The sequence below is a fragment of the Streptomyces sp. NPDC049813 genome, from assembly GCF_044465085.1.
Taxonomy (GTDB): Bacteria; Actinomycetota; Actinomycetes; order Streptomycetales; family Streptomycetaceae; genus Streptomyces.
Window position 1 is genome coordinate 1 of the sequence record NZ_JBITLI010000023.1, and the last position, 94,433, is coordinate 94,433.

The 94,433-nt window shown below is 71.3% G+C and carries 83 protein-coding genes, 1 tRNA gene and 2 pseudogenes; 34 read left to right on the forward strand and 52 right to left on the reverse strand.

Features of this window, described 5'->3' with window-relative positions; genetic code table 11:
• Nucleotides 1-233: hypothetical protein (locus tag ACIBW6_RS32960; protein ID WP_399066228.1), on the forward strand; the 233-nt coding region annotated here is incomplete at its 5' end.
• 199 nt (nucleotides 234-432) lie between these two features.
• On the opposite strand, the gene ACIBW6_RS32965 is transcribed toward ACIBW6_RS32960, so the two are convergent.
• A complete protein-coding gene (locus tag ACIBW6_RS32965; RefSeq protein WP_399066230.1) occupies nucleotides 433-1,812 on the reverse strand; it encodes a cation:dicarboxylate symporter family transporter in 1,380 nt (459 codons plus the stop codon).
• A 229-nt stretch (nucleotides 1,813-2,041) separates the two neighbouring features.
• Here ACIBW6_RS32965 and ACIBW6_RS32970 point away from each other — a divergent pair, with 229 nt between their 5' ends.
• Both ACIBW6_RS32970 and ACIBW6_RS32975 read left to right on the forward strand, forming a co-directional pair.
• Complete coding sequence (locus ACIBW6_RS32970) at nucleotides 2,042-3,718, forward strand: ATP-binding protein (RefSeq protein WP_399066232.1); 1,677 nt, start codon at nucleotides 2,042-2,044, stop codon at nucleotides 3,716-3,718.
• Nucleotides 3,715-4,392, forward strand: coding sequence for a response regulator (locus ACIBW6_RS32975; protein ID WP_399066234.1), 678 nt, complete (start codon nucleotides 3,715-3,717; stop codon nucleotides 4,390-4,392). Before ACIBW6_RS32970 ends, ACIBW6_RS32975 begins: the two co-directional genes overlap by 4 nt.
• A 66-nt stretch (nucleotides 4,393-4,458) precedes the next feature.
• Here ACIBW6_RS32975 and ACIBW6_RS32980 read toward each other — a convergent pair whose 3' ends face one another.
• A complete protein-coding gene (locus ACIBW6_RS32980) occupies nucleotides 4,459-4,599 on the reverse strand; it encodes a hypothetical protein (RefSeq protein ID WP_399066237.1) in 141 nt (46 codons plus the stop codon).
• A gap of 250 nt (nucleotides 4,600-4,849) precedes the next feature.
• Between ACIBW6_RS32980 and ACIBW6_RS32985 the strand changes: the two genes are divergently transcribed.
• The 4 genes from ACIBW6_RS32985 to ACIBW6_RS33000 all read left to right on the forward strand — a co-directional run bounded on the left by ACIBW6_RS32985 (nucleotide 4,850) and on the right by ACIBW6_RS33000 (nucleotide 8,756).
• Entirely contained in the window at nucleotides 4,850-6,223 is a 1,374-nt protein-coding gene (locus ACIBW6_RS32985; RefSeq protein ID WP_399066240.1) for an extracellular solute-binding protein, read from the forward strand.
• Between the two features lie 108 nt (nucleotides 6,224-6,331).
• The gene (locus ACIBW6_RS32990; protein ID WP_399066387.1) at nucleotides 6,332-7,138 is read left to right on the forward strand and encodes a carbohydrate ABC transporter permease; all 807 of its coding nucleotides are present in this window, start codon (nucleotides 6,332-6,334) and stop codon (nucleotides 7,136-7,138) included.
• Complete coding sequence (locus ACIBW6_RS32995) at nucleotides 7,139-7,966, forward strand: carbohydrate ABC transporter permease (protein ID WP_399066242.1); 828 nt, start codon at nucleotides 7,139-7,141, stop codon at nucleotides 7,964-7,966.
• 88 nt (nucleotides 7,967-8,054) lie between these two features.
• On the forward strand, nucleotides 8,055-8,756 hold the full coding sequence (locus tag ACIBW6_RS33000; protein WP_399066244.1) for a helix-turn-helix domain-containing protein: 702 nt from the start codon (nucleotides 8,055-8,057) through the stop codon (nucleotides 8,754-8,756).
• Nucleotides 8,757-8,887: 131 nt separating this feature from the next.
• Here ACIBW6_RS33000 and ACIBW6_RS33005 read toward each other — a convergent pair whose 3' ends face one another.
• Nucleotides 8,888-9,913, reverse strand: a complete 1,026-nt coding sequence (locus tag ACIBW6_RS33005) for a 6-phosphofructokinase (RefSeq protein ID WP_399066246.1) — start codon at nucleotides 9,911-9,913, stop codon at nucleotides 8,888-8,890.
• Between the two features lie 243 nt (nucleotides 9,914-10,156).
• On the opposite strand from ACIBW6_RS33005, the gene pta reads away from it, so the two are divergent.
• The 3 genes from pta (at nucleotide 10,157) to pyk (ending at nucleotide 14,987) form a co-directional block, all read left to right on the forward strand.
• Nucleotides 10,157-12,232, forward strand: coding sequence for a phosphate acetyltransferase (gene pta / locus ACIBW6_RS33010; protein ID WP_399066249.1), 2,076 nt, complete (start codon nucleotides 10,157-10,159; stop codon nucleotides 12,230-12,232).
• Between the two features lie 32 nt (nucleotides 12,233-12,264).
• Complete coding sequence (locus ACIBW6_RS33015) at nucleotides 12,265-13,482, forward strand: acetate kinase (protein ID WP_399066251.1); 1,218 nt, start codon at nucleotides 12,265-12,267, stop codon at nucleotides 13,480-13,482.
• Between the two features lie 74 nt (nucleotides 13,483-13,556).
• Nucleotides 13,557-14,987: a pyruvate kinase gene (gene pyk / locus ACIBW6_RS33020; protein ID WP_399066253.1), complete on the forward strand. Its 1,431-nt coding sequence runs from the start codon at nucleotides 13,557-13,559 to the stop codon at nucleotides 14,985-14,987.
• A 100-nt stretch (nucleotides 14,988-15,087) separates the two neighbouring features.
• On the opposite strand, the gene ACIBW6_RS33025 is transcribed toward pyk, so the two are convergent.
• From ACIBW6_RS33025 to ACIBW6_RS33040, 4 genes are all read right to left on the reverse strand, one after another.
• On the reverse strand, nucleotides 15,088-16,368 hold the full coding sequence (locus ACIBW6_RS33025; protein WP_399066255.1) for a hypothetical protein: 1,281 nt from the start codon (nucleotides 16,366-16,368) through the stop codon (nucleotides 15,088-15,090).
• 94 nt (nucleotides 16,369-16,462) lie between these two features.
• Nucleotides 16,463-17,032 carry a DUF6114 domain-containing protein gene (locus tag ACIBW6_RS33030; protein WP_399066389.1) on the reverse strand — a complete coding sequence of 190 codons (570 nt, stop codon included), beginning with the start codon at nucleotides 17,030-17,032 and terminating at the stop codon, nucleotides 16,463-16,465.
• Between the two features lie 156 nt (nucleotides 17,033-17,188).
• Nucleotides 17,189-17,806: a DUF6230 family protein gene (locus tag ACIBW6_RS33035; protein ID WP_399066258.1), complete on the reverse strand. Its 618-nt coding sequence runs from the start codon at nucleotides 17,804-17,806 to the stop codon at nucleotides 17,189-17,191.
• 635 nt (nucleotides 17,807-18,441) lie between these two features.
• Entirely contained in the window at nucleotides 18,442-19,419 is a 978-nt protein-coding gene (locus ACIBW6_RS33040; RefSeq protein ID WP_399066260.1) for a tetratricopeptide repeat protein, read from the reverse strand.
• A 328-nt stretch (nucleotides 19,420-19,747) separates the two neighbouring features.
• Here ACIBW6_RS33040 and ACIBW6_RS33045 point away from each other — a divergent pair, with 328 nt between their 5' ends.
• Nucleotides 19,748-20,371: a TetR/AcrR family transcriptional regulator gene (locus ACIBW6_RS33045; protein ID WP_399066263.1), complete on the forward strand. Its 624-nt coding sequence runs from the start codon at nucleotides 19,748-19,750 to the stop codon at nucleotides 20,369-20,371.
• A 51-nt stretch (nucleotides 20,372-20,422) separates the two neighbouring features.
• On the opposite strand, the gene ACIBW6_RS33050 is transcribed toward ACIBW6_RS33045, so the two are convergent.
• The 4 genes and pseudogenes from ACIBW6_RS33050 to ACIBW6_RS33065 form a co-directional block, all read right to left on the reverse strand.
• Nucleotides 20,423-20,833 (reverse strand): hypothetical protein, encoded by a 411-nt coding sequence (locus ACIBW6_RS33050; protein WP_399066265.1) that lies wholly within the window; start codon nucleotides 20,831-20,833, stop codon nucleotides 20,423-20,425.
• A 77-nt stretch (nucleotides 20,834-20,910) separates the two neighbouring features.
• A pseudogene (locus ACIBW6_RS33055) lies at nucleotides 20,911-24,280 on the reverse strand (nucleic acid/nucleotide deaminase domain-containing protein); the annotation flags it as partial.
• A 1,116-nt stretch (nucleotides 24,281-25,396) separates the two neighbouring features.
• Nucleotides 25,397-26,398 (reverse strand): GDP-mannose 4,6-dehydratase, encoded by a 1,002-nt coding sequence (locus ACIBW6_RS33060; protein ID WP_399066267.1) that lies wholly within the window; start codon nucleotides 26,396-26,398, stop codon nucleotides 25,397-25,399.
• Entirely contained in the window at nucleotides 26,395-27,552 is a 1,158-nt protein-coding gene (locus ACIBW6_RS33065; protein WP_399066269.1) for a UDP-N-acetylglucosamine--N-acetylmuramyl-(pentapeptide) pyrophosphoryl-undecaprenol N-acetylglucosamine transferase, read from the reverse strand. Before ACIBW6_RS33065 ends, ACIBW6_RS33060 begins: the two co-directional genes overlap by 4 nt.
• Before the next feature lie 65 nt (nucleotides 27,553-27,617).
• Here ACIBW6_RS33065 and ACIBW6_RS33070 point away from each other — a divergent pair, with 65 nt between their 5' ends.
• Entirely contained in the window at nucleotides 27,618-28,331 is a 714-nt protein-coding gene (locus ACIBW6_RS33070) for a response regulator transcription factor (RefSeq protein WP_399066271.1), read from the forward strand.
• Entirely contained in the window at nucleotides 28,328-29,746 is a 1,419-nt protein-coding gene (locus ACIBW6_RS33075) for a sensor histidine kinase (protein ID WP_399066273.1), read from the forward strand. Before ACIBW6_RS33070 ends, ACIBW6_RS33075 begins: the two co-directional genes overlap by 4 nt.
• Nucleotides 29,747-30,403: 657 nt before the next feature.
• Here ACIBW6_RS33075 and ACIBW6_RS33080 read toward each other — a convergent pair.
• From ACIBW6_RS33080 to ACIBW6_RS33100, 5 genes are all read right to left on the reverse strand, one after another.
• A complete protein-coding gene (locus ACIBW6_RS33080) occupies nucleotides 30,404-32,104 on the reverse strand; it encodes a methylmalonyl-CoA mutase (RefSeq protein WP_399066391.1) in 1,701 nt (566 codons plus the stop codon).
• A gap of 89 nt (nucleotides 32,105-32,193) precedes the next feature.
• Complete coding sequence (locus tag ACIBW6_RS33085; protein ID WP_399066275.1) at nucleotides 32,194-32,532, reverse strand: DUF3817 domain-containing protein; 339 nt, start codon at nucleotides 32,530-32,532, stop codon at nucleotides 32,194-32,196.
• A 47-nt stretch (nucleotides 32,533-32,579) separates the two neighbouring features.
• Complete coding sequence (locus ACIBW6_RS33090; RefSeq protein ID WP_399066276.1) at nucleotides 32,580-33,089, reverse strand: MarR family winged helix-turn-helix transcriptional regulator; 510 nt, start codon at nucleotides 33,087-33,089, stop codon at nucleotides 32,580-32,582.
• 90 nt (nucleotides 33,090-33,179) lie between these two features.
• Complete coding sequence (locus ACIBW6_RS33095; protein ID WP_399066278.1) at nucleotides 33,180-33,476, reverse strand: MTH1187 family thiamine-binding protein; 297 nt, start codon at nucleotides 33,474-33,476, stop codon at nucleotides 33,180-33,182.
• Nucleotides 33,473-33,826 (reverse strand): DUF3817 domain-containing protein, encoded by a 354-nt coding sequence (locus ACIBW6_RS33100; RefSeq protein WP_399066280.1) that lies wholly within the window; start codon nucleotides 33,824-33,826, stop codon nucleotides 33,473-33,475. Before ACIBW6_RS33100 ends, ACIBW6_RS33095 begins: the two co-directional genes overlap by 4 nt.
• A 139-nt stretch (nucleotides 33,827-33,965) precedes the next feature.
• Here ACIBW6_RS33100 and ACIBW6_RS33105 point away from each other — a divergent pair, with 139 nt between their 5' ends.
• The 4 genes from ACIBW6_RS33105 to ACIBW6_RS33120 all read left to right on the forward strand — a co-directional run bounded on the left by ACIBW6_RS33105 (nucleotide 33,966) and on the right by ACIBW6_RS33120 (nucleotide 36,635).
• A complete protein-coding gene (locus tag ACIBW6_RS33105; RefSeq protein ID WP_399066282.1) occupies nucleotides 33,966-34,604 on the forward strand; it encodes an AIM24 family protein in 639 nt (212 codons plus the stop codon).
• Between the two features lies 1 nt (nucleotide 34,605).
• The gene (locus tag ACIBW6_RS33110) at nucleotides 34,606-35,256 is read left to right on the forward strand and encodes an AIM24 family protein (protein WP_399066393.1); all 651 of its coding nucleotides are present in this window, start codon (nucleotides 34,606-34,608) and stop codon (nucleotides 35,254-35,256) included.
• Nucleotides 35,253-36,032 carry an AIM24 family protein gene (locus tag ACIBW6_RS33115; protein WP_399066284.1) on the forward strand — a complete coding sequence of 260 codons (780 nt, stop codon included), beginning with the start codon at nucleotides 35,253-35,255 and terminating at the stop codon, nucleotides 36,030-36,032. The genes ACIBW6_RS33110 and ACIBW6_RS33115 overlap by 4 nt, the downstream gene beginning before the upstream one ends.
• A 126-nt stretch (nucleotides 36,033-36,158) precedes the next feature.
• On the forward strand, nucleotides 36,159-36,635 hold the full coding sequence (locus ACIBW6_RS33120) for a MarR family winged helix-turn-helix transcriptional regulator (protein WP_399066286.1): 477 nt from the start codon (nucleotides 36,159-36,161) through the stop codon (nucleotides 36,633-36,635).
• An 83-nt stretch (nucleotides 36,636-36,718) separates the two neighbouring features.
• On the opposite strand, the gene ACIBW6_RS33125 is transcribed toward ACIBW6_RS33120, so the two are convergent.
• Together ACIBW6_RS33125 and ACIBW6_RS33130 are read right to left on the reverse strand one after the other, a co-directional pair.
• Nucleotides 36,719-38,140 (reverse strand): ATP-binding protein, encoded by a 1,422-nt coding sequence (locus ACIBW6_RS33125; protein ID WP_399066288.1) that lies wholly within the window; start codon nucleotides 38,138-38,140, stop codon nucleotides 36,719-36,721.
• Entirely contained in the window at nucleotides 38,137-38,808 is a 672-nt protein-coding gene (locus ACIBW6_RS33130; protein ID WP_399066290.1) for a response regulator transcription factor, read from the reverse strand. Before ACIBW6_RS33130 ends, ACIBW6_RS33125 begins: the two co-directional genes overlap by 4 nt.
• A gap of 136 nt (nucleotides 38,809-38,944) precedes the next feature.
• On the opposite strand from ACIBW6_RS33130, the gene ACIBW6_RS33135 reads away from it, so the two are divergent.
• The gene (locus tag ACIBW6_RS33135) at nucleotides 38,945-39,574 is read left to right on the forward strand and encodes a PepSY domain-containing protein (RefSeq protein ID WP_399066292.1); all 630 of its coding nucleotides are present in this window, start codon (nucleotides 38,945-38,947) and stop codon (nucleotides 39,572-39,574) included.
• 58 nt (nucleotides 39,575-39,632) lie between these two features.
• Here the strand turns inward: ACIBW6_RS33135 and ACIBW6_RS33140 are convergent, their stop codons facing one another.
• From ACIBW6_RS33140 to ACIBW6_RS33150, 3 genes are all read right to left on the reverse strand, one after another.
• Nucleotides 39,633-40,853, reverse strand: a complete 1,221-nt coding sequence (locus ACIBW6_RS33140) for an MFS transporter (protein ID WP_399066295.1) — start codon at nucleotides 40,851-40,853, stop codon at nucleotides 39,633-39,635.
• A gap of 168 nt (nucleotides 40,854-41,021) precedes the next feature.
• Nucleotides 41,022-41,978 (reverse strand): methylmalonyl Co-A mutase-associated GTPase MeaB, encoded by a 957-nt coding sequence (gene meaB / locus ACIBW6_RS33145; protein WP_399066297.1) that lies wholly within the window; start codon nucleotides 41,976-41,978, stop codon nucleotides 41,022-41,024.
• 37 nt (nucleotides 41,979-42,015) lie between these two features.
• Nucleotides 42,016-43,218 (reverse strand): acetyl-CoA C-acetyltransferase, encoded by a 1,203-nt coding sequence (locus ACIBW6_RS33150; protein WP_399066299.1) that lies wholly within the window; start codon nucleotides 43,216-43,218, stop codon nucleotides 42,016-42,018.
• Between the two features lie 139 nt (nucleotides 43,219-43,357).
• Between ACIBW6_RS33150 and mce the strand changes: the two genes are divergently transcribed.
• The 7 genes from mce (at nucleotide 43,358) to ACIBW6_RS33185 (ending at nucleotide 53,138) form a co-directional block, all read left to right on the forward strand.
• Nucleotides 43,358-43,798, forward strand: a complete 441-nt coding sequence (gene mce / locus ACIBW6_RS33155; RefSeq protein WP_399066301.1) for a methylmalonyl-CoA epimerase — start codon at nucleotides 43,358-43,360, stop codon at nucleotides 43,796-43,798.
• A 243-nt stretch (nucleotides 43,799-44,041) separates the two neighbouring features.
• Nucleotides 44,042-48,028: a polarized growth protein Scy gene (gene scy, locus ACIBW6_RS33160; protein ID WP_399066303.1), complete on the forward strand. Its 3,987-nt coding sequence runs from the start codon at nucleotides 44,042-44,044 to the stop codon at nucleotides 48,026-48,028.
• A 183-nt stretch (nucleotides 48,029-48,211) separates the two neighbouring features.
• Entirely contained in the window at nucleotides 48,212-49,147 is a 936-nt protein-coding gene (locus ACIBW6_RS33165; RefSeq protein ID WP_399066305.1) for a cellulose-binding protein, read from the forward strand.
• Between the two features lie 74 nt (nucleotides 49,148-49,221).
• Nucleotides 49,222-50,214: an ABC transporter ATP-binding protein gene (locus tag ACIBW6_RS33170; RefSeq protein WP_399066307.1), complete on the forward strand. Its 993-nt coding sequence runs from the start codon at nucleotides 49,222-49,224 to the stop codon at nucleotides 50,212-50,214.
• Nucleotide 50,215: 1 nt separating this feature from the next.
• Entirely contained in the window at nucleotides 50,216-50,986 is a 771-nt protein-coding gene (locus ACIBW6_RS33175) for an ABC transporter permease subunit (protein ID WP_399066309.1), read from the forward strand.
• A 146-nt stretch (nucleotides 50,987-51,132) separates the two neighbouring features.
• A complete protein-coding gene (locus tag ACIBW6_RS33180; RefSeq protein ID WP_399066311.1) occupies nucleotides 51,133-52,269 on the forward strand; it encodes an ABC transporter ATP-binding protein in 1,137 nt (378 codons plus the stop codon).
• On the forward strand, nucleotides 52,266-53,138 hold the full coding sequence (locus tag ACIBW6_RS33185; RefSeq protein WP_399066313.1) for an ABC transporter permease: 873 nt from the start codon (nucleotides 52,266-52,268) through the stop codon (nucleotides 53,136-53,138). The genes ACIBW6_RS33180 and ACIBW6_RS33185 overlap by 4 nt, the downstream gene beginning before the upstream one ends.
• 12 nt (nucleotides 53,139-53,150) lie before the next feature.
• Here ACIBW6_RS33185 and ACIBW6_RS33190 read toward each other — a convergent pair whose 3' ends face one another.
• Nucleotides 53,151-53,480 carry an ATP/GTP-binding protein gene (locus ACIBW6_RS33190; protein ID WP_399066315.1) on the reverse strand — a complete coding sequence of 110 codons (330 nt, stop codon included), beginning with the start codon at nucleotides 53,478-53,480 and terminating at the stop codon, nucleotides 53,151-53,153.
• A gap of 224 nt (nucleotides 53,481-53,704) precedes the next feature.
• Here ACIBW6_RS33190 and ACIBW6_RS33195 point away from each other — a divergent pair, with 224 nt between their 5' ends.
• Nucleotides 53,705-54,739, forward strand: a complete 1,035-nt coding sequence (locus ACIBW6_RS33195; protein ID WP_399066317.1) for an LLM class flavin-dependent oxidoreductase — start codon at nucleotides 53,705-53,707, stop codon at nucleotides 54,737-54,739.
• A gap of 97 nt (nucleotides 54,740-54,836) precedes the next feature.
• Here ACIBW6_RS33195 and ACIBW6_RS33200 read toward each other — a convergent pair whose 3' ends face one another.
• Entirely contained in the window at nucleotides 54,837-55,229 is a 393-nt protein-coding gene (locus ACIBW6_RS33200; protein ID WP_399066319.1) for an SCO5389 family protein, read from the reverse strand.
• Nucleotides 55,230-55,547: 318 nt separating this feature from the next.
• Between ACIBW6_RS33200 and nucS the strand changes: the two genes are divergently transcribed.
• Nucleotides 55,548-56,219: an endonuclease NucS gene (gene nucS / locus ACIBW6_RS33205; RefSeq protein ID WP_399066320.1), complete on the forward strand. Its 672-nt coding sequence runs from the start codon at nucleotides 55,548-55,550 to the stop codon at nucleotides 56,217-56,219.
• Nucleotides 56,220-56,318: 99 nt separating this feature from the next.
• Here nucS and ACIBW6_RS33210 read toward each other — a convergent pair whose 3' ends face one another.
• From ACIBW6_RS33210 to ACIBW6_RS33225, 4 genes are all read right to left on the reverse strand, one after another.
• The gene (locus ACIBW6_RS33210) at nucleotides 56,319-58,925 is read right to left on the reverse strand and encodes an ATP-binding protein (protein ID WP_399066322.1); all 2,607 of its coding nucleotides are present in this window, start codon (nucleotides 58,923-58,925) and stop codon (nucleotides 56,319-56,321) included.
• 250 nt (nucleotides 58,926-59,175) lie between these two features.
• Nucleotides 59,176-59,499 carry an STAS domain-containing protein gene (locus tag ACIBW6_RS33215; RefSeq protein WP_399066324.1) on the reverse strand — a complete coding sequence of 108 codons (324 nt, stop codon included), beginning with the start codon at nucleotides 59,497-59,499 and terminating at the stop codon, nucleotides 59,176-59,178.
• Nucleotides 59,500-59,667: 168 nt separating this feature from the next.
• On the reverse strand, nucleotides 59,668-60,519 hold the full coding sequence (locus ACIBW6_RS33220) for a 3-hydroxyacyl-CoA dehydrogenase family protein (RefSeq protein ID WP_399066326.1): 852 nt from the start codon (nucleotides 60,517-60,519) through the stop codon (nucleotides 59,668-59,670).
• Between the two features lie 161 nt (nucleotides 60,520-60,680).
• Nucleotides 60,681-61,331 carry a TetR/AcrR family transcriptional regulator gene (locus ACIBW6_RS33225; RefSeq protein WP_399066328.1) on the reverse strand — a complete coding sequence of 217 codons (651 nt, stop codon included), beginning with the start codon at nucleotides 61,329-61,331 and terminating at the stop codon, nucleotides 60,681-60,683.
• A gap of 82 nt (nucleotides 61,332-61,413) precedes the next feature.
• On the opposite strand from ACIBW6_RS33225, the gene ACIBW6_RS33230 reads away from it, so the two are divergent.
• The 3 genes from ACIBW6_RS33230 to ACIBW6_RS33240 are packed head-to-tail and all read left to right on the forward strand — an operon-like array spanning nucleotide 61,414 to nucleotide 63,543.
• Complete coding sequence (locus tag ACIBW6_RS33230) at nucleotides 61,414-62,196, forward strand: ABC transporter ATP-binding protein (RefSeq protein ID WP_399066330.1); 783 nt, start codon at nucleotides 61,414-61,416, stop codon at nucleotides 62,194-62,196.
• Between the two features lie 5 nt (nucleotides 62,197-62,201).
• The gene (locus ACIBW6_RS33235) at nucleotides 62,202-62,957 is read left to right on the forward strand and encodes an ABC transporter permease (RefSeq protein WP_399066395.1); all 756 of its coding nucleotides are present in this window, start codon (nucleotides 62,202-62,204) and stop codon (nucleotides 62,955-62,957) included.
• 13 nt (nucleotides 62,958-62,970) lie between these two features.
• The gene (locus tag ACIBW6_RS33240) at nucleotides 62,971-63,543 is read left to right on the forward strand and encodes a cob(I)yrinic acid a,c-diamide adenosyltransferase (protein ID WP_399066333.1); all 573 of its coding nucleotides are present in this window, start codon (nucleotides 62,971-62,973) and stop codon (nucleotides 63,541-63,543) included.
• Here ACIBW6_RS33240 and ACIBW6_RS33245 read toward each other — a convergent pair.
• Entirely contained in the window at nucleotides 63,540-64,091 is a 552-nt protein-coding gene (locus ACIBW6_RS33245) for a hypothetical protein (protein ID WP_399066336.1), read from the reverse strand. The two genes, ACIBW6_RS33240 and ACIBW6_RS33245, sit on opposite strands and share 4 nt — an antisense overlap.
• Nucleotides 64,092-64,251: 160 nt before the next feature.
• Here ACIBW6_RS33245 and ACIBW6_RS33250 point away from each other — a divergent pair, with 160 nt between their 5' ends.
• The 3 genes from ACIBW6_RS33250 to ACIBW6_RS33260 all read left to right on the forward strand — a co-directional run bounded on the left by ACIBW6_RS33250 (nucleotide 64,252) and on the right by ACIBW6_RS33260 (nucleotide 68,129).
• A complete protein-coding gene (locus tag ACIBW6_RS33250; RefSeq protein WP_399066339.1) occupies nucleotides 64,252-65,442 on the forward strand; it encodes a sensor histidine kinase in 1,191 nt (396 codons plus the stop codon).
• Nucleotides 65,439-66,083: a response regulator gene (locus ACIBW6_RS33255; protein WP_399066341.1), complete on the forward strand. Its 645-nt coding sequence runs from the start codon at nucleotides 65,439-65,441 to the stop codon at nucleotides 66,081-66,083. The genes ACIBW6_RS33250 and ACIBW6_RS33255 overlap by 4 nt, the downstream gene beginning before the upstream one ends.
• Nucleotides 66,084-66,266: 183 nt before the next feature.
• Nucleotides 66,267-68,129: a glycosyl hydrolase family 18 protein gene (locus tag ACIBW6_RS33260; RefSeq protein ID WP_399066343.1), complete on the forward strand. Its 1,863-nt coding sequence runs from the start codon at nucleotides 66,267-66,269 to the stop codon at nucleotides 68,127-68,129.
• An 89-nt stretch (nucleotides 68,130-68,218) separates the two neighbouring features.
• Here the strand turns inward: ACIBW6_RS33260 and ACIBW6_RS33265 are convergent, their stop codons facing one another.
• From ACIBW6_RS33265 to ACIBW6_RS33380, 24 genes and pseudogenes are all read right to left on the reverse strand, one after another.
• Entirely contained in the window at nucleotides 68,219-68,674 is a 456-nt protein-coding gene (locus ACIBW6_RS33265; RefSeq protein WP_399066346.1) for a DUF2550 domain-containing protein, read from the reverse strand.
• Nucleotides 68,675-68,823: 149 nt separating this feature from the next.
• Nucleotides 68,824-69,198, reverse strand: a complete 375-nt coding sequence (locus ACIBW6_RS33270; RefSeq protein ID WP_356492660.1) for a F0F1 ATP synthase subunit epsilon — start codon at nucleotides 69,196-69,198, stop codon at nucleotides 68,824-68,826.
• 112 nt (nucleotides 69,199-69,310) lie between these two features.
• Nucleotides 69,311-70,747 (reverse strand): F0F1 ATP synthase subunit beta, encoded by a 1,437-nt coding sequence (atpD, locus tag ACIBW6_RS33275; RefSeq protein ID WP_399066349.1) that lies wholly within the window; start codon nucleotides 70,745-70,747, stop codon nucleotides 69,311-69,313.
• Entirely contained in the window at nucleotides 70,747-71,670 is a 924-nt protein-coding gene (locus ACIBW6_RS33280) for a F0F1 ATP synthase subunit gamma (protein WP_399066352.1), read from the reverse strand. The genes atpD and ACIBW6_RS33280 overlap by 1 nt, the downstream gene beginning before the upstream one ends.
• Nucleotides 71,671-71,690: 20 nt before the next feature.
• The gene (atpA, locus tag ACIBW6_RS33285) at nucleotides 71,691-73,283 is read right to left on the reverse strand and encodes a F0F1 ATP synthase subunit alpha (RefSeq protein ID WP_399066354.1); all 1,593 of its coding nucleotides are present in this window, start codon (nucleotides 73,281-73,283) and stop codon (nucleotides 71,691-71,693) included.
• Between the two features lie 112 nt (nucleotides 73,284-73,395).
• Nucleotides 73,396-74,211, reverse strand: coding sequence for a F0F1 ATP synthase subunit delta (locus ACIBW6_RS33290; RefSeq protein WP_399066397.1), 816 nt, complete (start codon nucleotides 74,209-74,211; stop codon nucleotides 73,396-73,398).
• 2 nt (nucleotides 74,212-74,213) lie between these two features.
• On the reverse strand, nucleotides 74,214-74,768 hold the full coding sequence (locus ACIBW6_RS33295; protein WP_399066356.1) for a F0F1 ATP synthase subunit B: 555 nt from the start codon (nucleotides 74,766-74,768) through the stop codon (nucleotides 74,214-74,216).
• Between the two features lie 41 nt (nucleotides 74,769-74,809).
• Entirely contained in the window at nucleotides 74,810-75,061 is a 252-nt protein-coding gene (locus ACIBW6_RS33300) for a F0F1 ATP synthase subunit C (protein ID WP_111668288.1), read from the reverse strand.
• 80 nt (nucleotides 75,062-75,141) lie between these two features.
• The gene (gene atpB, locus ACIBW6_RS33305) at nucleotides 75,142-75,963 is read right to left on the reverse strand and encodes a F0F1 ATP synthase subunit A (protein ID WP_399066359.1); all 822 of its coding nucleotides are present in this window, start codon (nucleotides 75,961-75,963) and stop codon (nucleotides 75,142-75,144) included.
• 225 nt (nucleotides 75,964-76,188) lie between these two features.
• Entirely contained in the window at nucleotides 76,189-76,626 is a 438-nt protein-coding gene (locus tag ACIBW6_RS33310; RefSeq protein ID WP_399066362.1) for a hypothetical protein, read from the reverse strand.
• A 262-nt stretch (nucleotides 76,627-76,888) separates the two neighbouring features.
• Nucleotides 76,889-78,229, reverse strand: a complete 1,341-nt coding sequence (locus ACIBW6_RS33315; RefSeq protein WP_399066364.1) for an MraY family glycosyltransferase — start codon at nucleotides 78,227-78,229, stop codon at nucleotides 76,889-76,891.
• 170 nt (nucleotides 78,230-78,399) lie between these two features.
• A complete protein-coding gene (locus tag ACIBW6_RS33320) occupies nucleotides 78,400-79,065 on the reverse strand; it encodes a protein-tyrosine-phosphatase (protein ID WP_399066367.1) in 666 nt (221 codons plus the stop codon).
• Nucleotides 79,062-79,709, reverse strand: a complete 648-nt coding sequence (locus ACIBW6_RS33325) for an L-threonylcarbamoyladenylate synthase (protein ID WP_399066369.1) — start codon at nucleotides 79,707-79,709, stop codon at nucleotides 79,062-79,064. Before ACIBW6_RS33325 ends, ACIBW6_RS33320 begins: the two co-directional genes overlap by 4 nt.
• Nucleotides 79,710-79,765: 56 nt before the next feature.
• Nucleotides 79,766-80,605: a peptide chain release factor N(5)-glutamine methyltransferase gene (prmC, locus tag ACIBW6_RS33330; protein ID WP_399066399.1), complete on the reverse strand. Its 840-nt coding sequence runs from the start codon at nucleotides 80,603-80,605 to the stop codon at nucleotides 79,766-79,768.
• Nucleotides 80,606-80,675: 70 nt separating this feature from the next.
• Nucleotides 80,676-81,752 (reverse strand): peptide chain release factor 1, encoded by a 1,077-nt coding sequence (gene prfA, locus ACIBW6_RS33335; protein ID WP_399066371.1) that lies wholly within the window; start codon nucleotides 81,750-81,752, stop codon nucleotides 80,676-80,678.
• A 123-nt stretch (nucleotides 81,753-81,875) separates the two neighbouring features.
• Complete coding sequence (gene rpmE, locus ACIBW6_RS33340; protein ID WP_363195940.1) at nucleotides 81,876-82,097, reverse strand: 50S ribosomal protein L31; 222 nt, start codon at nucleotides 82,095-82,097, stop codon at nucleotides 81,876-81,878.
• A gap of 170 nt (nucleotides 82,098-82,267) precedes the next feature.
• Nucleotides 82,268-83,368, reverse strand: coding sequence for an LCP family protein (locus tag ACIBW6_RS33345; RefSeq protein WP_399066374.1), 1,101 nt, complete (start codon nucleotides 83,366-83,368; stop codon nucleotides 82,268-82,270).
• A gap of 331 nt (nucleotides 83,369-83,699) precedes the next feature.
• Nucleotides 83,700-85,766 carry a transcription termination factor Rho gene (gene rho / locus ACIBW6_RS33350; RefSeq protein ID WP_399066377.1) on the reverse strand — a complete coding sequence of 689 codons (2,067 nt, stop codon included), beginning with the start codon at nucleotides 85,764-85,766 and terminating at the stop codon, nucleotides 83,700-83,702.
• 403 nt (nucleotides 85,767-86,169) lie between these two features.
• On the reverse strand, nucleotides 86,170-87,096 hold the full coding sequence (gene thrB, locus ACIBW6_RS33355; protein WP_399066379.1) for a homoserine kinase: 927 nt from the start codon (nucleotides 87,094-87,096) through the stop codon (nucleotides 86,170-86,172).
• A 372-nt stretch (nucleotides 87,097-87,468) separates the two neighbouring features.
• Nucleotides 87,469-88,536: a threonine synthase gene (thrC, locus tag ACIBW6_RS33360; RefSeq protein ID WP_399066401.1), complete on the reverse strand. Its 1,068-nt coding sequence runs from the start codon at nucleotides 88,534-88,536 to the stop codon at nucleotides 87,469-87,471.
• Between the two features lie 14 nt (nucleotides 88,537-88,550).
• Nucleotides 88,551-89,891: a homoserine dehydrogenase gene (locus ACIBW6_RS33365; protein WP_399066381.1), complete on the reverse strand. Its 1,341-nt coding sequence runs from the start codon at nucleotides 89,889-89,891 to the stop codon at nucleotides 88,551-88,553.
• A 133-nt stretch (nucleotides 89,892-90,024) separates the two neighbouring features.
• On the reverse strand, nucleotides 90,025-91,416 hold the full coding sequence (gene lysA / locus ACIBW6_RS33370) for a diaminopimelate decarboxylase (RefSeq protein ID WP_399066383.1): 1,392 nt from the start codon (nucleotides 91,414-91,416) through the stop codon (nucleotides 90,025-90,027).
• Between the two features lie 27 nt (nucleotides 91,417-91,443).
• Nucleotides 91,444-92,664: an ArgS-related anticodon-binding protein NrtL gene (gene nrtL, locus ACIBW6_RS33375; protein ID WP_399066385.1), complete on the reverse strand. Its 1,221-nt coding sequence runs from the start codon at nucleotides 92,662-92,664 to the stop codon at nucleotides 91,444-91,446.
• Between the two features lie 259 nt (nucleotides 92,665-92,923).
• Nucleotides 92,924-93,469, reverse strand: a pseudogene (locus ACIBW6_RS33380) (response regulator); the annotation flags it as partial.
• 155 nt (nucleotides 93,470-93,624) lie between these two features.
• Between ACIBW6_RS33380 and ACIBW6_RS33385 the strand changes: the two are divergent.
• A tRNA-Arg gene (locus tag ACIBW6_RS33385) sits at nucleotides 93,625-93,696 on the forward strand.
• Nucleotides 93,697-94,433: the final 737 nt, after the last annotated feature.

The following is a 94,433-nucleotide window of genomic DNA, read 5'->3' on the forward strand; positions in this document are numbered from 1 at the left end:
CAGATCTTTCCGATCCGATTTCCTCGGGGTCTTGCTGGTCCTGCTTTTCGCTTTCCGGCCTTTCGGCCTTCCTGCGGTGTCGACTCTATCAGATCTTTTCGGGCCTGATTCCCTGTCAAACGGGTTTGCCTTCCGGGCTGTTCGGCCCTTCCGACGTCCCGAACATTAGCGGATCCCTGCGGGAAGTTCCTAATCGGATCGATCAGGTTCCGCGCAACCGGAATACGAATTGATAACGGGTACGCCGATATCAATCCCGGCCGGGAGATCGTGCTGGTGTTGGGGTGCCGCTCGAAGCGGCGGGAGGTGACGTCCAGGAGCCATCGGCTCCGGGGCAACTCGAAGGACCCTACGCCACCCGGGCCGGTAGGACAAAAGCGGGGTCCGGCACATGCGTGCCGGACCCCGCCACCAGGCCGTTCGGCCCCGGCGTCACACCTTGACGGGCTCCTTCGGCTCGCCGCCCCGCGGCGTCGGCACGTCCGAGCCGTCGTCGCTCGTGTCGAGCAGCGTGCGCTCGTCGAACGGCAGGTCACCGGCGAGCACCCGGTGGACCCGGTCGCGGTCCACCTCGCCGGTCCACGAGCCGATGAGCAGCGTGGCCACCGCGTTGCCCGCGAAGTTGGTCAGCGCGCGGGCCTCGCTCATGAAACGGTCGATGCCGATGATGAGGCCGACTCCGTCGACCAGGGCGGGCTTGTGCGACTGGAGTCCGCTGGCGAGCACCGCGATGCCGGAGCCGGAGACGCCGGCCGCGCCCTTCGAGGCGATCATCATGAACAGGAGCAGGCCGATCTGCTGGCCGACGCTCATCGGCTGGTCCATGGCGTCGGCAATGAAGAGGGACGCCATGGTCAGGTAGATCATCGTGCCGTCGAGGTTGAAGGAGTAGCCGGTCGGCACGGTGATGCCGACGACGGGGCGGCTGACGCCCAGGTGCTCCATCTTCGCGATGAGTCGGGGCAGCGCGGACTCGGACGACGACGTCGACAGGATCAGCAGGAACTCGCGGCCCAGGTAGCGCAGCAGCGTGAAGATGTTGAACCCGGCGGCGAACCGCAGGATGAGCGCCAGCACGATGCCGACGAACAGGGCGCAGGTGACGTAGAAACCGAGCATGATCGTGGCGAGTGCCTTGAGCGCGTCCACGCCCGTCTCGCCGATGACGGCGGCCATCGCGCCGAAGGCGCCGAGCGGGGCGGCCCACATGATCATGCCGAGGACGCGGAAGACCAGCTTCTGGATGTGCTCGACGCCGCGCAGGACCGGTTCGCCGGTGCGGCCCATGGCCTGGAGGGCGAAGCCGACGAGGAGGGCGACGAGGAGGGTCTGCAGGACCTCGCCCTCGGTGAAGGCGGAGACCAGCGTCGTCGGGATGACCCCGAGGATGAAGTCGACCGGGCCCTCGGCGGCGTCCTTGGCCGCGGTGTGGCCGATCTCCTTCGTGGCCTCGGTGAGGTGCATGCCGTCGCCGGGGTGCAGGATGTTGCCGACGACGAGGCCGATGGCCAGGGCGACCATCGACATGACGATGAAGTAGCCGAGGGCGAGGCCGCCGACCTTGCCGATCTTCGCGGCCTTCCGGACCGAGCCGACGCCGAGCACGATCGTGCAGAAGATGATCGGCGAGATCATCATCTTGATCAGGTTCACGAAGCCCGTGCCGATGGGCTTGAGCTCCTTGGCGAAGTCGGGCCAGATGAAGCCGACGGCGATGCCCAGCAGTACGGCCACGATGACAGCGATGTAGAGATAGTGCGTGCGGTCCCGCTTCACGGCGGGGGGCTTGGGCGCGGTCCCGGTCTCGGCCACGGTTCCTCCTGACGACGACGTCGGCGTACTGGAACGGTTCTGAAGGAATCCCGGAAGGATTTCCGTAGGGGGTCCGGAGGGGTCCTCGAAGGGTTCCGGAAGGGTTCACGTACGCACAGGCCGTGCGGCTCACGGTCTGCGGATCCCGGTGACTATCTCCCAGGCCGTGAGGACCGTCACCCTTCCGTTCATTTAGTTCGTGCTTATACGACCGGGCAGACTGGGCGGCATGCGCCTCCCCCTCCCCCGCAGCCTGGCCGGCCAGCTCTTCGCGATGCAGGCCGTCCTCGTCGCGGTCGTGGTCGCGGGGTGCGCCCTGTTCACGTACCTCAGTGACCGCGGGCAGGCGGAGACGGCGGCGCGCCGGCAGGCGACGGCGGCGGCCACCGCGGTCGCCGACGCGCCCTCGGTGCGCGCGGCGATCGAGGGGCGCGGGGACCCGTCCGCGGCGCTCCAGCCCTACGCGGAGGACGTGCGGCGGCACACCGGGGTGGACTTCGTGACGATCATGGATCCGGCCGGCATCCGCTGGACGCACCCCGACGAGCGGCAGATCGGCAAGCGGTTCCTGGGCCACATCGGGCCCGCGCTGCGCGGCCGGACGTTCCCGGAGACGTACACGGGCACGCTCGGGCCCTCGGTGCGGGTGGTCACGCCGGTCCACGGGGCCGGGCACCGGGTCGTCGGCCTGGTCAGCGCGGGCATCACCATCGACGAGATCACCGCGCAGGCGCGCGGGCAGGTGCTGGCCGTGGCGGGGGTGGCCGGGGCGGCGCTCGTGCTGGGCGGCATCGGCACGTACGTCATCAACGCGCGGCTGCGGCGGCACACCCACGGCATGAACGCGGCCGAGCTGAGCCGGATGCACGCCTACCACCAGGCCGCGCTGCACGCCGTGCGGGAGGGTCTCGTCATGCTCGACGGGCAGCGGCGGGTGGCCCTGATCAACGACGGGGCCCGGGAGCTGCTCGGGGTCGGGGAGGACGCGGTGGGCCGGGGCGTGGCCGAGCTGGGGCTGCCCGCGCCGCTGACCGGGGCGCTGCTCGCGGCCGAGCCGCGGGTCGACGAGGTGCATCTGAGCGCCGACCGGGTCCTGGTGGTGAACACCTCGCCGGTGGCCAGCGGGGAGCGCCGCGGGACGGTCGTCACCTTGCGCGATCACACCGAACTGCAGTCGGTGATGGGTGAGTTGGACTCGGAGCGCGGGTTCACGCAGGCGCTCAGGTCGCAGGCCCACGAGGCGGCGAACCGGCTGCACACGGTGGTGTCGCTGATCGAGCTGGACCGCGCCGAGGAAGCCGTCGACTTCGCCACGGCGGAGCTGGAGCTGGCCCAGGCGCTGACCGACCAGGTCGTCGGCGCGGTGAGCGAACCCGTGCTGGCCGCGCTGCTGCTCGGCAAGGCGGCGCAGGCCAACGAACACGGAGTGGAGCTGGTCGTCTCCGCGGACACCTGGATCGACGACGGGCTGCTGCCGCGGGCCCTGGCCGCCCGCGATCTGATCACGGTCCTCGGCAATCTCATCGACAACGCGGTGGACGCGGCGCAGGGTTCGCCGCGGGCCCGGGTCACGGTCACGGCGCGGGCCACGGCCGACGCGCTGCTGCTGCGGGTCGCGGACACCGGGCCGGGCGTGGACCCGGAGCACTCGGACGCGGTGTTCGAGCGCGGCTGGTCGACGAAGCCGGCGGGGCCGGGCGGGCGCGGGCTCGGCCTCGCCCTCGTACGGCAGGCCGTGCGGCGCAACGGGGGCAGACTGGAGCTCACCGGGTCGCCGGCGGACGGCGCCGTCTTCACGGCGCTGCTGCCGTGGGGACGGCCGGCGACGGAGAGCGGCGCCCCGCCCGTGCCGCGGGCCGCCGCCGGCGCGGGCACCACACCCACCGGACAGGACGGAGCGTCATGACGGACCCGCGGATCAGCGTGCTGGTGGTCGAGGACGATCCGGTCGCCGCCGACGCCCATGCGCTCTACGTCGACCGGGTGGCCGGTTTCGTCACCGTGGCCACGGCGCACACCGCGGCCGGGGCCCGGCGCGCCCTGGACCGGGTGCCGGTCGACCTGATCCTGCTGGATCTGCACCTGCCCGACGGGCACGGTCTGGCGCTCGCCCGGTCGCTGCGGGCCGCGGGGCACCACGCGGACGTCATCGCGGTCACCTCGGCTCGTGATCTGGCGGTCGTCCGCGAGGGCGTCTCGCTGGGCGTCGTGCAGTACGTGCTGAAGCCCTTCACCTTCGCCACGCTGCGCGACCGGCTCGTGCGCTACGCCGCGTACCGCACGTCGAGCGGGGAGGCGGCCGGGCAGGACGAGGTCGACCGGGCGCTGGCCAACCTGCGTTCGCCCGCTCCGGCCGCCCTGCCCAAGGGGCTGAGCGCGCCCACGCTGGAGCGGGTCACGCAGGCGCTGCGGGAGGCCGGCCCGGAGGGGATGACGGCGGCGGTGGCCGCGGGTTCGGTCGGCATCTCGCGCATCACCGCCCGCCGCTACCTGGAGCACCTGGTGGACTCGGGCCTGGCCGGACGCAGCCCGCAGTACGGGCAGGTCGGCAGGCCCGAACTGGTCTACACCTGGAAGTAGTGACGGGCGCCGAGTGAGGGCCTTCGGCGGACCCGGGAGCGGGGCGGCCGGGCCCGGGGTGAGGGTCTAGCGGACCCGGAAGCGGGTCACCTGGTCCTCGGTGGCCGGGCCCGCGCCGGACTTGTCGACGACGTAGGCGGTGCCGCCCGCGAGGAGGGCCACGGCGAGGGCGGCGGAGCGGCGGATCCTGAGCGTGAGGCGAGGCATGCGGCTTCAATCTCCCTCTGAGGCAGGGGTGTTGCACAACCACCCGCGGAGTAACTTAGCTTAGCCTAACCTAACTTCTACTCTTCGCTCCCGGATCGCCCCGGCCGGCCCCCGGGGCCCGTCTACAACGTTGTCACCGATCCCCCGCGGGGCACTGCACACCCATTGACCTTGCTCCGAACCGGCCCGTACGTTCACGGGCAGCCCCGCGAGGCAACGATGCCCGTGAGCTCCGTAGGAGGTCGTGCCCGTGCGCCCCACCGCCCCTGTGCTCATCGCCACCGCCCTGCTGGCCGCCGGATCGCTCACCGCCTGCGGCGGCGGCTCCGGCAGCGACGCGAACACGATCAAGGTCTCGTTCAAGCAGTCCATGGACAACCAGATCAAGGTCATGGACACGTATCTCGCCGCGATGAAGAAGCAGTTCGAGAAGGCCCACCCGGGCAAGAAGGTCGAACTCGTCCCGATCAAGGCCCCGGACTCCGAGTACTACACGAAGCTCCAGCAGATGCTGCGCTCCCCCAAGACGGCGCCGGACCTCGTCTACGAGGACACCTTCCTCATCAACTCGGACATCACCAGCGGGTACCTGCGGCCCCTGGACGAGTACCTCGACAAGTGGGCGGACTGGGACCAGTTCGTCGACACCGCGAAGTCCGCGGCCAAGGCCCAGGACGGCAAGACGTACGGCGTCCCGGACGGCACCGACACCCGCGGCCTCTGGTACGACAAGGGCATCTTCGAGAAGGCGGGCATCGCGACGCCCTGGCAGCCGAAGAACTGGGCCGAGGTCCTCGACGCGGCCCGCGCCATCAAGAAGAAGGTCCCGGACGCCGTCCCGCTGAACGTCTACACGGGCAAGCCGAACGGCGAGGCCGCGACCATGCAGGGCTTCCAGATGCTGCTCTACGGCACGGACGGCGCGGGCGCCGGCGCGGACCCGCTCTACGACAGCTCGTCGAAGAAGTGGATCGCGGGCTCGAAGGCCTTCAAGGACAGCCTCACGTTCGTGGACACCGTCTTCAAGGAGAAGCTCGGCCCCGACGTCTCCGACGCCCTGGACCCGAACTGGTCGACCCGGGTGCGCGGCGAGATGCTCCCGAAGGGCAAGCTCGGCATCGACCTCGACGGCTCCTGGCTGCCGCAGGACTGGCTCAAGGGCAGCGGCCACGAGTGGCCCGAGTGGTCGCAGAAGCTCGGGCTCGCGCCGATGCCCACGCAGAGCGGCCAGGCCCCCGGAAAGGTCAGCATGTCCGGCGGCTGGACCTGGGCCGTCCCGGCCAAGTCGGGCAACCCCGGCCTCGCCTTCGACTTCATCAAGACGATGCAGACGAAGGCCAACGCGCAGCGCTGGTACATCGCCAACTCCGGCATCGCGGTCCGCAAGGACGTCGCCGCCGACCCGGCCTACGTGCAGGCGCAGCCCGGCATCAAGTTCTTCACGGACCTGGTCGCCACGACCCACTACCGGCCGGCCTATCCCGCGTACCCGAAGGTCTCCACGGCCATCCAGGAGGCGATGGAGTCGGTGACGACCGGGGACGCCTCGGTGCAGAAGGCGGCCGCGACCTACGACGAGCAGCTGAAGACGGCGGCGGACGGACAGGTCGTCAGCAAGCCCTGAACGGACCGCCGCCGACCCGGCCGAGCAAGGGAAGGTGACCCCAGCCTCGTGAACCGCCGCGCCACGACCGCACTCCGCGCCCTGCCCGTCGCCCCGGCGACGATCATCATGCTCCTCTTCCTCGCCGGGCCGATCGCCTACTGCGCCTACATCGCCTTCACCGACCTCCAGCTCACCGGCCAGGCGGAGTCGTCCTTCGTCGGCTTCGCCAACTTCCGGGCCGCGTTCCGCGACGACGCCTTCCTGAACGCGGTGCGGCTCACCCTCGTCTTCACGTTCCTGTCGTCGATCGTCGGCCAGAACACGCTGGGCCTGGCCCTCGCGGCGCTGATGCAGCGGGCCTCGAAACCGGTCCGCACGGTCACCGGCGCCGTCGTCGTCACGGCGTGGGTACTGCCGGAGGTCGTCGCCGGTTTCCTGCTCTACGCCTTCTTCCGGCGCGAGGGCACCCTCAACGCGATCCTCGGCTGGCTCCATCTGCCGGACCAGAACTGGCTGTTCACGCTGCCGATCCTCGCGGTGTCCTTCGCGAACGTGTGGCGCGGCACGGCCTTCTCGATGCTCGTCTACTCGGCGGCGCTCTCCGAGATCCCCAAGGAGATCACCGAGGCCGCCGAGGTGGACGGCGCGAACGCCTGGCAGCGGCTGTGGCGGGTCACGCTGCCGATGATCCGCCGCTCCATCGGCACCAACCTGATGCTCAACACCTTGCAGACGCTCTCCGTCTTCGGGCTGATCTGGGTGATGACGCGCGGCGGGCCCGGCAACCACAGCCAGACCCTGCCCCTGTTCATGTACGAGCAGGCCTTCCAGAAGAGCATGATCGGCTACGGCACGGCGGTCGCCCTGCTCCTGCTCGTGGTCGGTTCCCTGTTCTCGCTGGTCTACATGCGCCTGCTGCGCTCGGAGGCATGAGTGGCCCGCCGCACCACCCGCAACCGGCTCACCGCCGACGCGACCCTGACCGTGGTCGCCCTCGCCTTCGCGCTCCCGCTGGCCTGGGTGGTCCTGTCCTCCCTCGACGCCGACGCGGGCCTGCGGGTGAAGTTCCCGGCCCACGCCACGCTCGACAACTTCGACGCGGTCCTGAAGCCGGACATCACCTTCACGCCGCTGCTGAACAGCCTGATCCTGTGCGGCGGGGCGACGGCGCTGACGGTGGTCTGCGCGGCCCTCGCCGCGTACCCGCTCTCCCGCTACCGCTCGCGCCTGAACAACCCGTACCTGGCGACGATCCTCTTCGCGACGTGCCTGCCGATCACGGCGATCATGGTCCCGGTCTACGCGCTGTTCGTCCAGGTCAACCTGATCGACACGATGGCCGGCACGATCTACTTCTTCACCGCCTCCCAACTCCCGTTCGCCATCTGGCTGATGAAGAACTTCATGGACGGTGTCCCGAAGGAGCTGGAGGAGGCGGCGTGGACGGACGGCGCCGGCACCTTCCAGTCCCTGGTGCGGATCGTGCTGCCGCTGATGGGGCCCGGCGTCGCCGTCGTCACGGTGTTCTGCTTCGCCATGATGTGGGGCAACTTCTTCGTCCCGTTCATGCTGCTGCTCTCCCCCGACCAGATGCCGGCGTCGGTCAGCATCAACGACTTCTTCGGCAACCGCGGCACGGTCGTCTACGGCCAGCTCGCGGCGTTCTCGATCATCTACTCGACGCCGGTGATCCTGCTGTACGTGCTGGTCTCGCGCCGCTTCGGCGGCGGCTTCGCGCTCGGCGGCGCGGTCAAGGGGTGAGGGCTGGGGCCGCTGTACGTTCCTACGAGTTGTGACGCAAGACGAACGCACCGTAGCCAAGCGGGCCGTTCCCCCCTACTTTGTGCCCGTGCAGCACACCGCCGCGTCACACCAGCCCACCCCTCCGTTCAACGCCCCGGCCGCCCGCCGCCTCCGCGAGGCGCTGGGCATGGCGCCGGGCCATGTCGCGTACGGCATGCGCGCGTCCTACGGGCTCGCGCACATCACCCCGGAGACGATCATCGCCTGGGAGCGCGGCGACGCGGCGCCGATGGCGGGTGAACTCACCGCGCTCGCCGGGGCCCTGTGGTGCTCGCCGGGCGAGCTGATCGGCGCCCCGCGCACCCTGCGCGAACACCGGCTCGCGCTCGGGCTCGCACCGGAGGACGTGGCGCGGGAGGCCGGCGTCGACCTCCAGGCGTACCTGCGGATGGAGGAGACCGGCGACTGGCGGGGCAACGAGCGCCAGTCGAGCGCGCTCGCCGGGACGCTGCGGCTCGCGCCGCGCGCGTTCTCGACGGTGACCGGCCGGGACACGCAGCTGGCGGAGCTGCTGCGCAGCGCGGCGACCACGCGCTGGCAGGCGTACGTGCGGCCGCTGACCCGGCTCGTGCCGGTGCAGCGGCGCGAGGCGGAGGACGTGCTGCACGAGATGCACCTGGAGTACCAGGCGCTGATGACCGCCACCCTGAGCTGGGGCGGCGGCACCGCGGCCGATTCGGGCGACACGGGCCGCGACTTCCTGGACCGCATTCTGGACGAGTTCTGGTCCCGGATCCGCCACGCGTGACGGGCCCCTGACCGGGCGCACGGAGTGCGCACGTCAGGGGCGCGGGGAACTGCGCGAGCAACCACGACGGACGCGAGCCCGGCAACGCTCATCAGCGGGGCAGCTGAGAACCCGAGACCAGTGCCGGGCCCCTAGAAGACGGACTCCGCCTCCTCGATCCGGTCCGCCGGGACGGTCTTGAGCTCGGTCACCGCCTCGGCCAGCGGCACCATCGTGATGTCGGTCCCCCGCAGCGCCGTCATCCGCCCGAACTCCCCGCGGTGCGCGGCCTCCACCGCGTGCCACCCGAACCGCGTGGCGAGCACCCGGTCGTAGGCGGTCGGCGTCCCGCCGCGCTGCACGTGCCCGAGGATGACGGGCCGCGCCTCCTTGCCGAGCCGGGACTCCAGCTCGTAGGCGAGGGCGGTGCCGATGCCCTGGAAGCGCTCGTGGCCGAACTGGTCGATCGCGCCCTTGCCGTAGTCCATCGTGCCGTCCGCGGGGTGCGCCCCCTCGGCGACGCAGATCACGGCGAACTTCTTGCCGCGCGCGAACCGCTCCTCGACCATCTTGACCAGGTCGGCCGGGTCGAAGGGCCGCTCGGGCAGGCAGATGCCGTGGGCGCCGCCGGCCATCCCGGACTCCAGGGCGATCCACCCCGCGTGCCGGCCCATGACCTCGACGACCATCACCCGCTGGTGGGACTCGGCGGTCGTCTTGAGGCGGTCCATGGCCTCGGTGGCGACGCCGACGGCGGTGTCGAAACCGAACGTGCGGTCGGTGGAGGAGATGTCGTTGTCGATCGTCTTCGGGACGCCGACGACGGGCAGGCCCGCGTCGGAGAGCATCCGGGCCGCGGTGAGCGTGCCCTCGCCGCCGATCGGGATGAGCACGTCGAAGCCACCCGCCTCGGCGAGCTGCTTGACGTCCTCGCAGGCCGCGCGGAACTTGTCGCGCTCCAGCCGGGACGAGCCGAGGATGGTGCCGCCGCGGGCGAGTATGCCGCTGACCGCGTTGAGATCGAGGGGCCGGGCGCGGCCGTCGAGCAGGCCCGCGTAGCCGTCCTCGAAGCCGATCACCTCGTCGCCGTGGTGCGTGACGGCGCGGTGCACGACCGACCGGATCACTGCGTTCAGTCCAGGGCAGTCGCCGCCTGCGGTCAGAACTCCGATGCGCATCGTGCTGTGTCTCCTGCTCGCTGCCGGTACGTGTGAGCCACCGCAATTCTTCCACGCTCCGGCAGGCGCCGCGTTCGCCCGCGCCGCCGGGGGCGCTTCGGCATGCTGTCCAAGGGCACTCGGACCGCGCTGTACAGGACGTTCGTCCGGGGGGCGACTTACCCACCGCCAGAGGTATTGTCAAGAGGGCATAGCTTTCATTACGGCCATTTTTTTTGGCCTCGACGGAGACGGAGAGCACGCGTGACGCGCAGCGTGTACGTGACCGGGATCGAGCGGGGCGACGGCCGCCAGGTCGTCGAGCTGGGAGTGATGGAACTCCTGACCCGCCAGGTCGACCGGGTGGGCGTCTTCCGCCCGCTCGTCCACGACGGCCCCGACCGCCTCTTCGACCTGCTGCGCGCCCGCTACCGGCTCTCCCAGGACCCGGCGAGCGTGTACGGCCTCGCCTACGACGAGGCCGCCGCGATCCAGGCGGAGCAGGGCACCGACGAGCTGCTCTCGCGCCTGGTCGACCGGTTCCACGCGGTGGCCGGGGAGTACGACGTCGTGCTGGTGCTCGGCACCGACTACGCCGACACGCAGCTCCCGGACGAGCTGGCCCTGAACGCGCGGCTCGCGAACGAGTTCGGCGCCTCCGTCATCCCTGTCGTCGGCGGCAGGAAGCAGACCGCCGAGTCGGTGCGCGCCGAGGCCCGCAACGCCTACCGCGCCTACGAGGGCCTGGGCTGCGACGTCCTCGCGATGATCGTCAACCGGGTCGCCGCCGAGGACCGCGACGGCATCCAGGACAAGCTCGCGGCCCGGCTGCCGGTGCCCACCTTCGTGCTCCCCGACGAGCCCGCGCTCTCCGCGCCGACCGTCTCGCAGATCACCCACGCCCTGGGCGGCACGGTGCTGCTCGGCGACGGCGCGGGCCTGGCCCGCGACGCCCTGGACTTCGTCTTCGGCGGCGCGATGCTGCCGAACTTCCTGAACGCCCTGACCCCCGGCTGCATGGTCGTCACCCCGGGCGACCGCGCGGACCTCGTGGTGGGCTCGCTCGCCGCGCACAGCGCCGGGACGCCGCCCATCGCGGGCGTCCTGCTGACCCTGAACGAGCGGCCCGGCGAGGAGATCCTCAAGCTCGCCGACCGGCTCGCGCCCGGCACCCCGGTGGTCGCGGTGGCCGGCGGTTCCTTCCCCACGGCGGCCGAGCTCTTCGCGCTGGAGGGCAAGCTGAACGCGGCGACGCCCCGCAAGGCGGAGACGGCGCTCGGCCTCTTCGAGCGGTACGTCGACACGGCGGGGCTGCTCAGGACGATCCAGGCGCCCGCGACCGACCGCGTCACGCCGATGATGTTCGAGCACAAGCTGCTGGAGCGGGCCCGCGCGGACAAGCGCCGCGTCGTGCTGCCCGAGGGCACCGAGGAGCGGGTGCTGCGCGCCGCCGACGTGCTGCTGCGCCGCGGCGTCTGCGAGCTGACCCTGCTCGGTCCGGTCGAGCAGATCCGCAAGAAGGCCGCCGACCTCGGCGTCGATCTCGCGGACGCCGAGCTGATCGACCCGCAGACGCACGAGCTGCGCGACCGGTTCGCCACGGCGTACGCGCAGCTGCGCGCCCACAAGGGCGTCACGGTGGAGCTGGCGCACGACGTCGTCGCCGACGTGAACTACTTCGGCACGCTGATGGTCCAAGAGGGCCTGGCCGACGGCATGGTCTCCGGCTCCGTGCACTCCACGGCCGCAACCATCCGGCCCGCCTTCGAGATCATCAAGACGAAGCCGGACGCGGCGATCGTCTCCTCCGTCTTCTTCATGTGCCTGGCCGACAAGGTCCTCGTCTACGGCGACTGCGCCGTGAACCCGGACCCGGACGCGCGCCAGCTCGCCGACATCGCGATGCAGTCCGCGGTCACCGCCGACCAGTTCGGCGTCGACCCGCGCATCGCGATGCTGTCGTACTCGACCGGCACCTCGGGCTCCGGCGCCGACGTGGACAAGGTCCGCGAGGCCACCGAGCTGGTCCGCGAGCGCCGCGGCGACCTGCGGATCGAGGGGCCGATCCAGTACGACGCGGCGGTCGAGCCGAGCGTCGCGGCCACCAAGCTGCCCGGTTCGCAGGTGGCGGGCCAGGCCAGCGTGCTGATCTTCCCGGACCTCAACACCGGCAACAACACCTACAAGGCCGTGCAGCGCTCGGCCGGCGCGATCGCCGTCGGCCCGGTCCTGCAGGGCCTGCGCAAGCCGGTCAACGACCTGTCCCGCGGCGCGCTCGTGCAGGACATCGTGAACACCGTCGCCATCACGGCGATCCAGGCCCAGACGCCGGCCAACTGAACCCTCGTACCCGACGAAAAGGCACTCCTTCCGTGAACGCCACCCGAGTCCTCGTCCTCAACTCCGGCTCCTCGTCGGTGAAGTACCAGCTCCTCGACATGCGCGACGGCACCCGGCTCGCGGCCGGGCTCGTCGAGCGCATCGGCGAGGAGACCTCGCGCCTCAAGCACACGCCGCTGACCGGCGAGGGCGGCGGGGCCCGTGAGCAGAACCGGCCGATCGCCGACCACGAGGAGGCCCTGAAGGCGGTCGCCGAGGAGCTGGACCGGGACGGGCTCGGCCTCGACTCCCCCGAGCTGGCCGCGATCGGCCACCGCGTGGTCCACGGCGGCCTGTTCTTCTCCGAGCCGACGGTGATCGACGACGCGGTGCTCAAGGAGGTGGAACGGCTGATCCCGGTGGCGCCGCTGCACAACCCGGCCAACCTGACGGGCATCCGTACGGCGATGGCGCTCCGTCCGGACCTGCCGCAGGTCGCGGTCTTCGACACGGCGTTCCACACGACGATGCCGGAGTCGGCGGCCCGGTACGCGATCGACGTGAAGACCGCCGACGAGCACCGCATCCGCCGCTACGGCTTCCACGGCACCTCGCACGCGTACGTGTCGCGCAAGGCGGCGGGGCTGCTCGGCAAGGCGCCGGAGGACGTCAACGTCATCGTGCTGCACCTGGGCAACGGCGCGTCGGCGTCGGCGGTCCGCGGCGGCCGGTGCGTGGACACCTCGATGGGGCTCACGCCGCTGGAAGGCCTGGTGATGGGGACGCGGTCCGGGGACATCGACCCGGCCGTCATCTTCCACCTGATGCGGGTGGGCCACATGTCCGCGGACGAGATCGACGTCCTGCTCAACAAGAAGAGCGGCTTGATCGGCCTCTGCGGCGACAACGACATGCGGGAGATCCGGCGCCGGATCGACGAGGGCGACCAGGAGGCGCAGCTCGCCTTCGAGATCTACATCCACCGGCTGAAGAAGTACATCGGCGCGTACTACGCGGTGCTCGGCCGGGTGGACGCGGTCGTGTTCACCGCCGGGGTGGGTGAGAACGCGGCGCCGGTGCGGGAAGCTGCGGTCGCGGGCCTGGAGGAGCTGGGGCTCGCGGTCGACGGTGCGCTCAATTCCGTACGTTCCGACGAGGCCCGGCTCATCTCGCCCGAGTACGCCCGGGTCGCCGTCGCGGTGGTCCCCACCGACGAGGAGCTGGAGATCGCCCAGCAGACCTACGCACTGGTCGCCCCGCGCAACGACTGAGCACCCGCCCGCCCATTTGTAGATTCCGCCAGACGGAATATTCCGTAGCGAAACAAACCGATAGGATCGCCCCCATGCGCCGTTCCAAAATCGTCTGCACGCTGGGCCCAGCCGTCGACTCCGAAGAGCAGCTCGTCTCGCTGATCGAAGCCGGTATGAACGTGGCCCGCTTCAACTTCAGCCACGGCACGCACGCCGAGCACCAGGGTCGCTACGACCGGGTGCGGGCCGCCGCCGGGAAGACCGGCCGCGCGGTGGGCGTCCTCGCCGACCTCCAGGGCCCGAAGATCCGTCTGGAGACCTTCGCCGAGGGCCCCGTCGAGCTGGTGCGCGGTGACGAGTTCACCATCACCACCGAGGACGTGCCCGGTGACAAGTCGATCTGCGGCACCACCTACAAGGGGCTGCCCGGCGACGTCTCCAAGGGCGACCAGGTCCTGATCAACGACGGCAACGTCGAGCTGCGCGTCGTCGAGGTGGACGGGCCGCGCGTGAAGACGATCGTCGTCGAGGGCGGTGTCATCTCCGACCACAAGGGCATCAACCTGCCCGGCGCGGCGGTCAACGTCCCGGCCCTGTCCGAGAAGGACATCGAGGACCTGCGCTTCGCCCTGCGGATGGGCTGCGACATGGTCGCCCTGTCCTTCGTGCGCGACGCGAGCGACGTCAAGGACGTCCACAAGGTGATGGACGAGGAGGGCCGCCGGGTCCCCGTCATCGCCAAGGTGGAGAAGCCGCAGGCGGTCGCCAACATGGAGGGCGTCGTCGCGGCGTTCGACGCCGTGATGGTGGCCCGCGGCGACCTGGCCGTCGAGTACCCGCTCGAGAAGGTCCCGATGGTGCAGAAGCGCCTCGTGGAGATGTGCCGCCGCAACGCCAAGCCGGTGATCGTCGCGACCCAGATGATGGAGTCGATGATCACCAACTCGCGCCCCACGCGCGCCGAGGCGTCCGACGTCGCCAACGCGATCCTGGACGGCGCGGACGCGGTCATGCTCTCCGCCGAGTCGTCCGTGGGCGCGTACCCGATCGAGACCGTCAAGACGATGTCGAAGATCGTCCAGGCGGCCGAGGGCGAGCTGCTCTCCAAGGGCCTCCAGCCGCTGGTGCCCGGCAAGAAGCCGCGCACGCAGGGCGGTTCGGTGGCGCGTGCCGCCGCTGAGATCGCCGACTTCCTGAGCGCGGAGGCACTGGTCGCCTTCACGCAGTCCGGTGACACCGCCCGCCGGCTCTCCCGCTACCGCGCGGCCCAGCCGATCCTGGCCTTCACCACGGACGAGAACACCCGCAACCAGCTCTCGCTGAGCTGGGGCGTGGAGTCCCACGTCGTGCCGCACGTGGACAACACGGACGCCATGGTGGAGCTGGTCGACGCCGAGCTGGTGAAGCTGAACCGCTTCAACGACGGCGACACCGTGGTCATCACCGCCGGTTCGCCCCCCGGCGTCCCCGGCACCACCAACATGGTCCGGGTCCACCACCTGGGCGGCGTCGACCGCGCCTGACGGGTCCGCCGCACGTCACGCGCCGAGGGCGCCCCCTGTACGAGACAGGGGGCGCCCTCGGCGTCTGTGCGGCTCCCGGAACGGGTCGTGCGGGTCGGGGTCAGCTGTCCTCGACCGTGGAGTGCAGTCCCGGCACGTGCAGGGTGCCGCCGAACTGCGCGGCCTGCGTCACCTTCACGTTGGTGAAGTAGAGGATCGGCAGGTTGATCGGCGGCGGGTTGTCCGCGTTGAACGTCATGGGGATGAGCCCGAGCAGGTTGCCCGACAGCTCCTCCGTGTACATCGTGGTCTTCCCGTTCCGGATGGTGGACGTGGAGCCCTTGTCCGAGCGGATGTGGAAGAACTTGCCGTCGGGACCGGGGGCGATCTGGTGCAGGTCCCCGATGTCCGTCCCGTTGGAGATGACGTACTTCATGACGCGCTTGGTGGAGCCGTCGGCCATCCGGACGTCCACCAGGCCCTGGTAGTCCGCGCCCTTGAGCAGGAGCGAGCTGGCCTGCAGCTTCCAGACGTCGTTGGGCAGCTGCGCCGGGGTGTCCTCGTCGGCCCCCTCGGCGTCGGTGGCGACCGGGCAGTCGTCCGGGATGCCGCTGGCACTCGGGGACGGGGTCGCCGTCTCCTCGGCCTTCTTCGCGGCGTCCTCGGCGGCCTTGCCGAGCCCGTCCTCGGTGCCCTTGACCGCGTCACCGGCCTTGCCCGCGGTGTCCTTGGCCGTGTCGCCGACCCCGTCGACGGTGTCCTTGACGGCGGAGCCCAGGTCCTTGGAGTCCTGGCCCTCGGTGTCCTGGCTCTCGGAGCCCTGCGCGCCGCCGGAGCCGGTGGCCGACGCCGAGGGGCTGGGAGCCGGGCTCGCCGTCTCCTTGTCCTTGGGCGTGAACAGGTCCTTCAGCGCGTCGCCGACACCCAGCGGGTCGAGCGGGTTGCGGGTCTTGGACTCCGAGGGCGAGGGCGTGGCCGTGGCGGCGCTGCCGGACTTCGATCCGGTGGAGGCCGAGGGGGTGGGAGTCGGCTGTGCCGTCTCCTTGCCGCCCGCGTCCTTGCCGGTGTCCGCGCCCTTGCCGGTGTCCGCGCCCTTGCCGTCGCTGTCGTCGGTGCCCTTGCCGCCGGCCGTGTCGCCGGACGCGGAGGGCTTCGGGGTCGCGGACTCCCCGGCCTTGTCCTTGCCGGCGTCCTCGGCCTTGTCCTTGTCGGCGTTCTTGTCGGCGGCGTCACCGCTCTTGGCGTCGCGCTCCGCCTCGACCGCGTCGGCGCACGCCTTGTAGTCGTCCGCCGAGAACTTGGTCGGGTTGTCCGTGGCCGACGCCAGTGTGGGCGTCAGACCGAGTCCCATCAGTACGGCCGTGGGCATGGCCGCGATGGCTATCGCCTTGCCCGCGGGCATGTGCAGCCTGGTGAAAAGATGCTTCCTCGGTGCTGCATGCCGCGGCCCGGTTCTCGCACGAGAATCCCCCATGGGGTCCTCGTGGTGCACCTCGTCAGCCGGCACGGTGCCTCCCGTTCGTCCCGTTCTCCGGGCTCGTCCCTGACACATCGTCGTTTGCGCCCGCGACCCGATAGGTGGCTCCCGCGACCGGCGGCACGCCGCCCGGGTCCTGATTCCCGGCGCCGTCACCGCCCTGCGCGGGGGGCACGGCCGTCTCGTCAGCCGGCCTGCCCGGCGCCCAGGAGACGCCGAGGGCGCCGCCGATCAGGGCGAGCAGGAAGCCGATGACGAAACCGCCGAAGTTGGAGACCACCAGGGAGACCAGGGCGAGAAGAATCGCCGCCACACCCGCGAACACCCGGGAGTGCGGCTGGAACCACATCGTCAGGCCGAGCACCACCAGCAGCACACCGATGATGAGCGACCCGGCCCCCGCCGTCGTCGCCATCCGGATCGTCATGCTGCCGAGCGTCAGATTCGCGTACGGGAAGTACATGATGGGGATGCCGCCGAGGATGGCCAGCAGGCCACCCCAGAACGGGCGCTGACCGCGCCACCCTCGGAACGACTGGCGCATGTGACCCGGCTTCGGGTTCCGCCCTGCGTGCGCTTCGGCGCTCATCTCGTACAGCTCCTCGGGGATGGCGTTGATCTGTGGTGACGATGGCTGTCCGGTTTCGGGCACGGGGACGTCGTGGAGCCTCTCCCGCACGCCCCCGCGCCCGGCCGTTCAGCACATCACGTGCCTAGTCCCGGGCCCTGAGCGGACCCTTGCGGACTAGTAGCACTCGTGCTTGCCCTTCTGGACGCTCATCTTGAGGCCAGAGAGCTTGAACGTGGCGGCCGTCGTGGCCCACGCGCGCTGCTGGACCTTCTCGAAGTGCACCGAGTCGGCCTGCTGGGCGAACGAGTTCGGGTCGGCCTTGTCGCCCTGGTGGATGCCCGGGCCCTTGCTGGCGTCACCGGCCGCCACACCGATGTCGATGTCCTCGAAGGTCGCGTCGGCCTTCAGGTCATCGGCGTCGATGTAGAGGGTCTTGGCCTCCACCGGGTTCTTCGGGTCGTTACCGGCCTTCAGCTTCATCGACACGTCGCCGAAGACCGGAACCGGAACGACGACGGACTGGCACAGGTCGTGGATCGTGGCCGTCTTCATGCCGACCACGGCGACCGGGTGCGCACCCGTCTTACCGGTGTCGATGGCGCCGTACTGGGCGAAGCCCTTGCCATCGAGAGAGCTCGCCGTCACCTTGAACGACTGGCCCGAAACGCTGAACGATGCCGCAAGCGCGCCCTGGGACAGGGCCACACCTATCGCGGCAGTCGCCGCGACGCTCGGCACCATGACTACGGCGAACCGCTTCCATCTGGTCCCGCCACGAGTCACGGACTTCATGACTTTCCTCCTTCTCGGACGTACATCTCCGGCCCTGACTGCCCCTAGAGCGGCTCAGCCGGGCAGGGATGGGAGAAGTGCTACGTCCTCGGGAAGGAGAGCGCCCGCATCGGAGGCGCGTCCGCACCCTGATCACCGGCGATCACCCCCGAGCGACAACCACTGGTCGCACCTGAGCCATCACGCGCAACCTGCTGGACAGGCTCGACGGATGCCGAGACCCCCCTGTCCCAGATCAGCGGCGCTCCCCTTGGTTCCGCCGCCGACCTGCCCGGTGGGGACCCACGACCCCGCCGAGCGAATGGCTGTCGGACGGTGAGGAGTGGACCGAGCGTGCCCGATCGTGGTGCATTCCCGGCGCGGACACAAGGGGGTTCGTTACTCACGGGTAACGGACGGATAACCGAACAACGACCGCCCGACGTCGAACGGCGACTCACGGTGCCGCTCTGGCCATCGCCACAGTGGTTGATTCCGGTACATAACCGGGCAGAGACGGGGGCGTGGCTTACTCCAAGTAACAGCGGCCGCATTTACCAAGTTTTGGTAAAGTGCGGCCGCCGTGCGCCCTCGCGGACGGAATTTTCACCCCGGCATCACAAGCCGCGGTGTTTAAGGACAGGTCACCACGGGACTCAGAAGAGAACGCGGGCCAGAGCCGTACGCGCGGTGGTGACGCGCGGGTCGTCGCTCCCCACGAGTTCGAACAGCTCCAGGAGCCGGACCCGTGCCGCGTTCCGGTCGTCGCCGGCCGAGCGGGCCACCGCGTCGACCAGCCGGCCGAAGGCGTCCTCGACGTGGCCGCCGACCAGGTCCAGGTCGGCGGCGGCGATCTGCGCGGCCACGTCCTGCGGCTTCTCGGCGGCGTCCCTGCGGACCTGCTGCGGGTCGATGCCCTGCACCCGCTGGAGCAGTTCGGCCTGGCCGAGGCCGAGCTTGGCCTCGGAGTTGCCGGGGTCGTCGGAGAGCACGTTCTTGTACGCCTGGACGGCGCCCGCCAGGTCGCCCGCGTCAAGGGCGCGGACGGCGGCTTCGAGGAGCGCGTCGTAGGGGCCGGCCGGAGCCTCCACGACCGGTGCGGCGCCCTCCGTGTCCGCGGCGGCGTCGACGGCGATGCCGGTGAGCCCGAAGCGCTCCTCGGCGACCTGGATCAACTGGTCGAGGGTGCCGCGGATCTGGGACTCGGGGGCCGCGCCCTGGAAGAGGGGCAGCGCCTGCCCGGCGACCACCGCGAAGACGGCCGGGATCCCCTGGACCCCGAACTGCTGCATCAACATCTGGTTGGCGTCTACGTCGATCTTGGCCAGCACGAAGCGGCCGCTGTACTCGACGGCGAGGCGCTCAAGGAGCGGGCTCAGCTGCTTGCAGGGCTCGCACCACTCGGCCCAGAAGTCGATGACGACGGGCACCTCGGTGGAGCGCTGCAGGACATCCCGCTCGAAGCCGGCCTCGTCGACGTCGATGACGAGGCTCGACGGCGACACGGCGGCCGGGCCGCCGCCCTGGCGGGCCGCTTCGGCGCGCGCCTGCTCCGCCTTCGCCTTCGCCTCCTGGGCCGCCTTCACCGCGGCGAGATCGACGACTCCGCTCATGGACATGTTCCGTGGCTGCATGCGTACAGTCTCCCCCTTCCGCGGACAGTTGTGGGCCGGGTCCCCTCCGTCGCCTCCCGCCGGATTGCGAGGCGTACGGAGCGGACTCGGCCGAACGCTCCGGTGCCGGGTCCCCACTCGGTACCTGCTGCTCGGCACCGGATCCCCACCCGGTGCCTGTGGTTGCCGCTCGTCCGGTCCGCCCGGGGTGCAGAGCCGGGCCGGTCGTACGAGATGCGCTTTCGCTACGAGTCGTAGCGTAACTGTCTCCGGTGCGGCCCCGGGGAGCCCCCGACCGTGATCTGCCTCACGTGCGCCGTCCTGGCTACCGGCCGGTATGGTCGCGTCCATGCAGCGCCGCACCCCGCCCCCGCCAGGCCGTCTCGGCCGTCCGCGGTCCGCCGCGGCCGACGCGGCGATCCTGGAGGCGACGCGCGACGCCCTCGTCGACCTCGGCTGGTCGAAGCTGACCCTCGGCGACGTGGCGACCCGGGCCGGTGTCGCCAAGACGACGCTGTACCGGCGCTGGGCGGGCAAGAACGAACTCGTGGTCGACGCGGTCGCCGTCCTCTTCGATGAACTCGAACTGCCCGATAATGGTTCCCTCGCCGCCGACATCGAGGGCGTCGTCCTCCAGTTCGCGGCGATCCTGGACCGCCCGGAGACGAAGACGGCGCTCATGGCGGTGGTGGCGGAGTCCACCCGAGACGCCCCGCTCCGCGAACGCATCCGCACCTCGATCGTGGACCGCCAAAAACGCCTCGTCCTGGAAGGCCGCGCCCGCGCGGAGCACCGCGGCGAACTCCCCCCCGAGCCCGACCCCCGCGCGGCCGCGGCGACGGCGGACCTCATCTTCGACGTGACCGCGGGCGCGGTGGTCCACCGGACGCTGGTCAGCGGGGAGCCGGTGGACGCGGTGTGGGTACGGCGGTTCACGGGGTTGTTGCTGGGAGGACTGGCGTCGGCGGGGTGAGGTTCCCACGCCGGGGGCCGTCGGTCGTCGACATAGGCCAGTTGCAGCCTTTCAGGACGGAGACAATCCTTCTCCATCAGCGCGCTCTACACGGATTGTAAAAGGGTCCATATCATCACTTGCATCAATAGCATAAAATCCGGCAGAGGTGATAATGGTCATCAGTGCGCTATGCATCTCTGTAGAGATTACCCCATAGTGACGGACGTCATCATTATCCAACTCGCCAGTCATTACACGCTGCGCGACGCTCTTGCTCAAAGGTGTGCTCACTTTCCATTTCACGAACACACCGCCCTCCTCATCACCACTGAGGTCGACTGCCACTTCGGGCCCCGCGTCATCCCCGCTGTCCGAAGTCTGCGATACGGCAAGTCCTGCAAGTTCTAGCGCCCGAATCACATCACTCGCGAGTTTATTCCATTCGGAAATTACATCTTCCGTTGCCTTGCTTCCGTACACGCCATCTCCTATAGGGCTACATAGAACGGGGGGCAGGTCCACTCAGACCTACCCCCCTCATGGGATGCTAGTCGGAACTAGCTGATGTTTGCCTTGATCATCCGTATCAGCTCCTCTGTCATGCCTGAGTTGGCTATTGAGTCGGACCCCCAGGGGACCGACCAGTGAATAGGAGTACCCTCTGCAAGGCCACCGTCCAACAACGGGCCACATGTGGGGCACGGTTGCCGTTCGCTGTAGATCTCCTCGATGTCCTTGGCCGAAAAGCCAGCGTCATCAAGCTTGTCCAGGATCACCTCTTCGGCGTGTTTTCCACTGCCAGCCTCGGCGCTCACTCCGTATACGAGGTCGCCGTCACGCCCCGTCCACCCGCGCACTTTGGCTACCGCAACATTTCGGATCTTACCCTTCAGAGGCAGGCCACTACCTATCCGCACCTTGAGTGCCAGGCGGGAGAGCGCATCGCTGTTATAAGCGATCAAGCCGAGGCAAGAATATTCCGGTGTCGGGCTTCCCCCGGCCGCCTTGACCAGCGCGCGTGCCGTTTTACCCGTCTTGCATGCCTTGACGAACCACGACGACATCCGCTGAGCGATGCCTGCGATGACAGAGTCGGACAGCTGCAGCGCGCGCAGCGCCTGCCAGGCGTGGGCGAATCCACTGCCGGCCCGCGCTGAGACGTTCAACGACCGGATGGCGTCAGCGAGGGGCTTGATTGCCTTGCCGGCAAACAGAGAAGCGACGTCCACAAGGGCCCAGGCGCAGCCGCTCCAGTTGCCGCTGTCACCACCCGGGATGATCTTCTGGCTGCACTTGATCCAGCTGCCGAAGAGGATGTCTATGGGGTCTACGTCGGACTGATACTCCTCCATGGTGATCGTGTGGGTGACTGTTTTGGACAGAACGTCGGTCGGATGCTCACCCAGGTACACGGTTTCGCTGTCCGGGCACGTGTACCTCGAAGGGTTGAGTTCCTGCGCTCCGCAGAAGTAGAGGTCGAGGAACTGGCGGCCCTTGATCGTCGCCGTGATCGTGCAGTTGCCCTTGTAGAAGAGCTGATCGAACCAGCCGTCGCAGCCTTCCGTCTTATGGGTGACCTGCGGCTCGCCAACCTGCTCGATGTGGTCGACGACGTAGAAGAGGTTGCCGAGAGAACCACCGGACCCGTCAGGCACGGTGCCGGTCACGATCTGCTGGTCCTTGTCGGCTTTCTCCGTGCGGTCCGCGGTGTCCTGGGCCTCCTTGGCGTACTTGTCCGCGTCCTTGGCGGCCTCCTCGGCCGCCGTGGCGTCCGCGTCCGCGCGGTCGGCGGCGTCGCGGGCGTCCTTGGCCGCCGCTTCGGCCTGGGACGCCGCGGCGCGGGCCCCCTCGGCGTCCAGTTCGGCCGCGTCGGCCGAGTCGCGGGCGTCCTTGGCGTAGCCCTCGGCACGGCCTGCCGCGCGGTCGGCCGCAGCCGCGTCCTCCGTGGCCTGTCGGTCGTACTCGATCGTGCGAGTCAGTGACTGGCTCGCCTTGGACGCGGCCAGGGCGGCGGCGGCCGAGTAGCCGAGGGCCTCCTTGGCGTAGCCCCGGGCTTCGGAGGCGGCCGCGGCCGCGCCCGCCGCTGCCTGGAGGGCCGCCTTCGCGTCGGCCGAAGCCTTGTCTGCCAGGGTCTTGGCGAGCGCCGCCTCCTTCACGGCGTTCTTGGCATGGGCATCGGCGACCGCCGCCTGCTGCTCGGCGATGGACTTCGCGCCCTGTCCGGCCAGGACGACCAGCGCGGCCGCGGAGTCGGTGGTGACATACGGGGAACCGAGCTGGATCGCGTCGTTGGCCGGCTGGGCCACACGTGCCGCCGCGTGGTTGGCGTCGGCCGCCGCCTGGGCCGTGGTGAAGGCGAAGCCAGCCGCCTTGGCCGCGGCGACCCGCGCCTTGACGGACTCCTTCAGCGCCTCGTCGGCGTGGGTCTGCGCCTCCTTGGCGTGCTTCTCGGCCTCGTCGGCGTCCTTGACCGCGGCGGCCGCCTCGGCGGCCGCGCTCTTGGCGGCGGCGATGGCGTCCGCGACGGCGCTGGTGGCCGTGCGTACGGCGGCGTCCGCCACCAGCTTGTCGGCCTGGGCCGCATCCGAGTCCGCGCGTGCCCGGCTCGCGGCGGCTTCCGCCCGCGTGGCCGCGGCGTCCGCGTCCGCTGCCGCCTGGGTGGCGGCGTCGGCCGAGGCACGGGCGTTCTTCGCGGCGGTCTCCGCCGTGGTGGCCTGTCGGTCCGCTTCGTCCGCAGCCGCACGGGCCGCGGTCGCCGCGTCACCCGCGTCCAGCGAGTCGGCGTAGGCGCCCTTCGCGTCGGCCTTGGCGCGGGCGGCGTCGGCCTTCTGCTCGGCGTCCCAGGCGTCGTCCCGTTTGGGCCTTGGCGTTGTCGCGCGCCGTCTCCGCGTCCTTGCGCCGCGCGGACGCGGTCTCGGCCGCGGTCTCGGCCTTGCCCTTCGCCTGTTGGGCCGTGGTGTTGTACCCCTCGGCGTCCTTGCGGTGCTGGGCGGCCTCCACCCGTTTGGCGGCCGCCTTCTCCTTCTCCGCCTTGGCCGTCTTCTCCTCGGCCTCGGCGTCCAGCCGCTTGGCGTGGGCGTCGGCCGCGGCGGCCTTGGCGTCGCCCTCGGCGGTCAGGGCCACCTTCAGCTTGGCCTCGGCGGTCTCCTTGTCCGCCTTGGCGTTGTCGCGGTGCTGCTTCGCCGAGGCGGCGGCCCACTTGGCCTGGAGCTCGGCGTACTGCGCGGACTGCTTGCGGAACTCGGCCTTGGACTGCGCCGCCTGCGCGAGGGCGCGCTGCGCGATCGTGGCGCTGTCGGCGGCGGAGGCACGTGTGGCCGCCTCCGCCGTCGTGCCCGCGACGACCAGGGCGTCGACCGCGGCCTTGATGCCGTGGGTGACCTGGGCCTTCTGCTGCGCGGCCAGGAGACCGCGGCCACGCGGGGCGCCGTTGGCGTCCGCGGTGGCGTACGCCTTCTGCTCGGCGGCGTCGCTGGCGTTCACCAGCGCCTTGAGCATCGCCTGCTTCGTCTTGAGCAGGGCAAGCTGCGCTTTCGCCGACTTCTGGACGGACACGAGGTTCTGCTGAGCCAGGACGAACTGCGCCGCCGGCGGCTTGAACGACGAGCTGCCGCCGGCCCCGCCCGGGGACCAGTAGGACTGCCAACGGGCGATGTGGTCGGCCACCCAAGAGTTGCCGAGCATGCTCCCGAGGGATTTCGATGTGGAGACCAATGCCGCCGTCGCCGTGGCGTTGGAGTTCAGGATCTGGTTGCGCTCCGGGGCCTGGGAGGCGATCTCCTGCTGCCACTCGGTGGTGGCCGTCCCCAGCTCGGCGCCCAGTACCTCGTCGGGATCGATCGGGTCACGCCACGCGCATGCGGCGAATCGGGCCTTGAGGTTCTCGACCCCGATCCGGAACTCGGCGCTGCCCGGCTCCGGCGCCGACGCGGGAAAGCCGCCCGACTCCAGGAAGATACGGGCGTTGTCCGCCCCCGTCGGCTCCAGGTCCCAGTTCGTGAGGTAGTCGTACGCCTGGTGCCGGTCGTAACCGGGATTCGTGCCGTCCGTGTCACCGCCGTAGAGCGGGGCACCCAGGCCTTTCACCGCGTTCTTGGTCGCGTCGTCCGCGAGCGGGGTGGGGTCCTCGTAGAAGTCGTCCTCCTGCTTCCAGAACCGGTCGGCGTACCACGTGCCGAGCCCGGTCTGCTGGTAGAAGTCCTTCTTCCCGTCACCGGGTGAACCGGGCGGCCAGTGGAAGCCCGTCTCGGTGAACCCACCGGGTGTGTCCAGGCCGGCGAGCTTGGACTGCCACCCGCGCATCTGGACCGGGATGTCGTCCATCGCGGCGTCAGCCGCGGCCTGATCGGTGTCGTAGGCCTTACTGAGGGGGGTGTCCTCCCAGTAGTCGCTGTCGGCGAGCGTGTGCAGGGCCTCCGGTGTCTGGTTCAGCGCGTCCTGCGCCTTGGCCGCCATGGACGTACCGCCCAGCCGCAGCACCCCGTTCATCAGGCACTGGTCCTGCCGCAACTGCTCGTCGGCCGTGTCCTCGTACCAGTTCTGACCGACGTTGGCCCTACGGTCGTCCCCTCCCGGTGTCAGGGCGTCCGGCCGTGCGGCGAGCCCTGCGAGCAGGGCCAGCGCGGTGACGGAGGTCAGTGCCGGCGCGAGCCACACACCCCTCCGCCGTCCACGCGTGTCCGACGTTCTGTTGAGTCTCAACCCGAGCCCCCTCGTGGACCGCTCCCCGGCGGTCCACCTATGTCATGGGCCTGACACCACCGTCCTCGCGAGAGAACAGGGCGACGCCCGGTTCAGGGGCGCGACGGTCCGGCGCGAGGCGCGCTGTCGGGCCGCACCAGCATGGCGTTCTGCACCGAGACGCCACAGGAAACACACATCACACACACAGTAAGTGCATGGGGCAAGCTTTCCTGGGCGGCCCCACCCCGCCCCGGAACAGCACAAACACGCCAGGTGTGACGGGTGGTCACGGGCCGTGGCGAGGTCAGGCGTTCCGCCCTCTCCGGCCACCTCGGCCCTGACCTCGTACGTCCTCGCAGGTCAGACCTGGTACCGGCCGGGCGCGAACAGCTCCAGGTGCCGCGCCACCCAGGCGGACGTCCGCCGCAGACCCTCGGTCAGCGTGACTTCCGGTGCCCAGCCGGCCCATTCGCGGGCCCGCATGTTGTCCGAGAGCAAGCGGTGGACCTCGCTTCCCGCAGGGCGCAGGCGGGTCGGGTCGGTCACCACTCGGGCGTCCTGGCCGGAGGCCTGGATGAGGGCCTCGGCAAGGGCGCCGATCGAGATCTCCTGGCCCGTGCCGAGGTTGACGACCTGGCCGAGCGCGCGGTCGCACTCCGCCACCGCCAGGAAGCCGCGGGCCGTGTCCGTGACGTACGTGAAGTCGCGGGTCGGGGTCAGCGAGCCGAGCCTGATCTCGCGGGCACCTGAGTGGAGTTGGGCGAGGATCGTGGGGATCACGGCGCGGGCCGACTGGCGGGGACCGTAGGTGTTGAAGGGGCGGACCACCGTCACGGGGAGTTCGAAGGCGTGCCAGTGGGAGAGCGCCATCATGTCCGCGCCGATCTTCGAGGCGGAGTACGGGGACTGCGGCTGGAGCGGGTGGTCCTCGGAGATCGGGGCCGTCAGCGCCGTGCCGTAGACCTCGCTCGTGGAGGTGTGGACGAGGCGGCGGACCGCGTGGCGGCGGCAGGCCTCGGCGACGTTCTCGGTACCGGCCACGTTCGTGTGGACGTAGGCGCCCGGCGAGTCGTACGAGTACGGGATGCCGATGAGCGCGGCGAGGTGGAAGACCGTGTCGCAGCCGGCGACCGCGTCGTGGACGCGGCCCGCGTCGCGGACGTCGCCGGCCAGGAACTCGACGCGGGGGTCGTCGAGGAGGTGGGCGAGGTGGCCCTTGTCGGCGTACGGCTTGTAGTGGACGAAGGCGCGGACGTGTGCGCCCGCGTCCAGGAGCAGGTCGACGAGGGTCGAGCCGATGAAGCCCTCGGCCCCGGTGACGAGGACCGTGCGCCCCGCCCAGCTGGTTGTCGTCGTGTTCATATGTACTGCAACTCCCTTTTCTTTCCTGCGAGTTCGATGACGTGGTCCGCCAGGAGGCCGGCCGCCCCGGCGTGCGGCCCCTGCGGCGCGGCCGCCGACATCGCCGCCAGCCGCGCCGGGGCGGCGAGCAGCGGTTCGACGAGGGCCGCGAGGCTGTCGGGGGTGGTGTCGGCGTCGGGCAGCAGGAGGCCCGCGCCCGGGTCGCTGAGCACCCGCGCGTTGTGGGTCTGGTGGTCGCCCGGCGCGTGCGGGTACGGGACGAGGACGGCCGGGACCCGCGTCGTGGCCAGCTCGGCGACGGTCGCCGAGCCCGCCCGGCACACCACCAGGTCGGCGGCGGCGTAGGCGAGGTCCATCCGGTCGAGGTAGGGGACGGCGACCGCGGGGGTGCCGAGGAGCCGGCGCCGGGTGTCGTCGAGGGCGGTCGGGCCCGTCTTGATGAGGAGGTGGACGTCCGTGCGGCCGCGCCAGCGGGCTGCCAGGCCCACCGCAGCCTCCGTCAGGCGGGCCGCGCCGAGGCTGCCGCCGTTGACGAGGACGAGCCGGGCGCCGTCGGAGACGCCGAGTGCGCGGCGGGCCGGGTCGCGCAGGGCGGACCGGTCCAGGTCCGCGAGGGCGGCGGCGATGGGCATGCCCGTGGTGTGCGCCCGGGCGCCGCCGGGCAGGTGGGCGCGGCTGCGGTCGAAGGCGACGGCGAGGTGCGGGGTGAGGCGGGCGGCGAACCGGTTGGCGCGGCCGGGGACCGCGTTGGACTCGTGGATGAGGCTCGGCAGCGCCGCCATGCGGGCACCCACGATGACGGGTGCGCTGGGGTAGCCGCCCATGCCGACCGCGACCTGGGCGCCCTGCGCGCGCAGGACGGCCTTGCACTGGGCGCCGGACTTCAGCAGCGCCGCGGGCAGGAGGTAGCGGCGGGCGCCGAGGGAGGGGTCGAACGGGATCATGTCGACGGTGTGCAGGCGGTAGCCGGCGGCCGGGATCAGCCGGGTCTCCAGGCCGCGTTCGGTGCCGACGAAGGAGATCACCGCGTCGGGGACGGCCCGGCGCAGGGCGTCCGCGAGGGCGAGCCCTGGGTAGATGTGGCCGCCGGTGCCGCCCGCGCCGATGACGACGGACAAAGGGGTGCGCAGGGCGCTGCGCGAGTCGCTTCGCATGAGAAGTGAGCGTCGCGGGGTGCTCTAAGAGGGTTTTAAGAGCCCGGTTTGGCACCGTGGTGACCATGAGAACAGCGAGCGAGCGCGGGGCGGCCAAGGTGCTGGTCGTGGACGACGATCCCGAGGTCCGCTCGGCGGTGGAGGACGCGCTGAGCGTCGAGGGGTACGTCGTGCGGGGCGCGCCGGACGGGCAGCGGGCGCTGAGCGCGCTCGCGCACTGGGAGCCGGACGTCGTCGTCCTCGACGTGATGATGCCGGTCCTGGACGGGCTGGCGGTGTGCCGGCAGATGCGGGCCGTGGGCGACCGCACCCCCGTGCTGGTGCTCACCGCGCTCGACTCGGTGAGCGAGCGGGTGGACGGGCTCGACGCGGGCGCCGACGACTACCTGGTCAAACCCTTCGCCCTGGACGAGCTGGTGGCGCGGGTGCGGGCGCTGCTGCGCCGGGCGGCCGCCGACCCGGCGCCCGACGACTCCCCCGGGACGCTCTCCTACGGCGACCTCGTCGTCGACCCGCGGACCCGCGCGGGCCGGCGCGGGGGCCGGGCCCTGGAGTTCAGCCGTACGGAGTTCGCGCTCCTGGAGGTCCTGGTGCGCAACGCCGGGCAGGTGCTGCCGCGCGAGGTGATCCACGAGGCGGTGTGGGGACGCGACTTCGGGCCGGAGTCCAACTCCCTCGCGGTGTACGTCGGTTACTTGCGGCGCAAGCTGGAGGGGCCCGGGGAGCCGCGGTTGCTGCACACGGTCCACGGAGTCGGGTACCGGCTGGGCACGCCGTGAGCGGGGACGGGGCCGAGAGGCAGGCGCGGGGGCGGCGGGCCCGGGGCAGGGACCGCACCCCGCTGCGCACCCGTCTCGCGCTGCTGGCCTGCGCCACGGTCGCGCTGATCACGGTGGGCGTGTGCGTGGCCTCGTACGCGGTGATCCGCTACGAGCTCGGGCACCAGCTCGAACTCCAGCTGGCCCAGGCCGCGACCCTGGCCACGCAGCAGAACCGGGGCGAGCCGCCCGGCGTGCTCTCCGGCGAGTGCCGGTACCTGGCGGCCCCGGCCTGCGCCCAGCTGGTCCCCGCAGGGCCGGCGGACGACCCCGGCGAGCCGTACCTCCTGCCGGTCACCGGCGCCACACGGGCCGTCGCCGCGGGCACGCGCGCGCCGTACTACACGGACCTCGCGCTCCAGGGCCACCGGGTGCGGATGCTGACGACGCCGTACACGGGTGGTCGCGCCGGCACGGCCCTGCAAGTGGCGCTGCGGTCGGACCCGACGGCGAAGGGGCTGCGGCAGGCGACCGTGCTGCTGGCCGCGATCAGTGTGGCGGGGGTGCTGCTCGCGGCGGCGGGCGGTTACTGGGTGGCGCGGCGCGGGCTGGCGCCGGTCGCCCGGCTCACGGCCACCGCGGAGCGGATCGCGGCGACCCGGGACGCCCGTACGCGCATCGACCTGCCGCCGGGGCGCCGGGACGAACTGTCGCGGCTGGCGGCCTCGTTCAACACGATGCTCGGTGAGCTGGAGGAGTCGGTGGCGGCCCGGCGGCGGCTCGTCGCGGACGCGTCGCACGAGTTGCGGACGCCGTTGACGGCGCTGCGCACCAATGCGGAGCTGCTGGCGCGGGCCGACCGGTTGACCCCGGCTCAGCGGGAGCGGGCCTCTTCGGCGCTCGGCCGGCAGATCCACGAAGTGACGTCCCTGGTCAACGACTTGATCGAGCTGGCCCGTGACGAGGAGCCGCGGCCGCTCGTGGAGGAGGTCGCGCTCGCCCCGCTGGTCGCGCACGCGGTGCGGGCGGCCCGGGCGCACTGGCCCGCGGTCTCCTTCACGCTCACGGTCCTGCCGGAGGCGGAGGGCGTGACCCTGCCGGGGGTGCCGTCGCGGCTGTCCCGGCTGGTGGCGAACCTGCTCGGCAACGCGGCGAAGTTCACCCCTCCGGGTGGCGGGCCCGTCGAGGTCGTGCTGACCCGGCGGGAGTTGACGGTGCGGGATCACGGGCCCGGGATCGCTCCTGGGGACCTGCCGCATGTCTTCGACCGGTTCTACCGGGCCGAGGGGGCTCGGGCGTTGCCCGGCTCGGGGCTCGGTCTTGCGATGGTCCGGCAGATCGCGCGGGCGCATGGGGCGGAGGTCTCCGCGGAGGCCGCGGTGGGGGGCGGGGCGCTCTTCCGGGTGACCTTTTCGGCGTCCTCCCCGCGGGGCTGAGGTTCTGTATGTGCCTGCCGCGCGGCACGGGTGGTTCTTCGCCCGCGGCCCGGCGGGGCTTCTCGCGCAGTTCCCCGCGCCCCCGAAAGGCGCACCCCGTGCGCCCCAAGTCGTTCGACCGCGGGCCCGGTGGGGGCTGGTCGCGCAGTTCCCCGCGCCCCTGGAAAGCGCACTACGTGCGCCCACCGTTCGTCTGCGGCCGAGCGGGGCTTCTCGCGCCGTTCCCCGCGCCCCCGAAAGGCGCACCCCGTGCGCCCCAAGTCGTTCGACCGCGGGCCCGGTGGGGGCTGGTCGCGCAGTTCCCCGCGCCCCTGAAAAGCGCACTACGTGCGCCCACCGTTCGTCTGCGGCCGAGCGGGGCTTCTCGCGCCGTTCCCCGCGCCCCCGAAAGGCGCACTCCGTGCGCCCTCCTCTTTCGTCCGCGGCCCGGTGGGGCTTCTCGCGCCGTTCCCCGCGCCCCTGGAGGCTTGCGGCTTCGCCGCTGCCTCAGGCGGCGCTGCCCCTGGGGGCCGCTGAGATAGCGCACGCAGTGCGCATCTCAGGGGCGCGGGGAACTGCGCGAGCAACCACGACGGCGCGTCAGCCGAAGTCTTTTCAGGGGCGCGAGGAACTGCGCGACCAGACCCGACCCGCCCGCGGCCGGACAACGACCCCGGGTCAGAACCCGGCCGGCTCCGTATAGACGCCCCACTCGTCCCGGAGCACCCCGCAGATCTCCCCCAGCGTCGCCTCCACCCGAACCGCATCAAGCATCGGCCCGATCATGTTCGACCCGTCCCGCGCCGCATCCAGCATCCGATCCAGCGCCCCGCGCACAGCGACCTCGTCCCGGGCGGCCTTGCGGCCCGCCAGGGCTCGTACCTGCTCCCGCTCCACCTCGTGGCTGACCCGCAGGATCTCCAGGTCACCGGTGACGGAACCATGCGCGACGTTGACCCCGACGACCCGCTTGTCGCCCTTCTCCAGGGACTTCTGGTACTGGAAGGCGGACTCGGCGATCTCGCCGGTGAACCAGCCGTCCTCGATGCCGCGCAGGATGCCGGAGGTGATCGGGCCGATGGGGTGCTGCCCGTCGGGGTGGGCCCGCAGCCCGCGCTCCCTGATCTGGTCGAAGATCTTCTCGGCGTCGGCCTCGATGCGGTCGGTGAGCTGCTCCACGTACCAGGCGCCGCCGAGCGGGTCCGCGACGTTGGCGACGCCGGTCTCCTCCATCAGCACCTGCTGCGTGCGCAGGGCGATCTCGGCGGCCTGCTCGCTGGGGAGCGCGAGCGTCTCGTCGAGGGCGTTCGTGTGCAGCGAGTTGGTGCCGCCGAGCACCGCTGCGAGCGCCTCCACCGCCGTACGCACCACGTTGTTGTACGGCTGCTGGGCGGTGAGCGAGACCCCGGCGGTCTGCGTGTGGAAGCGCAGCCACTGCGCCTTGTCGGTGGTCGCGCCGTACACGTCGCGCATCCAGCGGGCCCAGATCCGCCGCGCCGCGCGGAACTTGGCGATCTCCTCGAAGAAGTCGAGGTGCGCGTCGAAGAAGAAGCTGAGGCCGGGGGCGAAGTGGTCGACGTCGAGGCCGCGCGCCAGGCCCAGCTCGACGTAGCCGAACCCGTCGGCCAGCGTGTAGGCCAGTTCCTGCGCGGCCGTGGAGCCCGCCTCGCGGATGTGGTACCCGGAGACCGAGAGCGGCTTGTACGCCGGGATGGACGCGGCGCAGTGCTCCATCAGGTCGCCGATCAGGCGCAGGTGCGGCTCGGGCTGGAAGAGCCACTCCTTCTGCGCGATGTACTCCTTGAAGATGTCGGTCTGGAGCGTGCCGTTGAGCACGGCCGGGTCGACGCCCTGGCGCTCCGCCGCGACGAGGTACATGCAGAAGACGGGGACGGCGGGGCCGCTGATCGTCATCGAGGTGGTGACGTCGCCGAGCGGGATGTCCTGGAAGAGGACCTCCATGTCGGCGGCGGAGTCGATGGCGACGCCGCAGTGTCCGACCTCGCCGAGGGAGCGCGGGTCGTCGGAGTCGCGGCCCATCAGCGTGGGCATGTCGAAGGCGACCGAGAGCCCGCCGCCGCCGGCGGCCAGGATCATCTTGTAGCGCTCGTTCGTCTGCTGGGCGTTGCCGAACCCGGCGAACTGGCGGATGGTCCAGGTGCGGCCCCGGTAGCCGGTCGGGTGCAGGCCGCGCGTGAAGGGGTACTCGCCGGGCCACCCGATCCGCTCGAAGCCCTCGTACGTGTCCCCGGGCCTGGGCCCGTAGACCGGCTCGACCGGGTCACCCGAGAGGGTGGTGAAGTCGGCGTCCCGCTTGCGGGCGGAGTCGTACCGGGCCTGCCAGCGGCGGCGGCCCTCCGCGATGGCGTCAGCGTCCATGCTTCCCATGGAGACCAATTTACTAGGACGTCCTAGTAAATGTCGATGGCGAACCGCTCGCACCTCGTACGGATGCGAGCGGTCCTGTATCAGGCCCGGGCGAGCTTCGTGCCGTCGTCGGCGACCTTGGCCTCCAGCTCCGCGGAGACCTTGCGCTCCACGAAGAAGGCGGCGGTCGGGATGGTGCCCGCGATGAGGACCCACAGCTGCTTGCCGACCGGCCACTTCGCCTTGGACCCGAGGTCGAAGGCGAACACCAGGTAGATGACGTACAGCCAGCCGTGCGCGATGGCGATGACGCGCGTGGCGTCCGCCGCGCCGTCGATACCGAGCGCGTACTTGGCGATCATGCCGAGACACAGGAGGACCAGGAGCACACCGGTCACGTAGGCCATGACGCGGTAGCGGGTCAGCACGCTCTTCTTCATGGGTCGAGCGTAACCGCCCGATTTGCGCGATCTTCAGCCGGGCCCGGTCACGCCTCGTCGAAGTCGTGCGCCGCCACCCGCAGGGGCCGCAGCATCGCGAAGATCTCGCCGCACTCCTCGGCGTCGTAGACCCCGAGCCCGAAGTCCATCGCCATCAAGTCGCGCGTCGCCGACTCGACGACCTCGCGGCCCTTGTCGGTGATGGTGGCCAGCGTGCCGCGGCCGTCGTTGGGGTTCGGGCGCTTGGCGACCAGGCCCGAGCGCACCAGCCGGTCGACCGTGTTGGTGACGGAGGTGGGGTGCACCATGAGCCGCTCGCCGATCTTCGACATGGGCAGCTCCCCCTCCTTGGAGAAGGTGAGCAGCACCAGGGCCTCGTAGCGCGCGAAGGTCAGTCCGTACGGCTTCACGACGGCGTCGACCTCGCCCAGCAGGATCTGGTGGGCGCGCATGATCGAGGTGATCGCACCCATGGAGGGCACGGATCCCCAGCGCTGCTTCCACAGTTCGTCGGCGCGGGCGATGGGATCGAAGGCAAGACTGAGCGGCTTCGGCACGGACCCGACCTTACCGGCCGGTCATATGCCGGTCAGCCCCGTCTCGCCCTTTGACCGCCCGGCCCCGCTCAGCCTTGAGCGCGGTACCGCTCAGTCCTGCGCGAGGTACCGCTCGACGGTGGCGACCTTCGAGGTCAGGCCGTCCGTGACGCCGGGCCGGAGGTCCGCCTTCAGCACCAGCGACACCCGGGGCGCCCGCGCCTCGACGGCCGCCACGGCGCGCTTGACGACGTCCATGACCTCGTCCCACTCGCCCTCGACGGAGGTGAACATCGCGTCGGTGCGGTGGGGCAGGCCGCAGTCGCGCACCACGCGGACCGCGTCGGCCACGTACTCCCCCACGTCCTCGCCGACCCCGAGCGGGGTCACGGAGAAGGCGACGATCATGCGTTCACGATCCCTTCCTGGCGGGCGCGGGCGGCGATCGCCCGGTCGACGGCGCTCTCGGCCTCGCGCTTGAGCTTGCGCTCGGCGAAGAAGCCGCCGGTGGGCAGGACGGAGAGGACGAAGTAGAGGGCGGCCCGGCCCAGCGGCCACTTCGCGCGGTTCCAGGCGTCCAGCCAGAAGATCACGTAGAGCACGAAGAGGATGCCGTGCACCATGCCCATGACCGGCACCGCGTTGAAGTCGGTCGTGCGCTTCAGCACCGAGCAGACGATGAGCAGCAGGAACGAGACGGCCTCGGGCGCGGAGACCAGGCGGAGGCGTCGGAGGGCGGAGGCGGTCTTGATGTCCACGGGTCACCTTCGGCAGGAGCAGCGGGCGGGCGGTGGTGCGGGCGACGATCTTGTGAACGCACGCACAAGCGTGCCTCATTGTGGCACCGCGTCCCGCGGGGCCTGTCGGCGGGCTCCCCGGGCCGGTTACCTTCGATCCGTGGCAACGTTCCGGCTGCAGGGCAGCAAGATGCTCGCCGTCGACATGACGGGCGACGGCGTGAAGGCGAAGAACGGGTCGATGGTCGCGTACGACGGCCGGATGACGTTCAAGAAGCTGAGCGGTGGGGGTGAGGGGATACGCGGGATGGTGACCCGCCGCATCACCGGCGAGCAGATGGTGGTGATGGAGGTGACGGGCCAGGGCACCTGCTGGTTCGCCGACCGGGCCAGTGAGATCAACCTGGTGGAGCTGCGCGGCGACAAGCTCTACGTCGAGTCGGGCAACCTGCTGTGCACGGCCGCGGGGCTGCGCACCGGCACCACCTTCACCGGGGTGCGCGGCGCCTCGCAGGGCAACGGTCTGTTCACCACGACCGTCGAGGGGCACGGCCAGGCCGCGATCATGAGCGACGGCCCGGCGGTGGTGCTCCGCGTCAGCCGCGACTTCCCGCTGACGGTCGACCCGGGCGCGTACGTCGCGCACCAGGGAAACCTGCACCAGACCCTCCAGTCGGGGGTCACCTTCCGTACGTTCCTGGGGGAGGGCGGCGGCGAGGCGTTCCAGATCCGGTTCGAGGGCGACGGGCTCGTCTACGTCCAGCCCAGTGAGCGCACCACGATCGCGGGGGATGTGTGAGATGCCCTTCCGTGAGATCAACTCGAAGATGATCGAGGCGACCGTCCTGCCCGGGCAGCGGCTCTACAGCCAGCGTGGCGCGATGCTCGCGTACAAGGGGGACGTGTCCTTCACGCCGAACGTCCAGGGCGGGCAGGGCGGCGTGATGTCCATGCTCGGCCGGCGGGTGGCGAACGAGGCGACGCCGCTGATGACCGTCGAGGGCAGCGGGACCGTGCTGTTCGGGCACGGCGGCCACCACGTGCAGGTGATCACGCTCTCCGGCGACACCCTGTACGTGGAGGCGGACCGGCTGCTCGCCTTCGACGGGACGCTGCGCCAGGGCACGATGTTCATGGGCGCGCAGGGCGGCGTGATGGGCATGGTGCGCGGCCAGGTCACCGGCCAGGGGCTGTTCACCACGACGCTCCAGGGCCAGGGGTCGGTGGCCGTGATGGCGCACGGCGGCGTCATCGAGGTGCCGATCACCCCGGGCCGGTCCGTGCACGTCGACCCGCAGGCGTACGTCGCCCACCACGGGGACGTGCGCAACAAGCTGTCCACGGCCCTCGGCTGGCGGGACATGGTGGGCCGCGGCAGCGGCGAGGCGTTCCAGCTGGAGCTGAGCGGGAGCGGCGCGGTGTACGTCCAGGCCTCGGAGGAGAAGCTGTGACAACCGGACCCGTGGTGTACGACCCGGCGACCCTGCCCGTCGACGACAACGTCAACAACTACACCTTCTGCGTGGAACTCAAGGGCAGTCAGTGGTTCCTGCAGAAGGGCAAGATGATCGCCTATTACGGGCGGATGGAGTTCAACGGCGTCGGACACGGACGGCTCGACCGGCTGGTGCGCACCTCGTTCCATTCGCCGCTGCACGCGAGCGACTGGGTGGTGGCGGAGGGCAGCGGCAAGATGCTCCTCGCGGACCGGGCCTTCGACGTGAACTCCTACGACCTGGATGACGGCAATCTGACCATCCGTGCCGGGAATCTGCTCGCTTTTCAGCCAACTCTCGCGCTGAAGCAATCGATCGTGCCGGGCTTCCTGACGCTCATTGGCACCGGCAAATTCGTCGCCGCGTCGAACGGTCCGGTCGTCTTCATGGAGCCGCCGCTGCGGGTGGATCCACAGGCGCTCGTCGGCTGGGCCGACTGCCCCTCGCCGTGCCACCACTACGACCACGCGTACCTGACCGGCGTGATCGGCGGTCTACGTGCGATGACGGGCGTCGGCGGGGTCTCCGGCGAGGAGCACCAGTTCGAGTTCGTGGGCGCCGGGACGGTCCTGCTGCAGTCCAGCGAGGCGCTGATGCCCGAACGCGCGACGGGTGACGTGCCGCACCAGGCGGGTGTTCCGGGGGGTGGGCCGGGCGCGGGCCCGGGTCAGCCACCGGCACCGCGTCTTCCCGGACAGCTCGGGGACCTCCAGCGTCGCTTCGGGCTGTGAGCGGTAGTCTGCGGAGTGTGACGTCGAACGCGTGACCCCTTTCCGTGGCGTCGCCACGACGAGGGTGTGAGGCGTCACAACCCCGACGTTCGTTCGCCTTTCAACTTCTTAGGTAGAATCGATTTCATGGAGACCGAAACGGCCACGCAGTGGCTGACCGACGAGGAACAGTGCGCCTGGCGCACCCACCTGGAGGTCAACAGGCTGCTGAACTACCAGCTGGAGAAGGATCTCCAGCCCTTCGGCCTGACGATGAACGACTACGAGATCCTGGTGAACCTCTCCGAGGCCGAGGAGCTCCGGATGCGGATGAGCGATCTGGCCGCGGCGACCCTGCAGTCCAAGAGCCGGCTCTCGCACCAGATCACCCGCATGGAGAACGCGGGTCTGGTGCGCCGCGAGAACTGCGAGTCGGACCGGCGCGGCCTCTACACCGTACTCACCGACTTCGGTCTGGAGACGATGCAGAAGGTCGCCCCGCACCATGTGGCGTCCGTGCGGCAGCACTTCGTCGATCTCGTCCCGCCGGGCGACCTGGGCCACCTGCACCGGGCGCTGGCCCCCATCGCGGACCACCTGCGTTCGCAGCGCGGCAAACCGTGACACCTGCGAATCCCGTGGGCCCCCAAGGACCGCCGGCTTCCTCCGTGGTCCACCTTTTCCGAACAGATCTCACCACCTGAGGCTCAGGCACGGCCCGCGGGCCGTGCCCGGGGCAGCCCGAGCGTGAACAGGGCTCCGCCGCCGGGCGCGGCGCCCACCGTCAGCGCCCCGCCGTGCCGCACCGCCACGTCCCGGGCGATGGCGAGGCCCAGACCGGCCCCGCCGCCGTCCCGGGACCGGGCGTCGTCGAGCCGGACGAACCGCTCGAAGATCCGCTCCCGCTCGCTTTCCGGCACGCCGTCCCCATCGTCGGCGACGGTCAGGAGCACCCGCTCCCCCTCGGCGGCCACCGCCACCCGCACACCGCTGCGGGCGTGCCGCTGCGCGTTGTCCACCACATTGCCGAGCACCCGCGCCAACTGCCCGCGGGAGCCGCTCACCCGGGCGCCGTCCCGCACCTCCACCGCAACCGGGTGGCGGTCCCCGGTCCGCTGCGACAGCTCCTCGCGGACCAGCGCCGCGAGGTCCACGTCGGCGCCGCCGGGCCGCTCCCCCGCGTCGAGCCGGGCCAGCAGCAGCAGATCGGCCGCCAGTTCCTGGAGCCGGACGGTGTCCTCGACCGCGCCGTCCAGATCGAGCAACTCCGGGTGCGCCGCGCCCACTTCGAGCTGGGTGCGCAGGCTCGCGATCGGGCTGCGCAGCTCGTGCGAGGCGTCCGCGACGAACCGGCGCTGGCGCTCGACGGAGGCCTCCAGCGCAGCCAGGGTCTCGTTCGTCGTCCGCGCGAGGCGGGCCACCTCGTCGTGCGTCGCGGGCTCGGGGACCCGGCGCGCCAGGTCCTGGGAGGCGGTGACGGCGGCCATCTCGGCGCGGATGCCCTCCACGGGCCGCAGCGCGCGCCGCGTCACCAGCCAGGTGACCGCCCCCACCACGACGAGCAGGACCGGGAAGCCGATGAGCATGGCGGTCAGCGCCGTGGACACGGCTCCCTGTTCGGCGTCGCGGGGGCTGCCCGCGTACACGGTCAGGTCGCCGTACGCGGTGTCCTCCACCTCCAGCGCGGCGAACCGGTAGTCGGCGGTGTCGTCGTCGACGGTCGCGCTGCCGTCGCTGTGCCTGGTGGTGTCGGCGACCTTGCCGCCCGCGCGGCCGCCGTCGTCGTCCGCGTCGTCGTCGGCCGTGGCCCGGACCGGCCGCACCGCGCTCGTGCCGGTGCCGCTGATCCGCCGCAGGTCCTCGGTGGCGGCCAGCAGCCTCCCGTCCTCGTCGACGACCTGCACGGGCTGGTCGTCGTCGTCCAGGTCCAGGGCGCCGGGCGCGGTCCCGGTGGCCAGGGCGGTGGCCACACGGCGCGCGGCCGAGTCCGCGGCGTCGTCCGCCCGGCCGGTGAGGTCGGTGCGCAGGGCGAGCAGCACGGCGGTGCCGGCCGCGACGAGGGCGACCGCGACGACGAGGGTGGCGGCAAGGGCCGCACGCGCCCGCACCGAGCCGAGGGCCCGCCTCACCGGGGGGCCTCCAGACGGTAGCCCGCGCCGCGCACGGTCCGGATGAGGGAGGCGCCCAGCTTGCGGCGCAGGGCGCTTATATACACCTCGACGATGTTCGGATCGCCCTCGTAGGCAAAGTCCCACACGTGTTCCAGGATGTCGCCCTTGGACACGACCTCCCCGGCGCGCAGCACGAGCTGTTCCAGGACCGAGAACTCCTTGGCGGTCAGGGCGATCTCGCCGTGCTCCTCGTGGCTGACCCGGCGCGCCGCGGTGTCCACCGCGTACGGTCCGACGGTGTGCACGGGCGAGGCGCCGCCCGCGCTGCCCCGGCGCCGCAGCAGCGCTTTCACGCGGGCGACGAGGACGACGTAGGAGAAGGGTTTCGTCAGGTAGTCGTCGGCGCCGGTGTCGAGCCCCTCGGCCTCGTCGTACTCGCCGTCCTTGGCGGTGAGCATGAGGATCGGCACGTCGGAGCCGGCGGCGCGCAGGGCGGCGCAGACGCGGTAGCCGTTCATGCCGGGCAGCATGATGTCGAGGACGACCAGGTCGTACGAGCCCTCGCCCGCCCGGTGCAGTCCCTCCAGGCCGTCGTGGACCACGTCGACGGCGTAGCCCTCGGCGGTGAGGCCCCTGGCCAGCGACAGGGCCAGTCGCTTTTCGTCCTCGACGATCAACAAGCGCATAGGGAGAGGGTGGCAGGTCGAAGCTGAAGAGTCCTTCAGGCTTCTTCAGCGGGGCTTCAGGGTCGCTCGGGCAGGTTGGTTCCCGTTGCAGGAACACGACCGGAGCACTCCTCCGGACGACGAACTGGAGAACCTCATGAAGCGCCGTACGACCGCCATCGCCGCCATCGCCGCCGTCGTCGTGCTGGGCGCGGGCACCGCCACCACGGTGGCCGTCGCCGAGGACGGCCCGTCGTCGGGCCCGCGGTCGAGTGTGCGGGTCAAGGACGACGGTGTCAGCGACGCGCAGGAGAACGCGAACGAGGCGAAGGGCGCCGAGGTGAGCGCCGAGGACGCGATCGCCGCCGCCCTGAAGCACACCCCGGGCACCGCGGCCGGCGCCGACCTCGACTCCGACGACGGCCGCCTGGTCTGGGAGGTCGACGTCATCGGCGGCGGCGACACGTGGCACGACGTCGACGTCGATCCCGGTACGGGGAAGGTGCTCGGCTCGCACACCGAGAAGGACGACGACGGGGACGCGGCGCGGGTCACCTCCGCGCTGAAGGGTGCCTCGGCGTCCGCCGGGGACGCGGCGCGGGCTGCCGCCGGCAAGGGCGTGGTGACCTCGGTCGACGCGGAGGACGACGGGGCCGTCACGGCGTGGGAGGTCGAGACCACGTCCACGAACGGGAAGCAGCAGGACTGGCGGGTCGACCTCCAGTCGGGTTCGGTGACCGTGGATCACTCGGCGGACGACGAGGGTGACGACGGCGACGACGACTGAGGTCCTTTTCCCGCGCGGGTCACGGCGCTCCGCCGCCCCTCGTCCGAACGGCGGGGCCTCACCTGACCGGACCCGGCTCGTCCGGCGCCGGAAGCCCGGGTGTGGCCGGGGCCGTGCGTGCCGGGGCGGGCTGGAGTGCCGCGACCGCGGCCGCCAGCAGCGGGGCCGCTGCCGCCACCATGAAGCAGAGCGGCAGCGGGGCACGGCCCACCAGGAGGCCCATGGCCGCCGTGCCGCCGGAACTGCCCGCGTTGAACGCCGTGTTGACCCAGACGCCCGCCTGCGTGCGCAGGCCCGGATCGACCGACTCGTCGGCGATCAGGTAGGCGGTCGTCAGAGCGGGTGTGACGAACAGGCCCACGCACGCCGCCGCCCCCGCGAGGACGAGCAGGCCGGGTGCGAGCGCCGCGGCGCCCAGGGACGCGGCCAGCCCGAGGGCCGCAAGGGTCAGCCGGTGGGCGGCCGGGCGGCGCCAGTCCACCGCGCCGTTGGCGAGGCCGCCCACGGCGCTGCCCGCCGACAGGGCGGCGAGGACCCAGGCGGCGGCGTCCGCCCGCCCCCGGTCCTCGGCGAAGGCCAGCACGAGCAGGTCGGCCGCGCCGAGCGCGACGCCGGCCCCGAGCACCACGGCCACCGGCCGGGCGAGCCGGCCCACGACCCGGCCCCGCTCCCGCCGCGCGCGGTCCGCCGGGGGCACCGCCCCCACCAGGGGCGAGGCCACGAACATCAGCGTCCCGGCGGCGACGAGCCCGGCGCTCAGCGCGATCCCGGACGCGGGCGGCGCGAACAGCACGAGCACGCCCACGACGAGCGGTCCGGAGACGAACAGCAGCTCCTCCGCGACTCCGTCGAGGCTGTAGGCGCGCTGCAACAGCCGCCGGTCGGGCAGGAGCCGGGACCAGACGGTACGCATCGTCGGGCCCAGCGGCGGCGTCGCGGCCCCCGCGCACAGGGCCAGGACGGCGAGCAGCGGCCCAGGTGCCCCGGGGCGCCAGGTCACGGCGGCGACCACGCCGAGCAGGGCCGCGTACCCGAGGGCCATGGGGGTCAGCGCGCGGCGCGGCCCGTACCGGTCGATGAACCGGGCGCGCAACGGTGACAGGAGGACGCTGGCGGTGCCGAAGACCGCCATGACGGTGCCCGCGACGGCGTAGGAGCCGGTGGCCGCCTTGGCCGCGAGCATCAGGGACAGCGAGACGGTCCCGTACGAGAGGCGTCCGAGCAGGGCGGCGCCGAACGTGCGCAGGGCATACGGGGTCCGCAGGACAGCGGCGTACATGAGGGAACTCCTCCGGGCATGCGTGAGAACTCAACGGGGCGTGGAAGCACCGGAGTTCTACGCACGGAGGAAGGTCATGCGGGCAAGGTAGCAGGCGTCCGGAGATCGCAGAAGAGGGCCGCGGGGCGCCCGGGGAACGCAGCAGAAGGCCGCGGGGCGCCCGCGCGCTCAGTTCCCGGTGAGGCCCTCGACCAGTTCGTCCGCGGCCCGGTAGGGGTCGAGCGCCCCGGCCACGATCCGCTCGGCCAGCGCTCCGAGCCGCCGGTCGCCGGACAGGTCGCCGATCCGCTCGCGCAGCGCGGTCACCGCGATCGTCTCGACCTCGCGGGCGGCCCGGGCGGCCCGGCGCTCGGCCAGCACCCCGCGCTCCTCCATCCACGCCCGGTGCTTCTCCAGCGCCTCCACGACCTCGTCGACGCCCTCGCCGCGCGCCGCGACGGTCTTGACGATCGGCGGGCGCCAGTCGCCCGGGGCCCGCGCCTCGCCCAGGCCGAGCATGTGGTTCAGCTCGCGCGCGGTGGCGTCGGCGCCGTCCCGGTCGGCCTTGTTGACCACGTACACGTCGCCGATCTCCAGGATTCCGGCCTTGGCCGCCTGGATGCCGTCGCCCATGCCGGGGGCGAGCAGGACGACGCTGGTGTCGGCCTGGGAGGCGATCTCCACCTCGGACTGGCCGACGCCCACCGTCTCCACCAGGACGACGTCGCAGCCGGCCGCGTCCAGGACCCGGATCGCCTGGGGCGCGGCCCAGGCGAGGCCGCCGAGGTGGCCGCGGGTGGCCATCGAGCGGATGTAGACGCCCGGGTCGGAGGCGTGGTCCGACATCCGCACCCGGTCGCCCAGCAGGGCGCCCCCGCTGAACGGCGAGGACGGGTCGACGGCCAGCACCCCGACCCGCTTCCCGGCCCGCCGGTAGGCGCTGACCAGCGCCGACGTGGAGGTGGACTTGCCGACGCCGGGCGAGCCGGTGAGCCCGACCACGTACGCGTTGCCGGTCAGCGGCGCGAGCGCGGCCATGACCTCGCGCAGCTGCGGGGACGCCCCCTCCACCAGCGAGATCAGCCGGGCCACGGCGCGTGGCCTGCCCTCCCTCGCCTGGGCGACCAGCGTGGGGACGTCCTGCATCACTGCTCCGTTCACTCAGACCGTACATCGGCCTCGACTAAGCCTTGGGGACCCGCACGACGAGGGCGTCGCCCTGGCCGCCGCCGCCGCACAGGGCGGCCGCGCCGACGCCGCCGCCGCGCCGCTGCAGCTCCAGGGCGAGGTGGAGGACGATCCGGGCGCCGGACATCCCGATCGGGTGACCGAGCGCGATCGCGCCGCCGTTGACGTTCACCTTGTCGGCGGAGACGCCGAGGTCCTTCATCGACTGCACCGCGACGGCCGCGAACGCCTCGTTGATCTCGATCAGGTCGAGATCACCGACCGCCAGGCCCTCCTTGTCCAGGGCGTGGCGGATGGCGTTCGAGGGCTGGGACTGCAGCGAGTTGTCCGGGCCCGCCACGTTCCCGTGCGCGCCGATCTCGGCGATCCACTCCAGGCCGAGTTCCTCCGCCTTTGCCTTGCTCATGACGACGACGGCGGCGGCGCCGTCGGAGATCTGCGAGGAGGTGCCGGCGGTGATCGTGCCGTCCTTGGCGAAGGCCGGGCGCAGCTTGCCGAGCGACTCGGCGGTCGTCTCGGGCCGGATGCCCTCGTCCGTGTCAAAGAGGACCGGCTCGCCCTTGCGCTGCGGGATCTCGACGGGCGTGATCTCGGCGTCGTACAGGCCGTTCTTCTGCGCGGCGGCGGCCCGCTGGTGGGAGAGGGCGGCGATCTCGTCCTGCTCGGGGCGGGCGATGCCCAGACGGGTGTTGTGCTTCTCCGTCGAGGCGCCCATGGGGATGGACTCGAAGGAGTCCGTCAGGCCGTCGTACGCCATCGCGTCGAGCATCTCGACGGCGCCGTACTTGTAGCCCTCGCGGGACTTGGGGAGCAGGTGCGGGGCGTTCGTCATGGACTCCTGGCCGCCCGCGACGACGACGTCGAACTCACCCGCGCGGATCAGCTGGTCGGCGAGGGCGATCGCGTCGAGGCCCGAGAGGCAGACCTTGTTGATCGTCAGCGCCGGCACGTTCATCGGGATGCCCGCCTTGACGGCGGCCTGGCGCGCCGGGATCTGCCCCGCTCCGGCCTGCAGCACCTGGCCCATGATCACGTACTGCACCTGGCCGCCGTCGATCCCCGCACGGTCGAGGGCGGCCTTGATCGCGAACCCGCCGAGGTCGGCCCCGGAGAAGGACTTGAGCGAGCCGAGCAGGCGGCCCATGGGCGTGCGGGCGCCCGCGACGATCACTGAGGTGGTACCGGTCGTTCCAGACATGAGGCACGGCCCCTTGAGGGAGGAGGGAGTGAACGAGGGTTTACCCGAATGTACTGAGCGGTAAGCCGCTCGTCATCGCCCCGCCGGTGTGATCGCGCGCACGTTGCGTAACCGTCGCGGACCGCGCTGCACTTACAGCATGCTGACGCGAATCGACCACATCGGGATCGCCTGTCACGACCTCGACACGACCGTCGAGTTCTACCGGGCCACGTACGGCTTCGAGGTGTTCCACACCGAGGTCAACGAGGAGCAGGGCGTGCGCGAGGCCATGCTCAAGATCAACGAGACGAGCGACGGGGGCGCCTCCTACCTCCAGCTGCTCGAACCCACCCGCGAGGACTCCGCGGTGGGCAAGTGGCTGGCCAAGAACGGTGAGGGGGTGCACCACATCGCCTTCGGCACCCCGGACGTCGACGCGGACGCCGCGGACGTCCGGGGCAAGGGCGTACGCGTCCTGTACGACGAGCCGCGACGGGGGTCGATGGGGTCGCGCATCACGTTCCTGCACCCCAAGGACTGCCACGGAGTACTGACCGAACTCGTCACCGCCGCCCCTCAGGAGACGGCGGAGCACTGACCTCCACATACTTGGGCCGGTAGGGTTAAGGGGCGGCTGTCGCGTGCAAGCGGGACGACGGGGCAGCCGTGGGCCGGGGTCCGGGTATCGGGGGACGAGGGTCGGGGCGGTTCGGGCTGCGCGCAAGCAAGCCCGGGGCGCCGCCGTTCTCGATCTGACACCATTCCCCGGGAGCCCCCGTCCGGCGGACGGACGGGGCTCGTAAGGAAGTACTTGCGACCAGGGGACGGATGGGACCGCGCAGTGCGGGGCTACGAGAGCCAGGACGGCCACAAGCCGGCTGAGACCGACCATCTCTCGCGGTTCGAGGCCGAGATGGACCGGCTGAAGACCGAGCGGGAGAAGGCCGTCCAGCACGCCGAGGACCTGGGCTACCAGGTGGAGGTGTTGCGCGCCAAGTTGCACGAGGCGCGGCGCAGCCTCGCGACCCGGCCTGCCTATGACGGGGCGGACATCGGCTACCAGGCCGAGCAGCTGCTCCGCAATGCCCAGATCCAGGCCGAGCAGCTGCGCGCGGATGCCGAGCGGGAGCTGCGGGAGGCCCGCGCGCAGACCCAGCGCATCCTCCAGGAGCACGCCGAGCAGCAGTCCCGGTTGCAGGCGGAGTTGCACGCGGAGGCGGTCAACCGCCGCCAGCAGCTCGACCAGGAGCTGGCCGAGCGCCGCCGCACGGTCGAGAACCACGTCAACGAGAACGTGCAGTGGGCCGAGCAGCTGCGCTCCCGCACCGAGCAGCAGGCCCGCCGGCTGCTCGACGAGTCGCGCTCCGAGGCCGACCAGGCGCTGGCCGCCGCCCGCGCCGAGGCCGAGCGGGTCGCCGCGGAGGCCCGCCGCCGGCTCACCGACGAGGCGGAGAACGCGAGCGCCCAGGCGCAGGCCATCCTGGCCCGCGCCCGCCAGGACGCCGAGCGGCTGCTGAACGCGGCGTCGACGCAGGCCCAGGAGGCCACCGACCACGCCGAGCAGCTGCGCTCGTCGACGACGGCCGAGTCGGACGCCGCCCGCCGCCAGGCCACCGAGCTGAGCCGCGCCGCCGAGCAGCGCATCAGCGAGGCCGACACGGCGCTGCGCGAGGCCCGCGCCGAGGCCGACAAGGTGCTGAGCGAGGCCAAGGAGGCCGCCGCCAAGCAGCTGGCGAGCGCCGAGTCGACGAACGAGCAGCGCACCCGCACCGCCAAGGAGCAGGTGGCCCGCCTCGTCGGGGAGGCGACCAAGGAGGCCGAGGCCACCAGGTCCGAGGCCGAGCAGATCGTCGCCACCGCCCGCGCCGAGGCCGAGCAGCTGATCGCGGAGGCCAAGGAGAAGGCCCGTACGGCGACGGCCGAGGAGACCGCGGGCGAGCTGGCGAAGGCCGCCAGGACCGCCGAGGACGTCCTGAACAAGGCGTCCGAGGAAGCGAAGTCGACCACGAAGGCCGCCACCGAGGAGGCCGAGCGGATCCGCGCCGAGGCCGAGGCGGCCGCGGACCGGCTGCGCGCCGAGGCGCACGACATCGCGGAGCAGCTCAAGGGCACCGCGAAGGACGACACCAAGGAGTACCGCGCCAAGACCGTCGAGCTTCAGGAGGAGGCCCGGCGGCTGCGCGGCGAGGCCGAGCAGCTGCGCGCCGAGGCGGTCGAGGAGGGCGAGCGGATCCGGGCCGAGGCCCGCCGCGAGGCCGTCCAGCAGATCGAGGAGTCGGCCAGGACGGCCGAGGAGCTGCTGGGCAAGGCGCGTGCGGACGGCGACGAGCTGCGGACCGCGGCGACCGCCGAGAGCGAGCGGGTGCGCACCGAGGCCATCGAGCGGGCCACCGCGCTGCGCAAGCAGGCCGAGGAGACGCTGGAGCGCACGCGCGCGGAGGCCGATCAGTACCGCACCGAGGCCGACGAGCAGGCGGAGACCACCCGTGCCGAGGCCGAGCGCGCCGCGCAGGAGCTGAAGGACGAGACCGAGCGCGCCATAGCGGCCCGGCAGGACGAGGCGGCCGCGGAGCTGTCCCGGCTGCACACGGAGGCCGAGGAGCGGCTGACCACCGCCGAGACGGCGCTGTCGGACGCGCGCGCCGAGGCCGAGCGGCTGCGCAAGGAGGCGGCCGACGAGGGCGAGCGGCTGCGGACCGAGGCGGTCGAGCGCGTGCGCACGGTGCAGGCGCAGGCCGAGGCGGAGGCCGAGCGGCTGCGCACGGAGGCCGCGGCGGACGCCTCGGCGTCCCGCTCCGAGGCGGAGACCGTCGCGGTACGGCTGCGGTCCGAGGCCGCCGCCGAGGCCGAGCGGCTCAAGACGGAGGCGCAGGAGTCCGCCGACCGCATCCGCTCCGAGGCGCAGAACGCGGCGGAGCGCATCGCCACGGAGGCCGCGGAGACGCTGTCCGCCGCGCAGGAGGAGGCCGGCCGGCGCCGCCGCGAGGCCGAGGAGACGCTCGGCAGCGCGCGCCAGGAGGCCGACCAGGAGCGCGAGCGGGCCCGTGAGCAGAGCGAGGAGCTGCTCGCCGTGGCCCGGGCCCGCGTCGAGGAGGCGCAGGCGGAGGCCGTCCGGCTGGTCGAGGAGGCGGACCGCCGGGCCACCGAGATGGTGGCGGCGGCCGAGCAGACCGCCCAGCAGGTCCGCGACTCGGTGGCCGGGCTCCAGGAGCAGGCGCAGGAGGAGATCTCCGGGCTGCGCAGCGCCGCCGAGCACGCGGCGGAGCGCACGAAGCAGGAGGCGCAGGAGGAGGCCGACCGGGTCCGCGCCGACGCCTACGCGGAGCGGGAGCGCGCCACCGAGGACGCCACCCGGGTCCGCGGCGAGGCGAACGCCGAGTCGGAGGCGGCGAAGACCCTCGCGGAGCGCACGGTCGCCGAGGCCATCGCGGAGTCGGAGCGGCTGCGCACGGAGGCCTCCGAGCATGCCCAGCGGGTCCGCACCGAGGTGTCCGACCTGCGGGCCGGCGCCGACCAGGACGCGTCCCGGACCCGGGCGGACGCCCGCGAGGACGCGAACCGGATCAGGTCCGAGGCGGCCGCGCAGGTCGACTCGCTGATCACGGAGGCCGCGGCCGAGGCCGAGCGGCTGACGACGGAGACGAACGCGGAGGCGGAGCGCGTGCGCGCCGAGTCGACCGCGAAGGCCGAGGAGCTGGTCGCGGCCGCGACGACCGAGGCCGAGCGGCTGCGCGCCGAGTCGACGGCGGCGGCCGAGCAGCTGACCGAGCGGACCCGGACCGAGGCCGAGCGGGTGCGGGCCGAGGCCGTCGCCGGCGCCGAGAAGCTGATCGCGGACGCGACCGGTGACGCGGAGCGGCTGCGGGCCGAGGCCGCCGAGACGGTCGGCTCCGCGCAGCAGCACGCGGAGAAGATCCGCAGCGACGCCGAGCGGGTCAAGGCGGAGGCGGCCGCCGAGGCGGAGCGGGTGACGTCGGCGGCGCGCGAGGAGGCCGAGCGCACCCTGGACGAGGCGCGCAAGGACGCCAACAAGCGGCGTACGGAGGCCGCGGAGCAGGTCGACACCCTCATCACGGAGTCCACCGTGGAGGCGGACAAGCTGACCCGCGAGGCGCAGGAGGCGGCGCAGAAGACGACCGCCGACGCCGAGGCGCAGGCGGACAGCATGGTCGGCGCGGCCCGCAAGGAGGCCGAGCGGCTCGTCTCCGAGGGCACGGTCGAGGGCAACGCCCGGGTGGAGAAGGCCCGGACGGACGCGGACGAGCTGCTGGTCGGCGCCCGCCGGGACGCGACGCAGATCCGGGAGCGCGCCGAGGAGCTGCGCGACCGCATGACGAGCGAGATCGAGGAGCTGCACGAGCGGGCCAGGCGCGAGTCGGCGGAGGCCATGAAGAACGCGGGCGAGCGGTGCGACGCCCTGGTCAAGGCCGCCGAGGAGCAGCTCGCCGAGGCGCAGGCCAAGGCCAAGGAGCTGCTCGACGACGCCGAGTCGGAGGCCGGCAAGGTCCGTATCGCGGCGGTGAAGAAGGCCGAGGGGCTCCTCAAGGAGGCCGAGACGAAGAAGGCCGAGCTCTCCCGCGAGGCGGAGAAGATCAGGGCGGACGCCGAGGCGGAGTCCACGGCCATGATCGAGAAGGGTCAGCGCGAGCTCGACGTGCTGGTCCGGCGCCGCTCCGACATCAATGCCGAGATCTCCCGTGTCCAGGACGTGCTGGAGGCGTTGGAATCCTTCGAGACGCCGGCCGGCGGCGGGGGCAAGGACAGCGGCGTCAAGGCGGGCGCCGCGGCGGGGGCCACCCGTTCGAGTGGCAAGGGGTCAGAGGGGTAGCCAGGAGGCCGATCGTCATGCTTCGCACGGACCTTCGACCCGTCCCCTGGCAAGCACTCCGCCGTTACGCCACTCAAAAGGAGTGTCATTCTCCAGATCAAACCGGCATCTGCTCGATGACACGCCGCTTCGACCCCTAGGATTCCCTCTATCACCTCACCGGTCTCATTCGACAGGAACCCCATGAGCGACACTTCCCCCTACGGCTTCGAGCTTGTGCGGCGTGGGTACGACCGCGCTCAGGTGGACGAACGCATCTCGAAGCTCGTCTCCGACCGTGACAGCGCTCTGGCCCGAATCACTGCTCTGGAAAAGCGCATCGAGGAACTCCACCTCGAGACGCAGAACGCACAGGCGCAGGTGAACGACGCGGAGCCGTCGTACGCCGGCCTCGGCGCGCGCGTCGAGAAGATCCTCCGCCTCGCCGAGGAGGAGGCGAAGGACCTGCGCGAGGAGGCCCGCCGGGCCGCCGAGCAGCACCGTGAGCTCGCCGAGTCCGCGGCCCAGCAGGTGCGGAACGACGCGGAGTCCTTCGCCGCCGAGCGCAAGTCCAAGGCCGAGGACGAGGGCGTCCGGATCGTCGAGAAGGCCAAGGGCGAGTCGGCCCAGCTGCGTTCCGAGGCGCAGAAGGACGCGCAGCAGAAGCGCGAGGAGGCCGACGCCCTCTTCGAGGAGACCCGTGCCAAGGCCGCGCAGGCCGCCGCCGACTTCGAGACCAACCTGGCCAAGCGCCGCGAGCAGTCCGAGCGGGACCTGGCGTCCCGTCAGGCCAAGGCCGAGAAGCGGCTCGCGGAGATCGAGCACCGGGCGGAGCAGCTGCGCCTGGAGGCCGAGAAGCTGCGCACCGACGCCGAGCGCCGGGCCCGCCAGACGGTGGAGACGGCCCAGCGCCAGGCCGAGGACATCGTGGCGGACGCCAACGCCAAGGCGGACCGTATCCGCAGCGAGTCGGAGCGCGAGCTCGCCGCCCTGACCAACCGCCGCGACTCGATCAACGCCCAGCTGACGAACGTGCGCGAGATGCTGGCGACCCTCACGGGTGCCGCGGTCGCCGCGGCCGGTGCGCCGGCCGAGGACGAGCCGATCTCGCGCGGGGTGCCCGCGCAGCAGTCCCGCTGACGTTCTCCGGCCGTACAGGAGCCCCTTGCCCCATATCGGTGGCAAGGGGCTCCTGGCCGTTCTACGGTGACCGCATGATCGAGCTCGAGGGGCTGACCAAGCGGTACGGCGAGAAGACGGCCGTCAACAATCTGACCTTCTCCGTCCGGCCCGGCATCGTGACGGGGTTCCTGGGTCCGAACGGGGCGGGCAAGTCGACCACGATGCGGATGATGCTCGGCCTGGACAACCCGTCCGCCGGCACGGTCCGCATCGACGGCAAGCACTACGCGCAGCTGAAGGACCCCCTGAAGTACATCGGGGCGCTCCTGGACGCCAAGGCGATGCACGGCGGCCGCAGCGCGTACAACCACCTGCTGTGCCTGGCGCAGGCCAACGGCATCCCCCGCGGCCGGGTCGGTGAGGTCCTGGACACCGTGGGCCTCACCGCGGTCGCCAAGAAGAAGGCGAAGGGCTTCTCGCTCGGCATGGGCCAGCGGCTCGGCATCGCGGGCGCGCTCCTCGGCGACCCGCAGATCCTGATGTTCGACGAGCCGGTCAACGGTCTCGACCCCGAGGGCATCCACTGGATCCGCAACCTGATGAAGTCCCTCGCCTCCGCCGGCCGCACGGTCTTCGTCTCCTCGCACCTCATGAGCGAGATGGCGCTCACCGCCGACCACCTCGTCGTCATCGGCCAGGGCCGGCTCCTCGCCGACACCTCCATGGCGGACTTCATCCGGCAGAACTCCCGCAGCTACGTGCGGCTGCGCTCGCCCCAGCGCGAGCGCCTCCTGGACGTGCTGCACGAGGCCGGGATCACCGCGGTGGAGGCCGGGAACGGGACGCTGGAGGTCGACGGCCACTCCTCCGAGGAACTCGGCGAGCTGGCCGCGGGACACCAGCTCGTCCTGCACGAGCTGAGCCCCCAGCAGGCCTCGCTCGAAGAGGCCTTCATGCAGCTGACCGCCGAGTCGGTCGAGTACCACGCCCACTCGGGCCCCTCCTCCACCGCTCCGCAGGCGCCGCCGCCCGCTCAGGGCTGGGGCGAGAACTGGCAGCAGCGCGACAACAGGAAGGGGGCCTGAGATGGCCGCGGCCCAGGTCCTCCGCTCCGAGTGGACCAAGATCAAGTCGGTGAACTCGACGGCGCTCACGCTCGGCCTCGCCGTGATCGTCTCCGTCGGCCTCGGCATGCTGATCAGCGCCCTGTCGAAGAACGAGTTCAAGAACCTCTCCACCGAGGACAAGCTGACCTTCGACCCGACCTTCACCGCCTTCGCCGGCCTGACCCTCGGCCAGCTGGCGCTGGTCGTCTTCGGCGTCCTGGTGGTGGCGAGCGAGTACAGCACGGGCATGATCCGCACCTCGCTCGCCGCGGTCCCGCAGCGCGCCACGTTCCTCTTCTCCAAGGTCGCGGTCGCCTCGCTGCTCGCGCTCGGCGTCGCGCTGGTCACCAGCTTCGCCGCGTTCTTCCTCGGCCAGCTGATGCTCGGCTCCCACAAGACCGACCTCGGCGCCCCGAACGTGCTGCGCGCGGTCATCGGCGCGGCCCTCTACATGACGCTGATGGCGATGTTCGCCATGGGCGTCGCGGCGATCCTGCGCTCCCCCATGCTCGCGCTGGGCATCCTCATGCCGTTCCTGTTCCTGGTCTCCCCGATCCTCGGCAACGTCTCGGCGACGAAGAAGGTCGCCCAGTACTTCCCCGACCAGGCGGGCCTGAAGATCATGCAGGTGGTGTCCCCGCCGGACGACGACGCCCCGTACGGGCCCTACGGCGGGCTCGCGATCCTGCTGGTGTGGGTGGCGGTGGCGCTGCTCGTCGGTTACGTACTGCTCAAGAGGCGTGACGCCTGAGGTGTCCCGGGGCCCTCCGGGGCCCCGCCCGACCCTTTACCCACTCTTGGCCGGAACCGTCAGCGCCCCGATATCCTCCTACCTCTTATGGGGGGCGTGTGCCCCGACGTCCTGAACCTTTCAGAACCTTCCGATGGGTGCGGAGAATGATCGAGGCAGTCGGCCTGACGAAGCGCTACGGCGCCAAGACGGCCGTGTACAACCTTTCCTTCCAGGTGCGGCCGGGGGCCGTGACCGGCTTCCTCGGACCGAACGGGTCGGGCAAGTCGACGACGATGCGCATGATCCTCGGCCTCGACCGGCCGACCAGCGGTCACGTGACCATCGGCGGCCACCCGTACGACAAACTGCCGAACGCGCCCCGCCAGGTCGGCGCCCTGCTCGACGCGAAGGCGATGCACGGCGGCCGGGCCGCCCGCAACCACCTGCTGTGCCTGGCCCAGCTGGCCGGCATCCCGGCCCGCCGCGTCGACGAGGTGCTGGGCGTCGTCGGCCTCCAGGACGTCGCCAGGCGGCGCTCGAAGGGCTTCTCGCTCGGCATGGGCCAGCGCCTGGGCATCGCCGCCGCGCTCCTCGGCGACCCGCAGGTGCTCCTCTTCGACGAGCCGGTCAACGGCCTGGACCCCGAGGGCATCCTCTGGGTGCGGAACCTGATGAAGACGCTCGCCGCCGAGGGCCGCACCGTCTTCGTCTCCTCGCACCTGATGAGCGAGATGGCGCTGACCGCGGAGCACCTGATCGTCATCGGGCGCGGCCAGCTCCTCGCCGACATGAGCGTCAAGGACTTCATCTCGCACAACTCGGCCGACTTCGCGCGGGTCCGCACCTCCGACGCCGAGCCGCAGCAGCGCGAGAAGCTGACCGCCGCGCTGACCGAGGCCGGCGGCCAGGTGCTGCCCGAGCCGGACGGCGCGCTGCGGGTCACCGGCCTGCCGCTGCCGCGCATCAGCGACCTGGCGCACGGGGCGGACGTCCGGCTGTGGGAGCTCTCCCCGCACCAGGCCTCCCTGGAGGAGGCGTACATGCGGATGACGCAGGGCGCCGTCGACTACCGCTCGACCACCGACCAGCTGGCGGGCTTCCAGCAGCCGCTGCCGCCGGGTGTGCTGCCGCCGCAGCCGCTGCCGGTGGCCGGTCAGGGACAGCCCGGCTGGTACGCCCCGCCGCCGCCCCAGGCTCAGCCGCCCGCGGCCCCCGTGCCGAACCCGTACGCGGCGGCCCCGGCCGCGCCGCAGCCGCCCGCCGCCGCGGCGGCCCCGACGATGGACAAGGACGCCCGATGAGCACGCCGCCCCTGCCCTACGCCGCTCCGCAGCAGCCCCCGGCGGTGCCCGGCGGGCCGGCGGGTCCCGGCACGTACACCTCGCCGATCCCGGTGCGCCGGGCGCACCTGGGCGACGCGCTGGCCTCGGAGTGGACGAAGATCCGCTCGGTGCGCTCGACGATGTGGACGCTCGGCGTGATGATCGTGCTGATGCTCGGCATCGGCGTGGCCTCGGCGGCGGTCGTCGCCTCGTCCGCCGCCGCCACGCCCGAGCCCGACGAGGTGCTCGGCTTCGGCTTCTTCGGGGTGCTCCTCGGCACGATCTGCGTGATCACGCTCGGCGTCCTGACCATCGCGTCGGAGTACGGCACCGGGATGATCCGCACGACGATGACGGCCTGTTCCAGCCGCAGCCGGGTGCTGGCCGCCAAGGCCGTCGTCTTCTTCGCGCTGGTCTTCGTGCTGACCACGGTCCTGGCCGCGGTGGTGGCCGTCGTGCAGATGGGCATCCTGGGCGTCGGCTCGCCGGGCGGCGCGCAGCTGTTCAAGGCGACCGCCGGCGTCGGCCTGTTCGTCGCGCTGCTCGGCCTGCTCGCGCTCGGCGTCGGCACGCTGGTGCGGCACTCGGCGGGCGCCGTCACCATCATGATCGGCGTCGTGCTGCTGCCGCTGGTCCTCGCCCTGTTCATGTTCTCGGACTCGCTCAAGGACCTCCAGCAGGCCCTGTTCGAGTACTCGATCCCCAGCCAGCTCGCCGTGCTCTACGACAACGCCGTGGCCGGCGGCACCTCGGGCCCGTCCGGCTGGGACCCGCTGTGGATCATGGGCGTGGCCACCGCGCTGGTGCTCGGCGGCGCCTTCCTCACGCTGAACAGCCGCGACGTGTAGGCCCGTCCGCCCTCAGTAGCGCGGCGCGCCCCGGGACCGCTGCACCTTCGTGGTGCGGCGGTCCTTCGCGTTCCAGCACGCCTTGTGCCAGTGCCGCCGGTCGTCCACCCCGCCGTACTGCGGCCAGGCCACGACGTGGGCGACCCCGGACGGGATCTCCTGGTCGCACCCGGGGCAGCGGTAGGTCTTGCCGGCCGCGCTCGCGCCCGCCACGTTGCGCACGCACCACTCCTCGCCCTGCCAGCTCTCGGTGGACTGGAAGCCGCCGTAGCGCCGCCCCTCGTCCTCGCTGCTTTCTGCGGACGGTCCGCCGACCTTGGGGCGGTTGCGACGCGGGGACACGGCTCACCTCACGGGCTGTGTGTACGGGGTGGGGGTTCCCGTCCAGCGTACGCCGCGGCTCTGCGGGTACCCGCCGCGTACCGCTGACCCGGGCCCTGCCGGTGCCCTGTTGAGGTTTCCGGAAAATCTGCCAATCTTCATGCCAAGCCGTGCCTTTGGCACTTGTCAGCCGTTATTGCCTTCAGGGGAGTGCCCGCGTCGGCGCCAAGGAAGGCAGAAGTGCGATGCGTGTAGGAACGTTTGTCCTGGCGGCCCAGTTCCCGGGCCAGGGCCAGGGGGAGGCGCTGCACCGGGCGGTGCGGTCGGCGGAGGTCGCCGAGGAGGCCGGCCTGGACTCGGTGTGGCTCGCCGAGCACCACTTCGTGCCGTACGGGACGTGCCCGTCGGCGATCACCCTGGCCGCCCTGCTCCTCGGCCGCACCCGCACCCTGCGGGTCGGCACGGCGGTGAGCGTGCTGCCGACGGTCCATCCGGTGGCCCTGGGCGAGCAGGCGGCCCTGCTCCACCTCACCTCGGGCGGGCGGTTCTCGCTGGGGGTGGGGCGCGGCGGCCCCTGGGTGGACCTGGAGGTCTTCGGGGCGGGCCTGGAGGCGTACGAGCGGGGCTTCCCCGACTCCCTCGACCTGCTGCTGCGCTGGCTGCGCGAGGCCCGGGTGGCGGCCGACGGCGAGCGGTTCGCCTTCCGTGAGGTGGCGGTCGTGCCGCGCCCCGCGGAGGCGATCGGCGCGGCCGACCCGGCGGGGCCCGAGGTCGTCGTCGCCTGCACGTCGCCGAAGAGCGTGCGGCTCGCCGCCGAGCGCGGGCTGCCCATGCTCCTCGGGATGCACATCGGGGACGAGGAGAAGGCCCAGATGGTCGCCGCGTGGCGGCGGTGCGCCCGCGAGGCGGGCCGCACGGGCGACGAGATCGCCCGGGCGCCGCATGTCGCCGCCGGTGTCGCCCAGGTCGCCGACAGGCGCGGGGAGGCCCAGGAGACGCTCCTGAAGGCGATGCCGGGCTGGCTCAAGCAGGGTCTCGACGCCCATGTCACCGTGGACGGACGGGCGCGGGCGATGCGGGACCCGGTCGCGTACACCGAACTGCTGTGCGCGCTGCACCCGGTGGGCACCCCGCGGGTGTGCGCGGACCGGCTGGCCGCCACCGCCGAGCGGACCGGCATCACGCGCTTCGCGCTCCTCGCGGAGGGCTCCGGCGACCTCGCCGCGACCGAGGAGAACGTGCGGCGGCTCGGTACCGACGTGCTGCCCCGACTCGGCTGATCCGCACCGGGTCCGGACCGGCCCCGGGCCGTGCTGCCTGCCGCCCCGTACTCATGCACCTCCCGCGTACGGGACGACGGGCATGGCGGTTCAGCCGTCAGCAGTCACGCAGTTCGGGTGACTGGTTGAGCAGCTGATTGCGGACCGAGGTGAAGCGGGCCAGCGTGCCGTCCACCGCCGGGTCCTGCGGGAACACCGCGAGCCGGTGGCAGTTCTGGAACGCGAGCCGGACACCGAAGTGCCGCTGGAGCGCGCCGCGTATCGCGTCACTCGCGAGCGCGCGCAGCAGTTGCCCCCGTGCCTGCTCGTCCGGCGGCGGCGTCTGGTTGTCGGCGAACTCTCCGCCGTCGACCTTCAGCTGGGCCACCAGGGAGCTGACCATCTCCCACGCGTAAGGCAGGGAGGTCCGGACGCAGTCGACGAAATCCGCTTCGTCGACCTCGCCTCGCTCGGCCTGTTCCAACAGTGCCGGTGAGACGTCGAGCGACATGGGTTCTCCTCTCGCACCCCCGTGGCAACGGGGGTTGACGGACAGTCCAGGAGCCCACGGGCGCACCAGCTCCCGAACACGCAGCGTGCACGCGCCGCGACCTCCTGCTTCTACGGTATGCAACGCGACGGGACGGCAACAGGGCGTACAGCGCTGTACTCGCACACAACCGGCCAATATCGAACGGGTGAGTTCCGGAATATATGGGACGCACCACCGGGTCCCGTGCGCGGCGCCGGCCGGGGCGGGGCGGGCTCAGGGCGGGCTCAGGGCGGGCGAATCGCGTGGACCGGCGGGCGTCGAGTAGCGTTGCCGACCATGCGTCTTGTCATCGCCCGCTGCTCCGTGGATTACGCGGGCAGGCTCACCGCCCATCTCCCCTCGGCCCCCCGTCTGATCCTCGTGAAGGCGGACGGCAGCGTCTCCATCCATGCGGACGACCGGGCCTACAAGCCCCTCAACTGGATGTCGCCCCCGTGCACCCTCAAAGAGGGCACCGGCGACGAGGCCGGCACGTGGACCGTCATCAACAAGGCGGGCGAGAAGCTCATCATCACGATGGAGGAGATCCTGCACGACTCCTCGCACGAGCTGGGTGTCGACCCGGGTCTCATCAAGGACGGCGTGGAAGCGCACCTCCAGGAGCTGCTCGCCGACCGGATCGACACGCTCGGCGAGGGCTACACGCTGATCCGCCGCGAGTACATGACGGCGATCGGCCCGGTCGACATCCTGTGCCGGGACGCCGAGGGACAGACCGTCGCGGTGGAGATCAAGCGGCGCGGTGAGATCGACGGGGTCGAGCAACTGACGCGCTACCTGGAGCTGTTGAACCGCGACCCGCATCTCGCGCCGGTCCGCGGGGTCTTCGCCGCCCAGGAGATCAAGCCGCAGGCGCGGGTGCTGGCGACGGACCGCGGGATCGGCTGCGCGGTGCTGGACTACAACGCCCTGCGCGGCATCGAGGACGACAAGCTCCGCCTGTTCTGACCCCGCCGAAGCCCTGAGGCGACGGAGCCGCGGTCGCGTCCGCTCATCGACCGAGCGGACGCGAGCGCGGCTCCGTCGCGTGCGGGCTTCCTCGCCCCGTCAGATCACGGGAGCGCTGCTGTCCGGCCCGCTCGCGGCCGGGGAGCCCGAGATGCTCGCGGTGACCGGGCTGCTGGCCGAGTCGGAGGTGTCAGGGACCGCGGGTCCCGTGGACGGATCGGTCGGCGTCGTGGTCGAGGGGTCCGGGTCCGGCTCAGTCGTGCTCGGGTCGGGGTCGCTCGGCGTCGCTGACTTGGTCGGGGATTTGGTGGGCGACTTGGTCGGTGATTTCGAAGGCGACTTGCCGGGCGACGTCGCCGGGTCGTCCGGCTCCTTCGATCCGCTCGGGCCGTCCGACGGGGTCCCGCTCGACGACGCCGACGGCGTCGGATCGTCCGCGGTGCCCGCGATCCCGTCCGCCCCCGGATCGGTCGGCCCGGGCACGGCTCCGCCGCCCCCGCTGGTGCCCCCGCCCGGCTCGGCGGGATCGGCGTCCGTGTCCCCGCCGTCCCCGCCGCTCTCCCCCGCCGTCGCCGACGGGCCCGTGCCGACCTTGCCGGACGACGGATCGTCACTGTCCGACGTGGCGCCGAGCGTCACGACCGTGCCGAGGACGGCGACGAGCAGCGCGCCCGCGCCGGCCGCGACCAGATTGCGCCGGGTCCCGCCGAGCAGCGACCGGCGCGTGGACGCCTTGGCGCCGACCACCGTCGGGGCCGGGACGGGAGGCTGCCGCCGGGTCACCACGGTGTCCGGTTCGTACGGCGGCACGAGCAGCGGGAAGGGGGCCGGTACGCCCGCGGGCGGCGTCGCCCGCTCCTCGTGCACGGCCGCCGGCACCTCCGGCACCTCCTCGGCGCCGAGGAACTGCTCGAAGGGCACGGCGCCGCCGGAGCGGTCCGCGACCAGGGCGAGGGCCCGGCGTCCGGCGATCGTGCCCCGCTTGTCGGCCAGCGCGCCGCGCAGCCCGATGGAGGCCTCCAGCTCGGCGCGGGCCCGGTCGAGGTGGCCGCCGAGCAGCGCGAGGATGCCCAACTCGTGGTGGAAGTAGGCCTCTTCGGGGACGTCTCCGGCCCGCCGGGCCGCTTCCTGCCCGGCGCGCAGCGCACGCTCCCAGGCGCCCCAGGCGAGCCCCGCGGCGAACGCGGGCGCGGCGGCGCGGGCCAGCTCGACGGCGAGACTGGTCTCGTCCTCGGCGGGCGGTGTCGTCACCGGGACGAGCACGGCGAGCGCGGCGAGCAGCGCGTCGCACTCGGCGGCGACGCGCTCGGGGCCGACCGAGGGGTGCCCGGCCCACCAGGTGTAGTGCCGGGCGGCGTCGCGGGCGTGCTCGACGAGGTCGTCGGCGTACCCCGCGGCCTCCAGCTGGATCTGCACCCCGGAGGCGAGGCGGTAGCGCCCGCCGACCGCGGTGACGAGCGCGCAGGAGGCCAGCTCGGCGAGGGCCGCGTCGGCGTGCGTGTCCCCGACGAGCGCGGGCAGGTGCGCCTGGTGCGGGAGTTCGCCGCCGAGCGCGACGGCGAACCGCAGGGTGGTACGGGCCGACTCGCTGAGCCGGGAGGCGAGCAGCGCGGCGGGCGCGGCCCCGTCGGCGAGGGAGGGCAGCGGGACGTCCTGGCCGTCCTCGGGGCCGTAGGGCACGTCGGCCGGATCGGCTCCGGTCTCCTCGTGGGTGCCGAACGCGTCGAAGGTGTCGGGGGCGGCGCGGAGCACGTCGCGCTGGCGCAGCAGGGCGCCGGCCTGGGCGAAGCGCAGCGGCAGCCCCTCGGACTCGAACCAGAGGTCGCCGGCCCACTGCGCCTCGTCGTCGGTGAGGACGCGGCCGACGGCCCGCTCCAGCAGCTCCAGGCTGCCGCCGCGGCCGAGCCCGCCGAGGAGGACCTCCTCCACCTGGGCGTCGGCGGCCGGGGCGGGGACCTCGGGCGTCGCCGCCAGCAGGTAGGCGCATTCGGGTGTCGCGTCGAGGAGTTCGTCGAGTGCGGCGCCGCCGAACTCCAGGTCGTCGAGGACGACGACGGCGCCGATCTCGTGGACCAGTTCGAGCAGCAGGGCGCGGTCGGGGCGGTGCAGCGGGGCGTGGTAGACGGCGCCGAACAGGTCGTACAGGACGTCGGTCACCGTGCGCCGGTGTCCGGAGAGCCGGATCACGCCGTCGGGCGCGATGCCGGCGCAGTCCTCGGCGATCTGGTCGCACAGCGCGGTGCGCCCGGCGCCGGAGGGGCCGGTGAGCCGGACGGAGCGGCCGCGGGCCAGGGACCGGGTGAGCTGCTCGCGCTCCTCCTGGCGCTCCAGGAGCGGCAGCCGGGGCAGTGCGGGCCCGGGCGGCAGCGGCGGCCGGGCCGCGCGGGCCAGTTCGGCGCGCTCGGCTGCGTCGTGCTTGGCGGGGCGGCCGGGGCGCTCACTGGGCGGGCAGGGTTCGATCTCGCTGCCGTCGACGGGGTTCACGGTCAGCAGGTGGTCGCCGGAGACGAGCTGCGCGGTGCGGGCGAGCGCGGGCGACGGCTGGCTGAAGCCGGGCGTGCCGGCGCCTCCCCTGCCCGAGGGGAGGTGAGAGCTCGGGGACGGCTCGCGCGCCGGGCGCGGGCGGCCGCCGCTCACGGACGTGTCGTCCTGGCGGTCCTGGCGGTCCTGGCTGAAATCTTCCGGTCCCTGGTGCATCGGGTCCATGGTCAAAGCCCCCAAAAGCGTGGTGCCCCTTGCCCCTCCCGGCCTGTGCACACTGCGCTGTCGCTTCTGGTCCGGTCCCCGCGTGGCGGGTTCGACATTCCGCGGGCGACCGAACCCTAGACCTTCGCACAGTATCTACGAACACTCGGGGTCCCGCGCCGCCCGAGACGTCACAGTCTCGTGAGGATTGTGCGCACTTCCTGGGGGAACGCCTGCTTCATCCACGAAGGCAGCGCGCCGCGGGAGGGGGTCACACCCGGGGCAGCGACTCGACGCCGATGCCGCCCTCGATGGCCAGGATGCGGTGGAGCCGGGTCGCGACGAGCAGGCGCTGCATCTGGGGCGGCACCCCGCGCAGCACGAGCCGGCGTCCACAGCGGCCGGCGCGCCGGTGGGCGCCCATGATGACGCCGAGCCCCGTGGCGTCCCACGAGTCGAGTTCGGAAAGGTCGAGCACGAGGTCGCCGAGACCGTCGTCCACGGCGGTGTGCAGGACCGTACGGGCGTCCGCCGCGCTGCGGACGTCGAGGCGGCCCCCGACGACCAGCTCGACGTGGTCGCCCCTGATGTGCATATGCGCTCCCCGTGAAAGGCAGAAGTACTCGGGTACTCAGGTGGTCATGTGATCCAGGTGATCTGGGTATGTCACTGCAACTGACTGGCCGAATGGGCCAGAAGTTGCCGTCTGTGAGCGAACCGATACCGAATTCACCCCGACGGGTGACATCGCGTCAGCCATGCGTCACGCGTGCTTGTAGAAGCCTTGCCCGCTCTTGCGTCCGATGTCACCGGCGTCGACCATCCGGCGCATCAGCTCGGGGGGCGCGAACTTCTCGTCCTGGGACTCGGTGTAGATGTTGCCCGTGGCGTGCAGCAGGATGTCGACGCCCGTGAGGTCGGCGGTGGCCAGCGGTCCCATGGCGTGGCCGAAGCCGAGCTTGCAGGCGGTGTCGATGTCCTCGGCGGTGGCGACGCCCGACTCGTAGAGCTTCGCCGCCTCGACGACGAGGGCGGAGATGAGCCGGGTGGTGACGAAGCCGGCCACGTCGCGGTTGACGACGATGCAGGTCTTGCCGACCGACTCGGCGAACTCCCGGGTGGTGGCGAGGGTTTCGTCGCTCGTCTTGTGGCCGCGCACGAGTTCGCAGAGCTGCATCATCGGGACCGGCGAGAAGAAGTGCGCCCCGACGACGCGCTCGGGGTGCTCGGTGACCGCCGCGATCTTGGTGATCGGGATCGCGGAGGTGTTCGAGGCGAGCACGGTCCCGGCGCCCACGATCTTGTCGAGCGTCCGGAAGATCTCGTGCTTGACCTCCAGCTTCTCGAAGACGGCCTCGACGACGATGTCGGCGTCGGCGACCGCGTCGAGGTCGGTGGTCGTGGTGATGCGGGCGAGCGCGGCCTCGGCCGCCCCGGCCTCCAGCTTGCCCTTGCTCACGAACTTGTCGTACGACGCCTTGATGCCGTCGGTCCCACGCGTGAGGGCTTCGTCGGTGACGTCCCGCAGGACGACGTCCCAGCCCGCCTGCGCGGAGACCTGGGCGATGCCGGATCCCATGAGACCGGCTCCGATGACGGCCAGCTTCCCTGCCACGTGCGACTCCCTCTCACCGCGTACCCACATACCGCGCGGACCCCTGTTTACGTTGCTCTTTTGCGGACCCTAGCGTTCGTGAGGGGCCGTGTGACCGCATAGAGATGCGCGTCACGTCTCGAATGACGGACATCACACCGGTACGGGCCCGCCGGTGGCCATCAGGCGCCGCGCACGGCGTAGTTGAGCACCTTTTCGCTCAGCAGTTCCTCTGTCGCGTCGAGCACGTCGAGCATCTCGCGGGAGACCGCCTCCGGGGTGCCGCCCGCCAGCATGCGCCGCCCGATGGTCGCCATGACGGTCTGGTGCACCCAGCCGATCTGACCGGCGATCAGGTCCGGCAGCGGGTCGTCCGCGGCGGCGCCGGTCTCCTGGCGCAGCGTCCCGGCGAGGTTGTCGTGGACCTCCTGCTGGATGGCCCAGAGGCGGGAGCGGAGCGCGGGGGCGGCGTGCACGACACGCATGAAGTCGCTGTAGCCCGCCATGAGCCCGACGCGCGGGGAGACGGCCTCGATCTCCTCGCGCAGCTCGCGCAGGACGGCGCGGGCCGCCGACTCGCCCGGCGCCCGGCCGCGCACCCAGCGGGACATCCGGTCGACGACGCCCTTGGAGCGGTCGAGGAAGAGGTCCTCCTTGGCCGGGAAGTAGTTGTAGACCGTGTTCACGGAGACGTCCGCGGCGTCCGCGATCTCGGCGACGGTCACCGCGTCGAAGCCGCGGTCCAGGAAGAGCCCGGTCGCCACATCCGAGATGTACTGCCGGGTCTGCCGCTTCTTGCGCTCCCTGAGCCCTTCGGGACGTGCCTCTGCCATGACCTGATCCTAGCCAGTGACTGGCCTCGCTGAAATTTTGGAGGCGTTGCAAAATTTCAGTGACTCTGTTTTTCTGGCCCGTATGCCAGTCATCAGCGCGTCCGGGCTCGCCCGGACCTTCCAGACCAAGCAGGGCCCCGTGGAGGCCGTCCGCGGTGTCGACCTGCGCGTCGCGCCCGGCGAGATCCTCGGCTTCCTCGGCCCGAACGGCGCGGGCAAGACCACGACCCTGCGGATGCTCATGACGCTGCTGCCGCCCACCGGCGGCGCGGCCACCGTCGCGGGCCACGACCTGGCCGGCGACCCGGCGGGGGTGCGCGGCGCCGTCGGCTACGTGGCCCAGTCCGGCGGCGTCGACCCGTCGGTCTCCGTCCGCGAGGAGCTGGTCACCCAGGGCCGCCTCTACCGCCTGACGAAGCCACAGGCGCAGGCCCGGGCCCGCGAGTTGGCCGCCGACCTCGGTCTCACCGGACTGCTGGACCGCAGGACCGGCGCGCTCTCCGGCGGCCAGCGGCGCCGCCTCGACCTCGCCATGGGGCTCACCCACCGCCCGGCCGTGCTCTTCCTCGACGAGCCGACGACCGGGCTCGACCCCGGCAGCCGCGCCGACCTGTGGGAGCTGGTGCGCGACCTGCGCGACCGGCACGGCACGACCGTCTTCCTCACCACGCACTACCTCGACGAGGCCGACGCGCTCGCCGACCGGATCGTCGTGGTCGACCGGGGCGCCGTGGCCGCCGAGGGCACCCCGGACGCGCTGAAGCGCACGTACGGCGGGTCGGCGCGGGCGACGCTCCAGGACACGTTCCTGGCGATCACCGGTCGCGGTCCCGCGGCCGCGGACCCGGCCCCGGTGGCGGTGTGAGCACGATGACGAACCTGGCCTCCGACACGCTGCTGATCTTCGGGCGGTATGCCCGGCAGACCCTCTCCTCGCGGTTCCAGATGCTCTTCGGCGTCCTGATGCCGCTGCTCTACCTGCTCTTCTTCGGCCCGCTCCTGACCGGCCTGCCGCTGAGCGCGGCGGGCAGCTCCTGGCAGGTCCTGGTCCCCGGACTGCTGCTCCAGCTCGGGCTGTTCGGCGCCGCGTTCAGCGGTTTCGGCATCATCCTGGAGCAGCACAGCGGCGTCATCGAGCGGATGTGCGTCACCCCGGTCAGCCGCCTCGCGCTGCTGCTCGGGCGGGTGCTGCGGGACACCGCGCTCTTCCTCTTCCAGGCGGTGCTGCTGGTGCTCGCCGCGCTGGTGATGGGGTTGCGGGCGCCGGTGGCCGGGGTGCTGATCGGCTTCGGCTTCGTGGCGCTCCTGACGGTCTCGCTCGCCTCGCTGTCGTACGCCCTCGCGTTCCGGGTCCGGACCCCGCAGGAGTTCGGACCCGTGGTCAACGCGGTCACCATGCCCACGATGCTGCTCTCCGGACTGATGCTGCCGATGGCGCTCGCCCCCGGCTGGCTGGACGCGCTCTCGCACGTCATGCCGGTGCGCTACCTGGTGGACGCGATGCGGGACGCGTACGTCGGCCGGTACGCGACGGCGCACATGCTGTACGGGGCGCTGGCGGCCATGCTCTTCGCCGCGCTCACCGTGACGGTGGGCACACGTGTCTTCCGCACGGCCGGAGCCTAACTACGCTGGCCGCATGGTCAATCTGACGCGCATCTACACCCGTACCGGAGACAAGGGCACCACGGCCCTCGGCGACATGAGCCGCACCGCCAAGACCGATCTGCGGATCTCGGCCTACGCGGACGCCAACGAGGCCAACGCGGTGATCGGCACCGCGATCGCCCTCGGCGACCTCGGCGAGGACGTCGTCACGGTCCTCACCCGCGTCCAGAACGACCTGTTCGACGTCGGGGCCGACCTGTCGACACCGGTCGTGGCGGACCCGCAGTACCCGCCGCTGCGCGTGGAGCAGTTCTACGTCGACAAGCTGGAGGCGGACTGCGACCGCTTCAACGCGGAGCTGGAGAAGCTGCGGTCGTTCATCCTGCCCGCCGGCACGCCCGGGGCGGCGCTGCTGCACCAGGCGTGCACGGTGGTGCGGCGGGCCGAGCGCTCCACCTGGGCCGCGCTGGAGGTGCACGGCGAGACGATGAACCCGCTGACCGCGACGTACCTCAACCGCCTCTCCGACCTGCTGTTCATCCTCGCGCGGACGGCGAACAAGGAGGTCGGGGACGTGCTGTGGGTACCGGGCGGCGAGCGCTAGCGCGCCCGGGCCCGGTCGGCCGGGGTCTTCTTCGGGAACAGGGTGTAGCTCAGCGCGATGACCACGTTGACGGCGATCACGACGAGCATCCGCTGCTGCCAGGCCCGCAGGGAGCCGGTCGAGCCGTCGTCGCCCACGTACCAGACCGCTGCCTGGAGCAGGGCCATGGCGATCAGCGAAGCCAGCGTCCAGAGCCCGGCGAGGCGCCACTCGTGCAGCGCGCGCCGCGTCCCGTACCCGGGCTTCGCCGGGGGCGGGCCGCCCGCGAAGCGGTGGGCGACGCGGACGTCGACCCACGTGATCGTGGCGTGGCCGAGGGCGACGGTGTACCCGATGTAGACCGCGGCGAGACCGTGCCGCCAGTCGGGCTCCGCGCCGTTCTTGAGGTCGATAGCGGTGACGACGAACAGCAGCACCTCCAGCAGGGGCTCGCACAGCAGCACCGCCAGGCCCGCCCGCGGCATCCGCGCCCAGTAGCGCAGCGCGAGACCGGCGGCCAGCAGCACCCAGAAGGCGATCTCGCAGACGACGATCAGCGTGACGATCACGGTGGGCTCCTCTCCCTCCCCTCCAGCGTCGCCGCCGCGGGCGCCGTGATCGTCGTCGCCGGTGACGAGGTGCGGCTGCATCCTTCGATGTAGCCGCGGGCCTGGCGGCCTCCTCCCCCGGCACCGTGCCCGGCCCCCGCCGGACGTGTTGGATGGAGCCATGCACCCGCTGCCGCCCCGCCCGCACCGCGACGACGTGCGCATCGCCGTCGCCGGGCTGCTCGGCGGTCTCGCGCTGTGGGGCATCGGCCTCGGTATGAACACCGGGCGCCCGCTGGACGGCGCCTGGCTGCTGCTGCCGCTCGTCGCGATGTCCGCCCTGGAGCTGGTGCGCCGCACCCGGCCGCGGTGCGCGGTGGCGCTGGGCACGCTCGTCCTGGTCGCCGACCAGTTCACCGCGGGCAGCCTGGCGACGGTGCTGATGTACACCGACCTGATGTACGCGGCCGTCGTGTACGGGACCCCGGCCGCGGCCCGGCGCCTCCCGGTCTCCACCGGTCTGGTCACGGTCGCCGCCACCCTCGGCTTCCTCGCCTGGTGGCGGCAGCCGGAGGCGGTCCTGGTCGGCGTCATGACCGGGCTCGTCTCCTTCGGTCCCGCGGCGACCGGCGCGCTGGTCCGCGGCCACCGGGACCGGGCCGCCGACGAGCGGCTGCGAGCCCGGCAGACCGCGCTGCTGGCCGAGATGGACCGGAGCCAGGCGGTGGTGGCCGAGCGCGCCCGGATGGCGCGTGAGCTGCACGACATGGTGGCCAACCACCTGTCGGCGATCGCCATCCACTCCACGGCCGCGCTCTCCATCGACGAGCCGGCCACCACCCGCACCGCCCTGGAGACCATCCGCGAGAACAGCGTCGACGGGCTCGCCGAGATGCGCCGCCTGATCGGCATCCTGCGCGACTCCAGCGGCGACACCGAACCGGCCGCCGCACCCACCCTGGACGGTCTGGGCGCGCTCGTGGAACAGTCCCGCGCGAACGGACTCGACGTCGCGCTCACCCTGACCGGCCCGGCCGGCGGGCTGCCCGCGCCGGTCGGGCTCGCCGCCTACCGCATCGTCCAGGAGTCCCTGACGAACGCGCTCAAGCACGCCGCGGCCGGCCACGTCACCGTCACGGTCCGCCGCCACGGCGAGCACATCGAGGCATGCGTGAGCAGTCCGTACGGCGACCGGGACGGGCCGCGCGCCCCCGGTTCCGGCGCCGGCCTGGTCGGCATGCGCGAGCGCACGGCGCTGCTCGGCGGCACGTTCGAGGCGGGCCCGGTGCCGGACGGCGCCGGCGGCACCATCTGGCGGGTCCTGGCCACCCTGCCCCTCGACGTCCCCGCACCCGGAGGAGGACCCGCGTGATCCGCGTACTCGTCGCCGAGGACCAGAGCGCCGTCCGGGCGGGGCTCGTCCTGATCCTGGGCAGCGCCCCCGACATCGAGGTCGTCGGCGAGGCCGAGGACGGCGAACAGGCGGTGGCCCGGGCCCGCGAGCTCCGGCCCGACCTGGTCCTGATGGACATCCAGATGCCGCGCCTCGACGGCGTCGCGGCCACCCGCGCGGTGGTCGGCGAGGGTCTTGCGGACGTCCTGGTGCTGACCACCTTCGACCTCGACGCCTACGTCTTCGGCGCGCTGCGGGCGGGCGCGGCCGGGTTCCTGCTGAAGAGCACCGACGCGAAGGACCTGATCGAGGCGGTGCGGACGGTGGCGCGCGGCGAGGGGCTGATCGCGCCCGCCGTGACGAGGCGGCTGATCGCCGAGTTCGCCGCGGGCGCCGACCGGGCGCGGCCGCGGCCCGCCCCGCCGGGGTTGGCCATGTTGACGCGGCGCGAGCGGGAGGTGTTCGACCGGCTCGGCGAGGGGCTGTCGAACGCGGAGATCGCGGCCCGGCTCGACATGGCGGAGGCGACCGTGAAGACGCACGTCAGCCGGTTGCTGGGCAAGCTGGAGCTGCGCAGCCGGGTGCAAGCGGCGGTGCTGGCGCAGGAGTTGGAGCGGTAGCGGTTCCGGGGGCGCGCGGCAGGTTGGCCGAAAGCCGTAATTGGTTTAGACCTTGACCGCTGGTCCAGACCTTTCTATTCTCGCCGCACTGCGGTGAGCACATCCCCCCACTCCGGTGCTCACGGGCGTCGCAGGGTTCCGTCCCCCGTCAAGCGAACCCAGGACCACCCGAGGGAGCACTCCATGCGCTCAAGTGACGTACCCCGACGAAGACTGCGGCACCGAACCACCGCTGCGCTGACCACGCTGCTGCTGCCGGCCGCCGCCCTGGTCGGCCTCGCCACCCCGTCCCACGCCGCCGCCGAGGCCACCGCGGTCACGGCCACGTACGCCAAGACCCAGGACTGGGGCAGCGGCTTCGAGGGCAAGTGGACCATCAAGAACTCCGGTACCACGGCGCTCAGTTCCTGGGCCGTCGAGTGGGACTACCCGGCGGGCACCAAGGTGACCTCGGCCTGGGACGCGACCGTCACCAACTCCGCGAACCACTGGACCGGCAAGAACCTCTCCTGGAACGGGTCGCTCGCCCCCGGCGCCTCCATCTCCTTCGGCTTCAACGGCTCCGGCTCCGGCGCCCCCACCGGCTGCAAGATCAACGGCGCCTCCTGCGACGGCGGCGACGTGCCCGGTGACGCGGCTCCCTCGGCGCCCGGCACCCCGACCGCCTCCGCCATCACCGACACCTCGGTCAAGCTCTCCTGGTCGGCCGCCACCGACGACAAGGGCGTCAAGAACTACGACGTCCTGCGCGACGGCGCCACGGTCGCCACCGTCACCGGCACCACGTACACCAACACCGGGCTGACCGCGGGCACCGACTACTCGTACACCGTCCAGGCCCGCGACACCGCGGACCAGACGGGCCCGGTCTCCGGCGCCGTGAAGGTCCACACCACTGGCGGCGGCACCGACCCGGGCAACCCGGGCACCGGGGGCAAGGTCAACCTCGGGTACTTCACCGACTGGGGCGTCTACGGCCGCCAGTACTACCCGAAGAACCTGGAGACCTCCGGCTCGGCCGCGAAGGTCACGCACATCAACTACGCCTTCGGCAACGTCCAGGGCGGCAAGTGCACCATGGGCGACTCCTACGCCGACACGGACATGGCCTACACGGCGGCCAACTCCGTCTCCGGCCAGGCCGACACCTGGGACCAGCCGCTGCGCGGCGCCTTCAACCAGCTCCGCCAGCTGAAGGCCAAGCACCCGAACCTCAAGATCCTGTGGTCCTTCGGCGGCTGGACCTGGTCCGGCGGCTTCGGTGAGGCGGCGAAGAACCCGGCCGCGTTCGCCGACTCCTGCTACAACCTGGTCGAGGACCCGCGCTGGGCCGACGTCTTCGACGGCATCGACATCGACTGGGAGTACCCGAACGCCTGCGGCCTGACCTGTGACACCTCCGGCCCGGCCGCGCTGAAGGGGCTCACCTCGGCCCTGCGCGCCAAGTTCGGCACGAAGAACCTGGTCACCGCCGCCATCACCGCCGACGGTTCGGCCGGCGGCAAGATCGAGAAGACCGACTACGCCGGCGCCGCCCAGTCCCTCGACTGGTACAACGTGATGACGTACGACTTCTTCGGCGCCTGGGACGCCAAGGGCCCGACGGCCCCGCACTCCCCGCTCACCTCGTACAACGGCATCCCGCAGCAGGGCTTCACCTCCGCCGACGCCATCGCCAAGCTGAAGGCCCAGGGCGTCCCCGCGGCCAAGCTGCTGCTCGGCATCGGCTTCTACGGACGCGGCTGGACCGGCGTCACGCAGGACGCGCCGGGCGGCACCGCGACAGGGCCGGCCGCCGGTACGTACGAGCAGGGCATCGAGGACTACAAGGTCCTCAAGACCAAGTGCCCCTCGAACGGCACCATCGCCGGCACCGCGTACGCGCACTGCGGCTCGGACTGGTGGTCCTACGACACCCCCGCGACCATCAACTCGAAGATGAGCTGGGCGAAGTCGCAGGGGCTCGGCGGGGCGTTCTTCTGGGAGTTCTCCGGCGACACGTCCAACGGTGAGCTGGTGAGCGCGATCGACTCCGGCCTGAAGTAGCCCGACCGGGGTTCACAAAGACTGAAGCCGGGCCGGTGGGAACGCCCCCCACCTGCTCGGCTTCTTCCATGCCCAGGACCCGGGAGCGGTTACGCCACGTTCACCCGCTGGCCGGGCGGCGCCGCCTCCAGCCAGGCCAGGAATCCCGTCAGCGCGTCCTCGCTCATCGCGAGTTCGAGGCGGCTCCCCCGGTGCGTGCAGGCGAGGACGATCGCGTCGGAGAGGAGCGCCAGCTCCTCCTCGCCCTCCGGGGCACGCCGGCCGGTGACCTCGATGGCCGCCCGCTCCAGGATCCGCTTCGGGCGCGGCGCGTACGAGAAGACGCGGAACCACTCGATCCGGTCGCCGTTGTAGCGGGCGATGCCGTACCCCCAGCCCTTGCCGGAGGTGTCCTCCGCGTCCGGGCCGGGCGCGTCCCACCGCAGCGAGCAGTCGAAGGTGCCCCCCGAGCGCTGGATCAGCCGGCGCCGCAGCCCGAAGACAAAGAGCCCCAGCAGTACGAGTACGACGACCGCGACTACGCACAGCACGAGAACGAGGACCATCTGCACCGACCTCCTCGCTTCTCGACAGATCCAAACGCCAGATAACGGAACAGCAAAAACAGTTGTAGATCGCCTCAGCCGCGACCCGGTCCGGAGAGGGTATCTCCGGACCGAGCCGCGGCTGAGTCGCGTCTACGGGCTCGCTGGGATCAGCGCGCCGCCACCGCCCGCAGTCGGACGTCGGCACGACGCTCGGCGGACGCGTCGGCGTCCGACTGAGCGCGCTCCAGCGCCCGCTCCGCTCGCTGGACATCGATCTCGTCCGACAGCTCGGCGATCTCGGCCAGCAGCGACAGCTTGTTGTCCGCGAACGACAGGAAACCGCCGTGCACCGCTGCCACGACCGTCCCTCCTTCGCTCGTACGGATCGTCACCGGGCCCGACTCCAGCACACCGAGCAGCGGCTGGTGACCGGGCATGACGCCGATGTCGCCGGACGTGGTACGCGCGACGACCAGGGTGGCCTCGCCGGACCAGACACTGCGGTCCGCGGCGACGAGCTCGACGTGCAGCTCAGCAGCCAAGGTGGGCTCCTCGGGTCACCACCCGGCAACGCTCGCTGCCGGGTGTTGGGTCAAAGTCTAGTGGGCGTTGCGGGAGGGCCGGGACGGACCCGGCCCTCCCACGGGCACGGGGTCAGGAGACGCCGAGCTCCTTGGCGTTGGCCTTGAGGTCCTCGATGCCACCGCAGAGGAAGAACGCCTGCTCCGGGAAGTGGTCGTAGTCACCGTCGATGATCGCGTTGAAGGCCACGATCGACTCGTCCAGCGGCACGTCCGACCCGTCGACGCCGGTGAACTGCTTGGCGACGTGGGTGTTCTGGGACAGGAAGCGCTCCACGCGACGGGCGCGGTGGACGGTGAGCTTGTCCTCCTCGCCGAGCTCGTCGATACCGAGGATCGCGATGATGTCCTGCAGGTCCTTGTACTTCTGCAGGACGTTCTTGACGCGCATCGCCGTGTTGTAGTGGTCCGCCGCGATGTAGCGGGGGTCCAGGATGCGGGACGTCGAGTCCAGCGGGTCCACGGCCGGGTAGATGCCCTTCTCCGAGATCGGACGGGAGAGCACCGTCGTCGCGTCGAGGTGGGCGAAGGTCGTGGCCGGGGCCGGGTCGGTCAGGTCGTCCGCGGGCACGTAGATCGCCTGCATGGACGTGATCGAGTGGCCACGGGTCGACGTGATGCGCTCCTGGAGGAGACCCATCTCGTCGGCCAGGTTCGGCTGGTAACCCACGGCGGACGGCATGCGGCCGAGCAGCGTGGAGACCTCGGAACCGGCCTGCGTGAAGCGGAAGATGTTGTCGATGAAGAACAGCACGTCCTGCTTCTGCACATCGCGGAAGTACTCCGCCATGGTCAGGCCCGCGAGGGCCACGCGCAGACGGGTGCCCGGCGGCTCGTCCATCTGGCCGAAGACAAGGGCGGTCTTGTCGATGACGCCCGAGTCGGCCATCTCCTCGATGAGGTCGTTGCCCTCACGGGTGCGCTCACCGACACCGGCGAACACGGAGACACCGTCGTGGTTGTTGGCGACGCGGTAGATCATCTCCTGGATGAGCACCGTCTTGCCGACGCCGGCACCGCCGAACAGACCGATCTTGCCACCCTTGACGTACGGGGTGAGCAGGTCGATGACCTTGACGCCGGTCTCGAACATCTCGGTCTTCGACTCGAGCTCGTCGAAGGTCGGAGCCTTGCGGTGGATGCCCCAGCGCTCGCCCGTGTACTGCTCGTCGACGTTCAGGACCTCGCCGAGGGTGTTGAACACCTTGCCCTTGGTGAAGTCGCCGACGGGGACGGTGATGGAGGCACCGGTGTCAGTCACCTGGGCCTGGCGGACCAGGCCGTCGGTGGGCTGCATCGAGATGGCGCGGACCAGACCGTCACCGAGGTGCTGGGCGACCTCGAGCGTCAGAGTCTTCTTCTTGCCGTCCTCGGCCGGGTCGTTCACCTCGACGTGCAGGGCGTTGTAGATGTCCGGCATCGCGTCGACGGGGAACTCCACGTCGACGACCGGGCCGATGACCCGGGCGACGCGGCCCGTGGCCGTCGCGGTCTCAACAGTGGTCGTCATTACTTGTCACTCCCCGCGTTCGCGTCGGCCAGGGCGCTGGCGCCACCGACGATCTCGCTGATTTCCTGGGTGATTTCGGCCTGGCGGGCCGCGTTGGCAAGTCGGGAGAGCGTGTTGATGAGCTCTCCCGCGTTGTCGGTCGCCGACTTCATCGCGCGGCGCGTGGCGGCGTGCTTGGAGGCAGCCGACTGGAGCATCGCGTTGTAGATACGGCTCTCGACGTAGCGCGGCAGCAGGGCGTCGAGGACGTCCTCCGCCGACGGCTCGAAGTCGTACAGCGGCAGGATCTCGTCGCCCTTGGACGCCGCCGTCTCCTCCGCGACCTCTTCGAGGCTGAGCGGCAGCAGGCGGCCGTCGACCGCCGACTGCGTCATCATCGAGACGAACTCGGTGTAGACGATGTGGAGTTCGTCCACGCCGCCCTCCGCCGTCTCCTTCTCGATGGCCTCGATGAGCGGACCGGCGACCTTCTTGGCGTCCGCGTACGTGGGCTCATCGGTGAAGCCCGACCACGACTCCGCGACCTTGCGCTCGCGGAAGTTGTAGTGGGCCAGACCGCGGCGGCCGACGATGTACGTGTCGACCTCCTTGCCCTCGGCCTCAAGACGCGCCGTCAGCTGCTCGGCGGCCTTGATCGCGTTCGAGTTGAAGGCGCCGGCCAGTCCGCGGTCGCTCGTGAGGAGCAGCACCGCGGAACGGGTCGCCGTCTCCGCCTCGGTCGTCAGCGGGTGCTTGGTGTTCGACCCGGTCCCCACCGCCGTGACCGCGCGCGTGAGCTCGGTCGCGTAGGGCGTGGAGGCCGCCACCTTGCGCTGCGCCTTGACGACGCGCGAGGCGGCGATCATCTCCATCGCCTTGGTGATCTTCTTGGTCGCGGTGACGGATCGGATGCGACGCTTGTAGACCCGGAGCTGGGCTCCCATGAGTCAGGTCCCTTCCGTCGTCACTTGCCGGCGGCGGCCGGAGCGTCCTCGCCGAGAAGCTTCCCGTCCGAGGTCTCGAACTGCTTCTTGAACTCCGCGATCGCGTCCGCGACGGCCTGGAGGGTGTCGTCCGACATCTTGCCGCCCTCCTTGATGGAGGTCATCAGGCCCTGCTCCTTGCGGTGCAGGTGCTCGAGGAGCTCCTTCTCGAAGCGGCGGATGTCGGAGACCGGCACGTCGTCCATCTTGCCGGTGGTACCGGCCCAGACGGAGACGACCTGGTCCTCGGTGGGCATCGGCTGGTACTGAGCCTGCTTGAGCAGCTCGACCAGGCGCTGACCACGCTCCAGCTGCGACTTCGACGCGGCGTCCAGGTCGGAACCGAAGGCGGCGAACGCCTCCAGCTCGCGGTACTGGGCCAGGTCCAGACGCAGCCGGCCGGAGACCTGCTTCATGGCCTTGTGCTGGGCGGAACCACCCACACGGGAGACCGAGATACCGACGTTCAGCGCGGGGCGCTGACCGGCGTTGAAGAGGTCCGACTCCAGGAAGCACTGGCCGTCGGTGATGGAGATGACGTTGGTCGGGATGAACGCGGAGACGTCGTTGGCCTTCGTCTCGACGATCGGCAGACCCGTCATCGAACCGGCACCCAGCTCGTCCGAGAGCTTCGCGCAGCGCTCGAGCAGACGCGAGTGCAGGTAGAAGACGTCACCCGGGTAGGCCTCGCGCCCCGGCGGGCGGCGGAGCAGCAGGGACACGGCGCGGTAGGCGTCGGCCTGCTTCGAGAGGTCGTCGAAGATGATGAGGACGTGCTTGCCCTCGTACATCCACTGCTGGCCGATGGCCGAGCCGGTGTACGGCGCCAGGTACTTGAAGCCGGCCGGGTCGGACGCCGGGGCGGCGACGATGGTCGTGTACTCCAGGGCGCCGGCCTCTTCGAGGGCACCGCGCACGGAGGCGATGGTGGAGCCCTTCTGACCGATGGCGACGTAGACGCAGCGGACCTGCTTCTTCGGGTCGCCGGTGCGCCAGTTGTCACGCTGGTTGATGATCGTGTCGACGGCCAGGGCGGTCTTGCCGGTCTGGCGGTCGCCGATGATCAGCTGACGCTGGCCACGGCCGATCGGGGTCATCGCGTCGACGGCCTTGTAGCCCGTCTCCATCGGCTCGTGCACCGACTTACGGGCCATGACGCCCGGGGCCTGCAGTTCGAGGGCGCGTCGGCCGCTGGTCTCGATCTCGCCGAGGCCGTCGATCGGGTTGCCGAGCGGGTCGACGACGCGGCCGAGGTAGCCCTCGCCGACGCCGACGGACAGGACCTCACCGGTGCGGTGCACCGGCTGACCCTCCTCGATACCGCTGAACTCGCCGAGGACGACCGCACCGATCTCGCGCTCCTCGAGGTTGAGGGCGAGACCCAGGGTGCCGTCCTCGAACTTCAGCAGCTCGTTGGCCATGGCCGAGGGAAGACCCTCCACCTTGGCAATGCCGTCGCCGGCCACGGTGACCGTACCGACCTCCTCGCGCGAGGCCGCGTCCGGCTTGTACGCCTGGACAAAGTTCTCCAGCGCGTCCCGGATCTCCTCCGGCCGGATCGTGAGCTCCGCCATCTGGGTTCCCTGCTCTCCTTGTTGGGCCCGAAGTGTTCTTGGGGTCTGGGGTCAGCCCCCAGGAATCCTCTGCACGGCCCAACTAGGGCCGTATTCGTACGTGGTTGAGGTGTCAGCCGGCCATGCGGCGGCTGGCTTCCTCGATGCGGTCCGCGATGGAGCCGTTGATGACCTCGTCGCCCACCTGCACCTTGATCCCGCCGAGGACCGCGGGGTCCACGTCCAGGTTCAGGTGCATCTGGCGCCCGTAGAGCTTCGCCAGGGACTGGCCCAGGCGCTGCTTCTGCAGGTCGCTCAGCGGGACCGCGGTGGTGACGACGGCCACCGTGCGCTCCCGTCGTTCGGCGGCGAGCTTGGAGAGGGACTCGAGTCCCGCTTCCAGGCTACGTCCCCGGGGCGCGGTCACCAGACGCGCGACGAGCCGCTCGGTGGTGGGCCGGGCCCGGCCGCCGAGAAGCTCCCTGACCAGGTTGGCGCGGGCGGCCACCGACGCGGTGCGGTCGGTGAGCGCGGAGCGGAGCGCGGTGTCGGAGCCGACGATCCGGTCGAACCGGAACAGCTCGTCCTCGACGTCGTCGAGGTCACCGTTCTTCTGCGCCGCGGTCAGGTCCGCGGTGTCGGCCAGCTCCTCCAGGGAGTCGACCAGGTCGCGCGAGGCCGACCACCGGGAGCGGACCAGTCCGGCCACCAGGTCGACGGCCGCGCCGCTGACCTGGCTGCCGAGCAGTCGGCCCACGAGCTCGGCCTTGGCGTCGCCGGACTGCGCCGGGTCGGTCAGGACCCGACGCAGCGAGACCTCGCGGTCGAGCAGCGCGGTGACCGCGGCCAGGTCGCCGGCGAGCGCCTCGGCGGAGACCGACGTGGAGTCGGTCAGCGCGTCCAGACGCATCCGCGCGGCGACGAGTGCCTCGCGGCTCGCTCCGTGCACGGTCATCGAGCGGCCTCTGCCTTCGTCGCGGTGTCCTCGAGGCCATCGAGGAAGCGGTCGATCGTGCGCGACTGCCGGGCGTGGTCCTCGAGGGACTCGCCGACGAGCTTGCCGGCCAGGTCGGTGGCCAGCTGGCCGACGTCCTGACGCAGCGCCTGTGCGGCGGCCTTGCGGTCGGCCTCGATCTGGGCGTGACCGGCGGCGATGATCTCCTCACGCTGCCGCTGGCCTTCCGCGCGCATCTCGGCGATGAGCGTGGCGCCCTGCTCCTGCGCCTCCTGGCGCAGCCGCGCGGCCTCGTGCCGGGCCTCGGCGAGCTGAGCCTTGTACTGCTCAAGGACGCTCTGGGCCTCGGTCTGAGCGGCCTCGGCCTTCTCGATACCGCCTTCGATGGCCTCGCGGCGCTCTTCCAGAACCTTGTTGATGTTCGGGAGGAGCTTCTTGGCGAGGAAGCCGAAGACGATGACGAAGGCGATGAAGCCGATCACGAGCTCTGGGATCGGCGGGATGAGGGGGTTCTCGGACTCCTCGACCGCCAGCTGAACCAGGGGGCTCATTTATCTGCCTTCCGTCCTAAGGGGGCTGTCCGGCTGAGTGATCAGGAGGACGGGTAGACGAACGGCATGACCAGACCGATGAGGGCGAGCGCCTCACAGAAGGCGAAGCCGAGGATCTGGTTGGCGCGGATCAGACCGGCAGCCTCGGGCTGACGGGCGAGCGCCTGGGTGCCGTTACCGAAGATGATGCCGACGCCGACGCCCGGGCCGATGGCCGCGAGGCCGTAACCGATCGAGCCGAGGTTGCCCTTGATTTCGACGCCAGCGGCGAGGGTCTGCGCGAGAGCGGACATGCCGGTTCTTCCTTCTCTTTCAAGTACCGGTGGGGGTTGGCCACCGGATGTCTACGGGGTGTGGTGCGGGGTGCGGGGACTCAGTGGCCTTCGGCCATTGCGCCCTGCAGGAAGCTGCACGCCAGGAGCACGAACACGTAGGCCTGGACGGCCTGGATGAACAGCTCGAAGGCGGTCATCACGATGACCATCACGAAGGAGACGGCCGAGTACGCGATGCCGATGCCGTTGAGCATGTACCAGCTGGCGATCGTGAACAGCAGCAGGAGGGTGTGACCCGCGAACATGTTCGCGAACAGTCGCACCGTGTGCGTGAACGGGCGGACGAGCAGGTTCGAGAAGAGCTCGATCGTCATCGACAGCGGCAGCACCGCGCCGAGCGACTTGTCATAACCCGTGAAGTTCTTGAAGGCACCGACGAAGCCGTGTCGCTTGAAGGTGAGGCTCACCCACATCACGTAGACGATGGCGGCGAGCGCGGCGGGGTAGGAGATGATCGCCGTCACCGGGAACTGGGCGAGCGGGACGATCGACCAGATGTTCATCATCCACACGAAGAAGAACAGCGAGACCATGAAGGGGACGTACTTCTCGCCCTCACGCTTGCCGATCGTCTCGTAGACGATGCCGCGGCGGACGAAGTCGTAGCCCGCCTCCGCGACCATCTGGAGCTTGCCCGGGACGACCTTCGGCTTGGCGAAGGCGGCCCAGAAGAAGCCGATCACGACGACCGAGCCGAGCAGCGCCAGCAGCATCGTCTTGTCGAAGTAAACGTTGCTGGTTCCGTCGCCCCACAGGGGCTCGAACAGGAACGAGTGCAGGCCGGGAGCCGGGAAGCCACACCCATCAAAAAGGTGGCAGTCGGTCTCGAAGGCGAGCACCTGCGTCGGGTCAGCACTCACCGCGGGCTCCTTCAGCGTGGCGCATAGGTACGGCAACCTCGTTGTGTCGGCGCGGCGTGCAGCCGCGGTTCGGCACGGGACTGGTGTTACGGATGTGGGGGCGGCGGTCGGGCATCGAGCCTCGCGTTACAGCAGGCGTCAGCTCAGATGCCCGCGCCCGCGATGCCGCAGTTGGCACCGGACGATAGCAGGGTCGTGAACCCCCACTTATCCCGCCCCTACGCTTCACGACTTCGGCCCCGTCTTCTCGGGCTTCTCGCCCTTCTGCGCGTCGGGTTCGACGTAGAGGATCTTGGCCTTCATGTGGGCGCGCGTCTGCGCCGCGATCCACGCGAGGGTCGAGACGACGAGGGCGATCGCGAACGCCCTCGGGTTGAACAGGGTCGTGTCCTTGAAGAGCGCCATGAAGACGACCATGAGCAGCAACTGGGCCGCGTAGAGCATCAGGCCCATCATCTGGAACAGGTGCGGAAGCGATTTGGCGGTGCGCTCCAGGACCACGAGTCCGAGCCCCATGAAGACGATCGCCACCAGCGTCCCGACGAGCGCACCGAGGGCCCCCTTGCCGCCCGCGACCGCGGCGCTGACCACGATGGTGATCACGCCTACGGCAGCCGTGGGTACGGCGGTTTTGAGAAGGGTCCGTGCGTCGTTGGACGGCATGGCGGCAGCTCCGCTTACTGGTGGGGGCAGGGTGTCGTCATGGACGAGCGTAGTCCGGGGCCGAGAGAGGAAATCCGGGCCAAGGGACCGTCGCACTACGGTCTTTCGGCTCTATCCCCGGGTTTCGTGAACGGTATCACAAACTATTTGATGCGGTCTTTACCTAGAACGTGTGCCAACCGTCACACGTGAGGGGGAACCTGCGCGTCTGTGCGCTCGCGGGGGCAACATGTCTGGTATTGCAGCCATTTCAACTGTGTTGTCAACGTGGCGTTCCGGCTCCCCGCCGATCGGTGAAATGCGAACGCGCTCCGATCGCCGTCGCGCCGTTGATCCCCGCCGGCACCGGCGTCCGGCCCGGCTCGTCCTCGGGCGCCCCGGACGCCTCGGACGCCCCGGCGTCCTCCGGTGCCGTCGCCTCGGCGCGGACTCCCCGCCGGTACCGCGGCGGCACCAAGTGCTGGGCCCAGCGCGGGGCGTGCGGGGTGAAGCGGGGGAGCAGGAGGAGGACCAGGCCGACGAAGCTGAGGGCGACGATCGTGAGGACGACCCACATGCCGGACGCGGAGTGCACGGAGTAGGCCACCGCGCCGAAGGCGATGAGCGCCGACCAGAAGTACATGATCAGGACCGCGCGGCTGTGGGAGTGGCCGATCTCCAGGAGCCGGTGGTGGAGGTGGCCGCGGTCGGCGGCGAACGGCGACTGGCCGTTCCACGTGCGGCGCACGATGGCGAGGACGAGGTCCGCGAACGGGATCGCGATGATCGTCAGCGGCATCACGAGCGGGATGAAGACGGGGAGCATCGCGTGCGTGGTGTCCCGGGTCGAACCGCCGAGGTTCAGCTTCAGCGCGTCCGGGTCGATCTGCCCGGTCATGGAGATGGCGCCGGCCGCGAGGACGAGCCCGATCAGCATCGAGCCGGAGTCGCCCATGAAGATCCGGGCCGGGTGCATGTTGTGCGGCAGGAAGCCCAGGCACATGCCCATCAGGATCGCCGCGAAGAGCGTGGCGGGGGCCGCGGCCTCGATGCCGTAGCCGTACCAGATGCGGTAGGCGTACAGGAAGAACGCGGCGGCGGCGATGCAGACCATGCCCGCCGCGAGGCCGTCGAGGCCGTCGACGAAGTTGACCGCGTTGATCGTGATGACCACGAGCGCCACCGTCAGGAGCGTGCCCTGCCACTGGGTCAGGCCGACCGTGCCGACGCCCGGGATCGGCAGCCACAGGATCGTCAGACCCTGCATGACCATGACGCCCGCGGCGATCATCTGGCCGCCCAGCTTGATCAGCGCGTCGATCTCGAACTTGTCGTCCAGCACGCCGATCAGCCAGATCAGGGCCGCGCCGGAGAGCAGCGCCCGCGGCTCGTTCGACGAGTCGAAGACCTTGTCCAGGTTGGTCAGGTGGTCGGCGACCAGCAGGCCCGCGCACAGGCCGAAGAACATGGCGATACCGCCGAGCCGCGGGGTGGGTTCCCGGTGCACGTCGCGCGCACGGATCTCCGGCATCGCGCCGGCCACAATCGCGAACTTCCGCACCGGGCCTGTGAGCAGATAGGTCACCGCGGCCGTGATGCAGAGCGTCAGCAGGTATTCACGCACGGGCTTCCCCACAGGTATCGCTGGCCATCTCAGCCCCACACCCTAGCTTCGCGTGCTTGACGGTGGAGACTTCCGGGTAGCGACGATGGTTGCACGAGTGACGGGCCGCTGTTGTCGCGGCGCCGTACCAAGGGCGTCCCGGAGCGCCGGCCGGCTGGGACCGGGACGGGTCACTTCACGCCGGTCAGGGCGCGGACCACCGGGGCCAGCGCCTCGTTGATCTCACCGCCGACCGAGCGGAAGAAGGGCAGCGGGGCGCCGTAGGGGTCGTACACCTCGTCCGCCTCGACGCTCGGCGCGAGCAGCCACCCGCGCAGCGCCGCGGCGGCCCGCACCAGGGACCGTGCGCGGCCCACCACGCCCCCCGCGGAGCTGTCGCGGGGGTCGGGGAGGGTCGCGGGGTCTATGGCCTGCACGAGCCGCGTGAACTCCTTCAGCGTGAACGTGCGCAGGCCCGCGCTGTGGCCCATGGAGATGACCTGGGCGCGGTGGTCGCGGGTCGCGGTCAGCACCAGGTCGGCTCTTATGACGTGGTCGTCGAGGAGCTCGCGGCCGACGAAGCCGGAGGCGTCCGCGCCGAAGTCGGCCAGCACCTGCTCCGCGTTGGCCTCCATCGGTGCGCCCTCGTGGCCCCAGGTGCCCGCGCTCTCCACGATGAGCCCGCCGGCCAGCGGGTCGCCGAGGCGGTCCGCGAGGGCATGCCGGGTCAGCCGCTCGGTGATCGGCGAGCGGCACACGTTGCCGGTGCTGACGTGGAGGATGCGGAAGGAGTCGCCGGGGAGCGAGAGTCCCCCGTGATCGGTGCCTATGCCACGCCCCGTCTCAGGGGCTGTCAATTCGCCACCTCGAGGTCGGGTACGACCTTGCGCAGCTCCTCGGCGCTGAGCGCACCGGCGCGCAGCAGCACCGGGATCCGGCCGGTGACGTCGACGATCGACGAGGGGACGATGCCGGGGGTGGGGCCGCCGTCGAGGTAGACGGAGACGGAGTCGCCGAGCATCTCCTGGGCGGCGTCGCAGTCCTCCGGCGAGCGGTGGCCGGTGAGGTTGGCGGAGGAGACCGCCATCGGGCCGACCTCGTTGAGCAGTTCGATGGCGACCGGGTGCAGTGGCATCCGGACGGCGACGGTGCCCCGGGTCTCCCCCAGGTCCCACTGGAGGGACGGCTGGTGCTTGGCGACGATCGTCAGGGCGCCGGGCCAGAACGCGTCGACGAGCTCCCAGGCCATCTCGGAGAAGTCCGTGACGAGGCCGTGCAGCGTGTTCGGGGAGCCGATGAGGACGGGGCTCGGCATGTTGCGCCCGCGGCCCTTGGCCTCCAGGAGGTCGCCGACGGCCTCGGCGGTGAACGCGTCGGCGCCGACGCCGTAGACGGTGTCGGTCGGCAGCACGACGAGCTCGCCGCGGCGGACGGCGGACGCGGCTTCGCGCAGACCGGTCGCGCGGTCGGTCGCGTCATTGGTGTCGTAACGCCGTGCCATTTAGCGGGCCTCCTGCTCGAATGCCTGTACTGCGGGGATGGAGAAGTCAGAGGTGGTCACGGCATCGCCTTGCGGGCGGTGGCGAAGCGCGGCCGGTTGTTCAGGTCGGGGTGGTCGGCGGCGTCCGCCCAGCCCCGCTCCTCGGTGAAGATCCACGGCACCTGGCCGCCCTGGGTGTCCGCGTGCTCGATGACGACGACGCCGCCGGGCCGCAGCAGCCGGTGGGCGGTGCGCTCGATGCCGCGGATCAGGTCGAGGCCGTCCTCGCCGGAGAACAGCGCCATGTCCGGGTCGTGGTCGCGGGCCTCGGGGGCCACGTACTCCCACTCGGTGAGCGGGATGTAGGGCGGGTTGGAGACGACGAGGTCGACCTGGCCGTCGAGGTCGGGGAAGGCCTCCAGGGCGTCTCCCTGGCGCAGGTCGACCCTGGACCCCTCGACGTTCTTCCGCGTCCACCTCAGGGCGTCCTCGGAGAGCTCCACGGCGTGCACGCGCGAGCGCGGGACCTCCTGGGCGAGCGCGAGCGCGATGGCGCCGGAGCCGGTGCACAGATCGACGATCAGCGGCTCCACGACGTCCATGGCGCGCACGGCGTCTATGGCCCAGCCGACGACCGACTCGGTCTCCGGGCGCGGCACGAAGACGCCGGGCCCGACCTGGAGCTCCAGGTAGCGGAAGTAGGCGCGGCCGGTGATGTGCTGGAGCGGCTCGCGGGCCTCGCGGCGCGCGATCACCTCCCAGTACCGGGCGTCGAAGTCCGCGTCCTTGACGGAGTGCAGCTCGCCCCGCTTGACGCCGTGCACGAAGGCGGCGAGCTCCTCGGCGTCGTTGCGCGGCGAGGGCACGCCGGCGTCCGCGAGGCGGCGGGTGGCCTGGGCCACTTCCGCGAGCAGCACGTTGCGGGGGTTCGGGGGCCGCCCCCCAAGATGTCGCTGCACGCTGGTCCTCCGAGCTGATCTACGAGAGTTATGCGGCGGCGAGCTTCGCCGCGGAGTCCGCGTCGACGCAGGCCTGGATCACGGCGTCGAGATCACCGTCGAGCACCTGGTCCAAGTTGTACGCCTTGAAGCCGACGCGGTGGTCGGAGATCCGGTTCTCCGGATAGTTGTACGTGCGGATCTTCTCGGAGCGGTCGACGGTGCGGACCTGGCTGCGGCGGGCGTCCGCGGCCTCGCGCTCGGCCTCCTCCTGCGCGGCGGCGAGCAGCCTGGAGCGCAGGATACGCATCGCCTGCTCTTTGTTCTGCAGCTGGCTCTTCTCGTTCTGGCAGGAGGCCACGACGCCGGTGGGCAGGTGCGTGATGCGCACCGCGGAGTCGGTCGTGTTGACGGACTGGCCGCCGGGTCCCGAGGAGCGGTAGACGTCGATGCGCAGGTCGTTCATGTTGATCTCGACGTCGACCTCCTCGGCCTCGGGCGTGACCAGCACGCCGGCCGCGGAGGTGTGGATGCGGCCCTGGGACTCGGTCGCCGGGACGCGCTGCACGCGGTGCACGCCGCCCTCGTACTTCAGGCGGGCCCAGACGCCCTGGCCGGGCTCGGTCGCGCCGTTGCCGCCCTTGGTCTTCACGGCGACCTGGACGTCCTTGTAGCCGCCCAGCTCGGACTCGGTGGCGTCGATGATCTCGGTCTTCCAGCCGACGCGCTCGGCGTAGCGCAGGTACATGCGCAGCAGGTCGCCGGCGAAGAGCGCGGACTCGTCGCCACCGGCGCCGGCCTTGACCTCGAGGATGACGTCCTTGTCGTCGGAGGGGTCGCGGGGCACCAGGAGCAGGCGCAGCTTCTCGGTGATCTCCTCGCGCTGCTTCTCCAGCTCCTTGACCTCGGCCGCGAAGTCCGGGTCGTCGGCGCCCAGCTCGCGGGCGGTCTCGATGTCGTCGCCGGTCTGCTTCCAGGAGCGGTACGTCGCGACGATCGGGGTGAGCTCTGCGTAGCGCTTGTTCAGCTTGCGCGCGTTGGCCTGGTCGGCGTGGACCGACGGGTCCGCGAGCTTCTGTTCCAGATCGGCGTGCTCACCGATGAGGTCCTCGACGGCCTCGAACATCTCCGGCTCCTGCGTGTACGGGGTGCTGGGTCATACCACGGGCAGAAAATAGGGGGTGCACCGCAAAGCGCCGGTCCCGGTGCCCCTGCGATCGGGGCACCGGAGACCGGCGCTGGAGCCTCGCTACTTGTTGGCAGCGGCAGCCTTGCCGAAGCGGGCCTCGAAGCGGGCCACACGGCCACCGGTGTCGAGGATCTTCTGCTTGCCCGTGTAGAACGGGTGGCACTCGGAGCAGACCTCGGCACGGATGGTGCCGGAGTCGATGGTGCTCCGCGTGGTGAACGAGGCGCCACAGGTGCAGCTGACCTGGGTCTCGGTGTACTCGGGGTGGATGTCGCGCTTCAAGGGTGTCTCCTAGGTTCGGGAGGGCGCCGGGTCGCAGACGCGGATTTGCGGGAGCGTGAACCGGAGCCGACGGACCAGTCTGCCAGGACTGCTCGCATCTCCCAAAACCGGGGTGCGTACGGATCTATTCCCGGAGCCCGGCGGGGGCGCCCGCCGGACCCGCCCGCGAACTACTTCACGACGCCGTCCGCCGTGCCGGTGGCGGTGCCCCTGCCCGCCGACCCGGGGACGGCCCGGTCGGCCTTGAGGGCCTTCCAGACCTGCGCGGACTTGGCGTGGTCGACGAGGACCCGGTTGGCGTCGGCGGGGTCGTACTGCACCGGCAGCGTCACCATGTTCATGTCGTTCGATCCGAGGCCCTTGAGCCCGTTCGCGAACGAGCTGAGGTCCTTGACCGAGGCCAGCTCGGAGTCGGTGGTCACGGACTTGGTGGCGGTGTCCGCGAGGTCGTACAGCTTCTTGGGGCTGCTGAAGACGCCGACGTGCTTGATCTGGTCCATCAGCGCCTTCATGAACGCCTGCTGGAGCTGGATGCGGCCCAGGTCGCTGCCGTCGCCGACGCCGTGCCGGGTCCGGACGAGGCCGAGGGCCTGCTCGCCGGTGAGCTGGTGGGTGCCGGCGGAGAGCTCCAGGTGGCTGTCCGGGTCGTCGATGGCCTTGCTGGTGGTGACCTCGACGCCGCCGAGGTCGTCGATCAGCTCCTGGAAGCCGCTGAAGTCGACCTCGACGTAGTGGTCCATGCGGATGCCGCTCATCGACTCGACCGTCTTGACCGCGCAGGCCGCGCCGCCGGTGGAGTAGGCGCTGTTGAACATCACGTCGTCCTGCGCCGGGTGGTCGGTGCCGTCCTTGTCGGTGCAGGACGGCCGCGCGATGAGGGTGTCGCGCGGGATGGAGACGATGCTCGCCTTCTTGTGGCCCTTGTAGATGTGGACGACCATCGCGGTGTCCGAGCGGGCGCTGCCGTCGTCGGTGCCGCCCCCCGCCTTCTGGTTGCTGCCGGCGCGGCTGTCGGAGCCGAGCACGAGGATGTCCTGCGAGCCGTTGTCGACGTCGTCGGGCCGGTCCGCGCCGAGCGCCTGGTTGATGTCGACGCTCTTGATGTTGCCGTTCAGCTGGAAGTACACGTACCCGCAGCCGGTGCCGCCGAGGACGACGAGGCCCGCCGCGCTCCACGCCACGATCCGCAGCGCCTTGCCCCGCCCGGGGCGCGGCTTGCGGCGGCGGCCCTTGGCGCGGCGACGCCCGGGCTTGCTGTCACTGTCGGGCATGTGCTCCTCGCTCCGATCTGCCGTCGTCCGCTGCGCTCATCACTCGGTGTGATGGCGGACCGCCATGAAGGGTTGCACAGCGTTCTGTGTCCGCAGCGGCGCACGACGGCCACGGAGCGTGCCGGGCCTCGGCCGGATCACCGCGCTCACCTGCGGTTTTTCCGTCCGCGGCCGCATGCTTGTCGGAGGCCGCGAATGCTTATGCCTGTGGTGAAGGTCTCCGCGCGCCCGCGCGGGCGACGGTCACGCAAAAGGGCTGGGCCCCACCGCGACGGCGGTGGGACCCAGCCCTTCTTGTCCTGTTCCGGAAACTTGTCCGGTTCCGGAAGCGTCAGTCGTTGCCGTTGCCCGGCGCCGGCGTCGTCTTCTGGATCTGGAGCAAGAACTCCGCGTTGGACTTCGTCTGCTTCATCTTGTCGAGCAGCAGCTCGATCGCCTGCTGCTGGTCGAGCGCGTGCAGCACGCGACGCAGCTTCCAGGTGATCGCGAGCTCGTCGCTGCCGAGCAGGATCTCTTCCTTACGGGTACCGGACGCGTCGACGTCCACCGCGGGGAAGATGCGCTTGTCGGCGAGCTTGCGGTCGAGCTTCAGCTCGGCGTTGCCGGTGCCCTTGAACTCCTCGAAGATGACCTCGTCCATGCGGGACCCGGTGTCCACCAGCGCGGTGGCGAGGATGGTCAGCGAACCGCCGTCCTCGATGTTGCGGGCCGCACCGAAGAAGCGCTTCGGCGGGTACAGGGCGGTCGAGTCGACACCACCGGAGAGGATGCGCCCGGAGGCCGGGGCCGCCAGGTTGTACGCACGGCCCAGACGGGTGATCGAGTCGAGCAGCACGACGACGTCGTGGCCCAGCTCGACCAGGCGCTTGGCCCGCTCGATGGCGAGCTCGGCGACCGTGGTGTGGTCCTCGGCCGGGCGGTCGAAGGTCGAGGAGATGACCTCGCCCTTGACCGACCGCTGCATGTCGGTGACCTCTTCCGGACGCTCGTCGACCAGGACGACCATCAGGTGGCACTCGGGGTTGTTGTGCGTGATCGCGTTGGCGATGGCCTGCATGATCATGGTCTTGCCGGTCTTCGGCGGGGCCACGATCAGACCGCGCTGGCCCTTGCCGATGGGGGCGACGAGGTCGATGATGCGGGTCGTCAGCACGCCCGGGTCGGTCTCCAGGCGGAGCCGGTCCTGCGGGTACAGCGGGGTGAGCTTGTTGAACTCGGGGCGCCCGCGGCCGGACTCGGCCGCCATGCCGTTCGCCGAGTCGAGCCGCACCAGCGCGTTGAACTTCTCGCGGCGCTCGCCGTCCTTGGGCTGGCGGACCGCACCGGTGACGTGGTCGCCCTTGCGCAGGCCGTTCTTGCGGACCTGGGCCAGGGAGACGTAGACGTCGTTGGGGCCCGGGAGGTAGCCCGAGGTACGGATGAAGGCGTAGTTGTCGAGGATGTCCAGGATGCCCGCGACGGGGATCAGGACGTCGTCCTCGGAGACCTGCGGCTCGTTGCCGAAGCCCTGCTCGTCGCGGCCGCGACGGCCCCGGCGGTCCCGGTAGCGGCCCCGGCGCCCGCGGCGGCCGCCGCCGTCGTCGTCGTAGCCGTCGTCCTGCGGGCCGTTGCCCCGGTCGCGGTCCTGCCGGCCGCCGCCCTGCTGCTGCCGGCCGCCGCCCTGGTCCTTGTTGCCCTGGCCGCCCTGGCCGCCCTGGTCGTCGCCCTTGCCCCGGCGGTCACGGTCGCGGCCGCCGCGGTCGCCCCGCTCGCCACGGTCCCGGCGGTCGCGGCGCTCACGCCGGCCGTCGTTGCCGTTGTCCTGGCCGCCGTCGCCCTTGTGCTCGGCGGCGTCCTGCTTGTCCTGCTTGGGCTCGGTCTTCACGTTCGACGCCTCGGCCGTGACGGCCTCGGGGCTGCCGGCCTCCGAGGTGGCGCGGCGGCGACGACGCTCGCCCGCGGGCTGCTCGTCCCCCGCGCCCTGGCCGGGGATGTCGATCTGCTGCTGGGCGGCGGTCTTCTTCGCCTTGGCCGCGGCGCTGTCGCCGCCGTCGGCCTTCTCCGCCTTGCTCTCCGCCTTGGCCTGCGCGGCGTCGGCCGCGGGCTCCTCGCCGGTACGGGCCTTCGAGGTGGCCCGGCGCTTCGGCTTCGTCTCGGCGGCGTCGGCGCTCTTCGCGGGGGCACCGCCACCCGCCTGCGCCTCCTTGATGACCTCGATCAGCTGGCTCTTGCGCATGCGCGCGGTGCCCCTGATGCCGAGGCCCGATGCGACCTGCTGCAGCTCGGCCAGCACCATGCCGTCAAGGCCGGTACCGCGGCGCCGCCGGGCAGGCGCAGCGGAGGCATCCCCTGCGGACGCGGCGGGCGCGGCAGCGGAGCTGTCGGCAGTCACGCCCATCAGATCGGTGGTGTCGCTCACGAAGGGTCCTTCCCTGGAGCGGGCGTCGGCCTGTCTGGCTCGGCGACCGGTCGTGCTGTCCGGCGGTGGTCCTGCCTGTACGGACCGTGCCGGGGCGGTTGTCCGCCGATGAGGCGGAAGAATTCATTGGTGACGGCGCTTCGCGATTCCGCGGGTGCACTGGATATCCGTGTCACGCGGCTCGGTCACGCCGGTTCCGGAGCATGCTCGCCGGCCTTCAGCACCGCGTCCTGGCAGAGAAGGACGCCGTACGGAAATGCTGGGGAGGCTCCCGGAAGAAGGGTTGTCCCTGACGGGGACACACAGCACCTCGCCATGGTGAGGTCGGGTGCAGACTTGAGGTTAACACTACCGGATCCAACAAACATTCCCCCTCTCTTCATCCGGCAACCGTTCTTCGCGATCAATCAGGGCTCGAGCCGAGCGGCAGCAGGCTCGCCCCGCCGGCGTCGAGGGCCAGCCGGTTTGCCGCCCAGCCCTCCCCGGCGAGCCGGGCGACCTTGTCGGCCGCTCCGTCCTCCACCAGGGCGATGACCGTCGGGCCCGCCCCGGAGATCATCGCGGGCACGCCGTCGGCCCGCAGCCGCTCCACCAGGGCGGCGCTCTCCGGCATGGCCGGGGCGCGGTAGTCCTGGTGCAGACGGTCCTCGGTGGCCGGCAGCAGCAGCTCGGGGCGCCGGGTGAGGGCCTCGACGAGCAGGGCCGCCCGGCCCGCGTTGGCGGCGGCGTCCACGTGCGGGACGGTGCGCGGCAGCAGGCCGCGCGCCATCTCGGTGAGGACCGGTTTGCCGGGGACGAAGACCACGGGGACGACCGCGGGCGAGGCGTCCAGGCGGATCGCGCGGCCCGCGCCGGACTCCGTCCAGGCGATGGTGAAGCCGCCGAGCAGGCACGGCGCCACGTTGTCGGGGTGGCCCTCGATCTCGGTGGCGAGTTCGAGCAGGGCCGCGTCGTCGAGCCGGGCGTCGCCGCCTATCGTCACGGCGCGGGCGGCGACGACCGCCGCGACGATGGCGGCGGAGGAGGAGCCGAGGCCGCGGCCGTGCGGGATGCGGTTCGCGCAGACGATCTCCAGGCCGCGCGGCTGCCCGCCGAGCAGGTCGAAGGCGGTGCGCAGGGACCGTACGAGCAGGTGCGACTCGTCGCGCGGCAGGGTCTCGGAGCCCTCGCCCGCGATGTCGATGTTCAGCCCGGAGTCGGCGACCCTGACGACGACGTCGTCATACAGACCCAGCGACAGGCCGAGGCTGTCGAAGCCGGGGCCGAGATTGGCGCTGGTTGCGGGGACGCGCACCCTGACGGCGGCGGCGCGGAACGCGGGACCGGCCATCGCTCGATGACTCTCCTTGAGCTGCGGGACGTTTCGGGAACTTCGAAGACTGCGGGACTGACGAGATCTGCGAGAGGGACGACGGTCGAGGTGTTCGAGAACTTCCGAGACTTCCGAGACTTCCGATGTTCTGTGCTGTGTACGTCGCACCCGGGCCGCGAACGACGGGACCACGGCGGCGACGCGCCGGAAAACGACGGAACGGCGACAGCACCGCGGCATATGCGGCGGGCGGGTTCGGTACAGCCTATCGAAGGAAGGTTCTGTGGCGACATAGGGCGCACAAGAGGCGCACGATGCGTGTCGTAAGCCCCCTGTGCACCCCCGCCGCCGACGCGCCCGGTCGACGGGCGGCCGGCGTCGCGGACGCGGTCAGGCGAGACCGAGGCGGGAGGCCGCCGCGGCCGAGTCGACCGGCACGGTGACCGGCTGCGGGGCCCCGGAGACGGCCCAGTCGGGGTCCTTCAGGCCGTTGCCCGTGACGGTGCAGACGATCTTCTGGCCGGGGTCGACCTTGCCCTGCTCGGCGGCCTTCAGCAGGCCGGCGACGGACGCGGCCGACGCGGGCTCGACGAAGACACCCTCCTGGGACGCCAACAGCTTGTAGGCGCGCAGGATCTCACGGTCCGTCACCTCGTCGATGAAGCCGCCGGACTCGTCGCGCGCGGCGAGCGCGAAGTCCCACGAGGCCGGGTTCCCGATGCGGATCGCAGTCGCGATCGTCGAGGGGTCCTTGACGATCTCGCCGCGCACGATCGGCGCGGAACCGGAAGCCTGGAAACCCCACATACGAGGGGTACGCGACGCGACCGTGTCCCCGGCGGCACCGGCGTACTCCTTGTAGCCCTTCCAGTAGGCCGTGATGTTGCCCGCGTTGCCGACCGGCAGGACGTGGATGTCGGGCGCGTCGCCGAGCGCGTCCACGATCTCGAACGAGGCCGTCTTCTGGCCCTCGATGCGGAACGGGTTGACCGAGTTGACCAGCGCCACCGGGTAGTTCTCCGACAGGCTCCTGGCCAGGTTGAGGCAGTCGTCGAAGTTCCCGTCGACCTGGAGGATCTTCGAGCCGTAGACCAGCGCCTGGCCCATCTTGCCGAGCGCGATCTTGCCGCGCGGCACGAGCACCGCGCAGACCATGCCGGCGCGCACGGCGTAGGCCGCCGCGGAGGCGGAGGTGTTGCCGGTGGAGGCACAGATGACGGCCTGCGCGCCCTCCTCCTTGGCCTTGGTGATGGCCATGGTCATGCCGCGGTCCTTGAAGGAACCGGTCGGGTTGGCGCCCTCCACCTTCAGGTGGACCTCGCAGCCCGTGCGCTCGGAGAGCACCTGCGCCGGCACGAGCGGCGTGCCGCCCTCGCGCAGCGACACGACCGGCGTGGTGCCGGTCACCGGGAGCCGGTCCCGGTACTCCTCGATGATGCCGCGCCACTGGTGGGTCATTCCGGTCATCGCTGCTACTCCCCTTCAACACGCATGATGCTGGCGACACCGCGCACGGTGTCGAGCTGACGCAGCGCGTCCACGGTCCCGGTGAGGGCCGCGTCCGCCGCGCGATGGGTGACGACGACGAGGCTGGCCTCGCCGCCCGCCCGTCCACCGCCCTGCTCGACGGCGGCGTCGTCGCCGCCGCTCTTGCGCACCGACTGCCGCACGGTGTCGATGGAGACACCGTGCTCGGCGAAGACCGTCGCCACCTGGGCGAGGACACCGGGCTTGTCGGCCACGTCGAGGCTGATGTGGTACCGCGTCACGGAGTCGCCCATGGGTGAGACGGGCAGTTGCGTGTACGCGGAGTCGCCGGGTCCCGTCGCGCCGTTGAGGCGGTTGCGGCAGACGGCGACGAGGTCGCCGAGAACGGCGGACGCGGTCGGCGAGCCGCCGGCACCGGGTCCGTAGAACATCAACTGCCCGGCCGCCTCCGCCTCGACGAACACGGCGTTGTAGGCGCCGCGCACGGAGGCGAGAGGGTGGTCGAGCGGAATCATGGCGGGATGCACGCGGGCGGTGACGGAACCCCCGTCGGCGGCCCGCTCGCAGATGGCGAGCAGCTTGATGGTGCACCCCATCTCCTTCGCGGAAGCGAAGTCGGCGGCGGTCACCTCGGTCATGCCCTCGCGGTAGACGTCGTCGAGACGCACGCGCGTGTGGAAAGCGATACCGGCGAGGATGGCGGCCTTGGCGGCGGCGTCGAACCCCTCGACGTCGGCGGTCGGGTCGGCCTCGGCGTACCCCAGCGCGGTGGCCTCGTCGAGGGCTTCCTGGTACCCGGCGCCCGTGGTGTCCATGGCGTCGAGGATGAAGTTGGTCGTCCCGTTCACGATGCCGAGGACGCGGTTGACCTTGTCCCCGGCGAGCGACTCGCGCAGCGGGCGGATCAGCGGGATGGCGCCGGCGACGGCGGCTTCGTAGTACAGGTCCCGGCCGTGCTCGGCGGCGGCCGCGTGCAGGGCGGCGCCGTCCTGGGCGAGCAGCGCCTTGTTGGCCGAGACGACGGAGGCACCGTGCTCGAAGGCGGTGGTGATGAGGGTCCGCGCGGGCTCGATCCCTCCGATTACTTCGAGCACCACGTCGATGTCGCCCCGTTTCACGAGGGCGGTGGCGTCCGTGGTCACGAGGGCCGGGTCGATGCCCGCGCGCACCTTCGAGGGGCGGCGCACGGCGACTCCGGCGAGCTCCACGGGGGCGCCGATGCGGGCGGCGAGGTCGGCGGCGTGCGTCGTCATGATGCGCGCCACCTCTGAGCCGACTACCCCGCAGCCCAGCAGCGCCACCTTCAGCGGACGCGTACGCATCATCCGACCTCGTTTCCTCTACTACTTCTGCAGCCGCTTGCTCGTGCGGTTCTCTACGGTTGTCTACGGTGCGTCCAGTCTCACCCACCGGACCGGGGTTTCTGCCCCCGGTCCGGATGATGAGACAGATATTTCATCATCCGACGTCGAGTCGCAGGAGATCTTCCTCCGTCTCACGCCGGACGATCACCCGCGCCGCACCGTCGCGCACGGCGACCACCGGCGGGCGCAGCGCGTGGTTGTAGTTGCTGGCCATGGAGCGGCAGTACGCGCCGGTGGCCGGGACGGCGATCAGGTCGCCGGGCGCGACGTCGGCCGGCAGGAACGCGTCCTTCACGACGATGTCGCCGCTCTCGCAGTGCTTGCCGACGACGCGGACCAGCATCGGCTCCGCGTCCGAGCGGCGGGAGACGAGGGCGACCGTGTACTCGGCGTCGTACAGCGCGGTCCTGATGTTGTCCGACATGCCGCCGTCCACGGAGACGTACGTGCGCAGCCCGTCGAGCGGCTTGACCGTGCCGACCGTGTAGAGCGTGAAGGCGGTCGGGCCGACGATGGCGCGCCCCGGCTCGACGGAGATCCGCGGCGTCGCCAGCGAGGCCGCCTCGCACTCGCGCCGGACGATCTCGTCGAGCGCCTTGGCGATCTCCTGCGGCTCGCGGGGGTCGTCGTCGCTGGTGTACGCGATGCCGAGGCCGCCGCCGAGGTCGATCTCCGGCAGCTCCACGCCGTGCTCGTCGCGCACCTCGGCGAGCAGGCCGACGACGCGCCGCGCGGCCACCTCGAAACCGGCCATGTCGAAGATCTGCGACCCGATGTGCGAGTGGATCCCGATGAGCTCGAGACCGTCCAGCTTCAGGGCCCGCCGCACGGCCTCCGCGGCCTGCCCGCCGGCCAGCGCGATGCCGAACTTCTGGTCCTCGTGCGCCGTCGCGATGAACTCGTGGGTGTGCGCCTCCACGCCCACGGTCACCCGGATCTGCACGCGCTGGCGCTTGCCGAGCCGGTCGGCGGTGTGCGCGACGCGGACGATCTCCTGGAAGGAGTCGAGGACGATGCGCCCGACACCGGCCTCGACGGCGCGCTCGATCTCCTCCTCGGTCTTGTTGTTGCCGTGGAAGGCGATGCGCTCGGCCGGCATCCCCGCGGAGAGCGCGGTGGCCAGCTCGCCGCCGGAGCAGACGTCGAGGTTGAGCCCCTCCTCGTGCAGCCACCGCACGACGGCACGGGAGAGGAAGGCCTTGCCCGCGTAGAAGACGTCGGCGTCCGGCCCGAAGGCGTCCCGCCAGGCGGCGCAGCGGGCGCGGAAGTCGGTCTCGTCGAGGAAGTAGGCCGGGGTGCCGAACTCCTCGGCGAGCCGGGCCACCTCGATCCCCCCGACCCGGACGCCGCCGTCGGCGGTACGCGCCACGGTCTGCGCCCACACCTTCGGGTCGAGGGCGTTCAGGTCGGCGGGCGGGGCGGTGTAGTGCCCGTCGGGCAGCACGTCGGCGTGGCGGGGGCCTGCGGGGTGTGCGGAACGGCTCATGACTGCGGGGCGCTCTCTTCGTCTTCTCTACAGGTGTGCGGGGGCGTCGATACCGAGCAGGGACAGGCCGCCGGCCAGCACCGTCCCGGTGGCTTCGGCGAGCGCGAGCCGGGCGCGGTGGGCGGCCGAGGGTTTCTCCTCGCCCTGGGGCAGCACGGTGGCGTCGAGGCGCGCGAGGAAGAGCCCGGCGACCTCGACGAGGTGCCGGGCGAGCCGGTCGGGGCCACGGTGGTGCGCGGCGCGGCGCAGGACCCGGGGGTGATCGGCGAGGACGGCCAGCAGCTCCTCCTGCCCGCTGACGCCACCGGGCTCGGCGGCGAACCCCAGGTCCGCGGCGTTCCGGCGCAGGGCGTGCGTGCGGGCGTGGGCGTACTGGACGCGGAAGAGGGGGTTGCTGTCGCGCTGGACGAGGGCTCCGCCCAGGTGGGGTGGGTCGTGGGGGGCGGGGTGGAGGAGGGCCCAGCGGGCGGCGTCGCGCCCTAGGGCGAGGGGGAGGGTGGGGGTGGGGGTGGGCGGGCCGAGGGTGTCCGGGGACGTGGTCGGCGCGGGGGTGGGGCGGATGAGGGTGCCTGGGACGGGGGTGCCAGGGGCCTGGGTGCCCTGGGCGGGGGCGTCTGGGGCGGGGGCGTCTGAGGCGGGGTTGGTGACGGTGTCGACCTCGACGCCGAGGACCTGGGTCCACTCGGGGAGGGGCGGGGCGTCGCAGCTCGTCCGCACGAGGGCGCCCTGGGAACGCAGGATGCGGGCGGCGGCGTCCATGACGACGAGGGCCCGGAGCTCTTGGGGGGCGTGGAGGTGTACGGGGGGGTGCTGGGGGCGGGCCGGGTGACCGGCGTGGGCGGGGTGATCGTGATCGCCGGGGGCGGCGGGCCGGTAGGGGGTGCCGGGCTCGTCGGCGAACCCGTAACGGAGGCCGCTCCGCAGGATGCGCGCGACGAGCGCGGGGGCGGCGGAGTCCCGCAGCCGGAGATTGAGAAACCCGGGCCCGGTGACACTGACGCCGGCGATCCCGTCGCTCTCTCCCAGATAGCCCTTGAGGACCTCGGCGACCTGCCGCGGGGGCCGCCCGGCGGACCGGGACAGCTGCAACGCGACGTTCGTGGCGTAATCCCCGTACCCACCGGGCCGAGGCCGCTCGACGACGATACGCCCGGCCCCCGGCTCCGCGGCGGCGGCATCAAGCTCACCCGCGTCGACCGCGCGGCGCACGGCGCACAGGACGGTGTGGGAGAGCTCTGCGGGGGTCACGGGGACAAGCGTAGGGGAGGAGGGGGGTGGGTAGGCGACTCGATTTGGCGGATGGTCCGGCATGCGGACGTAAGGGGTGTCCGCTGCGGGCGGCGGCGGACGGAACCGGGCTGGACCACGACGCGCGCATACGCGACGCGAACGGTCAGGTGTTGTCCGCGACGCTGCTGATGTGCTGGGACTCATCGGTGACCCGAGCGGACCCACCGGTGTCGGGGCGGGACGCGCGCGGGGCATCGGCCTCGCTGTCACCCGCACCTGCACCCGCCCTCGCACCCGCAGGGCCACCCTCGACCTGATCCGAACCAGCCGCCGAGACAGAAGCCACGGCGGAACCGGACCCCACGGACGGCGCTGACGGCGCGGCCGCCTCCACGGCTCGCCCCTGAGCACACAACTGCCGCACGACACCGACGAGTTCACTCGGCTCGAAGGGCTTGGAGAGGAAGGCGTCGACGTCGGCCTCGAGCCCGCTCTCCACCTCAGGCTGGGAGCAGGCGCTGACGAGGACGATGGGCAGGCCCTTGGTCCGGGTGTCCTCACGCAGATGCGCGGCGGTCCGCATGCCGTCGAGACGCGGCATGACCACGTCCAGGGTGACGACATCGGGCTGCACCTGATGCACCACGTCCAGGCATTCGGCACCATCGGCCGCGGTCACGACCTCGAAGCCCTCAAGCTCGAGATTGACCCTGATCAATTGCCGGATGACCTTGTTGTCGTCCACAACGAGGACCCGGCCGGAAGCGCCTGGCACACCTCGAGAGTAGGTCGGCCCCCACCACCGCGTCCGGGTTTTCCCCACTTCCACCCCGTACAGGGGAACCAGGCCGCCCCACCCCCCTGCCCGGGGTCCCCGCACCCCTCCCCCACTCCGCTCCCCGCCCGCAAATACCTGTTCATGAGGACCCCGGATGAGCTGGTAGGGTTCTACCCGTCGCCGCACACCAAGCGGCGGACGCCCCCGTAGCTCAGGGGATAGAGCAACGGCCTCCGGAGCCGTGTGCGCAGGTTCGAATCCTGCCGGGGGCACCTTGAATTGGGTGCCTAAAGACCCCGTCATCAGCGGAGACGCTGACGTCGGGGTCTTCTTGCGTTTGCGGGCATGTGCAGCCGTAGGCCGCCCTGAGCGGCCCTGTGGTGACCTCCGGCGTCCGGCCACTCCTCAGGAGGGCGGGGAGAGTCAGGCTCGTTCAGCCGTTCCGCCTGCCGTGCGTTCTCCCCTCACAGGCTCGTCAACCACGGCCACAGGTCCGGGAGGGTCTGCTCGGGACAGGCCAGACGATGTTCGATCGTCGCCACCCGTTCCTGTGGCAGACCGCAGTACGGACACACCAGCCACCATGCACCGCCCAGCCTGCGCGTCGACTTCTTTGAAGCCCCCATACAGCGAGGGGCAGCACTCAGGCCGTCGTTGCGTAGATGGCGAACCGGACGGGGCCCCTGAGGCGCCCGTGCATCAGCGAAACGGAAATCGACGCGGCAGGTGCATCCAACAACCAGCGACTTAGAAGCTGCGGCCAGTACACGACGAAGTCCCTCAACCCGTAAAGGCTTGGGACTGTTCGCCAAGGTGAGCGAGACCGCCACACTGACCGGCCGTCAGGCTTGGCGGCCCGCACTGGTGTGGGCTCTCGCTCCTGGCGAGCGGTCCCCTGGGGCCCCCTTCGCGCACTAGGTGTTCTGTCCTGGGAGGTTGTGGACGGTGAGGCAGGTCTCGGCTGAGGGATCTTGAAACAGGTGAGGGCCTTCCGGTTCGGTGTGGATTG

Coding starts and splice junctions, on each gene's coding strand:
- ACIBW6_RS32970 (WP_399066232.1), top strand. CDS start 2,042: ATGCGCCTCCCCCTCCCCCGCAGCCTGGCCGGCCAGCTCTTCGCGATG.
- ACIBW6_RS32975 (WP_399066234.1), top strand. CDS start 3,715: ATGACGGACCCGCGGATCAGCGTGCTGGTGGTCGAGGACGATCCGGTC.
- ACIBW6_RS32980 (WP_399066237.1), bottom strand. CDS start 4,599: ATGCCTCGCCTCACGCTCAGGATCCGCCGCTCCGCCGCCCTCGCCGTG.
- ACIBW6_RS32990 (WP_399066387.1), top strand. CDS start 6,332: ATGCTCCTCTTCCTCGCCGGGCCGATCGCCTACTGCGCCTACATCGCC.
- ACIBW6_RS33005 (WP_399066246.1), bottom strand. CDS start 9,913: ATGCGCATCGGAGTTCTGACCGCAGGCGGCGACTGCCCTGGACTGAAC.
- pyk (WP_399066253.1), top strand. CDS start 13,557: ATGCGCCGTTCCAAAATCGTCTGCACGCTGGGCCCAGCCGTCGACTCC.
- ACIBW6_RS33025 (WP_399066255.1), bottom strand. CDS start 16,368: ATGCCCGCGGGCAAGGCGATAGCCATCGCGGCCATGCCCACGGCCGTA.
- ACIBW6_RS33030 (WP_399066389.1), bottom strand. CDS start 17,032: ATGAGCGCCGAAGCGCACGCAGGGCGGAACCCGAAGCCGGGTCACATG.
- ACIBW6_RS33035 (WP_399066258.1), bottom strand. CDS start 17,806: ATGAAGTCCGTGACTCGTGGCGGGACCAGATGGAAGCGGTTCGCCGTA.
- ACIBW6_RS33040 (WP_399066260.1), bottom strand. CDS start 19,419: ATGCAGCCACGGAACATGTCCATGAGCGGAGTCGTCGATCTCGCCGCG.
- ACIBW6_RS33045 (WP_399066263.1), top strand. CDS start 19,748: ATGCAGCGCCGCACCCCGCCCCCGCCAGGCCGTCTCGGCCGTCCGCGG.
- ACIBW6_RS33060 (WP_399066267.1), bottom strand. CDS start 26,398: ATGAACACGACGACAACCAGCTGGGCGGGGCGCACGGTCCTCGTCACC.
- ACIBW6_RS33065 (WP_399066269.1), bottom strand. CDS start 27,552: ATGCGAAGCGACTCGCGCAGCGCCCTGCGCACCCCTTTGTCCGTCGTC.
- ACIBW6_RS33070 (WP_399066271.1), top strand. CDS start 27,618: ATGAGAACAGCGAGCGAGCGCGGGGCGGCCAAGGTGCTGGTCGTGGAC.
- ACIBW6_RS33080 (WP_399066391.1), bottom strand. CDS start 32,104: ATGGACGCTGACGCCATCGCGGAGGGCCGCCGCCGCTGGCAGGCCCGG.
- ACIBW6_RS33085 (WP_399066275.1), bottom strand. CDS start 32,532: ATGAAGAAGAGCGTGCTGACCCGCTACCGCGTCATGGCCTACGTGACC.
- ACIBW6_RS33095 (WP_399066278.1), bottom strand. CDS start 33,476: ATGATCGTCGCCTTCTCCGTGACCCCGCTCGGGGTCGGCGAGGACGTG.
- ACIBW6_RS33110 (WP_399066393.1), top strand. CDS start 34,606: ATGCCCTTCCGTGAGATCAACTCGAAGATGATCGAGGCGACCGTCCTG.
- ACIBW6_RS33120 (WP_399066286.1), top strand. CDS start 36,159: ATGGAGACCGAAACGGCCACGCAGTGGCTGACCGACGAGGAACAGTGC.
- ACIBW6_RS33130 (WP_399066290.1), bottom strand. CDS start 38,808: ATGCGCTTGTTGATCGTCGAGGACGAAAAGCGACTGGCCCTGTCGCTG.
- ACIBW6_RS33135 (WP_399066292.1), top strand. CDS start 38,945: ATGAAGCGCCGTACGACCGCCATCGCCGCCATCGCCGCCGTCGTCGTG.
- ACIBW6_RS33140 (WP_399066295.1), bottom strand. CDS start 40,853: ATGTACGCCGCTGTCCTGCGGACCCCGTATGCCCTGCGCACGTTCGGC.
- meaB (WP_399066297.1), bottom strand. CDS start 41,978: ATGCAGGACGTCCCCACGCTGGTCGCCCAGGCGAGGGAGGGCAGGCCA.
- ACIBW6_RS33150 (WP_399066299.1), bottom strand. CDS start 43,218: ATGTCTGGAACGACCGGTACCACCTCAGTGATCGTCGCGGGCGCCCGC.
- mce (WP_399066301.1), top strand. CDS start 43,358: ATGCTGACGCGAATCGACCACATCGGGATCGCCTGTCACGACCTCGAC.
- ACIBW6_RS33165 (WP_399066305.1), top strand. CDS start 48,212: ATGAGCGACACTTCCCCCTACGGCTTCGAGCTTGTGCGGCGTGGGTAC.
- ACIBW6_RS33170 (WP_399066307.1), top strand. CDS start 49,222: ATGATCGAGCTCGAGGGGCTGACCAAGCGGTACGGCGAGAAGACGGCC.
- ACIBW6_RS33175 (WP_399066309.1), top strand. CDS start 50,216: ATGGCCGCGGCCCAGGTCCTCCGCTCCGAGTGGACCAAGATCAAGTCG.
- ACIBW6_RS33180 (WP_399066311.1), top strand. CDS start 51,133: ATGATCGAGGCAGTCGGCCTGACGAAGCGCTACGGCGCCAAGACGGCC.
- ACIBW6_RS33185 (WP_399066313.1), top strand. CDS start 52,266: ATGAGCACGCCGCCCCTGCCCTACGCCGCTCCGCAGCAGCCCCCGGCG.
- ACIBW6_RS33195 (WP_399066317.1), top strand. CDS start 53,705: ATGCGTGTAGGAACGTTTGTCCTGGCGGCCCAGTTCCCGGGCCAGGGC.
- ACIBW6_RS33200 (WP_399066319.1), bottom strand. CDS start 55,229: ATGTCGCTCGACGTCTCACCGGCACTGTTGGAACAGGCCGAGCGAGGC.
- nucS (WP_399066320.1), top strand. CDS start 55,548: ATGCGTCTTGTCATCGCCCGCTGCTCCGTGGATTACGCGGGCAGGCTC.
- ACIBW6_RS33210 (WP_399066322.1), bottom strand. CDS start 58,925: ATGGACCCGATGCACCAGGGACCGGAAGATTTCAGCCAGGACCGCCAG.
- ACIBW6_RS33215 (WP_399066324.1), bottom strand. CDS start 59,499: ATGCACATCAGGGGCGACCACGTCGAGCTGGTCGTCGGGGGCCGCCTC.
- ACIBW6_RS33225 (WP_399066328.1), bottom strand. CDS start 61,331: ATGGCAGAGGCACGTCCCGAAGGGCTCAGGGAGCGCAAGAAGCGGCAG.
- ACIBW6_RS33230 (WP_399066330.1), top strand. CDS start 61,414: ATGCCAGTCATCAGCGCGTCCGGGCTCGCCCGGACCTTCCAGACCAAG.
- ACIBW6_RS33235 (WP_399066395.1), top strand. CDS start 62,202: ATGACGAACCTGGCCTCCGACACGCTGCTGATCTTCGGGCGGTATGCC.
- ACIBW6_RS33240 (WP_399066333.1), top strand. CDS start 62,971: ATGGTCAATCTGACGCGCATCTACACCCGTACCGGAGACAAGGGCACC.
- ACIBW6_RS33250 (WP_399066339.1), top strand. CDS start 64,252: ATGCACCCGCTGCCGCCCCGCCCGCACCGCGACGACGTGCGCATCGCC.
- ACIBW6_RS33260 (WP_399066343.1), top strand. CDS start 66,267: ATGCGCTCAAGTGACGTACCCCGACGAAGACTGCGGCACCGAACCACC.
- ACIBW6_RS33265 (WP_399066346.1), bottom strand. CDS start 68,674: ATGGTCCTCGTTCTCGTGCTGTGCGTAGTCGCGGTCGTCGTACTCGTA.
- atpD (WP_399066349.1), bottom strand. CDS start 70,747: ATGACGACCACTGTTGAGACCGCGACGGCCACGGGCCGCGTCGCCCGG.
- ACIBW6_RS33280 (WP_399066352.1), bottom strand. CDS start 71,670: ATGGGAGCCCAGCTCCGGGTCTACAAGCGTCGCATCCGATCCGTCACC.
- atpA (WP_399066354.1), bottom strand. CDS start 73,283: ATGGCGGAGCTCACGATCCGGCCGGAGGAGATCCGGGACGCGCTGGAG.
- ACIBW6_RS33295 (WP_399066356.1), bottom strand. CDS start 74,768: ATGAGCCCCCTGGTTCAGCTGGCGGTCGAGGAGTCCGAGAACCCCCTC.
- ACIBW6_RS33300 (WP_111668288.1), bottom strand. CDS start 75,061: ATGTCCGCTCTCGCGCAGACCCTCGCCGCTGGCGTCGAAATCAAGGGC.
- ACIBW6_RS33310 (WP_399066362.1), bottom strand. CDS start 76,626: ATGCCGTCCAACGACGCACGGACCCTTCTCAAAACCGCCGTACCCACG.
- ACIBW6_RS33325 (WP_399066369.1), bottom strand. CDS start 79,709: ATGGCACGGCGTTACGACACCAATGACGCGACCGACCGCGCGACCGGT.
- prfA (WP_399066371.1), bottom strand. CDS start 81,752: ATGTTCGAGGCCGTCGAGGACCTCATCGGTGAGCACGCCGATCTGGAA.
- ACIBW6_RS33345 (WP_399066374.1), bottom strand. CDS start 83,368: ATGCCCGACAGTGACAGCAAGCCCGGGCGTCGCCGCGCCAAGGGCCGC.
- thrB (WP_399066379.1), bottom strand. CDS start 87,096: ATGGCCGGTCCCGCGTTCCGCGCCGCCGCCGTCAGGGTGCGCGTCCCC.
- thrC (WP_399066401.1), bottom strand. CDS start 88,536: ATGACCCACCAGTGGCGCGGCATCATCGAGGAGTACCGGGACCGGCTC.
- ACIBW6_RS33365 (WP_399066381.1), bottom strand. CDS start 89,891: ATGATGCGTACGCGTCCGCTGAAGGTGGCGCTGCTGGGCTGCGGGGTA.
- lysA (WP_399066383.1), bottom strand. CDS start 91,416: ATGAGCCGTTCCGCACACCCCGCAGGCCCCCGCCACGCCGACGTGCTG.